Source organism: Bacillus sp. FSL M8-0266 (assembly GCF_038613425.1).
Classification (GTDB): domain Bacteria; phylum Bacillota; class Bacilli; order Bacillales; family Bacillaceae; genus Bacillus; species Bacillus pumilus.
Genome location: NZ_CP152015.1, coordinates 3565915 through 3681257, shown reverse-complemented (window position 1 = coordinate 3681257; position 115343 = coordinate 3565915). Strand labels below are relative to the sequence as shown.

Below are 115343 nucleotides of genomic sequence, written 5' to 3'. Positions count from 1 at the left end.
GATGACAGGGGGAAATAAAAATAAAGAATTGCTCGTTGAATTGTTAAGGAAAGAGAGAAAAGACGCTTCTCCTCAGTAGGAGAAGCATCTCAGCGTGTAGACAAACCCTCGCATTCGGTGTCAGGTCTTCGCTCCGGTGCTCACGAATGTCCAATTCGCTCCGCTCCGGTACTCGCCCTTCCTAGACTGCAAAGGTTTTCTATCACGCTGAAAAGAAGACAAAGGGCTAAAATCAAGATCATTTTAGCCCTTTGTCAATAATCTGAAAAGACGCTTCTCCTCAGTAGGAGAAGCATCTTTTTTATAACCCTTTAATGTTGATTTCATCAACTGGAAGGAAGATTTCACCTGTATCTGTGTATTTCATGGTGACCTGATCGCTTTCTTTTAAATAAATGACGAGAGGTTCTTTTTCAGATGACATGGTGTAGCTTTTCCCATCGTCTAGCAGGAAGGTGACGGTTGTATAATCACCGGTCTTTTCTTTATAGACTCGTTTGACTTTCCCTGTAGTTTCTTTCTTTTCCTGCTTAGAGGAACTGTTAACGGTACCGCCGCCTTTTTGCAGAGCTGTCTTATAGGCTCTCAGTGCTTCGTTTGGTGTAGAAGCGTACGCAGCGATTTCAGGATTGGCTGCCGAAACGATAAAGTAGTTTTGCAGGAAGCCATTTGAATCGAGAACTGGTGTGAGCCAGCTGGCTTCTCCATAGAAATTATAGAGAATCGGCATGCGGCCTTTCCATTTCTTTTCGATGAAACGTTTCTCAATAATTTGCAGAGCGCCTTGAGAATCCATGTAGGACGCTTCAAGATTTCCGGTATAATAAGTCGCTTTTCCTGTCCGGGCATTTGTCAGGGCATACCCAAGCATCGAATCAACGCCCTCTTTCGGACTTGTGAAATCTGTGAAGTAGTACATATCTCCTTTTGCATCAAACACCGGACTCACATTGGCTTCTGTTCCTTCATCTGAAGGCAGCTTTACATCTGACTTTCCAAACATACTATTCCAGAACCCGTGAATATAGTTTCCGAAATAACTGTTTTGCAGACTGACCGCTTCTGGTGAAACAGCACCATCAATAAAAGCAGGTACTTGATCTAGAGCATATTTCTTCGTTGCACCTGTTTTGGCATCAACAACGACCACGCCTGATGCTTTAAAGCCGTTTCGCGCTGAGATAAAATCGCCATACGTGCGAATGTAATAAGGCTTTCCATCATCATTGATTTCCAGCTGTGTGTCGCCGTAGAAAATCAAATCAGGGTATTGAAGGCGAATATGCCGCTCAATTTCTTTGTTGAAATAAGAGGAAGGCGTGTAGACCATCTCTGTTTTCACAAACTTTGGATTGGCAGATGAGTCGGTCGCACTTAAAGTAAAGTAACCCGGCGTACTCCCTGAACGAATCCATTTAAAGAAATCCGAGAATTCCACTGGGGCGATGTACACATACTCACCGTTGACCTTCTGGATTTGCAGGCTGCCAAGCTCATAGTAGCTTGTGTTTGGAACCTGTCCGAACGATTTTTTCATTTTGTTCCGAGCAAATTGAGGCGGTACACTTGCAGGTGTTTCCGTCTCATCAAACGCTTTGATTTCCACTTTTTGTTCCATTTTGGAGACATCAAATTTCTCATTCGCATTGAATAGAAAAGCTGTCGCCATATAAACACCGAGCAGTAATAAAATAAGAAACAGCACGCCTTTGATCTTACGCTCCAGCCCAACTGATAAAAAGGCGCCTGCTGCTGTCACAACAAGTCCAATCAACCATAGGGATGAAGGGTTACGATCCAAATTGGTCATATAATAGAAAACAAAAATACCGACCATGAACAGTAAAGCAAGGCCTGCAATCCACATAAGCGGAACCTGCTGTTCTGTTCCTTTCTTTCTAACGATCAACTTGAGTGGTGTGAGCAAGAGGGTCAAGACAAGACCGATCACAACCGAAAATAACAAAATATATCCCACAAACAGATCTCCTTTCAAATCAATCACTCTTTTAGTATATACGAGTGAGATGGGGAAAAGATTCATAAGACGGAAGGTTCATCTAAATGCCAATCGAGTCGATGGCGGATTGAACATCTTCTTTCAGTTCGTAAAACTTGAGTCTTTGCTCGATTTTCTCTGTTAAGGCGTCAAAGGCTTGTCCTGACATATGTGTATGGATGCGCTTTTGATGTTTATACACTTTGTTCTGAAGTTCATCAATTAGATCTAAAATTTTTCCCGCTTCTTGGCGGTCTTCTGCAAATTCATGTTGAAGCTGATGCCGGATGGCTCTGATTAGCGCTATTTTCTGCTCTTCTTTGATCTTTGCTTTCAAAGCAGCCAGCTCTGCTGGTGTCATGTCTTCAGTGTGAAAGTTTGTTTGAGAAAAGACGGAGCTTGATGTATGCGTATCTGTCATTCGTTGCAAAAAACGGTCTGCATCTGTTGGTTGTTTCTTTGAAAATTCCATTCCTCGTACTCCTTAAGAAATGCCCATATTCTTTGCCAGGGCTGTATCTGCATCATGGTATTCTTTCCCTAGCTGGCTCATATCATCTGATATTGAGTCCAGCCACCTTTTTATATTCATCGCGCTATCAATCGCTGTATCATACTCTTTGACGGAATAGAACTCATTCTCAAGTCCCTCTGTTTTTAAGTGGCGAATTACAGCATCCACATCTGATGCCGTCAGCTGGTCATACGAACCAAAACCGACAATTTGTTTGTATCTCGAACGAACTCGTTCTACCGATTGATCCACTTTGTCATCGAGTTTCTCGATTTTGCGAATGATTTGCTGTATATGGTGCTCGGCATATGTCGAGAATTTACGACCTGTGTTCATGAGAACATGCGACTTGATTAAAATCGCCACCACACTTTGCGGGTGAACATTCGACTGACTCAATTGATGTAACATGGCGGCAGTGAGAGAAGGGTTTTTTCTCAACATATCATCAATGGTTTCAACGGAGCCATCTGATGAAAAGGCATACCGATCTAAGCCATGGCTGCCAGCAAGGGCTTCAAGGAATAAATTCGCATCCAGTGAAGGATTCACACTCATTGCCCGATTGAGGAGATTTTTCATAAATTGGACGGCTTTGGAGGGATCCTCGGAGTAATCGACGCCTTCAGGTAAAGCGGCATCATACATCACTTTCACACGACCGATTTCTGTCGTATGTCGATTTAAAAGAGAAAGCCCGTCATTGAGATTGATATATTCTGTTAATCTACTGTGGTAATCACCTTTTAATGCTTTGGCTTGGAGGCCATCCGATAGATTGGGGTAAATATTCGGATTCTCAAAGGTGACCCCGCCTTTAATAAAATCATTTTTGACAAGAACATAAGACGCATTCGATCCGCCAAGTGAATGCCCTGTCACATACATCTTGGCATTTGGCATTTTCTTATGTATTTCTTTCGCATACCGATCCGCTTGAACCATTTGATTCTCTGCGCCATTTTCAAAGGGAATATTTTTAATTAAATACTTTGTATCTGATATCAGCCAATCTTGCACAATCTCATTTGTATAGGTCGTTGTCCCTGTCGCCACCTTCGTCGTGACTTGCTTTGACGTCTGTGACTGACGAAAAGGAGGCAGCTTTGTCAAAATGGTAGAAAGAAGATCATCTGACTCTTTTTTCCATGTTTTTTAATGGTATCTTTATATTGGCCAGCGGCAATCGGTTCAGAGCCACGGTAGGCGATGACTGCGTTTTTGATTTTGGTGAGGTCTTTGCCTTTGTTTGAAATACGATAATCCTCTCTTGAGACAAGGGTTAGTGCGTTAAGTCCTTTTTTTGTTTCTATATGGTCAATGACATACATGGTTTTACCGCTTTTTAAGCGTATATCTTTCGGATATGTATAATTAGAAATATCATAAGACTCTGACGATATATCATTATAATCTTTATCGCTAAGTCGATTAATTGATTTTATAGTGGGCAATTTTTACACTCCTGTAATTTTTATCATAAATATTATATTATAGAGAGAAATAAATATCTATTATAAGTTTAATAATTAAGTAATTTAAAGATGAATGTTAACTTTCAAAAGGTGGAAGATATTTTATATGAAGAATAAAATCAAAATTACGATTATTTTTATTGCCCTTATTACCATTATTTCAGTTACACTGTTTCTTTTAAACGGTAAGCAATCTCAAACAAATGAATCTGGAGGAAAGGTCATCGTGCAAGAAAAAGAAAAAAGTGAACAACAGAAGGCAGAAGAATTCGCAGAGAAAATGAAGCCGAAAATAGAAAAACGTTTGCATAAAATGGATATTCATAATTTTATCGAAACTATATCTTTTAAAAAAGGAGTAACCATTAATCCGATGGGATATATAAGAGTGAGGGGATATGTGAATGGCGAGCCAGAAAGGTTTGAGTTTTCTGCATCATTAGAATATAGATCTAATGAAGTCGGTTCTATGAGCATCTCATCTGATTTATCAGACCGTTTCGAGAATTGGGCTGATTTTGATCCACAAGTGAAAGAAGATTTTTTGAATAGCCTTTCTAAAAAAGAACGTGAACAGTATCTTAAGGATATTGGAGAAAAAGAGTAAAGCAGGTACTCACCTACCTGTTTTTATTTTTGCCAATTTCATAGATAGATTGATTAAAAGTTCATTAAGGAGTTTTTGCTTTTTATGAGAAATACAATGAAGTTTTCTATCATAATTGTGGTCGTTATCATCTCAGTAACTGCGTTCATTGTACAGTACATTAATCAGAGTCTGTCAGATGATGTAGTGCAAGAAAAAAGCGATCAAGAAAAAGCAGAAGAGTTTGCAGAGAAGATGAAACCAAAAATCGAAGAAGATTTACATAAAATGGACATTCACAACTTTATAAAATCTATTACGTTCGAAAAAGATGTAACTATTAATCCCATGGGGGATATTGTTATTGACGGGTATGTGAATGATGAGCCGGTAAAGTACAATTTTTCAGCATCCCTACAATATAGGTCTAAAAAGATAGGTTCAATGAGTTATTCATACGAGTTATCAATTCGATTCAGGGACTGGGAAAAATATAAAGATGAACCGGAATTAAAAGAAAATTTCCTGAAAAGTCTTCCAAAAAAAGAACGCGAACAGTATCTCAAAGACATCGGAGAAAAGGAGTAATTACAAGTGTTCAACTTCTGATTATCTCCAAATCGTTGAAAAGGTATATGCTATCATTCCCCTAACAACACTTTCAAATAAGGGAGAGATTTCAATCATGGCAAATAAAAAGAAATTGATCTTGGACGTAGATACTGGAATCGATGATGCGATTGGGATTTTGCTGGCGGTGAAAAGTCAGCAGTTTGATATGTTGGGGATTACAACGGTATGTGGGAATGTGTCTGTCGATGCGGCTACATTGAATACGTGTAAAGTGCTTGAGCTGGTTGAGGCAGATAATATTCCTGTCATCAAAGGTTCAGCAACTCCTCTTTTAAGAGCGCCCCATTATGAACATCGGGTGCACGGAGAGGATGGGATTGGCGGCGCTTTAAAGGATGTCGAGCCTAAGAAGACCGCAGATGCTGGTTTTGCGTCTGATTTTATCATCGACCAAGTGATGCAGTATTCGAAGCAGGTTACGCTTGTGTTGACAGGACCTTTAACGAATTTAGCCCTTGCAGTGAAAAAGTGTCCTGAGCTGATTCATCATGTGAAAGAAGTCATTTTTATGGGTGGTGTCGTGCAGGGTCAGGGGAATGTCACGCCGGTTGCGGAATTTAATACATATGCAGACCCAGAAGCGGCGAAGTTAGTGCTGGATGCAGGGTTCCCTTCATTGACTCAAGTAGGATTAGATGTCACGAGACAGGTCTTGCTTACGGATGAAAGAATTGATGCGATTCAGAATGAAACGTTGGCCCATTATATTAGAGAGAGTACAAGTATTTACCGTCAGCGCTATTTTGAGCGAAATGGTGTGTGGGCGTGTGCCATGCATGATCCGCTTGCTGTAAGTCTTGCCATTGACAAGCAGCTCGTGAGCACACAGGCTTTTCATGTGGACGTCGAGACGAAGAGTGAGTTTTGTGATGGACAGATGATCTGTGATTTTCAGCATCAATGGGAGAAAGAGCGCAACGTTCAAGTGTGTATGGATGTAGATGCTGACGCTTTCTTTGATTTATTGATCAAAACAATGAATGCTTAAAAAAGAAGTCTGTGCAAACAGGCTTCTTTTTTATAAGATGGGAACATGAGGAAATGTATGCGTTCACATGAATAAGGGAGGAGTGAAGTCAATTGGCTTCTGTTAGTTTAAGTAGTATTGAAAAAATACGTGCAGCAAGCAGAGGATTGCCGCCAAAGCTGAAAGCAATTGCAGAGCATATTACGAGTGAGCCCCGCGACATCATCCATTTGTCTATTGTCGAGCTTGCGAAAAAAACTGCAAGCTCAGAGGCAACGATTTTTCGTCTTTGTAAAAGGCTTGGATTTGAGGGCTTTCAAGATTTGAAGATTGCTATTGCCCAGGAAATAGACCAAACAAAGCCTAATTATGTAGATGAAGAAATGAGTCTTGATGATGATATGGCTATTTTTATGCAAAAGGTTTTTCAGACGAATATATCCGCTTTAAAGGATAGCTTTCAATTGTTGAATCCAGAGGATGTAGAAAAGGCCATACAAATCATTCATGAAGCAAAACGCTTAGAGTTTTATGGAAGTGGTGGGTCTGGCCTCATTGCGACTGACGCTTTTCATAAATTTATGAGGACAGGCATCAACTGTATTGTTCACACAGATTCTCACTTTCAAGCGATGTCTGCTGGTCTTCTTGATCAGCACAGTACAGTGATCGGTATCTCTCATTCTGGACGAAATAAAGATTTGCTCGATGCGATGAAAACAGCAAAGGGAAAAGGGGCAAAAACCATCGGTATTACAAGCTATCAGCGCTCACCATTGAGTCAGCTTGCAGATGTCACGTTGTATACTGCGACACAAGAAACGGCTTTTAGAACAGAAGCGATGTCCGCAAGACTTGCTCAGCTGACGGTCATTGACGTTCTATATTTTGCTCTTGCTCACTTAAGGCAGCAGGAAACAATAACAAATTTAAAGCAAATGCGAGAAACCATTTCACAAAAAAGGGTGTGATGATTCCGAAAATAAATTTTTCTGATAATGAAAAATGCTGATGTGGTAACGTTTGTGAGCTTTTTAGTGAAAATTATTTTCTTTTCGGTCGTTGAATGTCGAAAAAATTATTTTTATAATGGGATTTAACAGGCAATTCAAAAACTACATATGTGACTTCAAATCAATGATTGGGCGTGATACAGATGAAGGGAAACCAGGCGGTAATTGGTTTGGATATTGGAACAACAAGTACAAAGACGGTTCTGTTTGGACCTCAGGGGAAGGTATTAGCGAAGCATTCAGTTCCTTATGAGCTCATTCAGCCCCAGCCAGCATGGGTTGAGCAGGATCCTGAAAAGATATTAGAAGCCGTCATTGCGAGTGTAAGAGGTGCATTGACGAAAGCAGCATTTGATGAAGAAAATCTTATAGGCATCGGGATAAGTACAGCGATGCATTCCTTAATTGTGATGGATCAGGATGGAAAGGCGCTAACGAACAGTATCATTTGGGCAGATAACAGAAGTGCAGAACAAGCGAAACGAATCAAATCAAATATGGATGGCTTCCACATTTATAAAAGGACAGGTACACCGATCCATCCAATGTCACCGCTTTCAAAAATACGTTGGATGAAAGAAATGGCACCGGATGTCTTCAAGAAGGCAGCAAAATATATTTCGATCAAAGAATATATTCTTTATCATTTCTTCGGTCAGTATGTCGTCGATTATTCAATCGCTTCAGCAACGGGGCTGTTCCATTTGGAAGCGCTTCAATGGGATGAGAAGGCGCTTTGTATTGCTGGAATTGAAGCCAGTCAACTATCTGAACTTGTCCCAACGACGTATCAACTGAGAGGACTTCAGCCAGAGATTGCATTGCGCATGGGCATTAAAGAAGATACACCATTTGTCATTGGTGCGAATGATGGCGTTCTAGCGAATTTAGGTGTGGGCGCGATTGGTCAAGGAGAGGTGGCTGTTACGATTGGGACAAGCGGTGCGGTCCGTACGGTTGTAGACAAACCAATTACAGATGAGCAATCAAGAACGTTCTGCTATGCCCTGACAGATAAGCATTGGGTTGTAGGAGGACCGACCAATAATGGCGGGATCATGCTGAGATGGCTGAAGGATGAATTCGGGTCGTCTGAGGTGGAGGTAGCAAAGCGTCTAGGTGTGGACCCTTACGATCTGATGATGGATATCGCGGAAAAGGTTCCAGCTGGTTCTGAGGGTTTGCTGTTTCTGCCATTTTTATCAGGTGAGCGGGCACCTTATTGGAATCCAAATGCGAGAGGCACCTTCTTTGGCATCGGTCTTCAGCATAAGCGGGAGCATTTTATTAGAGCGGTGTTAGAAGGCGTCATTATGAGTGTTTTCTCGATCGGTGTTGCCTTAAGGGATTTAACCGGTTCAGCAAAGGATGTCAGAGCTTCGGGCGGATTTGCACGATCTCCCCTGTGGCGGCAAATTTTAGCGGATACGATGGGTAGAGAAGTGCTTGTTCCAGAAAGCTACGAGGCGTCAGCACTTGGGGCGGCTGTCCTTGCACTTTATAGTTTAGGTCATATGGAAGAAGTAGAAGAAGTTCAAGAGTGGATTCGAATCTCTGCTCGTCATGAACCTAATATGAAGAACAATGAAACTTACATAGAGCTGTTTTATTTATATGAGCGCCTCTATGACAAACTGAAGGATGAATTTGATGTCATTAGTGCGCTGCAATTAAAACAAAATCGTTAAACATCAGGGAAAAGGTGGGAGAACATGCTTTTATTCATCGTGATTGCGGCGATTGTCCTTTTACTCATTCTCATTACAGTCGCTAAGTTGAATCCATTTGTGAGCTTAATTATTACTTCGATGCTAGTGGGCTTTGCGACGGGGATGGATTTGCAGGAAATCATTCAATCGATTAAAACGGGATTAGGCAATACGTTATCATTGCTGGCCATTGTTCTAGCGCTTGGTACCATGCTTGGGAAAATGATGGCTGAATCAGGGGGAGCAGAGCGGATAGCTCAAACTTTAATCGGCCGGTTTGGGACGAAGAATGTGCATTGGGCAATGATGTTTGTTGCTTTTATCGTGGGGATACCTGTCTTTTTCCAGGTCGGTTTCGTTCTTCTCATTCCTTTACTTTTTACAATTGCCATTGAAACAGGCATCTCGCTCGTAACCATTGGGCTCTCGTTAATCGCTGGCCTGTCTGTCGTGCATGGGCTAGTCCCGCCTCATCCAGCGGCAATGGCAGCCGTTGGCATCTATCATGCCAACGTGGGGAAAACCATTTTCTTCTCTATTATTGTGGGATTGCCAACAGCGATTATTGCTGGACCGTTGTATGGAAAGTGGATTGGAAAACGGATACATAAACCAGTTCCGGAGATGCTGAGAAAGCAATTCACTGAACGAAATGAAGATCGAAGGCTACCCGGCTTTGCGAATACGATGTTTACCATATTGGTGCCGGTGATTCTGATGCTTCTTGCCACACTGGCGGACATTATCTTACCAGAGGACAATATGTGGTTCCAGGTATTCAAGTACATCGGAGATCCAATTACAGCACTGCTGATTGCAACGGTTTATTCTTTCTTCAGCCTTGGCTTTATGCAAGGGATGAGCCGTGACCGGGTGCTTTCATTTAGCAACGAGTGCTTAGGTCCAATCGCTTCCATCTTGCTAGTCATTGGAGCAGGCGGAGCTTTCAATAATGTGCTCATTGATTCGGGTGTTGGTGATTATATTGCAGATGTAGCCAAACACTCGCCGATTTCACCGATTTTGCTTAGCTGGCTGATTGCTGCGGTGATTCGTGTGGCAACAGGATCTGCGACGGTATCCATGATGACGGCAGCAGGTATTGTAGCCCCAATTGCTGCAACAATGCCGGATGTGAGCAGGGAGCTGCTTGTGTTAGCAACAGGAGCGGGTTCATTAATTTTATCTCACGTCAATGACTCTGGTTTTTGGCTGATCAAGGAGTATTTTGGTATGACCATTAAAGAGACGTTTTTGACATGGACGGCTATGGAGACGATCATTTCCGTTAGTGCGATTGCATTTATTATGATCATTAATATGTTTATATAGCGAACAAGCAGTCTGATTCTTTTGAGTCGGGCTGTTTTTAATACCACTTTTTTCAGATTGGGGTAAAATAATGATATTGAAATGTGGGAGGTGGACACGATCGAACCATTAAAACATGTGTACAATGAATTATTTATAAAAGAATTAGCAGAGAAACTTGCACAGTCTTCAACTGTATTTGATGTTGAGCCATTCAAGCGGCTCGTATTTCAAGAGGATTGGCAGCAGCTTGAGTTAAAAGGGCGGATGAGACGAGTCACTGAATCGATGCATGCCTGTCTACCAGAGGATTATGAGCAGGCAATTGAGGTACTGCGTCAGGCAGCCCCGCATTTTTCAGGGCTTAGTGCGCTCGTATTTCCAGACTACGTCGAGACGTACGGCCTTGCACACTGGGACCTCTCGATCAAGGCGCTCGAATTCTTCACATCCTTTTCCACTTCAGAATTTGCCGTTCGGCCATTTTTGATTCAAGATCAAGACAAAATGCTGGCGCGAATGCTCGTATGGTCTCAGGATCAAAATGAGCACATACGGAGGCTGGCTAGTGAAGGCTGTAGACCGCGTCTGCCATGGGGCTTATCTGTTCCTTCACTTAAAAAGAATCCTTCGGTCACGCTGCCCATTTTGGAAAACTTGAAGGCAGACCCGTCGCGGTATGTGCAAAAAAGTGTAGCGAATCATCTAAATGATATCTCTGCAATACAGCCAGACCTGATGAAGCAGACGGTTCAAAACTGGTATGGAACCAACAAACATACGAACTGGATTGTCAAACATGCATCCCGTACTTTACTCAAAAAAGGAGATCCAGATATTATGGCGTTGTTTGGTTATGGTGACGATCCATCCGTTCAAATAACGGATTTGAAGATCGTACAAGACCCTATTCGGATCGGTGAGAAAATGACTTTTCATTTTACTCTTCAAGCCGATAAGCCGCTAAAGCTGCGTGTAGAGTATGCCATAGACTACGTCAAAGCTCGGGGGACCCGCAATCAAAAGGTATTTAAAATCACAGAGTTTGAAACAGGCTCAGCGTTACATAGAGAATTCGTCAGGACGCAGTCTTTTCAAAATATGACGACAAGAAAACACTATGAAGGAATCCATACATTAACAATCATCATCAACGGCATCCCGAAAGCGTCGATTGATTTTGAAGTGACAGAAGACAGCAGCTCATGAAAAAAACCCGCCTCAATGGCGGGTTTTACAGCGTGTAGACAAACCCTCGCATTCGGTGTCAGTCCTGCGTGCTGGTGCTCACGAATGTCAAATTCGCTCCGCGCCAGTACTCGCCCTTCCTAGGGCTGCAAAGGTTTTCTATCACGCTGAAAAGAAGAAAAAGGGCTAAAATAAAGAACATTTTAGCGTTTAAGCCTTCTTTTTCATTAAGAATGAAGCAATGATGGCTGCGATTAAGAAACCAATGCTGATAATTGAGCTAGGCAAGTTTTCTTGTCTGAATAGAAACATCACAAAACTCACACTTAGTACAAGACCTGCAAATAAAGTCAAATACGGAAACAGCCACACCTTGAAATACGGCTCCTGTGGATATTTCGGGCGAAGTTTCAGATGTGCCATGCAAATGCTAATCCAAATGAGTGAAACAGCAAAACCAGGAATAGCCAGCATATAACTGAAGATTTGCTCTGGATATAAGTAAGCAAAGAATGTTCCGATGAGAAGAAACAGAACGGTCACCCATAAACTCAAAATGGGTACGCCTCTTTTATTGACCTGTGCCAGTTTTTTCGGACCGCCATCTGATTTAGAGAGAGAATGCATCATTCTCGTCGTTCCATAAATGCCAGAATTGGCCGCCGATAGAACGGCTGTAATCAATACGAAATTAATGAAGTGAGAGGCGCCTTGCATACCGGCTGCTGAAAAGACTTGAACAAATGGGCTGTTATTTGGATCAATTTGATTCCAAGGAATGAGTCCACAGATGATCAAAATCGGCAAAGTGTAAAATAAGATAATACGCCACATCATACTTTTAACAACACCAGGCAAGACCTTTTCGGCATCCTTTGTTTCTGTAATGGTCAGCCCGATCAATTCAGAGCCCCCGTAAGAGAAAATAACAACTAATAAAGAGGCAAAGATCGCACCCCATCCGTTCGGGACGAAGTTTTGATAGTTGGTGAGTGCAGATGTGCTTTGTTCGTTCGGAATGATCCCAAATAATAGGGCTGCACCAAGAATAATAAACACAATAATAACGAAAATCTTCATTCCAGCGAACCAAAACTCAATTTCACCAAAGTATTTTACATTATTTAAGTTAATTCCGATGACTAAGAGTGAGCAGAGTAAACATAGTGACCATAGCGGCACGTTCGGTAACCAGTATTGAAGCAGGCTGCCTGCCGCAATAATCTCGATGACACACACAGTGAGCCACATGAAACAGTAAACCCAGCCGACAACAAATGAAAAACGTTGACCAAGCGCAATCTGTATCAGGTCGCGAAGGTTATTTCCCGGATAGACAATCGCCATTTCAGCTAAGGCTGCCATCACGATGAGCAATAATAATCCGGCAAATACATAGGAAAAGATGACCCCAGGACCTGCTAAACCGATTGTATCGGCACTTCCTTTAAAGATTCCTGTACCAATGACCCCGCCCAATGCAATCATGCGAATGTGACGCGGTGATAAAAGCTTTTTTAATTCTTGTTGTTCCTGATTCGCGCTCATGACGTTCTCCTTTTTTAAAAATGCTTATGTTCCATTTTCTTTTTTCGCGACGTCAGTGTCAATATAAAAAAAGAGATTTTTCAGACAAAAACGGCGGTTGATTCTATCAAATGAGCCGTTTTCTTCCATAAATCCTTTCCATGACCCATCCCCAAAATCTGAAATTTCGTGAAAAAATGAACATTTGCCTTCATTCTGACATAAACAATTTTCAGTTTTTGTCGATATATCTTTTGTATTACTAAAGTCCTAATAAAGAATTGTTTATAACTGTAAAATATTTCAAAAAAGCATGAAGGAATGAAAGGAGTTATGAAAGATGTTTATGAGAAAAGCAAATGATTCGTCAGCGGGAACCCTTTTAAAGGAAAGCAGTCGATTAGTAGAACGAATTGACAAGGGAGACCTTTCAGCACGAATAGATACTGCTGCATTCTCTTCAAGTCAAACGATTGAAGCAGTAGCCCAAATAAATGAAGCTTTGCAAAAGATGCAGGAAGTAAATGAAGATATTCAAATGCGGATGAATTTGGTGACAAAAGCCATTCAAGTTGGTTTATGGGATATGGTCGTTATCGCTGGAGATCCGGTCAATCCAAAAAATGAATTCACATGGACGGATGATTTCCGCAAAATGCTCGGCTTTCAAAATGAGCACGATTTTCCAAATGTTTTAGACAGCTGGGCATCTCGAATCCATCCAGATGAACAAGAATATACCTTAAATGCATTCTCTTCGCATTTATTGGATCATTCGGGACGTACACCATATGATATCGAATATCGCTTGAAATTGAAAAACGGAGATTATCGCTGGTTCAAAGCAACTGGCACGACCATTCGTGATCGAAATGGTGTCCCTCTTCGTGTGGCGGGAGCTCTTTTTGATATTCATGATCAGAAATTGAAAGAAGAAGAACTGCAAGCATTCGTGACGAGATATGATTTGATCAACCGTGCGCTTGTGGAAGCTCCTTGGGATATGGTCGTAGAGGCTGGCGATTCAGTTAATCCACACAACGAATTCTGGTGGTCTCCACAGTTTAGAAAAACGCTTGGCTTCACAGATGAAAAAGATTTCCCGAACGTTTTGAGCAGCTGGAGCGATCGTTTGCATCCTGAGGATCAAGAAATGGCTTTGCAAGCCTTTGCGGATCATTTAAATGACCACTCTGGGCGCACGCCATTTGACATTGATTATAGATTGCAGAGTAAAAATGGCGATTATCGTTGGTATCATGCGGGTGGTGAAACCATTCGTGATGAGAAGGGTGTACCTCTTCGTGTTGCAGGAACCATTCGTGATATCACGTTAGAAAAAAATAAAGAGAAAACAGCCAATGAAATGGCTTCTCAGGTAGAACAGCTTTCAAGTTCTATTAGTGAGATGGTATCGGGCATTAGCTCTGTTACAAACCAAGCACAGGAACTTGCTGTAGCTCAAGAGAAGTCAACGTCTGCCGCAAATCTAGCGAAAAACAGTGCAGATGAGACGAAAAACATTTCTGACTTGATCAAAGAAGTGGCGAACCAAACGAACCTACTTGGTTTGAATGCTGCGATCGAAGCGGCCAGAGCTGGTGAGCAGGGACGAGGATTCTCGGTCGTTGCAGATGAAGTGCGTAAGCTGGCGCTTCATAGTGCCAATGCAACGGAGAATATCGAATCTAGCTTGACGGAAATGAAAACGCAAATTGATGAAATTCTTGAAAATATCTCGAATATGACAGCTCTTACGCAAACACAGGCTGCTTTAACAGAGCAAGTAAATGCTGCAGTCGATGAAGTGAATCACATGTCTCAGCGTCTTGTGGCGTATTCAAAGAGTATTTAATTGTCAGAAACCGCCCTCTCGTGTAGAAGGCGGTTTTTATCATTAAAATTGATCTGCTGGGAAAACAATACCTGCATCATTTCTTGCAGCATCAAGGACTTTCATGACGGAGAGACTTTCATCGAGCCATGCATAGCACTGTTCATGATTATTTGTTTCAATGATGTGTTGAAAAGCCTCTGCTTCATAAAATAGGCGGTTTGAATTTGTTTGTGCATTGAGTGATATCACCTGGTCATTCACGTGAAGCAGCACTTCCTCGCAGCCATTCGCTCCATTTTTCACATGAATGAAGCCCTTTTCTCCTTGAATCAATGCAAAATTCATGCTGCTTGTATCCTTACTGCCGACACTTGTCGCAATGAAATCATTGTAGGTGAAAGTCAAAACACCAGATGTATCGATGCCATTTAGGTGACGGTTTGCCTGGTAGCGAACCTGCTCCGGTGATCCGAAGAGATTCATGATGAAATGGACATTATAAATATTAATATCCATCAATGCTCCTCCTGAAAATTCAGGGTTAAAGACATTTGGCGTTTCGCCGGCTAGCAGCTGATTATATTTGCTTGAATATTGACTATAGTTGCATTGAACCAGTTTGATTTTACCTAATTGATGAAGGTGCTTTTTGATTAAATGATAGTTTGGCATATGAACGGTCGTAATGGCTTCAAAGAGGAGAAGCTGCTTTTCCTTTGCGAGAGCGATTAAGGCTTCCAGCTCTTTGACATTAGAGGTGAAAGGCTTTTCGCAAATCACATGTTTTCCGTTTCTTAATGCAGCCGTCGCATGCTCGCTATGTAATCGATTCGGTGATGCAATATAAACAGCTTCAATGTTTGGATCTTCTAGCATAGCCGTTAAATCTGTATAAGTCGTTTTTACACCAAATTGGTCTGCGAGCTTCTTTGCCGTTGCTTCCTTTCTTGAATAGACGGCATGACAAGAAGCGCCGTCAAGCTGTTCAATCGCTTGCAAGAAGCTTTCCACAATCACACCTGTTCCAATGGTTGCAATGTTCATTCTATTCAAAACCCCTTCCACTCGTTTGATATCAAGTAAAGCTGTCTCTAGTATAACTGATGTTGGAATCGCACGCGCACTTGAGACCTGGGCGTAGAGGGGCGCCAGTGGCAAACACTGGCACATCTTTGGCAACCCTTACAATTAGCTGATGTTTGCTAATGTTTGTTTTGTTAACAATTGAATGGCAGCTTTCCTCTTCTTTAACTCTTGAATGGAGTGTTGAATATCCTCAACTTTTTGTTCAAGCAGCTGTTCAGCTTCTGTCTTTGATTGTTTTTCAAATAGCGATTTAATAATTTCACGAATTTCTTTGAGTGAGAAATCTAGCTTTCTTGCTTCTGTGATAAAGGATAGCATGAGTACATATTTTTTATCATATAAACGATAGCCGTTATGTGCTCTCTTTGGTTCGGGGAGCACACCCTCATTTTCATAAAAACGAATGGTTTCAATATGCACACCAGACATTTTTGACAATTTACCTCTAGTAAACGTAAGCATTTCCTGCACCTCCTTTCTTTGCTATCCATCATACAATTAGATTTGCTAGTTTTAAAATATTCAGTGGTGAACATTTGTTATCATTTCCCCGTTGGAAAAGGGCAGAAACTCTATTTAAAGCAGGATAAATAGAATACGATATAATAGAGAAGGCATATGACAATTTTGTTACAGTGAGAACAAGTAGACAGCGTGATGAAAAAACGATAGGCTAAAATAGGTAAAAAGTAATGATATAACCTGTCATCATATAGATGATGGCCTAAAATAGTGCAGCACGTTTTTTGCTGAGAAAAGGGGACCAGTGAATGTATAAATTAGTTGCAATTGATATGGATGGTACGTTATTAAATGATCAACATATGGTGCCGGATGAGGTGTTTGAAGCCATTCAACAGGCGAAAGCAGAGGGTGTTAAAATCGTATTATGTACAGGACGGCCTATTGGCGGAGTGAATCGCTATTTAGATGATCTTCAGCTCAATCAAGAGGGAGATTATGTGATTGCCTACAATGGGGCACTCGTCCAAAACAGTCACACAAATGAAGTAGTGTCAGAACTGACGTTATCCTATGAGGATTTAACTTCTTTATATAAGCTGAGCCGTGAGCTCGATACACCGATGCATTATTTCGATTCCGCTCATTTGTACACACCGAATCGTGATATTAGTGAGTACACAGTACTTGAATCTTATTTAACAAAGCTGCCGCTTAAATATTTACCTGTTGAAGAGGCAGATCCTTCAATGAGACTTCCGAAGATGATGTATATTGATCAGCCAGAACGTTTGGAAAAGACGATACAAGCCATTCCATCTGAAGTAAAAGACAAGTACATGATGGTGAAAAGTACAGATTTCTTCCTTGAGATCCTGCATCCTGAAGTCAGCAAAGGGAATGCCGTGAAGCTTCTAGCGAAAGAGCTGGGGATTGCTCGTGAAGAGGTCATGGCTATTGGTGACAATGGGAACGACGTATCGATGCTGGAATTTGCGGACTGCGGCGTTGCCATGGGAAATGCCATTGATGATGTCAAAGCAGTAGCGGATGTTGTGACAAAATCCAATAATGAAGCCGGAGTAGCACATGTCCTGCATGAGTTAGTTTTAGGAAAATAAACAAAAAGCGGTCTACCACTGAGGTAGCCGCTTTTTTTATATGTGAGAGAAAAAGTAAACAAGCATCCGTCTGCTGCTCAAATTTGTCTTTTGCAGCATCGCCTTCACATGATCATGGACGGTATGGGTTGAAATAAATAAAGTACTGGCAATTTCCTTTGTAGACTGTCCTTTTAATAGGCAGTCGAGGACGTTCATCTCTCTTTCTGTCAGCTTGTATGTTTTTGCCGCATAAGGAAGAATATCATTGGTTTGGGCTCTCTTGATGTGAATCATGACAGCCTCTTCCTGACCGGCTGCCTGCGCTAATCGAAATGCTTGAAGAGAGAGGAACAGCCCCGTAGGCAATCTCGTCATGCTTGCCGCTGTTTGGTCGATGCCGCCGTATAAAAGTTTTGCCCCTAATGCTCTAAACGGGCGCGGCATAATCGCCCTGTCATGGATTTGTTCAAAGGCTTGAAACGTCTGAAGCCAATGAAGACCCGTCTCATTTCCATAAAGAAGGTTGTAATCGTGCGAGAGAATGAGGAAGCCTTGCTGCTCCGCCGCCGCGTCCTCTCCAGTATCTCTTTTCTTGAAAAGTTCATCTCTCAGCTTGGCTGCGAGTCTAGGCGTTTGTTCGATGACTGCTCTGATATCTTTTTCTTGAAAAGGTTCCTTGTTCTTTAGACGATAGAGGCTGGCAATACCCCAGCATTCTCCTTGAATCACAAGGGCTGCCCGCAATTCATCAGACCATCCTTTACGTAACAAAATGTCTTGGTAGCGCTCACTGTTGAGATATTCTCCGCTTTGGACCAGGCTCGCAGCATGAACAGGACCTTTGGCTAGAGACTCATGCTGATGCACGTCCTTTTTTAAGAACTCATTTTGAAACAGCTGGTCATGAATTTCTTCAATCGGTTCATCTGTGAAGGAACCTGTCGAGAGGAGAGTGGCTGGATCAATGGTCGTGATACAGGCGGCATCAAAATCAAGGACGGCAGCAAGCTCGTCCCGAATGTGTTGTCTCAGCTGCTGAAAATGAGTGGCTGGATTGGTCACATGATCTCCTCCTCAAAAATCCCCACTTTTAGGGATCGTGTTTTCTGGTGTCTCTTTTTACAATAAAGATGTCATACCGTTAGTGTACAGGAAACGATGTAAAGCGGAAAGGAACTGGAGGAGAAGGACATGAAAGGAAACCAGCATTGGCACGATCCCGTTGCTGAGTCATATGCAGCGACGATTGCCTATAAAGTACCCGGCTATCAGCTATTGCATGAGTTGACAATAGACGTATTAGAAACTGAATTAATGGGACCGGCTCCCCGCATCCTGACTGTTGGAGCGGGCGGGGGCGAAGAGATCATCAACATGCTTCAAAGAAAAGAAGACTGGCTCATCACAGGGATCGATCCGTCACCTTCTATGCTGGACATGGCGAAACGGCGAGTTACACAGCTTGAGATGGAGTCGCGTGTCACATGGCATGAGACCTCATTAGATAAGGTTTCTGCTGAACCTGTTTACGATGCAGCGGTGAGCTTGCTTGTCATTCATTTTATAGAAAAGCGCCAGCTCTTTTTAGAAGAGATTGCCCGCAGGCTTCAACCAGATGCGCCGTTTATGTTGGCATTTATACATGGAGAGATGAAGTCCCAAGCATTTCAACAGGAGCTTCACATGCTTTCTCTTTTCATGCAACGGCAAGGTCTAGAAAAAGAAGTGTTTACGTCCTTTAAAAACAGGCTGGGGAGCGCGACACACCCTGTTCCCGAGGAAGAGATAAAAGAGCATTTAATCAAAGCAGGATTTGAAGACATCAGACCTTATTTTCAGGCAGGAATGATTAAGGGGCTTGTTTGCAAGCGAGGTCGTAGAGAGGCGGATGAGAAATGAGATCACAGGTGATGGTGATAGGCGGCTATGGACATGTTGGACAACAAATATGTCTTCAGCTAAGCGAAGTGTATCCAGGGCAAATTGTAGCGGCAGGCAGAAGCTATGAGAAGGCAGAGAAATTTTCACGCCAGACAAAAGGGAAAGTTCTTCCCTATCAATTAGATGTTAGTGAGCCGTTATTTTCGGACTGGATGGATCAAACAAAGCTGGTGATCATGTGCCTTGATCAAGAAGACCCGTCATTTGCTGAAACAGTTCTGCGGTCAGGTATTGATTATATCGATATCTCTGCGAAAGGGGCGTACATGGAGCAGGTGGCAAAGCTGGATCAGCAGCACATCGATGCAACGGCTTTACTCAGCGTTGGGCTTGCGCCTGGCCTTACGAATTTATTGGCAGCGAAAACAGTATCTATGCTCTCATCAGTGAAACAAATAGATATAGGGATTATGCTTGGATTGGGTGATCAGCATGGAAAAGCCGCCATTGAATGGACGCTTGACAATGTCCATACTGACTATGTGGTTACTGAGCATCATCAGCGTAAAAGAGTCAAAAGCTTTACTGGAGGCAAGCGTATAGATTTTGGTGTGAAACTTGGAAAGCGGCAAGCCTATCAGTTCCCCTTCTCTGATCAGCAGACATTGCCTTCGACGCTCAGCGTGCCTTCTGTGACAACAAGGCTTTGTTTTGATTCTCGCGCGGCAACGCGGGCGTTTGCCTTCACAAGGAGCCTTGGAATGACGTCCCTTCTCACTGTGCCGAAAATCAAGGAACGAGCCATTTCTATGATTCAATCTGCTCAAATGGGAACAGATCAATATGCAGTGAAAGTGGAGGCGACAGGAATGGAAGGGAACAAGATTCATCAAGCAGCGCTTGGAATAAAAGGGCATGATGAGTCTCAAGCAACAGCTCAAGTCGCCTCTGCTGCGGCACTGCTTTTATTGGGCAGGCGGTTTCAGACAGGTATGTTTCATATCGAACAATTATTTTCATTAGCATATGAGAATGGTGATTTTGCGTTGGTGGATCAAACAACGAAGGAAAAGCGTGTGTTAGCGCTGAAAGCCAGCCTTTTAACGGCATAAAAGAAGACTAGCAGGATGCTAGTCTTAGATTGTTGACAAAGTGCTAAAATGATGTTTATTTTAGCACTTTGTCTTCTTTTTTATGACGATGACACATCTCCTTTTTTCTTGATACTTGCTGTAATGAGCTGTGTCAATGTATCAGAGCCTTTTGTTGAAAGGTGAACACCATCAGGCTGAAAATAAGATGGCTGTCCGGTAGCGGCTGAATGCCAATCGACCAGGGTCACATTGGAATGTTGATCGGCCACTCGCTGAATGACTGCATTCACATCGCTTTCCCAAGACCTTGGGACTCTCGTGTTCACAAGGAAAATGTGCGCCTTTGAAAATTGCTGAATGAATGCTGTCAATGTGCCCTCAGTAAAATAGCCATTCGTGCCAAGTTCAATGATAACAGCGGCATCAGATTGATTAAATGAAGCATACTGAGGAGCGATGCTGACGGCTTCGTTCATTTGTCTGCCAACCTTTGCATCGATGGTGATTTGTGCATATGCCTTTTCAAGATTCGGTGCTATGTCCAGCATGACGGAATCACCAATAGCAAGAATTTGGTGGAACTGCTTCTGATCTGCTGCTTTCTTCTCGTGTTTTTCTTTCTTTTTTTTCGTTTTCGATTCCGTAGAGTCTCCTGCTTTTTTCGGTGCCGTCTTAATTTGTGTCACTTCCTTGGCATGTGGAGACGTATGGGACGAACTGGACATGCCAATGGTAAATAAGATTAAAAGAGCTGCAGTGATTCCAAGGAACACTTTATGAGACGTAGACCATTGTTTGAATCCCTTTTTCCAAATAGACCAAGAGGCAAAATATTGTGTGAAGCCAAGCCGGCGAATAGGCTGTTCGATGAAGCGGTAAGAGGCCTCTGCGATAAGTAAAATGGCAATGATCTGCAATGCGACACGCCCCATAGAAGGCTGTCCAATTTCAATGACAGGGGTGGTCAGCACGATGATGGGATAATGCCACAGGTAAATACCATAAGAACGCTTTCCAATCCAGACGAGCGGCTGATAGGAGAGCCATTTTCCCAATAGGCTTGCAGGGTGGCAGATGCATGCAATTAAAATCGCTGCATTAAGACAGAATAAAAGCATGCCGCCTTGATAGAGAAAGCCGTCAAATTCGTCCACTGCATAAACACATAGAAGAAAAACCGCAAAGGAACCAAAACCAGCGATATGTAAAATACGTCTGCCAACAGGAAGTAGTTTTTTGCTGGACAGTCTTTGCATGGGCCATACAAATGCTAGGCTGCACCCAATCAGAAGCGCAAATGCACGAGTATCTGTTCCATAATAAACCCTGCTTGGGTCCGTATCTGGTGAATAAAGAATTGCCATCCATAAGGCGGAGACAAGTGCAAGGCCAAAGGTGATCATTGGCAGATGGGATCTATTTTTCACCCATTTTAGCCCAGCAATCAATAGTACCGGCCAAATGATATAAAATTGCTCTTCTATCGCCAAAGACCACAAATTTTTCAGTGGAGATACAGCATTGAAGCTATCAAAATAAGAAAGCTGATGGAAAATGTACCACCAGTTACTGACATAAAAAAAGGACGATAAGGCATCGCCGCGAATGGACAATAGTGCATTCGAACCCGCAATCGCACACCAGCTGACGGTTAAGAAAATCATCACGTAAGCAGCTGGAAGAAGCCTTCTGATCCGGCCCATCCAAAATGGTAAAAGCTCTTGATAACCCAAATCCTGCTTATGTAACAAGATCGTCGTAATCAAGTAACCAGAGATCACAAAAAACAAATCAACGCCAAGAAACCCGCCGCTCGCAGGTCCAATATGTAAGTGATAAGCAATGACCGCCAATACAGCAACGGCTCTTAGCCCATCTAATCCTAATATATAACGTAAACGATTCTCCTTGCTGTTCATGAAAATGAATCCCCCATTTATGTCAAAACGCTTCTTTTTTGTTGTCACTCCAAAAGAACAACGATTCTTTTATTTTATATAAGATTAGACGAATCAGCATCACATTTTGTTGGCGAATTTCTGTCTTTTTTTAAAATTTTTATATAAAGAAAGAATTGATGGTCAGGAGGGCTGCCTTATTTTTATACTCAAAACCAAAATCCCTGTCATAATAAAAGAAGATGGAAAGGGGATGTGTGAAATGAGAACGATTGAAAATGATCAGTTATTGATTCAGATCAATGAGAGAGGTGCCGAGGTCAGAGAGGTGCTTCACAAGGAAAGTGGACGTCAATATATGTGGTCTGGCGATCCTGCATACTGGGGCAGGGTGTCGCCTGTCTTATTCCCGATTGTTGGACGATTAAAGAATGACCAATACAAGATAGATGATCAAACCTATGAGCTCACGCAGCATGGATTCTTGCGTGATGTTGATTTTGATTTACATGAAGAAACGAAACATACAGTGACCTTTCAATATGAATCAAAAGGCCGCCACATCGAGCAGTATCCCTATGAATTTACCGCCCGTATTCGATACGAGCTGTCGGAAAATGGTCTGACGATTTCCTGGGAAATTGATTATGCCGGAGATGACACGATGTATTTCTCCATCGGAGGTCACCCCGCATTTCAAGTTCCGCTTGTTGAAGGAGAGCGTACAGCGGATTATACCCTGACATTGACGCCGTCTACTGAGCATCTTCCTGTCCAATATGAACTAAAAAATTCACTTATCAGGGAGAAAGAAAAAGGGATTCAGCTTGAAACGATTCAGCTTCGTCCAGAGCTTTTTCAGCATGATGCGATGATCTTTAGTCATATCAATCGAGTGTCATTGACGTCTCAGGCAGGTCACGGGGTTGAGGTTGATCTCACTGGTTTTCCGTTCGTTGGCATTTGGTCACCTTATCATCAAGAAAAAGGCACAATGGCCCCTTTTGTTTGTATTGAGCCTTGGTACGGTATTGCTGATGTTGAAGGGACGAATGGGCAGTACAAGGAAAAGTTCGGTATTCAAACTTTAGAGAAGAATGAGACCTTTCAAGCCGCCTATACGATTTTTTTCAAATGAACATTTGTGCATGATAAGTTGAACAATTTGTTATGATAGAAGAAAAAAGGAGGCGTACGAATGGATCGGGAGAAACAACAACTGAGTATTGAAGCGGCAAGGCTGTATTATTTATCGGATTACAGCCAGCAGGAAATTGCCAAACAGCTCGACCTGTCGAGACCAACTGTATCTAGGCTGCTTCAATATGCGAAAGAGAAGGGGTACGTCCAGATAACGGTAATGGACCCGTTTGAAGACTTGAATGAGCTGTCTTCATTGCTCAAAGAAAAATATGACCTGCTCGAAGCCCATGTGGTGTTTTCACCCAAAGATGATTATCCAACGATCACCGAATACTTGAGCCAATTTGGTGCCGAGTACTTGCAAGACACAGTGAAAGACGGTGATATTGTTGGTGTGAGCTGGGGAACCACCATGTATCAAATTGCTCAAAAGATGCAACCTAAACAGGTCAAAGGTGTAGAGGTTGTCCAGCTGAAGGGTGGGATTAGCCACTCCCATGTGAATACGTATTCTGCGGAAACCATCCAGCTGTTTGCTGAGGCCTTTCAAACCGCACCACGCTATTTGCCGCTTCCTGTTGTGTTTGATAGTGCAGCTGTTAAAGAGATGGTCGAACAGGACAGACATATTCAGCGCATCATTGAAATGGGCAAACAGGCGAATATTGCTGTGTTCACTGTTGGAACGGTAAGAGATGAAGCCCTTTTGTTTAGACTTGGTTACTTCCGAGAAGAAGAAAAAGCACTGCTTAAGGCATCCAGTGTCGGAGACATCTGTTCGCGCTTTTATGATCAAGAAGGACGCATTTGCAGTGAAGCGATTAACAATCGTACAATCGGTGTGGAGCTTGATGATTTAAGAACAAAAGAACGCTCTATTCTTGTTGCTGGCGGACATCGCAAGGTTGCTTCTATCCACGGGGCACTTAGAGGGAAATATGCGAACGTATTGATCATTGATCAGCACACAGCAAGAGTTCTTTTAAATGTCACAAAATAAATGAACAAAATTTCATAACCGTGTTTACAAATGTTCATCGGTCATATATGATGAAAGTATCATAATTAAAAGGAAGTGTGAAGCATGACGATAGCAAACCTTATTGATCATACAGCACTAAAACCAGATACAACTAAAGCTGCGATTTTGCAGTTACTTGAAGAAGCGAAGACTCATCAATTTGCATCCGTTTGTGTCAATCCAACATGGGTGTCACTTGCAGCGAAAGAACTAGCAGGAACAGGCGTTGATGTATGTACTGTTATCGGTTTCCCGTTAGGCGCAAATACAACGGCGGTCAAGGCATTCGAAACAAAGAATGCGATTGAAAACGGAGCAACAGAAGTGGATACGGTCATCAATATTGCGGCACTGAAAGACGGCGAATATGATGCAGTTGAGCAAGATATTCGTGCAGTTGTAGACGAAGCAAAAGGGAAGGCACTTGTGAAAGTCATTATTGAAGCGTGCTTACTCACAGATGAAGAGAAAGTCAAAGCTTGTGAGCTTTCAGTGAAAGCTGGCGCTGATTTTGTGAAAACATCGACTGGATTTAGCACAGGCGGTGCAACTGCTGAGGACATCGCATTAATGCGTAAAACAGTAGGACCTGACATCGGTGTGAAAGCATCAGGCGGAGTGAGAACAAAAGAAGATGTTGAGGCAATGCTAGCTGCAGGCGCTACCCGTATTGGTGCGAGTGCAGGGGTGTCTATTATCAAAGGGGATCAATCAGCTCCTTCGAAAGACTATTAATTCATACGATCCTATGGTAGGATAACATTCGTGACTCATAAATGGTGAAAAAGTCATATGCGGAAGGATCTCACTTTTGGGAATTTCTTCCGCACTTTGTTTACGAAATAGGGTTTGTTCCATACAATCGCATTAATGTAAACGAATTCATTCGAGGAGGAAAAACATGAAATACGTGATTGGTATCATCGGTTTGCTGGTGATTCTCGCCATTGCATGGCTGGCTAGTAACGGGAAAAAACGAGTAAAATTCCGTCCAGTAATTGTCATGATTGTACTGCAATTTATTTTAGGTTATATTCTGCTCAATACAGGTGTTGGGAACTTCCTAGTCGGAGGTTTTGCAAAAGGATTCCAAATGCTTCTAGGCTATGCCGGTGAAGGAATCAACTTCGTATTTGGCGGGTTAATGAATGATAAGGCGTCAACTTTCTTCATCAACGTTTTACTGCCGATCGTTTTTATTTCGGCATTGATCGGTATCTTGCAGCATTGGCGTATCCTCCCGCTTATCGTACGCGGAATCGGGTATTTGCTTAGTAAAGTAAATGGAATGGGGAAACTAGAATCCTACAACGCAGTAGCGTCTGCGATTTTAGGTCAATCAGAAGTCTTTATTTCCATTAAGAAACAGCTCGGATTACTACCTAAGCAACGTCTTTATACATTGTGTGCATCTGCGATGTCAACTGTATCGATGTCCATTGTCGGTGCATACATGCAAATGATTAAACCAGAGTATGTTGTAACAGCACTCGTGTTGAACCTATTTGGTGGGTTTATTATTGCGTCTATCATCAATCCTTATGAAGTGGCTGAGGACGAAGACATGATTGAAATTGTAGAAGAAGAAAAGCAATCCTTCTTTGAAATGCTTGGCGAATATATTATGGATGGTTTCAAAGTAGCGATTGTTGTCGCTGCGATGTTGATTGGTTTCGTTGCATTAATTGCGATGATTAATGGAATCTTTACAGCTGTCATCGGTGTTTCTTTCCAAGATGTACTTGGATATGTGTTTGCTCCATTTGCTTTCATTGTTGGTGTACCTTGGAGCGAAGCTGTACAAGCAGGAAGCATTATGGCAACGAAAATGGTATCCAACGAATTTGTGGCAATGCAAATCCTGTCCGGTGATGCTTTCCATTTCAGTGCTCGTACAGAAGCGATCATTTCTGTATTCCTTGTATCATTTGCGAACTTCTCTTCTATCGGTATCATTGCTGGAGCAGTCAAAGGCTTAAACGAAAAACAAGGGAACGTTGTCGCACGCTTTGGATTAAAGCTTCTATTTGGTGCAACACTTGTCAGCTTCTTAACAGCAGGCATTGTCGGTTTGATTTACTAATTTAAAAAAAGGAATGGTGAAAACAATGAGAATGGTAGATATCATTGCAAAAAAACGTGACGGAAAAGAATTATCTTCAGAGGAAATTTCTTTCTTTGTCAAAGAATATACGGACGGAACAATTCCTGACTACCAAGCAAGTGCCTTGGCTATGGCGATTTTCTTCCAAGATATGACGGATCAAGAACGTGCAGACTTAACGCTCGCTATGGCGAACTCAGGAGACACGATTGACCTCTCTGCCATTGAGGGTATTAAAGTAGACAAGCACTCAACAGGCGGTGTAGGCGATACAACAACGCTTGTACTCGCTCCTCTTGTGGCTGCACTTGATGTACCTGTTGCGAAAATGTCTGGCCGCGGCCTTGGACATACAGGCGGTACAGTGGACAAGCTTGAAGCGGTAAAAGGCTTCCACGTAGAAATTACAAAAGACGAATTCATCGAGCTTGTGAACCGTCATAAAGTAGCGGTCATTGGTCAATCAGGCAACCTGACACCAGCGGATAAAAAGCTTTATGCCCTACGTGATGTGACAGGAACCGTTAACTCCATCCCGCTCATTGCAAGCTCTATTATGAGTAAGAAAATTGCTGCTGGCGCAGATGCGATCGTATTAGATGTGAAAACAGGTGCAGGTGCTTTCATGAAAACACCTGAAGACTCTGAGAAGCTTGCAAAAGCCATGGTCCGCATCGGAAACAACGTTGGCAGACAAACGATGGCTGTCATCTCTGATATGTCTCAGCCGCTAGGATTAGCGATTGGAAATTCTCTTGAAGTGAAAGAAGCGATTGATACGCTTAAAGGCGAAGGCCCTGAAGACTTAAACGAGCTTGTGCTCACTTTAGGAAGTCAAATGGTCGTTCTTGCGAAAAAAGCAGAAACGCTTGATGAAGCAAGAGAAAAGCTAATTGAAGTCATGAAAAACGGCAAAGCACTTGAGAAATTCAAAGAATTCTTAGAAAATCAAGGTGGAGACGGCTCGATTGTAGATCAACCAGAAAAACTGCCGCAAGCCCCTTACCAAATCGACGTTCCTGCAAAAGAAGCAGGTGTGGTTGCTGAAATCGTCGCAGACGAGATCGGTGTTGCAGCGATGATTCTTGGAGCAGGACGTGCGACAAAAGAGGACGAGATCGACCTATCTGTCGGCATCATGCTGAACAAAAAAGTCGGCGATCGTGTTGAAAAAGGAGATTCACTCGTGACACTTCATGCAAATCGTGAAGACGTTGCAAATGTCGTGGAGAAAATTTATGACAACATCCGCATCGCAGATCATGCCGATGCACCAACTCTCATTCACACTGTGATCACAGAATAAAGAAAAAAGGACAAAAGTGCTTCGCCGCTTTTGTCCTTTTTTTGTTCATTTCTTTTTCTATTGAGATAAAAAATTTCACTTTATGAAACAAACCTCTTGCAATCATTAAATAATGGGTGTATATTAGTTGACGAGTCAATGATTGATATATCAACTAATTGATCTGAATAGAAAAGAGGGGATGGCATTGACTGCATTTTGCTCTGAAGAAGCAGAGGTATTATACCGTTTGCAGTGTGTGAACCGTATGATGGGCGTGAAGTTCGAAGCATGCACGGGCATCAGCCAATCAAGACTAGAGTTGCTATCACTGTTATTCCAAGCAGACGAAATCAGCCAGTCAGATTTGCAGAAAAAAGTAAATATTGATAGTGCGGCTGTGACGCGTCACTTAAAACAGTTAGAAACAAAAGGAATGGTCACGCGCAGAAGAAAGCCAGAAGATAATCGAGTCACACTTGTTCGTCTGACAGAAGAAGGCAGAATAAGAATCGAAGCTTCTAAAAAAGAAAAAGAACGATTTATCTCAGAAATGCTTGAAAACGTAAGTGACGAAGAACGAAAGCTTCTCACTGATGTGCTCAACCGAATACAACAAAACATCGAAAAGATTCAAACAACCTAAAGGAGTGTTTCAACATGGCTACAACATTAAAAACAAACGATTTTATGGAAATTATGAAAGGACGCCGCTCCATTCGTAACTATGACCCAGCTGTGAAAATCAGCAAAGAAGAAATGGCAGAGATTTTAGAAGAAGCAACAACTGCACCATCATCAGTGAATGCACAACCTTGGCGCTTCATGGTCATTGACAGCCCAGAAGGAAAAGAAAAGCTTGCACCACTTGCAAAATTCAACCAAACTCAAGTGTCAACATCAGCAGCTGTCATTGCTGTATTTGCAGATATGAAAAGCAATGAATACTTAGATGAAATTTATTCAAAAGCAGTGGAGCATGGCTACATGCCACAAGAAGTGAAAGAAAGACAAATTGCTGCACTAACTGCACACTTTGAGGTACTTCCAGAGCATGTCAACCGCGAAACAATCTTAATTGACGGTGGAATTGTGTCTATGCAGCTTATGCTTGCAGCACGTGCACACGGCTATGATACAAATCCAATTGGCGGATTTGATAAAGAAGTCATCGCTGAAACATTTGGCTGGGATAAAGAACGTTATGTACCAGTGATGCTGTTATCAATTGGGAAAGCTACTGACGAAGGTTATGCTTCTTACCGCTTACCGATTGAACGCATTACAGAGTGGAAATAATATCTTTTAAAAAGGAGACGATTAGATGATTATTATTCATGCAGGGATGACCATTCATCCAGAAAAAGAAATCGTATTTCTAGAAGAAATCAAAGCATTAATGAAAGCTTCACAAGCGGAAGAAGGCAATGTATCCTACAAGCTGTTCAAGGATACAGATAAGGAAAATACCTTCTTAATGGTAGAAGTGTGGAAAGATGACGCTGCGGTTCAGAGCCATAATGCGAGTGCACATTTCCAAGCTTTCGTAGCGAAGGCAAAAGAATTCTTAGCCGCTCCACTTGACGTTGTTGCCTTTCAAGGCCAGCAACTTTCATAGTAAAACAACAAACACCCTAGGCGTTCAGGACTGGACCCTATAAAGGGAGACAAATAAAAACACCTTTAAGTTGAAAATCGGGTATAGAATACCTGAAATCAATTTGGAGGTGTTTTTCTATGGGTTCAAGAGTTAGTTATTCGCTTGAAGTGAAGATGAAATCAATTAAGGAGGTAAAATAATCAAGTCAAAATATTTCATCTAATCATTCAGGTGCTCCCATCTAAAATGAGAACACACTGAATGGTCAATCATATTTATGACATCACGGCCACTGTTGTTCGCCTTTCATGACTTTAGCACTCAATTCTAAGTCTCCAGTGTTCGTAAAGTTCGGATACTCTTTCTTCATTTCAGCAATCAATTGAGCTGAATTGTCTGCCCTCTTAGCTGCTGCTTCAAATTTTGTAATATAGTCACGGGTAAACACAACTGCTGATGTATCTTCAGCACTCTTACCTAGATAATGACCTGGAATCACACGTTCCGGCTTCAGATCAAGAATATGATTTAGAATTTCACGCCATTGATCACGACTTTTTTGAGATTGATTGTCTGCTGTCCAAACATATTCATTCTCATAAACAGGTACTCCACCTAGAACTGTTTTTTTCGATGGAACCCAAAGAAAAGTGTGAGATGGGTCTGGTCCGTCAAGTCCAATGATGTTGATGTTTTTTCCATCAACGGTCAGTTTATCTCCCTTTAAAACATCTGGAATAATCTGTGCTGTTGGTGCATTTTTCTTCAATATTGGATTCCAGTAATCATTTTTGGCCTGAATCGTTTTTTTAATTCCCTTAACAGTTTCAGGCGTTGCCACAATTTTCACATCAGGGAATGCTTCACGAATGGCAGAGAGACCAAAGTAATAATCTGGGTCTTTATGACTGACATAAACAGTTGTCAGTTTCTTTCCTGTATCGCGAATCATTTTTACTAACTTCTCTGCATTATCCTTTTCAAACTGGGCATCGACAAGAATGACTTCTTTCGGTCCTTCAATCAAGCTAGAAGTGACAGCAAAAACTCCTTTATCACCAGGGTTGAATGTTGTGATTTTAAGATTTACAGCTTGTTTGTCCGCTGTGTTTTTGTTATCGGTTGCTGTATTTTTTGTATCTTCATTGCTAGCACATGCGCTTAGCAATAACACGAAACAAAGACCTAAAGTAAATCCTATGACTGATTTTAATTTAAACATTAGATGATTCTCCTTTTTCATTTTTTACGAAGACCCTATATGTTATTAATGACTAAAAACACAGGTCTTATGTATGAGTGTAGCCAACACATAAATAAATATTTCTTTAGCGAATTAATTGGATATTGTTCAATCATTAACCTCCCCGAAACAAAGTGAATATTTGATTCATGCTGGATAGCCTTAGAAAAAAGATGTAACGAACTCAGTTACACCCAGATGAGATGTAACCATTATAGTTACACCTTTTGGTTGATGTCAATAGAAAAAAATTTGAGAGTTTCAACAAAATTCACCCTAATCTGCCTTTTTAACGATCTGTTTTACATGTAGAAAATCAATTGAAACGGGATTCTTCTACGACAAATCCATAAAAAAGAGTGACCGATATTACGTATTTGCCATTTGGTCAAAAAATGTTTTATCTACCCACCATAAAAGATTTAGTCACTTATACGATTGGTTAATCAAGGAGCAGTCTCACTTCATATGCTGAACAAAACGACATTAAGGAAAAAGGCATTGTCATGAGCGTGTCCCATAAGTGTATGCCCGATCGAATTCTTCCACTCCAGTTTGAAATTAGAAAGTCACCGAAAAAGTTTCGGCAACTGGCTGTTTCATTAAGGTGTTTTGATCCATGTATCAAAAACGGGTGTCAGTCCCCCGTTCATCACCCAGGGTTCTTTTATTTTCGACACCTTGTTCCGTCCATTTTATTCCCGTATTGTGCATTTTCCACAAAGTTTCTGAAAATAAAATATTTTTCGACTTAAGTATATTGGAATATGCTAGAATGAGATATTATTTATTACCAAATTAGGGAGGAACCAAAATGAAAAAAGGGAAATGGACGAGCATAGCACTAACAGCTGTCCTCGGTTTAGGCACATTGACAGCTTTCAGCACCCCTCTATCTGCCCACACTACAGAAAAGTCAACATCCTCAGACGGCGGTCATTATTCAGGTATTCCATTCGATGCAAGTGTTGTGAATGAAGACCGTCTCATCAAAGCCTTGAAAAAACAAGGAAAGATCAAAAAGAATGCCAATGAAGCAGAAACCCAAAAAGCATTAAAGAAATATCTAAAGAAAAAAGAAGAATTTGCTATGAAACAAAGTGCAAGCACCTTAACAGAAGAGCCTGAATTTCTGAAAGAATACAAACAAGAGGTACATAACAAATTAGCCAAAAAGAAAAAGTTAAAGAAGCATAAAGGAAAAGAAGGCAATCATGTAAAACCGGTCAAAAAGGAAAAGTATAAAGGCGATGTTCGCAATGATAAGGTATTGGTTTTATTAGTAGATTTTAAAGATTATAAGCATAATAGTATTAAAAAAGAAGAGACTGATATGTACTATGACAAGTACGATCAGCAGCACTATCAAGACATGCTTTTCGGAAAAAATGGCTACATCGGTCCAGATGGGAAACGAAAAGTATCCATGAAGCAATATTATGAGAAACAGTCTGGCGGCAGTTACACGATCAGTGGAACGGTTGCTGGCTGGTATACAGCGAAGCATGAAGCAGCCTATTATGGCGGGAACGTACCTGATGAATCAGGCAGTGACGGCAGACCGCGTGAATTGGTGAAAGAAGCACTCGAAGCAGCAGCAAAGGACCCGAACATTGATCTTGGTGAATATGATCAATGGGACCGCTATGATATGGATGGGGACGGCGTTTATAACGAACCAGACGGCATCATTGACCATCTGATGGTCGTTCATGCTGGCGTAGGTGAAGAAGCTGGCGGCGGACAGCTTGGCTCTAATGCAATTTGGTCGCACCGCTGGTCACTTGGTGATGTATTTGAAATTCCAAACACTGAATCTGAAGTCGGACAAGGCGGAAAATTAGGCGCGTTAGATTACACGATTGAGCCTGAAGATGGCGCGGCAGGCGTATTCACGCATGAATTCGGACATGATCTCGGTCTTCCTGATGAGTACGATACACAGTACACAGGTGGAGGCGAGCCCGTATCCTACTGGTCGATCATGTCAAGCGGAAGCTGGGCAGGTAAAGTCCCTGGAACGGAACCAACAGGCTTTAGTCCATATGCGAAAGAAATGCTTCAAAACTTACATGGCGGTAACTGGCTTACTGGACAAACTATTGATGGTAAAACATTAAAGAAAAGCAAAACAGTGCTGATTGATGAAGCAGCAACAAAAGGAACGAACCATGATGCGGTTCGAGTGGATTTACCAGATAAAGAGATTGTGGTCACAAAACCTGCTCAAGGACAAAATGCGTACTTTAGCGGAACGGGTGACAATTTAAATGCGACCATGACGACAACAGGTATCGATTTGTCGAAAGGAAGCAAAGCAGAGCTGACATTTAAAGCATGGTACGGTATCGAAGAGGATTATGATTATGCGTATGTAGAAGTTCGTGAAACAGGAACCGATCAGTGGAAGACCATTGCTGGTAACATCACGAACGATCGAAATGAAGCTGGAGCGAACGAAGGCAATGGAATTGACGGAAAATCAGACGGATGGGTAGATGCAGCCTTTGATCTTTCTGCTTATGCAGGGAAGAAAATTGACCTGCAATTCCGCTATACAACCGATGCAGGCTATTCACTGCCAGGCTTATTTGTAGATGATTTAAACGTCACTGCAGATGGAACGAAAGTATGGTCAGATGATGCCGAGGGAACGTCCACTTTTACCTTCAATGGATTCTCTCAATCTAACGGAAAACAATATGCAGCACAATACTATTTACTAGAGTGGCGCTCATATGCTGACGTCGATAAAGGGTTAAAGCATATCAAACGCGGGGCAAGCCTCATGAGCTATAATAACGGTTTGGTCGTGTGGTATGTCGATCAATCCTACGGTGATAACTGGGTAGGAAAACACCCAGGGAACGGTTTCCTTGGGGTAGTAGATGCGGATCAGCAAGTATTGAAGTGGAGTGACGGCTCCATTGCAGCCACAGGTTTCCAAGTACATGATGCAGCATTTTCTTTGAATCCAAGTACGAAGCTCAATATTGATTATACAGCGACAACTGGCTTAACGTTGGTAGATCGCTATATTCGCCCGACTCGTACATTTAGTGATAAAAAGAATTATGTGAATCCAAATAATCCAGATGCAGGGCGTGATGTCCCAACATACGGTCTATCCTTTAAAGTTGTTGGACAAAGTAAGGATCGTTCTGTTGGAAAGGTATTAATTTCTAAAAGTAACTAAACAGAAAGCCGGATTCTACCATTGAATCCGGCTTTTTGATATGGTAATAAACTGTTTTTGATGAAAAGGACGGCTTTTTGGTCGAATGTCTGTTCTTTTTTATTTTGATATCCGAATGAAATCATTATATAATAGAGATTGGAAGGTTTTTCTTTCATACATGGTTCTTTTTAGCTGTTAAAACAAAGGAAAGGATGAGCGTTACCAATGAGTTGTGTCACTGCTAAGCAATTAAAGGTGATAAGAGGGACGATGCAGACTTTTTGCAGCCATTTCGAGTATGATGGTCACGGTAAGCTTCATATCAATACCATCATGGCTTTTATTAAAAAGGAGTTTGGTGTGAGAAAAATGAAAGACATTCCACAAAGCCGCTTTACTGAAGCGCTTGAATTAATACAAGACTTTGATTTATACACGGATAAAATAGAGATTCGTGATCGTCTATCAGAAAGGAATTAACTAAATTGAATATTTTGGCAATAATACTAGTAGGAATTGTCGCATTAGAACACCTTGTCATTATGTTATTAGAAATGTTTTTTATGGAATCAAAGATGGCAAAGAGATCCTTTAAGCTGCCAGAACACTTGCAAAAGGATCCAAATGTAAAAGTGATGTTTGCCAATCAAGGGCTTTATAACGGGTTTTTAGCTGCAGGACTGATTTGGGGGCTCATTCTTGGATCGAATACTGTTGGATATATGATTCAGCTATTTTTCATTCTTTGCGTGATCATCGCTGCGGTATTTGGCGGTGTGACCTCTAATAAATCAATCATCGTCAAGCAAGGAGTACCAGCGCTTCTTGCATTAATTGCGCTTATCCTGACAATTTAATCGTAAATAAAGTCGCCCGAGTAAAGGGCGGCTTTTATCTTTTTCGAAGACCCATTAGACGAATAATGGATGTCAGACATAGTGCAACGGCAACAGCCAAAATAATTTTTCCATACATGACCCCTGTTAAGTTCATCAAAAAGACGGCCAATATGATACAGAGCGTGATGATGATCATCACAATCGAATAGGTTTTCATCTCTTTTCCACTCCTTTAAAAGTCCCCTCACATCCGTGAGGTCTATCCATCTTACCTCATATGATATCACTCAATGACAATTTTACATGAAATTCCCTACCAATAGAATGTCACATATTGATTAGATTTGATGACATGCCATATTTTTTAGAAAATCGGGTATACCATAAAGAGTTGCATCGAAGTTCAATTGCTTGATATTTAATTGCGCAAAATATAAAATGGAAACATGTTAAATCGAAAGGATGATCAAGATGAGTAAGAAAGTGTTATTAGTATCGACAAGCAGTTCAGAAATGAACGGACATCCAACAGGCTTATGGCTAGAAGAGTTGGCAGAGCCATTTCATATTTTTAAAGAAAATGAACTAGACGTTCAAATTGTCTCTATTCAAGGTGGAACTGTCCCTATTGATAAAAATTCAATTCCAGAAGGTGTTCCAGCGCAATATGAAGATGTATATGAATTACTTCAAGACACAAAGGCGCTTACAGATGTGAACCCAGCTGATTATGATGGCATCTTCTTTGCGGGAGGACACGGCCCAATGATCGATTTTGCGTCTAATCAACTGGTAGCCGATGCAATCTTAGCTATTTCAAACAAAAATGGTGCAGTCGGAGCTGTTTGTCACGGCGTTTCAGCATTCATTGATGTGAAGGATCAAGATGGCAAATCATTTATCGAAGGTAAAAAAATCACAGGCTTCACAAACGAAGAAGAGGAAGCTGTTCAGCTGACATCAAAAGTTCCATTTTTATTGGAAACAAAACTTCGTGAGCAAGGGGCAGCGTTTGAAAAAGGAGATGCCTTTGCACCATACGCTGTAGTTGACGGACAAATCATTACTGGACAAAACCCAGGTTCTAGTGCAGAAACAGCACGCCTGTTTGTTAAAACCATTTCATAAAGTGATCAAAAAACCAGCCGTAGCAAATACGGCTGGTTTTTTGTCATAAAGATTTCCTAAAAAAGACCATAACAACGAATGAAATAATGGTAAAATATTCACAGGGTATAAAACCCAATTGAGGAAAAAGGGGATGTTCCTGTGAGAGCATTTTATGGAAAAATCACTGCAGCGTTATTATCCATTCTACTCGTCACAACAGGTTTATTTTCACCAGTATTAAAAGCAGAAGAAGCACCGAAATCAGATGGGAAATTGTCACCACTGACGGAAAAAGCCATTCAGCAAGTGCAAGACTCGATTTTGAAACAGGATGAAGGAACCGCTATCCAAAAGAAGCAACTGAAAAAATCTTTTAAAGTAGATAAGAAAAATGGAATCAGTATCAAACGAAAAGCCGCTAAAGATGGTAAGATGCGTACATCTTCCGTTCGCTCCATTGATGGACTAGCCATCAACCAATCGGTTGTCTTATCAGAGGACGACCCAGTCGATTTATGGTTGTTAAGTACGACTTCACCTCAGGCACTCATCAGCCGAATTACCTCTTCAAATCCCGATTATTTCTTACAATTATTTGTTGTTGATTATGAAACTGGACAAGCTTATCCGACGGACTTGATTCAGCCAGCAGGCAGTCTCCTTGGTTTGACCAATTTACCAGCAGGTGACTACGCATTCGGTATCACAAGCGGTGGAAATTTCGGAGACTCTTACACGTTACAAGTGAATGCAAAAAACCCACCCAATTTCACAGGGGCTGTTTCCCTCTCTTCTACCCTGCAATACTTTGTAGCTGAGTATGCGAATGGGGATGTTTTCGCTAATGGTACAAAAGTGTATAACAAACAATCTAAGACCGCCGATTATAAATGGGAGCGTGTATTTTATTTCTCCTATGACGGAAAATATGATCAGAGAACCCATTCTGTTGAAAGTGTGAAAGTGAAAAGTATTTCGGCACCAGTATCGTACTCTTCTCCTTATGCGAGTTCATCTGAGGCCATTCTCGTCTACTTAGATGTGGAGACGTTATTTATGTATCATGAATCATCGTTTGCTAGCGGACAATACTACCATAGTAGCTTTGTTGATACACTTGGAAAGACAACGCCAAGGCGTTTAGATATTGATGATATGACAAATTACGGCGATCATATTTTAGCTGTTGATTTGAAAACAGGAAAACCAATTGATTTCTTCAGTGTCCTTAATTTTTACTATGCTGCAGGGATCGAAAAGCTGCCTACGATCAGAACGTTGAATTAAGAAAGGCGGTTGACAGCAAATCTACACATGTGTAGAGTAAAGATAATTAAATGACAAAAGTCCACTAGGGGAGTCATATATGACTGAGACAAGAGAAAATCTTGGACCCTTTGAACCTGATCTAGTTTGTACTAGCGGAGGGAAGTGGAGCTGGACCTCGTCTTATTCATGATTGAATCGATAAGAAGGCCGCTCCATTTGGGGTGGCTTTTTCATTTATTCTACTGAAGAAGAGGAGGCTTTTTTTATGACGTTTTCAGCGCAATTAAGAGAAGAAACAGAACCATTATTTGAAGCCATTTATCAGCATCCGTTTGTTAGAGGACTGGCAACAGGAAAGCTGGAAAAGGAACAGATCATTCATTACGTCAAACAAGATGCAGAATATTTACAAGCTTTTATTAAAATTTATGCAGCGGCTCTTAGCAGATGTACAGACAAAGAAGATATTGCCTTTTTCCATCAGCAGATTGCGTTTGTACTAGATAGTGAGACACACCCTCATCAAAATCTTTGCCGAGTGGCAGGTGTATCATATGATGAGCTCCAAGGTGCCCCGCTTGCTCCGAGTGCTCATCACTATATTCATCACATGCTACAAGTCGCCAAGGAAGGTACGCTTGGAGAAATCATCGCTGTCCTGCTTCCATGCCCTTGGACATATTGGGAAATTGGGAAACGAATGCTCACAGATGTGCAGCCTGACCCGTCACATCCGTTTTATGAGTGGATCACATTTTATGGAGGGTTAACCGACTCTATTACAGTGGAGCTTTGCAAGCGGCTCGATCAGCTGGCGGAAGCAGCAAGTGAGAAGGAAAAGGAAAAAATGAAACAGCACTTTATCTTAAGCTGTCAGCTTGAGTACAAGTTTTGGGATATGGCGTTTACGGTGGAAGAGTGGCCAGTTCCATTGGAGGTGCATTCATCATGACATGGAAGATGAAAGAAGTTGTCCTTGCTGTCATTTTATCCGTTGCATGTGGTGTCATCTATTTAGGATGGTCCACACTTTACTTACCCATTACAGCACTTGTTGGCCCAGCAGGAGGCAACATCATGTTTGGTATTTGGGTGATTGCCAGTCCAATCGTCGCGTATATCATTCAAAAGCCGGGAGCTGCCCTGATTGCAGAAACAGCCGCTGCCGCTGTGGAATTACTGACAGGCAGCCACTTCGGTCTTTCAGCCCTGCTGATTGGTGTATGCCAAGGGCTTGGGGCAGAAATCGCCTTTGCTCTTTTTGGTTATAAACGGTATCGCATGTGGACACTGATGCTGTCAGGTGCCTTTGCAGCTGTTGGAGCAATGGCATACAGCCTCGTTGCGAATGGCTTTGGTTATTACACACCTCAAGTTTTACTCATCACACTGATGACTCAAATCATCAGCGGAATGATACTGGGCGGATGTTTAGCGAAAGTAGTGGTGGACGCATTATCTAAAACCGGTGTACTGAATCAATATGCCATCATGAAAGAAAAACGAAACAAAGGTGAACAGCATGAATTCATTTCTCGCGTGCAATAATCTCACTGTCCGTTTTTATGAACAGCCTCAGCCCGTTTTGCATCAAATCTCTCTTTCCATTCAAAAAGGAGAAAAGGTGCTTATTTTAGGACCAAGCGGTAGCGGTAAATCCACGCTCATCTCCGTTCTGGCTGGCATCATTCCAGAACATTTAGAAGCGGACATGCAGGGCGAAGTGATATTGCAAAGACATACAGGCGTCATGTTTCAGGACCCTGATTCCCAGTTTTGTATGCATCGCGTCAATGAAGAAATTGCCTTTAGCTTAGAGAACCGTTCTGTCCCTCGTGACGAGATGGATCGCATCATTCAGCAGCTCATGCAAAAAGTTCAACTTGATGTCGATCCGAATACAGACATCCACACATTATCTGGCGGCATGAAGCAGCGATTGGCGCTTGCTTGTTTACTAGCGTTAGAGCCAGATGTGCTGTTCTTTGATGAACCGACCGCACAGCTTGATCCAGCAGGAAGAATGGAGATATTTCAGCTTCTACAGCAGCTTGCAGCTGATCAGCGACAAACCATGATTTTTGTAGAGCATGTGCTAGATGGTGTCATTGAATGGATGGACCGGGTGATTTTATTAAATGATCAAGGCAGCATCTTAGCAGATGGGTCTCCAAAAGATGTGCTCGCGACTTATGAAATAGAAATGAAAGAGGCAGGAATTTGGAGGCCGAAATTATTTCCCGAGAAATGGTCTACGATCCTTCAAGATCCATTTCATCCAATGAGTCACAAGCTTATGCAAACCTTTGAAGCAAGAAAGAAGCAGAATGAAAAAGTGCCGTCGACTAAGCGGGAGACCATCATTCGTTCAGAAGATCTTCAATTAAGCTACGGGAAAAAGAGGATTATGAGTGATCTTCAGCTTGATATCAAAGCAGGGGATTGGGTGGCGATCATTGGGGAAAATGGAAGCGGGAAAAGCACATGTCTCAAACATTTGGTTCGTTTAGAGCCAACGAAAAAAGGCCACATTTTTTTAAAAGAGACACTCCTTAAAAAGTGGTCAGACCGAGAACTATATGAAAAGGCAGGCTTTGTGTTTCAAAATCCGGAGCTTCAATTCATACAAGATACAGTGTTTGATGAAATTGCATTTGGTGGAAGGCAGCGTAATTGGCCAGAATCCGTTGTGCAAGAAAAAACAGTTCAGCTATTGAAAGAGTTCGGTTTAGAAAAGCATGCAAAAGCTCATCCTTTCACTTTAAGCCTAGGTCAAAAAAGAAGATTGAGTGTGGCTACAATGCTCCTTTTTGATCAGGATGTCCTATTGTTAGACGAGCCGACTTTCGGGCAGGATGAAAGAACAGCGAAGGAATTAATCAGGCGCTTGAAAGAGCGTCAACGCCAAGGCACCACAATTTTGATGGTCACACATGATATGGACCTTGTCGATGAATGTGCCGATCAAGTGCTTCTTTTTCATCAAGGAAAGCATGTGTATGGTGGCACTCCTTATGATTTGTTTTCAAATCAGGACCTTGTCGATGCTTATCAACTGAGAGCCCCGTTGCATTATCGCTATGTGGCTGAAAGAAAGGACGTGCTGACGATTGCAAAGTAATCATTCCTTTCTTTCCACTGTGAATCCAGTCATCAAATTACTCACTCATCTACTTGCGATGTGTTGTCTCATGGCGATATCTGATCCTAAAACAACCTTCATCATCTGGCTGTTTGCGCTTGGTATTGGACTTGTTTTAGGCGGATGGAATTTGAAGTATCTTTTCACAAGACTTGTCCCTTATCTGCTCTTTTTTATTCTCGTGTTTTGGATGATGGCGGCCTTTGGCAAGGGGGATCATACTGTTTGGAAATGGGCATGGTTCCATATGACAGAGGAGAGTTTAAGAAATGGACTCACCATCGCTCTCAGAATGCTTGGCTTTGTGACATTCGGTCTCCTGTTTACGTCCACAACAGATTTGACAGCATTTATGATGAGTCTCATTCATCAGTGCAAAATGTCGCCAAAATGGGCGTATGGGATGCTTGCTGGCTTCCGGTTTATTCCGTTATTTCAAAGTGAATTAAAGCAAATGAAGGCGGCGCATAAAATTAGAGGCTATAAGCAAAAAAACAGCTGGAAAGCCTTTATGCGTTATGCACTTCCTCTTTTTACACAGGGCGTACGAAAATCAGAACGGTTGGCCATTGCGATGGAAGCAAGAGGCTTCACGGGTGAGAGAGAGCGGACGTATTATCATGTCATCAGCACTTCGTGGATCGACTATATGTATCTTTTGCTCATCGTTATCAGTGTCTTGATATGCATGTCCTTTTTTTAAAAATACCCACATTCTCTTGATAGAATGTGGGCTTTTTATATGTCTTAGGTCATTTGATTGATATTAGTGCACATTACAGGCTGTAATAGACCTTATAACGAACCGATAAAGAGGATGTACTGAGAAAAAGAGAGGATGAACGTGAGCGAATGTCACAGAGAATTGATAACATAATAGACGCTTTACCAATCATTGGACTAGCTATGAGAGAGCAACTAACCTTTTCTGTTTTAGGGAAAGAGAAGGTTCTTTATTATCAGCAACATGGGGACATTGACTTAGGATTTAAAGCTGGTGATACAGTGGCTGATGGATTTCAAAACTTTTCGATGTTGAAAAATGGGAGAGAGCCATCGTTTATCCAAATTCCGAAAGAAGTATACGGAATTCCAATGGATATTGTATCCGTTCCAATTAAAGATGAGACGGGTCAGGTAGTCGCTGCTTTCTGCGTGGCCTATGATCAGACCAATCAACAACGATTAGATGACATTATGACGGAGAGCAACGAAGCTTCCGAAAAACTAGTCGCAATGGTACAGCAAGTTGCTGCGCATTCAGAGGAACTACAAGCGACAAGTGAACAAATTCTACAAAATACGAAAACCACTGTAGAAAATTCCTCTAAAATCAATCAAGTGTCCAATCTTATCAAAGGTATCTCTGATCAAACGAACTTACTTGGACTCAACGCATCAATTGAGGCTGCAAGAGTAGGTGAAGCAGGAGCAGGCTTCGGAGTAGTCGCAACGGAAGTGAGAAAGCTGTCAACTCACGCCAAACAAGCGACGACTGATATTGAAACAGCGCTAAAAGATGTGCAGGGATCGATTAAAGGAATGGAAGAAGAAATAGCACAAATTGTCGCTTCTTCTGAGCATCAAGCAGAGCTTGTAGGCACGTTTACAAAAATTATTGAAGGTCTTCATGAAACAAATGAAACGATGAAATCACTCGCAGAAGACTTAGTGAATTATCAAGTGAAATAAAAAATAGATCGACCAAAACCTCCAGATTAATCGGAGGTTTTTTTCGTTTTAAGGTGAGGAACTTGTTAGGATATTGACCGATTGATCGCTGACAGGCAGTGTACACTTCTGTATGATAGAAAAGAGATACTACCCTGGTCAGTAGACCTATTCATAAGGAGGAAGACCATCGTGACACAATCAGCGAGGCTGCAAGAAATCATAGCACCTTACCGTAAAATGTTAGATCAAACTGAACAACCAATGATTCAACTAAATATGAAACAAGGAAAAACAGGACCATACGACAGCAAAATTGCAGGTGATCCTTACTTCCCTAAAAACGACGAATATCCAGTTGATGGCGCAGGACACCCTATGAAGCTTTTGGCACAAATGAATTTTGGCCAGCTACCGAAGCTGAAGGATTATCCAGAAACAGGACTTCTGCAAATTTTTATTTCTGTGCATGATGATCTTTATGGGATGAATATTGACCATAAAACAGAGCAAAAAGATTTTCGGATTAAATTCATTGAAGAACCTTTTTTAGCAGAAGAAGAGTTATTAACTGATTTTTCTTTTGTAAAAATTCCAGATGATTTTTATTTTCCTGTTATGAAAGAAGGCGCGATTACAGGTGAATTATCAAGCGAAACGATCAGTGTAGGAGATTTCCGATTTGAAAAAGTCACAGGCAAACAAAGCTGGGACCTATTCGAAGGTGTAGAAGGTATTGATGGAGATGAAGCGGATGCCTTGCTAGATGAATTTTATGAGACAGAGAGTGGTTTTGGTCACAAATTGGGTGGATATCCAGGCTTTACACAAGAGGATCCGCGTACCTATGAAGACCAAGAGCATACCGTTCTACTATTACAAATCGACTCAGATGATGAAGTGGATATGTTGTGGGGAGACTGCGGAATCGCCAACTTTTTTATCAAACCAGAAGACCTCAAACGAAAAAATTTCGAGAATGTCGTCTATAATTGGGATTGCTCCTGATTTTGTAAAAAACACTCTTTATAGAGTGTTTTTGTGTATGTTTTTAGACTTTTTTGCCCCTATTTCGTCATGTTTGAGAGGTAATATGTCATTCTTTCTAGTTGACCGTATCAAAAAAAAATGTAAAATCATCTTAAAGTCCTCTTTTTTGATAATAATAATAAAATGACATATCAATCAACAATAAATGCTCGAAAAAGCGGAATGTACTGGGGGGTATCAATTGATCATTTCGAAAGTAATCAATAATAATGTGGTCAGTGCGTATGATGACGAGCAGCATGAGCTGGTCATTATGGGCAGAGGGATCGCGTTTCAAAAGAAAAGCGGAGACCCGATTGACGAAGAACGTATTGAAAAAGTATTTTCCATTCAAAATAAAGATATATCAGAAAAATTCAAAACCCTGCTTTATGATATTCCAATCGAGTATATGCAAGTGTGTGAGGCGATTATTGATCATGCGAGAACAACCCTTAATAAAAATTTGAATGACAGCATCTATGTGACACTGACAGATCATATCACCTTTGCTATTGAACGTCATCAAAAAGGAATGGACATCAAAAATGCATTGCTCTGGGAAATCAAGCGGTTGTACAAAGAGGAGTTTATGTGTGGTGTAGAAGCGATTCGGATTATTCAGGAAAAGCTCAACATTCATCTTCCTGAGGATGAAGCCGGTTTTATTGCGATGCACATTGTCAATGCAGAGCTCAATGAAGAAATGCCGAACGTGATTCAAATTACCAAACTCATTCAAGATATTTTAAATATCGTCAAGTATCACTTTCAAATTGATTTAGACGAGGAATCATTAAACTATTTCCGTTTTGTCACTCATTTAAAGTTTTTTGGGCAGCGTCTGTTTAACGAAACACAAATGGAAAATCAAAATGAATTTCTGTATGAAGTGGTAAAAGAAAAAAACACAGCAGCTTTCCAATGCGCCGAAAAAATTAATGATTATGTTCAAAAAGAATACAACCGAAGTCTCATAGAAGATGAGATGTTATACTTAACTTTGCATATCGACAGAGTGATAAAAAGAAAATAAATTTAAAAAGAAAGCGTTGACATCACTAAATTAACATGATAATTTATAACTATAAACTAAATAACCCACAATCTTTTAGGATTGTTACTGGTCAAGCAGGCAAAACCTAAATCATTGTCCCTATCTTTGATAAGGCATGATTTAGGTTTTTTTATATCTAAAGACATATAAAATTAAATAAAGATCAATCGCTATGAAGGATTGTTACTGGTTAAGCAGGCAAAACCTAAATATCGATTAATGTCTGAATCGCTATTTTTCGGGCATTAATGGATGTTTAGGTTTTTTCTATATCAAGATGTAATCAACGATTGGAGGGTAATACAATGAACCACAAACAAACAGCAAAAGAAGTTTTAGAGCTTGTCGGCGGTGAAAAGAATGTTAAGCAAGTCACGCATTGTATGACAAGACTTCGCTTCAACTTATACGATGAAGGCAAAGCGGATAAAGAGAAGCTGCAATCAACAGACGGGGTCATGGGTGTGAATCAAAGCGGGGGGCAATATCATGTCATTATTGGCAATGATGTTTCAAATGTCTATCAAGCGATGATTGCTGACTCAGGCCTGTCAACAGATGTAAAGTCAGGCGGTACAGAAGAGGCTTCAAAACAAAATGTGATTTCAAAGCTTTTCGATTTTATCTCTGGTGTCTTCACACCGATTCTTCCAGCCATCGCTGGAGCCGGTATGATCAAAGGGATATTGGCACTCATGCTTACGTTCCAGTGGATATCGGATAAAAGCAGCACATATGCAATTTTAACAGCTATTGGAGACGGAGCCTTTTACTTCTTACCGATTCTGCTTGCTGTAAGCGTCGCCAAAAAAATTGGCACAAATCAGTATATCGCCGCTGCCATTGCAGCCGCCGCACTGCACCCGCAGTTAACGGCTTTACTAGGCGCAGGAAATACAGAATTTCTAGGGCTACCAGTGGTTGCCGTTGTGTACTCTTCATCGGTCATTCCGATTCTACTCACCATCTGGCTCGGCTCATATGTTGAAAGATTCGCGGAAAAATATAGCCCAAAATCATTGAAGATCATCCTTGTTCCAACGGTCACACTTCTTGTCGTAGTACCAATTATGCTTATCGCAGTAGGACCGCTTGGTGGGATTATCGGAAATGGCCTTTCAGGTGGAATTGATTTATTGTTCAAACATGCAGGTATTTTGGCCGGACTCTTGATCGGCGGCTTCATGTCACCATTGATCATTACGGGCATGCACTATGCACTACTTCCAATTATGATCAACAACATTACGTTAAACGGCTTTGACTTCATTCTTCCAATGATGTTTGTAGCAAATATGGCACAAGCAGGCGCAGCATTCGGTGTCTTCTTAAGATCAAAAAACAAAACATTCAAATCATTGGCGATGTCTACAAGTATCACTGCATTAATGGGTATTACTGAACCTGCTATGTATGGTGTGAACATGCGATTGAAAAAACCGTTCCTTGCAGCCCTCATTGGTGCAGCAGCAGGCGGCGTGTTCATGTCGATCTTTAAAGTAAAATCATATGTGATATCTGGATCAGCAGGTCTCCCGGGTCTCCCGACATTCATTGGCCCAACATTTGTCTACTCTATCATCGGCTTAGTAATCGCCTTTGTCGCAGCAACGATCATGACACTTGTTCTAGGATTCAAAGATGTACCAGTGAAAGATGATACAAAAGCAGACAAACCAGAAGAAAAGAAAGACACAGTAACACTTCAAAATGAAGTGGTACAAAGCCCGCTTGAAGGTGAACTAAAGCCGCTAAATCAAGTAAATGATGCAACATTCTCTAATGAAATCATGGGTAAAGGTGCAGCCATTGTTCCAACAGTTGGGCGTGTTGTAGCACCGTTCAACGGCAAGGTTGAAACCATTTTCCACACAAAACATGCTATTGGCTTGAAGAGTGAACAAGGTACAGAACTTCTCATTCATGTCGGGATTGACACGGTAAAACTTGACGGAAAGTATTTCACAAGTCATGTGCAGTCTGGTGATCTTGTTCAAGCAGGAGATGTGCTCGTTGAATTTGATATCGAGGGCATTCAGCAAGAAGGCTATGATGTCACCACACCAATTATTGTGACCAACACAAACGATTTTGCACAAGTTGATGCGAAAACAGAAGGCGCGATTTCAGTACAAGAGACACTGCTCACAGTCAGTGTAGAAGAAAACGAGGAGGGCATTCAACATGAACAAGTTAGAAAAAACATTTCCTAAAGGTTTCTTATGGGGCGGCGCTGTTGCGGGCAACCAAATTGAAGGTGCTTATAATAAAGATGGAAAAGGCTTATCGACAGCTGATGTATCACCGCACGGTATTATGCATCCATTCGATGAATCAATGAAAGACTTGAACTTATATCATGATGCGATTGACTTCTATCATCGCTATAAAGAAGATATTGCACTCTTTGCAGAAATGGGATTCAAATGCTTCAGACTCTCTATTTCTTGGCCGCGTATTTTCCCAAATGGCGACGATGCGAAACCAAATGAAGCAGGCCTTGCTTTTTATGACAAAGTATTCGATGAACTGCATAAGCATGGAATTGAACCAGTTGTCACAATTTCTCATTATGAAATGCCGCTTGCACTTGTGAAAAACTACGGCGGTTGGAGAAACCGTAAGCTTGTCGATCTTTATGAAACATATGCGAAAACGTTGTTTACTCGCTATAAAGACAAAGTGAAATATTGGATGACCTTTAATGAAATCAACGTCGTGTTACATGCGCCTTTCACTGGCGGCGGACTTGTATTTGAAGAGGGTGATGACGAGAAAAGCATTCAATATCAAGCAGCGCATCACCAATTTGTTGCAAGTGCTTTAGCTGTCAAAGCAGGACACGAAATCATTCCTGATGCGAAAATCGGCTGTATGATCGCAGCGATGACAACTTATCCGTACAGCTCAAGACCAGAAGATATGTTTGCTGCAATGGATCAGGACCGTAAAACATTGTTCTTCTCAGATGTACAGGCAAGAGGCTACTACCCAGGTTACATGAAACGATACTTCCGCGAAAATGGTATTCATATTGAGATCCAAGATGGTGATGAAGACATCCTAAGAAACCATACAGTGGACTATATTGGCTTCAGCTATTACATGAGCTTTGTGACAAGTACAGATCCAGAGGTTCTTGGACAAGTGACTGGTGGTAACCTATTTGAAGGCGTGAAAAACCCTTATCTAGAAGCAAGTGATTGGGGATGGCAAATTGATCCAAAAGGACTTCGTACAACACTAAACCAACTATATGACCGCTACCAAAAACCATTGTTTATCGTAGAAAATGGATTGGGTGCTGTCGATCAAGTAGAAGAAGACGGATCTATTCAAGACGATTACCGAATTGATTACCTCAGAAGCCATTTGCTAGAGGCGAGAGAAGCCATTGCAGACGGAGTAGACTTGATGGGTTATACAAGCTGGGGCCCAATTGACCTTGTCAGCGCATCAACAGCTGAAATGAAAAAACGATACGGCTTCATTTATGTCGACCGTGATAACGAAGGAAAAGGAACATTAGATAGAAAGAAAAAGAAAAGCTTCGATTGGTATAAACAAGTGATTGCGACAAATGGTGATCATTTAGATGCATAAAAGAAAAAAGACAAACCGTTCATACTGCGGTTTGTCTTTTTTTCGTCAAGGGGACTATGAAGTCCACACTTGATCTGCAATCTCAATCACATGACGAAGCTTTTCCCATTGCTGTTCTTCTGTTAACAGATTGCCTTCCTCCGTTGAGGCGAACCCGCATTGCGGACTCAAGCAAATCTGGTTAATGTCGACGTATTGAGCAGCTTCCTCGATTCGTTTTTTAATCTGTTCAGCCGGCTCAAGCTCACCATACTTTGAAGTGACAAGGCCTAGTACGATTTGGAGATTTGGGTTCTTCACATAGCGAAGGGGCTCAAATCCGCCAGAACGATCATCGTCGAATTCTAAAAAGAGACCATCCAGATCTAAGCCGGCAAAAATCGTTTCTGCCGCTGCTTCATAACCGCCTTCAGCTGCCCACGTCGATTTAAAGTTACCACGGCAAATGTGCATAGTGATCACCAAATCCTCTGGACGATCGGCAACGGCTTCATTGATTGTTTTTGCAAACGACTCACGAAGTTCATCTTCCTCGCGGCCAAAGGCTTTGATTTGTTCCTGACCTTTTTCAGAAAAGAACACTGCCCATGCGGTATCATCCAGCTGTAAGTAGCGACAGCCTGCATCATAAAAAGCTCGGATGGCTTTCTTATACGCCTGTGCCACATCATGGTGGAAATCATCTAAGCTGTCATACACACCTTCATCAAGCTTTCCACGGAAAAAGAGCATATTCGGACTTGGAATCGTCATTTTAGCCGTATGATCACCAGCGATGCTGTGAAGGAATCGATAATCCTCCAGCATTGGATGATCTGTAAAATCAATCTTGCCCGTTACCTTGATGCCCCGTGCTTTTGTCGTCGTATTGTGGAATTGAATACCTTGATCTGCTTCAAATCCTTCGACCCCATCTAATCCCTCAAGAAAGTCAAAATGCCACCAAGCACGTCTGAACTCTCCATCTGTGACAACCTCTAATCCAATTTCCTTTTGCTTCTCCACAATACGAGTGATTTCTTCATTCTCAATTTGTCGGAGCTGCTCTGCGGTCAGTGTGCCGTCTGCTTTTTGCTTGCGTGCTTCCTTGATACGTTCTGAACGAAGTAAACTGCCTACTTGATCTGCGCGAAATGGCGGTTTCGTTGTTTTCTTTCCAATGGTTTGTACTTGTGTCATGCTGAATCCCTTCTTTCTACAGGTTAAAAATCAAATAAAAAAGCTCTTCCTTGGATAAGGAAGAGCATCATATACTGAGAGAACTCTGCCTTATCTTCAAACAAGCATCTGCTTGCTTAAGGAATTAGCACCATTCTGTTCCGAGGAACAGCGGTTGCCGGGTTTCACAGGGCCAGTCCCTCCACCACTCTTAATAAGGTTACCTTTTGATTCAATTTTCTTAATAAACATAATTATTCAACTTTTCCGAGAGAAAGTCAATGGTTTTTACAGTTAATTTTCTACATGAACAAATCAGCGACGAGAACACCCGCTAGTCCGACAAGTGAAAGAACGGTCACCATCAATGTCCACGTTTTAAAGGTTTGGGCCATGGACAGGTTAAAGTATTCTTTGTAAATCCAGAAACCCGCATCATTCACGTGAGAGAACGTAATACTGCCGGCACCTGTTGCGATCACCATTAATTCTGGGCTCACACCTGTCAATCCAATCAAAGGAGCAGAAATACCAGCCGCTGTGAGACCGGCGACGGTGGCTGATCCTAAAGATACACGAAGGACCGCAGCAATCAACCAAGTGAGAAGCAGTGGAGAAAGTGTGCTTCCTTGCATGATTCCTGCAATGTATTGATCAACCCCGCTATCAATGAGCACCTGTTTAAAGGCGCCGCCACCTGCAATAATTAATAAAATCATTGCAATAGAACCGATAGAATCTGTGATTGATTTCATCACATCCTGCATGCTCTTGCCTCTGCCAAGTCCAAACGTGTAGATAGCAAGAAGCACGGAGATTAACAGTGCAATCGCCGGTTCGCCTAAAAACTCAGCGGTTGGCAGTAATGGGGAGGACGGGAAGAAAATTTCTAAAACTGCTCTGAATGTCATGAGCAATACAGGCAAAACAGCGGTGAAAATGCTAATGCCGAAGCTTGGCATTTCCTCTTCTGTAAATTCCTTTGGATTAAATAAGTTCTTTGGAATATGTGCGTGTAACTGATCTTTTTTAAATAGTTTCGTAAAGAGAAGTCCACCTACTAAAACTGCAGGAATCGCTAAAATAATCCCAACTAATAAGGTTTGTCCCATGTTTGCTTGAAAGACATTTGCAATGGCAGTCGGCCCTGGGTGAGGAGGGAGGAAGCCATGTGTGGTGATAAGTGCAGCGACGAGCGGCATACCCACATAAAGCACAGGAAGTCTTGCAGCTTGTGCGATCGTAAAAACTAGTGGAATCAAGATAATGAATCCGGTTTCATAAAATAGAGCAATTCCGATCACAAATCCAGTCAGCATCGTTGCCCATTGAATTTTTCCAATACCGAATCGGTCAATGAGTGTCATCGCAATACGCTGAGCTCCGCCAGAATCAGCCATCAATTTACCAAGCATCGCCCCAAAACCGAGAACGAGTGCGAGGTGACCGAGCGTACTGCCGAGTCCTTTTTCGACGGAAGCAATCGCTTCAAGTGGTGACATTCCTTCTAAAACAGCAACAATTAAAGAAACAATAATCAAAGATATGAAAGCGTTTAACTTAAAGACAACCATGAGTAAAAGCAATAATAAAACGCCAAGTCCGATAAACACTAACGACATGATCTTTCCTCCTTTGTGGTGCATAAGGGAGTGCAAAACACCCCCTATGCTTTATCCTTCAAGTATGTCTACAGCTTCTTTTAACGTATCCCTTGAACCAACATTTCCCGGGAAAATCACATAAGACATGAAAGGGAATTTACTATCTTCACCTGTTTGCCAAACGGGAATGCCTGGTCTGATCTGCCCTGCCACAGTTGCGCGTTTCACGTGAAGTCCTCTAGTTCCAATATCGCTGGAGGTAATGCCACCTTTGGCAATGAGATACTTAGGGCGAATTGTGAGACGCTGGACAATGCTTGTCACAGCATCACTAATTTTTACAGAGAGCTTTAATTCTTCCTCCTGACGATCATCCCCAAGGTCAAGCCGTTCTCTTCTTGTATAAACAGCCACAGATTGACCAGATGCTAATAATGCCTCAGTTTGCTGAATCACGCGGTCAATTTCTTGTTGAAATGCTTCAGGCGCCAGCACGAGATGTGTATTAAACTCAATAAAAGCTACCTCTTTATTCTGTTGAAGCGCTTTTAATTGATCTGTTGTCTTCTTCACATGAGAACCAATCATAATGAGACCACCGTGCGGGCTTTGTTCTTGTATCAAGTCATGTCTTGTTAATAAGGCACGATCCCCTATACCGCCAAGAACTTTTGTAAGTGCCGCCGCACTTCTGAACATGAGTTGCTTTCCTGCTTGAATGGCCTCAATGAGAGCGGTGACAAAGACTTTGACATCGTCATAGTCCATAGCGTTTACAACCACCTTTTTAAAATCGGTCACACTCATGAGCTGTTTTTTTATTTGATCAATCCGTAAAGCCCGTAGATCATCTAACGAAATGTAGGTGGTGTTCTCTTTCGTGAACGATCCGTTTGACTTTTCTTCAATCCATTCTCCGAGATGAGATGACTGAAAGCCGAATGTGCGATCTCGTGCAAATTCTGTGTCACCAGCAGGAATTAATTCGTGTCCATCTTGGACGTAATGAATATTGTTGATCGTCAAGCGTCCACCTTCTTGGAAAAAAGGAAGAAGGATTTCTCCATTGAATTGGCGGGAGCTTTGCTGTTCAATCGTGGTTCTGAGTACGTCAGTTTCCAGCGGAAAGTGTCCACGAAGAGTAGAATCTCCTCGGCTGACAATAATGAAATCCTGATCAACACGTTCCGCTACCTTCACAATTATTGAAGCGATTGTTTCATGCACAGCAGCCGTTTCCTTCTCTGTCATACTGCGAGAATTGGTCAAAATAAAGAACATTCGGCTGTCTTCAAGAAAACCGGCTTCAATGCTTTCTTCTGACCAATCGGTGAAAACAGAGACGCCATGTACGGTTTGAATCCCTGTTGGATCATCATCTAATACAATGACTTTATGATGAAAGCTGTTCAGTGCTTGTTCGTATGCTGATTGAATGATCTTTGAATCCGCTTTCGGAAGGGCATTCAGTATGTCAGTGCTTTTCTTCATGACCATCTCATCCTTTCTTCACTTCGACATGAGCCATTTTTTCGTAATATTGAACGATGCCGCCATGGTCAAGCCCAGATTTTCCGTCCGCTTTGAGAGCGTGGAAGATTTCGAGCAGTTGGCTAGAGAGCGGGAGAGGAACGCCGATATCATGAGCAGTTTCCATCACATTGGTTAAATCTTTTAAGTTGATGTCGATACGTCCGCCTGGTTCAAAGTTTCGTTCTAAGATGAGAGGGACCTTTGCATCGAGAACAGCACTTCCTGCCAGCCCGCCGCGAATGGCTTCATACATTTTGTCAATGGCAATGCCTGATTTAGCGGCAAGAACGAGCGCCTCGGACATAGCGGCAATATTTAAGTTGACGATGATTTGATTGGCGAGCTTCGCTGTTGTTCCGCTTCCATTTGTCCCAACTAATACAACCTCTGTGCCCATCGCAAGCAGGACATCCCTCACTTGCTCAAGGATGACTTCTTCGCCGCCAGCCATGATGGCAAGTGTTCCGTCTATTGCCTTCGGTTCTCCGCCGCTGACAGGTGCGTCGATAAATTCCACCTGATGCTGTTTTGTAAGAGCAGCTAAAGCTCTAGAAGTAACAGGGGAAATTGAGCTCATATCTACGACAACAGTGCCAGGTTTAGCTGTAGTTAAAATGCCATGATCACCTGAAACAACTGCCTCTACATGCTCTCCTTTAGGAAGCATTGTGATGATGATATCGCTTTTAGAAGCGGCATCAGCTGCTGAAACAGCACCTTTTGCTCCAGCTTCTTGTAACGCTCGAATCGCTTCCTCATTTAGATCGAAAACAGTCACAGTATGACCGGCTTTTAATAGATTGAGTGCCATAGGTTTTCCCATAATACCTAATCCAATGAATCCAATTTTCTTTGTCACATTGAACGCCTCCTATATAGAAAACCCTTACAAAAAGCGCTTTCTTTTTCTTTTGTTAGTATATATACTATCCCTTTGTTTTAATAGTAGTAAATAAACTATTGTTCATTTAATGTACATGACGTGATAGGAACGTGTCAACGGAAAATATGAGAAAAGTCACAAAAAAAGACCGGAATCAACTCCGGCCTTTTGCGTTCATGTTTTATTTTTAGCTACGGCTAATCGAGATCGTTTCACGTTTTCAATGGCATTTGATCCTAGTTCTAAAACAGCGGTGACGTATAGTACATCGATGATTACAAGCTGGTTAATACGGGAGATCATGGAGTCAGATCGATAGGTTGTCTCCCTGGAAGAACTGAGCAGATGAAAGTCAGATCGCTTTGCGAGCTCTGATTTCGGATAGCTGGTGATAGAGGCAACCTTTGCTCCCTTTTCTTTAGCAAATTGCACGGCATCAAGAATTTCTCTACTCTCTCCTGAATGGGAGATCGCAACGATAAAATCGTGTTCCGTGGCGTGAGTTGCAATCATGTTCATCATATGCGGATCACTGCATAGACTCACTTCAAAACCAAGCTGGAGGAACTTATGATAAGCATCTCCTGCAATAAAACTGGACGCACCTGCTCCAAAGAAGACGGTTTTATGTGCCTGTTTCATTTGTTCGATAAATTGTGTCACGGCTTGATCTTCTAAAATATGCTTCATATCCTGAATCGAGTTTGTTGTTAACTCTATGACCTTATGTTTAATGTCAGCTACACTATCGGATGCCTCGATCTCACCGTAAATGGATTGAGGCGTATTGGTCGCAATATCCTGTGCGACATGGACACGAAACACTTGGTACGATTCATAGCCAATTTTTCGTAAAAACCGAAAGATCGTCGTTTCACTCGTATTGCATTCAGCAGCGAGTGCACTAATGGAATGAAGCACAACTTTCTGAGGATTTTCTAAAATGTAATTGGCAATCTTTTTTTGGGTCGGAGACAAACTATGAAACGTTGTCCGAATGTGACTAAAAATATTCTCTTCTATGATAAACACCACACTTCATCTAGCATTCTACATTAAGCATACAGGAACTTATGAAAACGGTAAACAAACCCGATGTGGAAAAAGGAAGAATAATATGGAAATAATGCTTTTTTTGGTTCTTTTGTCATGGTATACTCAATTGGTAATAGACAAAAATGGGGGTTTTTACTATGACAATGAAAAAAGGCCTAACAATCAGCCTGCTCATTTTCTCACTGATTGTTTCGTTGTTTGCGCCAGTTGGATCTGCGGATGCCAAACAAGCAAAAAAAGCGAAAGTAAGCACACACTATTATAAAAAGAAAAAAACATTCAAATATGCACAGGTGAAAAACCTAAGCAAGGCGCATATGAAAACCATCAATCGTGACTTAAAAGAAGACATCGCCTTCTCTTATTCTACTTACTTATTCTTAAAGGACGAAGCGAAAAAGGAAGGCTACGGGAAGATCACTTACGAAAGATCGTTTAAAACGAAATTTAACAATGGGAAGAAGCTCAGTATCTTAAACTATGATTACATGAATGATGGTGGAATGCATGGGGATACGATGGTTTCCAGCATGAACTATGTGTTAACGAAGAAAAAGACAAAGCAGCTGTTCTTGACAGACGTTGTGAAAACAAAGAAAAAGCGTACGAAAGTAAGAGATTATATTTATAACTACACAAAGAAACATAAAAGCAAATTCTATGCGAACCTGAAAAAAAGAGACATTGAAATCAACTACAACACGCAGTATTACTTCACGAAAAAGGGAATTGCTGTTGTTTTTCAGCCATATGAGATTTCACCTTACTATGTAGGAATTCCGATGATTCAAGTTCCTGCGAAGGTATATAAATAAAAAGAAAAACGACCACTGAGTCTGGTCGTTTTTTGTTATGTACTCACACAAAAGAGCCCCATATGAGGCTCTTTTTCAGATTTATACTTGTTTAGGTGCATCGTTTAGTGGATGACGGCGTTTTCCGTTGTAGTGGCGGCGCATACGAAAGATTTCAAACTCCGAAAGCTCTGCGCTTTTTCGTTTTGGTGTGCGGTTATCTTTTTTGAAAGAGAATAGTAAGTAGCAGCAAAGTGAAGCGATAATCAATAAAATCATCATATGACATTCCTCCAATTCATCCTATTCTTTAAGTGTAGACAGGGTGAGTGATGTTTATAACTGAAAATAAGCAGCAGAATCGGTTTAGTTCTTAATGTCTAGATGATCTGCTAATTTAGGTCTAAAATACTGGTTGTTTGTAACTATTATATTTCCAGTTATTGCACTCGTCAAGAAGAATTTTTCTGGGGTTGTCTCTATTAGTACGAATAAGTGTCATAAAAGTTTCAGAAAATTGTAAACTTTTATTAAAAAACCGTTCCCGAACAGGAACGGTTGTAAACATATCTATGCTTTTTCTTCAAATAAACGGGCGATTTCAACGATGACTTCTGTTGCTTTCACCATGTTCTCGACAGAAATAAATTCATATTTACCGTGGAAGTTTTCCCCGCCAGTAAAGATGTTTGGTGTTGGAAGACCTTTATATGAAAGCTGGGAGCCATCTGTACCGCCGCGGATCGGTTCGATCACAGGTGTCACTGAGCGGTTTTCCATTGCTTCATGGGCAATATCCACAATATGTTTCACCGGCTCAATTTTTTCTCTCATATTATAATATTGATCTTGAATTTTGAGATTGATGCTGTTTTCTCCGTAAATGGCTTTTAAGTCATTTGCTATTTTTTCAAATAGTGCTTTGCGTTCGTTAAATTTGTCTTTATCAAAATCACGAATAATATATTGCAGCTCTGCTTCTTCGACTTCTCCTACAAACTTCGTGAGATGGAAAAATCCTTCGTAGCCTTCTGTGTATTCCGGAGATTCATCAGAAGGAAGCTTGTTGTGGAAGAGCATCCCAATCTTCGCAGCGCTGACCATTTTGTCCTTTGCTGTCCCAGGGTGGACGTTGTTTCCTTTAATGGATACTTTCGCACCTGCTGCGTTGAAGCTTTCATATTGCAGCTCCCCGAGCGGTCCTCCGTCAATTGTATACGCATAGGAAGCGCCAAAGGCATCAACATCAAATTTGTGCGGCCCTCTGCCAATCTCTTCATCTGGTGTAAAGGCGACGCGAATTTTTCCATGCTTGATTTCTGGATTTTCAATTAAGTAATGCATAGCGGTCATAATTTCTGCGATACCTGCTTTGTTATCTGCACCAAGCAAGGTTGTGCCATCTGTTGTGATCAGCGTATGTCCTTGATATTTTTGTAAATTTGGAAACTGTGATGGAGATAAAACGATATGTAGATCTTCATTTAAGGTGATGTCGCCGCCTTGATAGTCTTCATGAAGCTTCGGTTTCACATTCTTGCCGGTGAAGTCAGTAGCTGTGTCGATGTGAGCCAGGAAGCCAATGGTCGGGACGTCTTTGTCTGTGTTAGATGGGATCGTTCCCATGACATAGCCGTTTTCATCCATTGTTACTTCTTGAATCCCGATGGATTTCATTTCTTCAACTAGCTGTCTCGCTAAGTTCAACTGTCCTTCAGTCGATGGGCAGCTTTCCTTATCTGCATCCGACTGCGTATCTACCTTCACATAACTTGTGAATCGCTGAATCATTTCTTCTTTCATGTATACGTCACTCCTTTTGTAGAATACGTTCATTTTATCACGTCTTGAATGCGCTTCATAACAAGAAAGGTTTTCTCTGGTAATTAGAGAGGAAAAAGACCTACTTTCATTTGGTGATGTGTTGAATGGTTCTTTAGGGTGATTTTTTCGGGTGTCTTTTTATTTATAATGAGGACATATAAAATCATCCATTTGTACGTTAAATTGGGAGAAAGGGGTGCGAAAGTTGGATTCTAGTCAAACGCTGGCACTCGCTCAAAAGTTTCAGGAAGCAGCTGTTGAGATTCGGCAGTCAAAGCAGCTGCTGGAGAATCGACTCAAGGCAGTAGGATCAGGCTGGCAGGGAGAAGCAAGGAATAAATTTGATCAAAGCTTTGAGGAAACAACGGCACGCTATGATCAATTCGAAAAGGACTTGCTTGAAACAAGTCAGGAACTGCGCGATGCAGCGGTCAAAATCGAGGAACGGAAAGCTGAAATAGCCAGAATGGAAGAGCTTGAGCGAAAGAGACGAGAAGAACGGAGAGAAAGAAACCGAGAAGGGAGATGATGTGATGGCACGTGACATAGTGGTTGATCCAGATCAGCTGACAGGGCTTGCGAATGATGTTGTAGGCGAACTTTCTGTCATTGAAACGAAGCACCGCGATTTACATAGTGAACTGGATGGTCTCATTTTAGGCTGTGATCCTCGGTATAGAAGCTGTTTTTCAGGCGTTGGGGATGCATGGGGAGCAGGACAAGCATTGATCAGTAAATTGAGCAGTGATGATATTGCGATTCGTCATGCAACAGATAAAATGGTCGAAGCAGACGATATTTTACGGAAAATGTACAGCATTTATGATCAATATGGGACGCTCACGAGCTTAGCTGGTATTGTGATGATGCAGGCGAAATACTACGGGCTTGGGATGACGACCTTCATTAAAGACAATGGCCGGTATGCCGCACAGCATTCAAAGCTTCTGCTTGATCTGACCAGCCGGGTAGAAGGAACGAGATTTGACCGGCTAGCAAGGATTTGGCTGAGTAAAAAAGAATTATTAAAACGATCGAACTGGTCGATGGCTGATCTGGTCCATAAGAAATTCACAAAATTTTATCCTGATGATACGGTTGCATTCACGAACAGTGTCCGTGATTTTACAAAAGGAAGTATCAATTGGAAGGACACGGCTGGAATCAAGTCTGTTCTGAAAAATGGGGCAAGATTTGCTAAAGGAAATGCCATCATTGCAACGGTAGTCACTGGTGCAACGGAAACAGTCGGCTGTGGATTGAAAATTGCCGAGAACTATGCAGAATTCGGTGATCAGCCAGAAGTCCTTAAGCGTGAAAATGCTAAGGCTGTTGGAAATGCAGTGAACAATACGGTCTTTATCGCTGGCGGGTCTGTCGCAGGTGCCGTTGTCGGAGGAGCTCTTGGAAGCTTTGCAGGACCGATTGGAACCGTCGTTGGAGGAGCCATTGGTTCCGCAGTCGGTGGATTTATAGGAGAAAAAGTCGCCAAGCTGACATCAGGCTTTGCTGAGCAGGTTGCAGTGAAATTAAAGGACCCAATTCATGCGGTTGTGGATAAAGGGAAACAAGCATTCGAGCTGGCGGGTCAAGGTGTGAAAGCAGTTAATGACACCATTGATCAGGCAAATCAGGTGATACATAAAGGGATAGAAAAAACAAAAGAAACCGCAGATTCGCTCATAAAAGGTGCAGGCGATTTCTTTAAGGGTGCATTTTCTTTTGGATAAGGAGAGATCAAGTTGGATCAGCTAAGTCTAAGTATTGAGGAACTCATCTTTAGTTTTTACAGTGAAGGCTATTTTGAACAAGGTATGTCCTTAAAGGAAGCCTATTATCCTGATGTAGAGGACGAGCGTCTAGGGTTTTTATTTGAAATTGCATGCCGCTCTTTGCTCGCAAAAGGAGTACTTGAATTTCGAAACAGACAATATCGATATAAAGCGGAATACCGTCATTTCATCCAGGCGATGAATGATGCATCTCACACCGTCAAGGCATCTCGATTTGGGGATGAAGATGAAGAAGTCAGTACCTCCTTTCACACGACACAGATGGGCGTATATGCGCACCATACGCTGTATGATCAACAAGTCCATCAGATTCAAAAACTGAAAGATGACCAGCAGGCAGAGGAGCAAGTGACTGCCTTTTTCAATATACAGATGAGTGATCACCCTGCACCTGTCGTCACCCTGCAAGCAGAGGAATTTGAAAAGCTATTAGAGCAAGCAAGTGAGGCGAAGAATGAGTGGCCTTCCTTCCTTCATCGAGCAGAGAACGAAGAACTCGTGCAGGCATTTGTTTCTGATGTACAGACGAGAAAAGGAAAGATGGACTCCCTGATGAAGGTCGTCTACGATAAAAATAATACGCCTGATGTGGAATCCATGTTATTTATTATTCCGGGTGAGAAACAGTCGTGGCTTGTGTCGGGAATAAAAGAAAATGAATTTCGCGTGGAGACGGCTCATAGAGACGGATTACGTTCTATATTCTAATGGAGAAAAGGAGAATGACGCTTGAATCCAAGTGAAGTAATAGAAGTGAGAAGCAGGACCTTTTTAAGGGTATGGGCATTCTTAGCAACGGGCGGCTTCGGTATCATCGGTATTTGGTTGTTTTCAGAAGCTCTTACATTTGAATCGAATTATACATTGTTTTTATTTTTAGGCGGACTATTAGGCATTGTCTATGGCTTGATCTCTTTTTTGATGATTCTGCCGGCTTTTACGAAGAGGGGAAATGTGATTTTTTGCATTCAGCGCGGGGAGAATGGTGCTGTGCTGTATCGAGAGCGGACGATCCCTTTTCAAGACATTCAATCCATTGATATGCGCAGGCATCGGTACGGTGTAAGGGGATTTCTCTTCATGGATGTGCTTATTCGGAAAATGGATGGGAAATTGTTCAAGATTCCAGCGTACAGTATTTTAGATGAAGAAGTATTCGAGCAAACCGTCAAACAAGAGATCTATCCATATTTAAATCAAGCAGCCCAAGAGAACTGGAGACAGCAGCATGGTCAGGTCGAAGAGCAGATCGACTAGGAGACATTGTCCATAATTCCGAAGGATGAGGCGCCACTTTTTCGAAAAAATCGTGTATGATGTCAGTAAAGACTGAACACTCGGAGAGGTGATGAGAGATGGATAAAGAGATGGTAATCGACCTCGTCACAGAACAAATGGCACGAATTCGAAAAGAAAAGAATTATACGCAGGACCGCATGACTGAGGTACTTGGTCTATCGAAACGGCATTTGCAGCAGGTTGAAAAAAATAGGCTGCGCCTCAACTGGACGCAAACTGCGGCCGTATGTGCATTATTCAGGGATAGTCACATTTTAAAAGGGACACTTGGGGATGATCCGCTTGAGATTCTGGAAGTCGTGGCACATGATGAATTGCATCTATCGGTGGAACGTACGATCGGCGGAAAGGTTTGGTGGCGGACGTCTATCAAAAAAGGCACATTTCGTCTTCAGCAAAATGTGCTCAGTCAGCATTACCGCATCTTAGATGATGAGAATTATCGCTATTATAGTTCGTTTAATAAAGAAGAAGCGAAGCGGCGCTTAGAGGAATTAAGTCAGCTGTCTTCTCCTTATTCATAAGCAGCTGAAAAAGAAAAGAGAGGCACCCAATTGATAGGGGCCTCTCTTTTCTTTGTTTTATACTTTTAGGGTGTTTTTCGCCCGAATAAAGGCAACAAGCTGTTTGATTTCTTCATCATTTAGGGGAACGCCGTCTACAAGAATGGTTCCTTCTTTTGCTTCCGTCAGTTCAATTTTGATATCAGAGATTTTACGTTGTATCTCTGGCTCGTCCGTTCTACCAAGTAAAAAATCAATGGACGTATCATACAAATCAGCCAGGCGCTTCACTGCTTCAAGCGAAGGTCGTCGGTACCCAGATTCGTAACCGGCATAGGTGCTTTTGGCGATACCTAGGCGATCTGCCGTATGCTGGAGAGACCATTTTTTCTTTTTTCTAAGAGTGGTTAAACGATCGAGTATCATTACATGAACGCTCCTTTATATACAACAACAGTATATCATATTTTGTGATGGAATGTACGCGTTATGCGTAATAATTTCTTGATTAATTCGCGTTATGTGACTATAATGGCAATGAAGGTACGCGCAAAGCGTATATTATAGAATAGCACAAGCTGGCTTATAATATGTGTGACAAACGAAGTAATTTTACTGAAAGAGGTGGACCTGTTGAAGAAATTATTGCTTTTAACCACTGGTGGGACGATTGCATCTGTAGAGAGTGAAAATGGTTTGGCTCCAGGTGTTAAAGCTGAGGACCTTTTAAGCTATTTAAACGAAATTAATGCAGAGTACACAATGGACACAAAGTCCCTAATGAGTATAGATAGTACAAATATGCAGCCTGAATACTGGGTGGATATCGCAACAGCCATTTATGAAAATTATGATCAATATGACGGCTTTGTCGTCACGCATGGAACCGATACAATGGCCTATACATCAGCAGCTCTGTCTTATATGCTGCAAAATCCGGATAAGCCGATCGTGATTACAGGTTCACAAATTCCGATTACGTTTAAGAAAACAGATGCGAAGAAAAACATCACCGATGCCATTCGCTTTGCATGTGACGGCGTAGGCGGCGTGTATGTTGTCTTTGATGGCAGAGTCATTCAAGGAACACGTGCAATCAAACTAAGAACGAAAAGCTACGATGCATTTGAAAGTATTAACTATCCATATATTGCATCGATTGAAAACCATCAAATTGAATACAATAGCAAAGTAAAAAGATCGTCAATGAAACCGCTTAAATTAGATGCATCCTTAAACACTGACGTTTGTCTCTTGAAATTGCACCCAGGTCTAAAGCCTGAATTCTTAGATGCAATCAAAGGTGTATACAAAGGAGTCGTCATCGAAAGCTACGGTAGCGGCGGAATTCCTTTTGAAGGAAGAAACCTATTAGAGAAAATCAACGAATTGCTCGAAGAAGGCATTTCAGTTGTCATCACAACTCAGTGTCTTGAAGAAGGAGAAGACATGAGCGTGTATGAAGTAGGACGCAAAATCAATCAAGAACTAGTGGCACGTTCACGAAACATGAACACAGAGGCCATCGTGCCGAAACTCATGTGGGCACTAGGTAAAACAACAGACCCAAGAGAAGTGAAAAAGATTATGGAAACGCCAATCGCAGAAGATTTAGTGATTTAACTATTCTATAGAAAGCAGGTCATATCAGATGGTTCAAGCAACTTATCGCTATGAGAAGGATTTTCTTGGAGAAAAAGAAATTCCGGCAGACGTGTATTATGGGGTGCAAACCCTTCGTGCAAAAGAAAACTTCCCGATTACTGGATATCGCATGCACGAGGAACTGATTAGAGCCTTTGCCATCGTGAAAAAAGCAGCTGCTCAAGCCAATATGGAAGTTGGACGTTTATATGAAGGAATTGGAAATGCCATCGTACAAGCCTCTGATGAAGTCATTGAAGGCAAGCTGCATGAGTACTTTATTGTAGACCCAATTCAAGGCGGCGCAGGAACGTCGATGAATATGAATGCCAATGAAGTGATTGGAAACAGAGCGCTAGAAATCATGGGACATCAAAAGGGTGAATACATCCATTTAAGCCCAAACACACATGTAAACATGTCACAATCAACGAATGACTCGTTTCCAACAGCTATCCATATTGCTGTATTGAAGCAGTTAGACATTCTGCTTGAGACAATGCAAACGATGCAGGACGTATTCAAAAAGAAAGCGAAAGAATTTGATCATGTGATCAAAATGGGACGTACGCACCTACAGGATGCGGTTCCAATTCGTTTAGGACAGGAATTTGAGGCTTACAGCCGCGTGCTCAGCCGTGATATTAAGCGGATCAACCAATCAAAGCAGCATTTATATGAAGTCAATATGGGTGCAACAGCTGTTGGGACAGGCCTAAACGCAGATCCTCGTTATATTGAGATCGTCGTGAAGAAGCTAGCCGATATTTCAGGTCTTCCGCTTGTAGGCGCAGAGCATCTTGTGGATGCAACGCAAAATACAGATGCTTACACAGAAGTGTCTGCTGCATTAAAAGTATGCATGATGAACATGTCTAAGATTGCCAATGACCTTCGCCTAATGGCTTCTGGTCCGCGTGCAGGTCTTGCTGAAATTGCATTGCCAGCTCGTCAGCCAGGATCATCCATTATGCCTGGGAAAGTCAATCCAGTCATGGCGGAGCTCATTAACCAAATCGCATTCCAGGTCATTGGGAATGACCACACCATCTGTCTTGCCTCTGAAGCAGGTCAGCTTGAGTTAAATGTGATGGAGCCTGTTTTGGTCTTTAACTTGCTTCAATCTATTAGTATAATGAATAACGGATTCCGTTCATTCACAGATCATTGCTTAGTGGACATTGAAGCAAATGAAATACGTTTGAAAGAATATGTCGAAAAAAGTGCAGGCGTGATCACTGCCGTGAACCCTCACTTAGGCTATGAAGCCGCGGCTAGAATCGCAAGGGAAGCCATTTTAACAGGACAATCGATCAGAGATCTTTGCTTGCAAAATGATGTGTTAACAGAAGAAGAACTTGATATTATTTTGAATCCTTTCGAGATGACAAAGCCTGGCATTGCGGGTGCAGAGCTCCTAGAGCGATAATAATATCAAAAATTTTATTTTATTAATATGTAGAATTGCCTGTGAAATAGAGAAAAACAGGCAATTCACTTTCTTTCGAATTGACACACTTTTTTCACAATATTTTGAAAACGCTTAACGCACGCACAAAGGGAGGAAACAACATTGAAATCGGTTCGCTTGCCATCTATGGTGGAGATCATCGCTGTACTAGGTTTATTTTTGGCGATTGTCTTATCATTTACTATTTATTTTAACTTAGATATTCAACTGGCTTTATTTATTTCATGGTTTCTAGCAATTGGGCTTGGTCTTCATTTAGGACACGCTTATAAGGATTTACAAAGTGCTATTACAAAGGGGATATCAAATGGATTAGAAGCCGTTTTGATTTTACTTGCTGTAGGTGCTTTAATTGGAACCTGGATCGCTGGCGGAGTAGTACCGACACTGATCTATTATGGACTTGAATTTATTCATCCAAATATCTTCTTATTGGCCACACTCATTATTTGTGCGATTATGTCTGTCGCTACAGGTACATCATGGGGAACAGTTGGTACAGCTGGTATTGCTATGATTGCCATTGGTGAAGGTTTAGGAATTCCGCTACCAATCGTTGCAGGTGCCGTATTGTCAGGTGCTTATTTTGGGGACAAGCTTTCTCCACTGTCAGATAGTACAGTTCTCGCCTCGTCCTTATCAAAGGTTGAAGTTCTGGCTCATGTAAGAGCGATGATGGTCTTATCTATACCTGCTTTTGTTATTACAGCTATCATGTTTACGGTCACTGGCTTTATCTATGGAGGACGTAATATTGATCAAGAGAAGGTTGAATACTTAAAGAATGCGTTGCTTGATACATTCAACATTAATGTATGGATGCTTATTCCAGCTCTAATTGTTGTGGTTTTACTTGTAATGAAAAAGCCTGCTCTACCGGTTATTGCAATTGGTGCTTTGTTTGGGGCAATCTGGGCCTTTGCTTTTCAGGGTGCGAATCCTAGTGATGCAATCGGTGCAGCATACAATGGATTTTCAATTCAATCAGATGTAGACTTCTTGAACCAACTACTTAATCGTGGTGGAATGGTCAATATGCTTGGCTCTTTGGTAGTGATTATCCTTGGGCTTGGTTTTGGGGGAGTATTGGAACATCTGGGTGTATTGAAAGTCATTGTCTCAACCTTTGAGAAAAAGCTTCACAATGCGGGAAATGTTACTCTTTCCACTATTCTTGTTGCATTCTTTGCCAACGTTTTTGGATGTGCAATGTATGTATCAATTATCCTTACACCGAAAATTATGGAAAAGAGCTATGATAAATTAAAGTTAGACAGACGAGTTTTATCCAGAAACTCAGAGGTCGGTGGTACGCTGACGTCAGGAATGGTTCCTTGGTCAGATAACGGGATTTACATGGCGGGAATTCTAGGCGTATCGACATTCTCTTATTTACCATTTATGTGGTTGAGCTTTGTTGCCATTGCTCTTGCTATTATTTACGGATACACAGGGAAATTCATCTGGTATGTGAAAGATCAACAGCAAAGTGAAGAATCAGCTTCATAAGCCGTTTACAAAAGCCGCTCCTCAACCGGGCGGCTTTTGTTTGTCCTAGGTCTGTATGACTATATGTGACATATAGCCAAGAATCATGAATTAAGACCCCTTATAAAAGAGGTCTTAAGGGGTAATGTGAAGCAGAGTGAAAGCATATTTATCCCATAAAAAGGGCACAAATCCCTATTCAAACATGAGTCTTTGAACCTTATAATAACAATATTGGAAAAAGTGCTATTCACCTTACGCTCGTTTAGAGGAACTCTAAGCAGCGTTTTTATTTTTTGTCAGGAGGAGGAGCCCATAATGAGCTTATCAAATATGCTGTCTGCCCTAAACGGTGGCATTACAAGTAAAAAAGCAGAAATCGAAGAGAAAATCGCTCGACTGAAAAAGGCGAAAAGTAAGGTCGAACGTGAACAAGATGCGGCAGAGACAGACCTGAAGCAAATCAAGCAGCCAAAGCTTGGGACCTCTTGGAAAGGTGAGCGAAGCCAGGATTTCAAATCAGAGCGGAATGAAGCACATGATGCGCTGCAAACGATTGTGAACGACAAGTACCCACGCTACGTGAGCCGCATCGAATTCAAAATCAGTACGTTAGAAGCCGAACAAGCTGCGTTATCCTTTGCCAGTTCCTTAGCTGGAGACGCCGCACGTCTGGCTGAAAAAGGAGAAGACGCAGTAGAGGATGCCAAACGCTTGATCTCAAAAGCATGGAGCAGCTTATAAGCTTGAACAAATCTGGAGGATATCACGATGGGACAAATTAAGTTAAACTACCAAACAGTTATGGATCAACTAGATGAAGTCTCCCAAGCTGTCGAAGCATTAACGATGAAAAAAGCAGCAGATAAAGCAGGTGAAAACAGCCTTGAATTTGTGACCAAGTGGACGACACGCGAAGCAGAGGTGAACGAAATGGTTTCAAGTTTTAAAGAAGCCTTAACTAAAAATGTCCAAGACACACGCTCGAATGTGAATACCTTAAAAGAACAGGATGAAGCGATTGCCGCAAAATAATGGCAATCGTTTTCTTATGGATTTCACAGAAATATATATCTAAAGACTCATATATAATTCAGGATGTACGACCTTGTATTATTCCGTTTTTCTTCCAAACACGTCACTAAAAGGACACCTTTTCCCTATTTAAGACTGAGGCTTTTCACCTTATACTATACTTAATGAAAGCAAAACGATAGAAATGTCAGGTTTGGAGAAATCAAGTGAGTTGATCGTTTCCAAGGCTCTGATGCTGTGCTTTCGTATGAGGTCCGATAGAGGTGGATGACATGAGTTTATCCGAGATGCTACACCATCTGCATATGGGAATTGAAAACAGACGTGCAGAATTTGATGACATGATCTCTCGGTTAAAGACAGCCAAAAGCAATATTCGAACAGAACAAGATCTTGCGCAGTCAGACATAAAGGAAATCAAGAAACCTGCTCTAGATTCGTCATGGAAAGGTGAGAGAGGAACCGACTTTCATCGCCACCGAAAAGATGCCTATCATGTAATGCATGACATCGTGAACAATGAGTATGAAAAATATATCACAGAGATTGATCAAAAAATCTTGCACTTTGAATTAAAAAAAATGGAGCTGGCTGTTGCCAGTAACTTTGCCGGAAGAGCCCAGGACGTGATGGAAAAGGGTGAGGATTTTGCACTCGATGTTAAACATCTGATTGAACGGGGCTGGAAGGCTCTTTAAAATAATAAAAACAGCCGTCTCATCAGTGAGCGGCTGTTTTTTTATTTAGTCACATCCACCGCCACTATCCCCGGAATCTCCCCCGCAGGAGGCATCAGAAGCGTGATGAGTATAAGAATCAGTATATGTACTTGTTGTTGAACTGTGATGTGAAGAACGCTTAGCAGACGTACGCTTATCCTTTGATGTGAATAAATGGGCAATGATTGCTCCTAAAGAAGCCAATATGATCATAACAACAAACATAAAAGAACCCATGATGCATCCCTCCTCTTGTTTCCTATTCATACGAATGAGCCATATCGTGGTTCCCGATTTGAAAGAAAAACTGGGCAAAGAGTTCTATTTTCGTTTATGATGATAGGCAAAAGTAAATGCCAAGGGAGGAGAGCCTATGCTATCTCTACGTCAGGAGGAGCTGCTGAAACGACTGATGCAAGCGGAACAGGAACTGACTAGTGAAGAAATTGCCCGCATGATTGGCGTCACATCAAGAACCATCCGAACAGATATGAAAGCGCTTAAATATATTTTGGATGAACATGGAGCCGTACTACATATCAAACGCGGGGCAGGGTATACATTGACCGTAGAGGATTATGGGTCTTTTCGTACATTTTTGAAAAAGTCATTGGGAGAAAGAAACGAAAAAAAGGAGCAGACCATACCCAATCAGCCTGAGGACCGTGTAGCCTATCTATTGAAAAGGCTGCTTCTGTCAGAAGACTATATCAAGTTAGACGCGCTGGCAGAGGAATTATTTGTAAGTGAATCGACAGTGAAAAATGATTTGAAAGCGGTCAGACATTTGTTTTCATTACATGGACTTTCTGTGTCACATCGTCCTAAATATGGACTGCGGCTGACAGGGGATGAAATGAAATTAAGATATTGTATGGCTGAGCATGTGTTTCAGCAAGCGCATGCGAACCCTGCGCTGTTACCTGAAGAAACGTATCAATTGATTCAGGATATCGTGCGTTCACGTACAAAAGCTAGCGGACTTCATCTATCAGAAATCGGTTTAAGTAACTTAGTCACCCACATCGCCATTGCATGCAAACGAATTGAAGAGAAAAAACTGGTCATGATGCCAGAAACGGAATTAAAAGAGATTCAAGTGCAGCCTGTTTTCCAAGTAGCTCAACAAATGGCAGAGGATATTCGGCATGTTCTAGCGATTGATTTTCCATTATCTGAAATGGCGTATATTGCGATTCACTTGATGGGAGCGAAGATGATGGCATACGGAGATACCGGTCATATGCTATTTCATCTTCTAGACGAAGATCACTTTCGCTTCATCCACCAACTGCTTGCTTATGTAGAGGAGCACATGTCACTTGATATTCAATTTGATAAAGAGTTAATCGTTGGATTAAGTCTTCATTTACGTTCCGCTATTCATCGTTTTAGGTACGGTATGAACATTCGTAACCCTTATTTAACGGACATTAAAAGGCATTATCCCATTGCATTTGAAGCTGGCGTCTATATGGGTAGATGGCTGAGAGAAAAAGAGGGAATTGAGATTCATGAGGATGAGATTGGGTATTTGGCGCTTCATATCGGTGCTGCAATCGAGCGGACAAAATCACAGCATGTGAGAAAGAGATGTCTTATTGTATGTGCGACGGGTGTCGCTAGCAGTCAGCTCCTTCTTCATAAGCTGACAGCGGCTTTTAGCGAAAGGCTGGAGATCGCTGGCACTGCAAGTGTTGGGGAAATTCTTTCGTATGATTTGAGAAGCATTGATTTTATTATTAGTACCATTCCGCTTCAGAACACGTTGCCGGTGCCAGTGATTGATGTACATACCATTCTAAGTGACGATGATATTGTGCGGCTGAAACGGTTTGTGCAGGGCGCGCAGGATACAGGGGTTTTGCGGTATGTGAGTCCGGCGCTGACATTTTTTCAGCAAGACCTTCAATCAAGGGAAGAGGTACTGCAATTTTTCGTAAACGTGCTCAAGGAACAGGATCGCATCCCGGAAGAGTTTGAACAATTATTGCTTGAAAGAGAGCAAGTGTCACCGACATCGTTCGGTCATTTGGTTGCGATTCCCCATCCGATGAAGCCGGCAACAGATGACACGTTTTGTGCGATCTGTACGTTGAAAAAACCGGTGCTGTGGGGTGAAAATCGGGTACAAGTCGTTTGTTTGTTGAGTATCCAGAAGACGTATCAAAAAGAATTACAGTCACTTTATCAATTTCTTGTACGGCTGACAGAGCGCAAGGAAGTGGTGGAGCAACTCATCAAGGCCGCTTCATTTGAGGAACTGACGGCGGCGCTTCAAGTATTGGAGCATCAGAATGAAAAAACAGGACACCCATTTCCGCATCTGTGAGGAAAAAGATTAGATGTTAATGAAAGCGCTTTTAAAATAACATCAAAAAGGAGGATGATCACGAGTTTTTGTAAAGGGGAGACAGATCATGAGCTTCAAGGAGAAAGCGGCAGACGTCATGGGGAATGTGGCTTATCGCATCACGAATCAGAAGTATATTATGGCGATTAAACAGGCATTTGTCACACTGATGCCAATCATCATTACAGGGGCTTTTGCTGTATTGGTGGCAAATATGATCATGAGCCCGGAAACAGGGCTTGCTCATTTTGAGATGTTCAGATTTTTAGCGGCGCTTCAACCAATTATGAAGGCAATCAATTATGCGACGCTGAACTTTTTAACGATTGGGGCTGTGTTCCTCATCGGGATAGAGCTTGGGAAAATCAACGGGCACAAGTCCCTGTTCCCAGGGTTGATGGCATTGATTTCATTTATATCTGTTATTCCAACGACACTTCTTCTTGAAGTGGATGGATCGATGCGTGAAGTTGTAGATGTACTGGCAAGGCAATTTTCCGATCCAAAAAGTTTATTTTTAGGGATGATCATTGCGATCGTATCTGTGGAAATCTTTTGTAAGCTGACCGAGGTGAAATGGCTGCAAATCAAGATGCCAGATTCTGTTCCATCGAATGTGGCAACATCTTTTTCATCACTTTTTCCTTCGATTATTACGATTACGATCATTAGTTCATTCGGCTTTGCATTTCATCGTTTGACAGGCATTTATTTGCATGAAGCAGTGTATAACGTGGTGCAACGCCCGCTAGAAAGTGTTGTACAGGGTCTACCAGGGATTTTAACGTTGATGTTTGTGGCACAATTCTTCTGGGTGATCGGCATCCATGGCAACCAGATGATCAAACCGATCCGGGAGCCGCTCTTATTAGGATCGATTGCAGTGAATATGACAGCATTTCAAGAAGGAAAAGAGATTCCGAATATCATCACGATGCCATTTTGGGATGTGTATATGAGCATCGGTGGTTCAGGTGTGACCATTGGGCTTTTGATTGCGATTTTTATTGCTGGAAGAAGGGAAGAGATGCGAAGTATTGCCAAGCTCTCATCTGGTCCGGGTCTCTTCAACATCAATGAACCCGTTATTTTTGGCTTACCTGTCATGTTAAACCCTGTGATGGCAATTCCATTTATCGTCACACCACTTGTGACAGGAACGATTGGTTACATTGCGACGGCTACAGGGTTTGCTGGAAAAGCCGTCGTGATGGTGCCGTGGACGACACCACCGATTGTGAATGCATGGCTGTCCACCGCTGGCAGCATGGGGGCTGTCATCACACAGCTCATCTGTATTGTGGTCGCAGTCTTCATCTATTTGCCATTTGTTCTCTTGTCTAACCGTAAACCAGAAGTGGCACCAGATTCAGAATAAAAGGAGAGGCATGAATGAACATGCAATTCAGGTGGTACGGGGAGGATGATCCCATTTCACTTGACCGTAAATATACGAAAAAAAGGCAGAAAGTCTCAATATGGGGACAATTGTGAAGGCTTTGTATGAAGAGGGCTTTGCTGGCTACGTCCGGCCTGATCATGGGCGTATGATCTTTGGCGAGACAGGCAGGCCTGGCTACGGTTTATATGATCGGGCGCTTGGGGCTATGTATTTGCAAGGAATTTGGGAAGGACTTCACGTTCAAACGAGGAAAGGGAAGGTGGCGACATGAACAGAATCGAGATTCCAAGAGATTTTATCCTAGGTGCTGCGGCCTCTGCTTGGCAAACGGAGGGATGGAAGGGAAAGCAAGCGCATCAGGACTCGTACATCGATTTATGGTATAAGAATGGGTATCACGTTTGGCACCAAGGATATGGCCCGGCTGGTGCGACGAACTTTTACGAGCGCTATCCAGAAGATGTAGCCCTTATGAAAGAAATCGGTCTGACTCATTATAGGACATCTATCAATTGGTCGAGGTTTCTCATCGATTACGAGAAGGGGATTGTGGATGAGGCATATGCCCGTTACATTGATGATTTGATCAATGAATTAATCGCAGCAGGTGTAGAGCCGATGTTTTGCTTAGAACATTATGAGCTTCCAGCCGTGCTGCTTGAAAAGTACGGCGGATGGTCATCAAAGCATGTCGTCGAACTGTTTGTTCTCTATGCGGAAAAGGTGTTTGAGCGATATGGAGACAGGGTCAAACATTGGTTTAGCTTTAATGAACCGATTGTTGTCCAAACACGCGTTTATCTTGATGCTAACCGGTATCCCTTTGAGCAAAATACGAAGAAATGGATGCAGTGGAACTATCATAAAGCGCTGGCAACAGCAAAAGTGGTGAAGCTGTTTCGGGAGATGGGATTGAAGGAATCAACAGGTGCAAAGATCGGGGTGATTCTCAATCCAGAAGTGACGTATGCAAGATCCTCTGCTCCGCATGATCAAGAAGCGGCACGGATGTATGATTTGTTTTTCAATCGAGTGTTCTTAGATCCCTCCATCAAAGGGGAGTATCCAGAGGAATTGCTCGATGTGTTGAAAAAGCATGAGATTCATTTCGATGCGACAGAGGAAGAGCTTCAGGTCATCAAGAATCATACGGTTGATGTCATTGGGCTCAACTTATACTATCCGCATCGTGTCAAAGCACCGAGTAAGGCGTGGAATGAGATGACGCCATTTCATCCGTCTTATTATTACGATATGTTTGAGCTTCCAGGAAGAAAAATGAATCCATTCAGAGGCTGGGAAATCTACCCGGACATTGTCTATGATATGGGCATGAGAATAAAAGAAGAATACGGAAATGTTGAGTGGTTTGTGGCCGAAAACGGCATGGGCGTAGAAAAGGAAGAACGGTTTAAAAAAGAAGACGGTATCATTGATGACCAGTATCGCATTTCCTTTATCAGCCAGCATCTGAAACGGGCACTTCAAGCGAAAGCAGAAGGCTCAAATTGTACGGGCTATATGCTGTGGGCTTTTACGGATAATGTATCGCCGATGAATGCCTTTAAAAACCGCTACGGATTAGTCGAAATTCAGCTGGAAAATGAACGGAATCGCCAGTTGAAGGCATCAGCGTATTGGTACCAGACATTAATTAAAACAAGGGAACTGAAGGCCCAAACAGAAGTCAACTATCGATAGGAGTGTTGGGATATGAAACGAATCATTCTCGCTTGTGCCGCAGGAATGTCGACATCCATTGTAGTGTCCAAAATGAAGGCAGCCGCAGAAGCGAAGGGGCTGGATTATGATATATACGCCATACCTGAAGGGGCTATTGCGGATGAATTAGAAGAGCATGGAGAAGATGTGCAGGTGATTTTACTTGGACCGCAAGTAAGCTTTATGAAAAAGGCAGCAGAAAAAACAGCGGCACCTTACCAAATACCTGTTGATGTCATCAATGTGAGATTATACGGAACAGCGAACGGAGAAAAAATACTAGAGCATGCTCTGAAACTAGCAAATGAATCTTAAGTAATTGGAGGAGAAGCAGATGACGGTATTAGAGGAAATGCAGGGAGCAGCCTTTCAAATTATTGCTCATGCAGGCGAGGCAAGAAGTCATTATGTTGAAGCCATTCGTCTAGCAAGAGCTGATGATTTTGAAAAAGCACAGCAGTTGATTGAAAAAGGGGAAGAAGCGTTTCGAAGCATCCACAACCTGCACTTGTCGCTGATCCAAAAAGAGGCGGCAGGAGAGCAGCTTCCCTTTTCTTTACTGCTGATACACGCAGAAGATCAAATGCTCACAACAGAGACCATTCATCTGCTTGCCATTGAAATGATTGAAATGTGTAAAAAAATGAACACCCTGTCAAAATAGATATCAGCTAGTAACCAATTTCTGTTATAATCATTCGATAGATAGAGAGAAAGCAGGATTGGTGAATGAAAAAAACATGTATGTGGATGACGGTTGGTCTTTTGGCGCTGCTCATTTCGGGCTGTATGGGAACGAAGGAGCAAACGGAAGGAAACCAGCAAGTGGTCAAAGAGGAAAAGGGTCCATTACGATTAAAAGAAACAGAAGAGATTCAGCAGACAGAAGCGGAAGTGATTGATACACAAAGCTGGATTGAGCAAAAGGAGCCGGTAGAGCTTCCGATTTTGATGTATCACAGCATCTCCAGCGGTAACTCGCTTCGTGTACCAAAGAGCGAGTTTGCGGCTCATATGAAATGGCTGAAGGACAACGACTATGTCACGCTGTCGCCAGAAGAAGCGTACCGCGTCTTCACAACAAATACGAAGCCAAGTGAAAAGTGTGTCCTCATTACATTCGATGATGGATATACCGATAACTATACAAAGGCATTTCCGATTTTAAAGCAGTATGGAATGAAAGCAACGATTTTCATGATTGAGCAATCCATTGGGCGCCCGAACCACTTAACGGATGAACAAATGGATGAAATGATTGCAAATGGGCTATCGATTGAGAGTCATACCATTCATCATTTAGAGCTTAATCGTTTATCAAGAGAGCAGCAGAAAGAGGAATTAAAAGGGTCAAAGGCATTCTTTGATCAACGTTTTTCTCAGCGTACGAGAATGGTCAGCTATCCTGTCGGGCGCTATAACGAAGACACGCTAAAGCTGGCGAAGCAAGCCGGTTATCAAATGGCTGTCACCACTGAACCAGGACATGCGAAGAAGGAACAGGGCATGATGTCCTTGCACCGTGTTCGCGTGTCACCGGGACTTTCACCCGAAAGCTTTGGCAGGCTGGTAGAAGGGAATTAACGATAAATGTTTCACATGAAACATTTTACGACAAGTTTCATGGTTTGAATAAAACTTGTTTTGGACTTATAGATTCAAGCAGGGTAAGGAATCAGTTTTGTCATCCACTGATTCCTTTTTATTTAACTAAACAAGGTCATACAGTTGCCAATAGAAAGTAAGGGGGCGGTACATAAGAATTTTAAGTTATATAGATTGTTGCTCAGTGTACTTGATAAAAACAACAAAATTCATTTCAAACATTACAGTCCTTGGAAATTTTTACACTTAAAGGTTTAAAAAGTGTGCTTATCTATGGTAACAAATTGATACTTATGATAATATGTAATTGCACAAGTTTTTTGTTCAACTCGGACTAAGTTGAACTAGTTTTCAAACTGAAGCACGAGAGCTTCAAGGTGAATTTCTTGAATGTCACCATATAACTGAAAAGAAATTTAATTTGAGCACTCGGCTGACTACCGTGTGCTTTTTCTATGTATACATTTTTAATTTGAGGAATACACTGAGATAAAATGAAATAAATAAAGTAGCCCTCCAAAAAGCAGAAACGAGATAGAACCAGCATTACCTTGACTAGGGGTAATGAAGGTGCTACTTTATTTTTTATTATCATCTTAAGGGTTAATTCAGAACGGTCTCTTATCTATCATCCATGTTATGAACTGGACTAGAGTTCGTATCGAATTTAAGATAAGAAACCAAAGCTTGTACTTGCAGGTACAAGCTTCTTTCTTTTTGTTCTTGCGTCTCTCAACGCGTGAATGCACAAGTTTTGTTCTCAAACTGACCCCTCCTTTCTTGGCATAAAAACACCTTTATTATAGAAGGGGGGAGGACTATCAATTACTTTACGTTTCTATGTATATTTTACCATTATGTCCATAAAATTACGAATAGCACCATGTTGTTTCCTCTTGTTTTTTATCATTCATCAAAAAATTTCATATGCGCTTTTTCTTGCTTGTAATAATCAATTCGATCCTGCATAGTACCTGTATGAAACTCAAATTTATGTCCGTCAGGGTCCGTAAAGTAGATCGACTGATGATCCTTTTCATCTCTTGGACGACCTGTCAAGATGTTGACGTTCAAATGTTTTAGCTTGTTGTACATGTGATCTATATCTTTTTCATCGATTGAAAAAGCGATGTGTGTGTAAGAGTGCTGGATGTCTTGACGAGGAATGTCCTTTTCCACATTCAGGGCAAGCCAAAGCCCGTTTAAATCAAAGTAAGCTGTCTTTGTTCCCTTTACTAATAAAGTGGCGTCAAATACTTTTGTGTAAAAATCAATAGAGATTTCTAAATCAGAAACAGAAAATAACAAATGATTCATTCCTTTTATCGACATCACATTCACCTCAAAATGTCATTTGAAAAAAAGCCTGTAGATGGGGTCTACAAGCTTTTTTGTTTATTGATAAACGGGGTAACCCGTTATTTTGATATCTTTCCCTAGTGTTTCTACTGAGAGTTGATCCAGTTCAATGGCATCACTCATGAGACGTATGCCTTCGCCTCCGAAAAAGGAAGGAGACAGCCTTCCGCCAATGAGTTTAGGTGCCATATAAATGACCAATTTATCTACAAGCTGCTGTTCTAAAAATGAAGCATTGATCTGGCCGCCGCCTTCAATCATGAGGGAGGAGACATTTCTTTCTCCCAGCATTTGAAGCACTTCTTGCAGGGGCACCCGCGTCTCGCTGTCTGTTACAAAGACGCTGACGCCGGCTGCTTCTAAAGCGGCTCGTTTTTCCTCATCGGCTTGCTTTGTTGTAAAGATCCATGTTGGTGCCATCTGATCAGTGACGATCTTTGCTGTCAGCGGTGTTGAGAGCTTAGAGTCTAAAACAATTCGAATCGGATGATGCCCATTTGGAATCCGTGCAGTTAGTGAAGGGTCGTCATGAATAACAGTTTGAGCACCGACCAAAATCGCATCATTGATACTGCGGATATGATGAGCATCATAACGGGATGTCTCAGATGTAATCCATTTGCTGTCAGACGTAGCAGACGCAATTTTTCCGTCTAAGGTAATACCTGCCTTGAGCGTCACGAAAGGTGTTTTTTTCGTAATAAAATGATTAAACACTTCATTCATGAGAATGGATTCCTGCTCAAGTACGCCTGTAATCACTTGGATGCCAGCATCTTGTAAAATGGCGATTCCGCGGCCAGCGACAAGCGGGTTCGGGTCAAGTGCTGCCACGACAACGGTTTCGACGCCTGCTTTCACAAGTGCCTCCGCACAAGGACCTGTACGGCCATGGTGAGAGCAAGGCTCGAGGGTCACATAAATGGTGGCTCCTTTTGCCTTGTCTCCAGCCATTTTAAGTGCATGAATTTCAGCATGTGGTTCACCGGCTTTCATGTGAGCACCGACTCCAACAATTTCATTATCGCGCACAATCACAGCCCCGACGAGCGGGTTCGGTGATGTCTGTCCTTTCATTGCACGTGCATTTTCTAGGGCTAGATTCATATATCGCTCATGATGTGGCAATCGTATGCACCTCTTGCTCCGCCTTCATATGACCTGAGCGGTTGATTTTTGTCTGCAAGTATTTTTCATTAAACTCTGAGACATCACCCCAAAGCGGAATACGTCCAGAAAGAGATAAACCTGCATGGCTGATGGCATCTGTCTTTTTCGGATTATTGGTAATGAGTCTGACTGGCTTTGTACGAAGTGTTTGAAGAACCGCGATGGCTTCTTCATATTGACGCGTGTCATCTTCAAAGCCGAGTGCTTCGTTCGCTTCTACTGTATCGTAGCCGTTTTCTTGGAGGATATAAGCCATGGCTTTCGTGAAAAGTCCAATACCGCGGCCTTCATGGTTGGCTAAATAAAACAGGGCACCTGCACCATTGTCCTCAATCATTCGCATGGACTGCTTAAATTGGAATCCGCAGTCGCAGCGCTTGCTTCCGAAAATATCACCAGTGTGACAAATGGAATGCATGCGGATAAGGGCTTCGTCAGCGTGCTCGAAATCTCCATACACTAGCACGCTTGACTGCTGATGATCGGCAAGCTGGCGGGACGAGAGGCTTTCGATTAAAGCTTCATCTGACAATGGCTCTAACCCATCGTCTTTTAACCATGAATACCAGTTGAACATCACCGTTCTGCCGTCTAAATTCACTGGCAATTTAATGGGTCCAGTGATATATATATACCCGTCCTCTTGCTGTACTCGTTTGATTTTATCTTTTAAAATGGCTGTTTTAAGATCTGTGTGTTTGTCCATATTCTGCACCTTCTTTTTTGTCTGTTTCTTCAATCTGTAAACGAACGAGAACGCCAAATGGATCAACAAATTCGTTACTTTTTCCTATTGTTTTCACTTGAGTGCCTGCTGTTGTTAGACGCTCAACGACGGACTGTCTGTCTGCTTCTTGTGGGAATACGAGTGTATAGCTTCTAATTCCTGAAAAACGTGGATCAATGGCTCCTTTTCGTCCGCGTCCCCATGCATTAAAGGCAAGGTGATGGTGGTACACACCAGCGGCGATAAATACGCTTGCTGGTGGAGCCATTCGGATATGAAAACCGAGCGTATTGACATAAAAGGAATCAGCTTCTTCTGGGTTCAGATGGAAATGTAAGTGTCCCATCACTGTGCCAGCCGGAAGTCCTTCCCACGTCGTATCAGCGGCTTCTTGCAGGAGACCATCTCCATCAAGAGGTGCATTTCCGCCACCTTTCAGTTCTCCATGCTCACCTACCCAAACGTCCTCAGGGCGATCAGCATATATTTCTACGCCAATGCCGTCAGGGTCACTTAAATAAATGGCTTCACTGAAAAAGTGATCGCTTGCTCCAATTAAAGGATAGCCTTTTTTCATCACATGTGCCAGCCATGTGCCCAGGTTTTTTCTGGTAGGTAATAAAACAGCAAAATGATAAAGTCCTGGCTCATGATCAGGCTTCTCCTTGAGTTGTGCATCTTCTTTTAACAAAAGAATGGGTTCCTCTGCATTGCTTCCAAGAGTTGTGGTGGATTCCGTCTGTTCTAATATGGTAAATCCTAAAATGTCTGTATAAAAAGGTAAAGAACGCTCAAAGCTGGATACATGTAACTCTGTTACACCCAATCTTAGCTTCTCAATTGTCTTCAAGCTCGGTCATCTCCTTCATGATATATGCATCGGCATGTTCAAATGTTTTTGAAAATATATAAAAATGAATACCTTGTTACTTAAAGTAACTAAACTATATAATAGTTAGTTGCTTATTTCAAGTAATTAATTATGTTATAATGAAAAAAAGAGAGAAAAGCGGGAGGGAGTAAGATATGGCTCAAGTAGATGGCTGTCCAATCACAGATGCCATGGAGATTCTAGGCAAGAAGTGGGTCATTCTCATCATCAATCAGCTTCTGACAGGCCCTAAGCGTTTCTGTCAGCTTGAAAATGAAATGAACATCAGCGGACGATTATTATCAGAAAGGCTGAAGGATTTAGAAGCTGAAGGACTCGTTGAGAAAAACGTATACCCTGACATTCCAGTACGGATTGAATACGAATTAACAGCGCAAGGGAAGAAAATTGAGCCGATTATTCGTGAAATGTATGATTGGTCTTTAGAACGTAAAAACAGCAAAAAAGGGGAACATGTTCCTTCCTAATCGATTTCGATCAGTCTGTCTGATCGAAATTTTTTTGTGCGATTTTCCAGAAATCTAAGTCAATAGTATGAAAAATGATGTTGACAATAAATTCACTCATCATATAAGATCAAGAAGAAGAGGGTTCTTTTCCCTGTAATGGAATGGAGGTCATGCCATGGTATCATGAATGGGACAGATTGCCTAAAACACGTGTCAAATCATCATTTAGAAACAGACATCTTTGGCTTTTAGGAAGCAAAGATTTATTTTTTCAACTCAATTGATAATGATTATCATAATCATCTATAAGCGTGATCCAGCGCCTATGAAGGTTATTTTTTTTATTATCCATTGAGAATAATTATCAATATCATTTAGGAGGGTTCACATGAAAGCCATTCGTTCAACATCACACGTATTATTGTTCTTTAGTTTTGTTCTATTATTTGCTCTAGCCCCGATTAGCTCAGCCTCAGCAGCAGGCTTAGCAGATGGTCAACATTCAGTACAATATGTGGTATGGAAGGCAGATAGCGATTCGACTTCAACAGCGAATACGTATTTTGAAAAACCAGCCAAGCTTGTCGTGAAGGAAGGAAAAATCAAAGCACAAGTCACGTTAACGAATAGCTCTTGGATCACAAGCTTTAAAACACTTGATCAAGGTGTCTACAAAGATGCGAAGGTGATTAATACAAACACAGCTGCGAATAAGAGAACAGTAGAATTCAACGTGAACAGCCTGACAGAAGTCGTACCAGCAAAAGTGAGCGTGACTGTACCGGTCATCGGATATACAGGCAATTATGACGTCCGTCTCAAGTTTGATGCAGCATCTGTTCAATAAAAAGGGAGGAAATTCGCTTGATGAAAAAAATGATGAGGCTATCAGTCTTCATGACCGCTTTATTATTGGCACTCATGCTGCCTTTTTCAAACGCACAGGCTGCCACGTTAAAGGATGGTACATACTCCGTCAACTATACTGTGCTGAAGGCTGAAGGAAATGCGGTCTCCATGGCAAATGATTACTGGCTGAAGCCAGCAAAAGTGATTGCAAAAAATGGGAAGCTGACAGTACAAATGACCATTAAAAATAGCAGCTGGGTGACGGAATTTAAAGTCCCCGAAAATGGCGGCTATGTCGATACAACGGTTCTCTCAACCAATAAAAAAGCCAACACAAGGATTGTTCAGTTCCAAGCTCAGAGCTTGTCTAAACCAATCAAGTCAAAAATTCATGTCACTGTAAAATCTGCTGATTATGATCATGATTATACCATTCAGCTGAAATTTGATGAGAGCAGTATCAAGTCACTTTCTTCTAACAGCTCAAACGAAACAGCGGGTGCAGCAGAAAATCATCAATCATCAAAGGAATCAACCAAAAAATCTGATTCATCCACTCATACGAAACAAGAAGAGAATCCTCAAACTGGTGATACAAACCAGACAGGGTGGCTCCTTGTGCTTGCTCTATGCTCAGGCGGATTTTTAGCAAGAAAGTGGATCATCAAGCATTAAGGAAGGAAGTGTCACCATTTGAAACGTCTTTTTCACCTAAAGGCAGCCATTCTGCTCGTTTTATTCAGTTTATTGACTGCATTTCAGATTCCTCAAGGAACGGCTCAAGCTGCATCATTTGTTGATGGTGAATACACGGTCGGATTCACTGTTTTAAAAAATGGCAGCACAGAAGCGTCCATGATGGATACGTATACAGAAAAGCCAGCTAAGCTGATTGTGGAAAATGGCAAGACGACTGCCTATGTCACACTGAAGCAAAGCAAAGAGATTACAGATTTCAAGGTCGAACAAAATGGCGCTCTTGTCACCACTGAAACCGTCAGTGAAGATGAAACTGCCAATACACGTGTGATCAAGTTTGATGTTGCCGACTTATCAGCCAAATTAAACGGCTGGGTGAAAATTTACTGGGATTTAGGCGGCCTTATTTATGACGAAGCTTATGACGTACAGCTTGCATTCGATCAAAGCAGCCTAACGCTCGTTACACCTGCAAAGCCAGACGATAACGAAACAAAACCAGATGACCAAACTGGCACAAAGCCAGACGATAACGAAACAAAACCAGATGACCAAACTGGCACAAAGCCAGACGATAACGAAACAAAGCCAGATGATCAAAACGGTACAAAGCCAGATGATAGCGAAACAAAACCAGATGATCAAAATGGTACAAAGCCAGATGATTCTGCGCAAAATCAATTAAAAGATGGTGTGTATCGTGTCAATTACAGTGTGCTAAAAGGGGATGAGGACGAGGCATCTCGGATGAACCAATACTTCTCACATCCTGCATCCTTAACCGTCAAAAACGGAAAGCAAACCATTTCCTTTACGGTGAAGGACAATACGTCGGTTGCTTCTTTGAAAACAGAGAAAAATGGCTCTTATCAAGAAGTGAAAACCGTCAGCACAGATCAAGCAAAGAACACAAGAATCGTCTCATTTGATGTAGCTGATTTGAAAAAAGCTGTCAAAGGAAAAGTACACATTGTGGTGGCAGCTGCTCACTATGACCAAACCTACGATATTCGTTTTCAATTTGATTCAAAGAGTATCTCTCCACTTAAGGACGGTCAGGTAGAGGAAGAAACACCAGCCACTCCAGAAACACCAAAACCAAATACACCAGCACCAGAAACAAATAACGGTGGAGCTGGTCAAGAGACAGCTCAGCTAAAAGATGGTGTATACAAGCTTCCTTTTTCAATGAAGAAAGCAGACAAGGATGAGCCTTCTCGAATGAACGATTACGTCGTGAGCCCTGCGACATTGGTGGTGAAAAATGGCCGCCATTTCGTTTCATATACAGTGAAGAACAGCTCAGCCATCACGTCCTTCCAAGTAGGGACAGGCGGGAAATATGAAGAGACTCTTGTCGCAAAAACAGATCAAAAAGCAGATACAAGAGTGATTCAATATGAAGCAAAAAGTTTAAGCAATGACCAGGCAGCACGCGTGAAAATTGACATTCCAGCTGCGAATTACCATGAGCAGTACGATGTCAAACTTGTTTATGACACAAAAGGCATCGCACTTGGTGAAGGAAGCGGAATTGCGACGGTTATTGGAGACGATGAGAGTATCGGCTTTGTCAAAAATCCAAATGATCGCGATTCTCAACCAAATCAACTTGAGAATTTAGCGCCAGAGGAAACAGGCGCAGAGCAGCTGACATTTACGCCATCAGATGACCAAACCACGTCTGAGACTGGACAGCTGAATCCAAAAACAGGAGATACCTCTCTTCTCTGGATGTATATTCTTTTATTCGGCGGGTCGTTATTCGTGCTCGTGAGAAAGTATCAAACTAAGGCAAAATAGATTGTTTATTTTAAGTGAGATGCGCCATTCAACTCGGCGCATCCACTCTCTTTTTTCGAAAGGAGGCTTCTGTTTTTGAAGCATCGAATGTTACGTTCCCTGATCGCTGCTTTAAGTGTGTGCGTGATCTTGTCAGGGTGCTCACAGTCGGCTGAAAGCTCAGCGAAAGGCAAGAAAAGCGCGGAATCAAGTGCGCGCATTGTGGCAACGACTGTAGCTGCTGTGGAGATCATGGATGCTTTAGAGGTGGATCTTGTCGGGGTGCCAACAAGTCAAAAATCCTTGCCAGCTCGTTACAAAGGACTGCCAGAAGTCGGCAACCCAATGAGCCCGGACATGGAAATCATCCAATCACTTCAACCGACAGATGTCCTGTCTGTCACGACCCTTCAATATGATTTAGAGACACCCTTTCAACAAGCAGGTGTCCCTGCCACATACTTAAATCTCGAGAGCATGGCTAACATGGAGAAGGCGATTAAGAAGCTCGGAGATCAGTATGACAGAAAGAAACAAGCCGAGCGCATTGTGTCTGACTTTGAGCAAAAAAAGAAAGACATACAAGAGAAGACGAAGGGAAAACGAAAGCCATCCGTTCTGATTTTGCTTGGTGTACCAGGCAGTTATTTGGTGGCGACAGAGCATTCATATATTGGTGATCTTGTGCGTATCGCAGGTGGAAAGAACATTGTCAAAGGTGAGAAAATGGAGTATTTGGCTTCCAATACGGAGTATTTACAAAAAGCCAATCCAGATATCATCCTCCGGGCCGCACATGGGATGCCAGATGAAGTCGTCCAGATGTTTGATCAAGAATTTAAAACAAATGACATTTGGAAGCATTTTCATGCAGTCAAGCAAGACCGGGTGTATGACCTCGAAGAAAGCTTATTCGGGACAACGGGCAATTTAAAGGCAGCAGAAGCATTAGATGAACTAACGCGTATGCTGTACCCGTCATAAGCGGCGAATCTGAATGATAAAAGGACGTTTAAGATGAAAAAAACAGGGATTTTATTTCTGACAGTCAGTGTCTTACTAGTGTGCGTGTTTATTTATTCCGCCATTACTGGGAGCATTCATGTCACCCCGATTGAATTATTGGAAGGGCTCATCACCGGTCAACATGCACAGGTAGAAATCATTAAAGATCTCAGAATTCCTCGCATGCTCATTGCCATGTTTACAGGGGCCGCCTTATCAGTCTCCGGTGTACTGCTGCAGTCGGTCATGAGGAATCCATTAGCTGATGCCGGCGTCATTGGGATTTCATCAGGAGCCAGCTTCTTTTCTTTAATGGCAATAACAGCACTTCCTCAATTTTATTTCTACTCTCCTTTATTTTCGGTGTTAGGTGGAGCCATTTCGTGTTTCCTCGTGTATGTTCTGTCTTGGAAGGGTGGATTAAGCCCCATCCGTATGATTTTGGTTGGGATCGCCATCAATGCCATGTTTACTGGAATGGCAGAAGCGTTCGTGACCATTTGCAGCTATTTCAATATCACGATCAATCAGTCAGGACAGTCGAATCTTACGATGAAAACGTGGGGAGATGTCCGTTTAATCGGAGTCTATGGCGTCGTCGGCCTTGTCGTAGCCCTTTTCTTCAGCAGATGGTGTAACCTCTTGGCTCTTCAGGACAAGACAGCGAAAAATTTAGGATTGCGTGTGACCAGAATGCGCCTTTTGATTTCCATCACAGCTGTATTGCTTGCGGCGGTGACAGCAGCGGTAGCAGGCGTGATCGCCTTTGTCGGTTTGCTTATCCCACACATTTCAAGAAGACTTGTCGGCTCGGATCACCGGGTACTCATTCCATTTTCTGCGTTAAGCGGGGCTTTGCTGATTCTGACGGCTGATACGCTCGGCAGGACGCTTGTCGCGCCAAATGAAATTCCTGCTTCTACGATCATGGCCGTGATTGGCGGGCCATTTCTGATCTTTTTACTAAGAAGGGGGGACCGTCTCCATGGACATTCGTGAGGTGTCATTCTCATATGACCAGCAGAAGGACATCGTTCAATCGGTCACAACACACATTGAAAAGGGAAAAATCACAACCATTATCGGTCCGAATGGCTCAGGGAAATCCACACTACTTTCATTGATGGCGCATAACCATGCTCCAAACAAAGGGCAAATTCACTTAGACGGCCAAGCACTGAATGCGTTTAAGCCAAAGGAGCTGGCAAAAAAGCTGGCTGTCGTCCATCAGCAAAATGAAGCGCCGCTTGATTTAACGATCGAGAGGATCGTGGCATTCGGCAGAACGCCGTACCAGACGATGCGCGGAGGAGACAAGGAAGAGGATGAGAGAGCGATAGAGTGGGCGCTTTCCAGTACAAAGCTAACGGAAAAACGAAAGGTGCCGCTCGCCTCACTGTCAGGCGGTGAGCGGCAGCGAGTATGGATTGCGATGGCACTTGCGCAAAAAACGCCGATCCTTTTCTTAGATGAACCGACAACCTATTTGGATATCTATTATCAATTTGACATTCTTGAGCTGATTCGAGAGCTTAATGTTGTGCATGGGTTAACGATTGTCATGGTGCTGCACGATATGAATCAGGCTGTTCGATACAGCGATGTCATCATTGCGATGAAGGATGGACAGATCATTAGTGAAGGACAGCCAAACGATGTGTTAACTGAAGAGATGGTGCGGCACATTTATCATGTGTCCGTCACGATTAGACAGGATGCAGAAACAGGGATGTACATCGTGCCTGTTGGTATATAAGCTGTGCAAAAAGCAGGTGAGACAGTGTGAAAAGAGGAAAACGGGTCTGGCAGCGGATGCTGACGATCGTCTGTTTAGGTGTATTCATTTATAGCGGGTCGGCCATTGGCTTAGAGCTGTTCGGCTATTATCAAAATCGTCAGGTGCTTGCAAAGGCTCAGACGATGTATGGTCATGAGAAAGGAATGAATGAAAACCGGGAGCCGGGAACCATTCGTACGTCATTTGATGAACTGCGGAAGGTAAACGACGACATTGTCGGCTGGATCAATATGAAGGACACGATGATCCAGTACCCAATCGTCCAATCTAGCGATAATGCGTTCTACTTAACCCGTAATTACTTAAAAAATGACACCCGAGCAGGCAGTATTTTTATGGATTATCGCAATGACGTCTTGCAAGAAAGTCCGAATACTGTGGTGTACGGGCATCGGATGAGAGATGGGTCCATGTTCGCTGGACTCACAAACTATTTAAAAAAGGATTTCTTCGATGAGCATCGGACATTTCAGTACGATACGCTGTATCAAAGCTATGAAGCGGAGATTTTTGCCGTGTATGAAACAACGGTGGACTTCGATTATATTCAAACCGATTTTCAAGATCTTGGCGAATATGCGCACTACTTGCAAGCTGTGCGAAAAAAATCAATCTACCAAACGAAGACAGACGTGTCCACTGATGACCTCATTCTCACTCTATCGACCTGTGATCATGTGCTTGCACCGAAAAACGGGCGTCTCGTGGTACAGGCAAAGCTAAAGAAAGTTTACTAGAAAAGGAGAGACAGGCGGTTGAAATTTTCACATGTGATCTTCGTGGGACTTGTCTTGATGCTTCTCCTCGGCGGATGCAGTCAGGCAGCACCTGTAGAGAAAGGGAGCGGACAAGGTGCATTGAAGATAAAGGATTTTAGCGGCAGAACGCTGTCGTTTGAAGACTCCCCTCAGCGTATTGTCTCATTATCGACTGGAGACATGAGCATCCTATATGCCTTAGGCGGTGAGGTGGTCGGTCGTCCGGCCGCCGAATTACCAGAGAGCTTACAACAGGCTACATCAGTCCAAACAATTGGTACCACACATCAATTTGATGTAGAGCTCATCACAAGCTTAAAGCCCGATGTCGTACTTGGGAATGAACAATTAAACAGCAAGGACATCTCTATAATAGAAGGAATTGGTTCACAGCTTCTTTTGACAAGTGCCAATTCAGTGAAGGACATCCAGCGCCAAATTACGTTATTCGGAGATTTGCTAGGGAAGCAGCAAAAGGCAAAAGCGCTTAACAAGCAAATCGATCAGCGGAAAAAGCAGGTCAAACAGCCTCAGAAAAAAGTGAAGACACTCGTTGTATACGGGGCACCTGGCACATATATGGCGGCACTTCCTCAATCCTTAAGCGGAGATTTACTGCACATCGCTGGAGGGACGAACATTGCCGAGAATGAACCGGCACTCGAGAAATTCCCTCAATACGCTCAAATCAATGCAGAAAAGGTCATTGAAGCTGATCCTGATCTTATCCTGCTTATGACCCACAGCAATCCTGAAGATGTGAAAGCGGGCTTTATGAGTGAAATGAAACAGAATGCCGCATGGCACGATGTGTCAGCCGTCAAACATGGACACGTCGAGATTCTGCCTAGTGATCTATTTGGGACGAATCCAGGCGCAGACGTGATGAGAGCGATTGATGAGCTAGAGAAAAGATTGAAGCGATTGTCATCATGAAAATGAAGGCAGAATTAGATTTTCAAAAAAGACAGTCGAGGCGAAGATGGCTGATACCCGGGCTATTCATCTCGTTAGTTGTAGGCGCATGCCTAGGGCTTGCATTAGGTTCTGTTCAATTATCACTGCAAGACTTACTCTCTGCTTTGACGGGATCAGGTCAGCCTGTTCATGAAAAAATTGTGATGGATTTACGCCTGCCGCGCGTTCTCATCGGTTTCATCGTTGGGGCCTGTCTCGCAGCATCAGGGGCGATTTTACAAGGAGTCGTCCGAAATCCACTCGCTGACCCTGGCATCATCGGTGTGACGGCTGGCGGCGGATTGGCTGCTGTGCTCAGCATGATTGTGTTTCCACAATTCACATATTTGCTGCCAGCCGCTGCTTTCCTTGGCGCTTTATTAGCGGCACTTGTGGTGTATATGCTCTCATTTGATCAAGGGGTTTCACCGCTGAAGCTGATTTTGGCGGGAGTGGCAGTCAATGCCCTGCTTGGGGCGGTGATGAATGGGTTTATGGTGCTTTATAGTGAGCGTGTGCAGGCTGTCCTGCCCTTTTTATCAGGAGGATTAAATGGACGGAGCTGGCATCATCTAACCTTCGTGTCGCCCTATGCGCTCGCTGGGTTGTGCCTTTGTTTTTTTGCCATCAAGCCGGCAAATCTTCTTTTGCTTGGCGATGAATCGGCTCAGCTGCTCGGTCTCAGAGTAGAGCGCACCCGGTTTTTCTTAATTGCACTGGCGGCACTTTTAGCTGGTGCAGCAGTAAGTGTGAGCGGCTTAATTGGATTTGTCGGACTGGTCGTTCCTCATTTTATCCGTCTTTTAATTGGCGATGACTACCGGTACCTGCTGCCGATCTCGATGCTGGGCGGAGGCGTGCTTGTGGTTTTTGCAGATACAGCGGCACGGGTATGGTTTACACCGGTTGAACTGCCTGTCGGTATCCTGCTTGCCTGCATCGGTGCACCTTTCTTCCTCTATTTATTAAAAAAGAAAGGGAGGGGTTAAGTTGGATGTGATAGCTATGGATGACGTGAGTCTCAGTCAAGGAGGCTTTCAGCTGTCATCTATATCAGCAGCTGTTCCTAAAGGAAGCGTGACAGGAATTATTGGACCGAATGGATCAGGGAAGTCGACTTTTATTAAAGCAGCCGCACGTCTTACGTCAATCGAAAGCGGCACGATATACATTCACGATATACCGCAAAAAGAGATGACCGCTCAGGAGATCGCAAAGGAAATCGCCGTTCTCATGCAGTCGAGAACAGCCATTCCATCTATGACCGTACGGGAGCTGGTCGCACTTGGACGCAGTCCGCATCGTTCGATCTGGAAAAAAAGCTCGAAGACAGATCAAGAAGCGATTGAGTGGGCGCTTAATGTGACCAATAGCCGTATCAATGAAAACAGAATGTTGCATACATTGTCTGGCGGAGAAAGGCAAAAAGCGTATATTGCGATGGCGCTCGCTCAGAAGACAGAGACGATTATTCTGGATGAGCCGACAACTTACTTAGATATTGCGCATCAGCTTGATTTACTAGAGCTGCTCAAACAGCTGAATAAGACGCATGGAATCACCATTTTAATGGTTCTTCACGACCTGCAGCAGGCAGCAAAATATTGTGACCGCCTTATTGCGATGAAGCGTGGTCAGATTGATCAAATAGGGACACCAAAAGAAGTATTAACAGAAAGCTTTTTCAAAGAGGTCTTTGGGATTCAGGCTGAAGTTCACTTAGATGGTGAGCATCCGCTTATTATTCCAATCGCTTCGATCCAACAACAAAAGGGAGATGAACAAAACATGATCATTGTCAACAACCAGGTAAGAGTAGAAAAAGGCAGTGCGGACCACCTCGTCAAACGTTTTAACAAGCAAGGACAAGTAGAATTCATGGAAGGATTTTTAGGCATGGAAGTATGGGTCACACAGCAGACAACCGATTACGATGAAGTGACCATTCATACACGCTGGAATCGAAAAGAAGACTTTGTGAATTGGACAAAATCTCAGGCATTTGGTGATGCGCACGCTCATGGGAAAGCGAAACCTGAAGGCCTATTAAAAAACAAAATTACGTACTATGAAGTGCAAGTCACTAGACCAGCTTTACAGAAAAAAGCCTAAAAAAGAAACACAGCGCTGCAGCTCACGTGCAGCGCTATTTTTTTTGCTTTTTACTTTCTGTCACATATCTTTGACAAAGTATTCAAATAACTGACACAATACCATCCAATTTTTAGGTAAAATTTACTTTATTTTTGAAGCGTATGGGTGTAAAGTACAGGTATAAATAACTAACCGAATGAAAAGCAAGAGTAAAATTTCACCGAGCAAACCATTTCAAACAGGCTATCATTTGTGAATCATTGAACAAATATTGAATATTTTGTGAAGTGGTGAGCATAGATGTTTCGAATCATTCGGCATGTGAAAGTAAGGGAGGATGTAAGGCTGTGAGTGAGCTGTTTTTAGCAAGATTTCAATTTGCTTCAACGACATTATTTCATTTTATTTTTGTTCCTATGTCAATAGGTTTAGTGTTTATCGTTGCTTTGATGCAGACCCTTTATGTCGTCAAGAAAAAAGAGATTTATAAAAAGATGGCGAAGTTTTGGGGTCATCTATTCTTACTCAATTTTGCAGTAGGTGTGGTGACAGGGATTCTCCAGGAATTCCAGTTTGGGATGAATTGGTCAGATTATTCAAGGTTTGTCGGTGATGTCTTTGGTGCACCACTTGCCATCGAGGCACTATTGGCCTTTTTCCTTGAATCTACATTTATTGGCCTTTGGATTTTCGGCTGGGATCGTTTGCCTAAGAAAATTCATTTATTGTGTATTTGGATTGTTTCCATTGGTACGATTTTCTCAGCATTTTGGATTTTAGTAGCCAACTCATTCATGCAGGAGCCAGTCGGATTTGTGATAAAAAATGGCCGTGCAGAAATGAATGATTTTGGGGCTCTTATCACGAATCCGCAGCTCTGGGTAGAGTTCCCACACGTTCTGTTTGGTGCACTTGCAACAGGTGCTTTCTTTATTGCAGGTGTTAGTGCCTATAAAATGATCAAAAAACAAGAAGTAGCTTTCTTTAAAAAATCTTTCCAAATTACTATGATACTTGCTTTAATTGCTGGCTTAGGTGTGGCGTTCTCTGGACATGACCAAGCAAAGCATTTAATGAAAGCACAGCCGATGAAGATGGCAGCAAGTGAAGCCCTTTGGAAGGATAGTGGAGATCCAGCGGCTTGGACACTATTTGCCAATATTGATACAGATAAAAAAGAAAACTCTGCGGAGATCAATATTCCGTTTGCTTTAAGTTACTTGGCTTATTCGAAGTTTAGTGGAGATGTGCCAGGCATGCTGACTCTTCAAAAAGAATATGAAGCAAAGTTTGGTCCTGGAGACTACATTCCGCCAGTAAAAACAACCTTCTGGAGCTTTAGAATCATGGTTGGTGCCGGCATGCTGATGATTTTTGCCAGTATGATTGGCTTGTACTTGAGCTTTAGAAAGAAACTCGAAACGAACAAATGGTTTTTACGCTTCATGGTAGGGATGATTGCATTCCCGTTTATTGCGAACTCAGCTGGCTGGATCATGACTGAAATTGGGCGTCAGCCGTGGACGGTCTTTGGGATGATGACGACGGCTCAATCGATTTCGCCAAACGTATCGTACGGCATGCTGTTATTCTCAGTCATTAGCTTTACGACGATGTATCTGATCCTTGCCATCTTGCTTGCCTACCTATTCATTCGAGAAATTAAAAAAGGTGCACATTCGGAAGAGGATAAAGATCAAAAGGATGAAACGGACCTGTCTACAGATCCATTTGATGGAGGCGCATATCATGGCATATCTTAACGAGATTTGGTTTATTCTTGTCGCAGTATTGTTTGTTGGATTTTTCTTCTTAGAAGGATTTGATTTTGGTGTTGGGATGTCCATGCAGTTGCTTGGAAAGGATGCGCACGAACGCCGCATATTAATTAACACGATTGGTCCTTTCTGGGATGCGAATGAGGTCTGGCTGATTACAGCTGGGGGCGCTATTTTCGCTGCTTTCCCTCACTGGTATGCCACGATGTTCAGTGGATACTATATACCGTTTGCGGTTCTCCTTTTAGCGCTCATCGGGCGCGGGGTCGCCTTTGAATTCCGAGGGAAGGTTGAGAAAGCCTCTTGGATCAAAGCATGGGATTGGGTCATCTTCTTTGGCAGTCTGCTGCCGCCGTTTCTACTCGGTGTGCTATTCACAAGTATTTTACGCGGGATGCCAATTGATCAAGACATGAACATGTACGCTGGCTTTACGGATTTTGTGAACCTTTATTCAGTGATTGGCGGGTTAGCTGTAACGGTTCTTTGCCTTTTGCACGGATTGATTTTCGTCACACTTCGTACAGAGGGTGATTTAAGAGATCGTGCGAGAAAGCTTGGCAAGCGTGTCCTGCTGATTGTGCTGCCAGTTCTTGTCCTATTTGTTGGTGTATCTATCATGGAAACTGACATTTATACGGTACGCCCAATCATCACCATTCCGTTAACTGTCCTCATTGTGGTTTGTTACGTAGCAGCTCTATTCTTTATGAAAAAAGAACGTGATGGCTGGACATTCCTATTCACAGGTGCGGGCATCATGGTGACAGTGACGATGCTTTTCACTGCATTGTTCCCGCGCGTCATGATTAGCTCAATCAACCATACGTTTGATCTGACCATTCAAAACGCTGCATCTGGATCTTATTCACTGACAGTCATGACGATTGTTGCCATTTCTTTGCTGCCCTTTGTGCTTGGGTATCAAATTTGGAGCTATTACGTCTTCCGTAAACGTGTAAGCGGTAAGGAGCCAATGACCTACTAATGGATAAACGTTTGCTTCAATTAAAAGGAATGAGAGGGCTTCTTGCCCTCTTAGGTATTGTGTCACTCATCCAAGGAGCAAGTATTATTTTCCAAGCACAGTGGCTGGCACATGCCATTACTACGCTGTTTGACGGGAAAAGCCTTTCGCAGGCAACGCCTTATGTCCTGCTGTTTCTTGCTGCCTTTCTGGTGCGGCACGGTCTCACCTTGATTCGGGAGAAGGTCATGTTTACCTACTCTTCCCGAATTGGAGCAGACGTCAGAAAACAGCTATTAGACCAACTCTTTCGTTTAGGTCCAGCTTTCACAAAGAAAAAGGGTACAGGAAAGCTTGTCACTTTAGCGATGGAGGGAATTGCTCAATATCGTCAGTATTTACAGCTATTTTTACCGAAAATGGTGAACATGGCTGTGATACCGGCAATGGTCCTCATCTATGTTTGGACATTAGACGAAACATCTGCCGTCATTTTAATCGTGACGCTGCCGATTTTAATGATCTTTATGATTTTGCTAGGTCTTGTCGCTCAGCGTAAAGCGGCCAAACAATGGAAATCGTATGAGAAATTATCCAATCATTTTACTGATTCTCTCCGCGGCATTGAAACGCTTCGTTACTTAGGCATTAGCAAAAAACATTCCCGCAATATCGGGGAAGTGTCAAAGCGATATCGAAAGGCGACCATGAGCACGCTGAAGGTCGCATTTCTTTCATCATTTGCGCTTGATTTCTTTTCCATGCTTTCGATTGCAACCGTCGCTGTCTTTCTTGGCTTGCGATTAATTGAAGGGGAGCTTCTGTTATTGCCGGCTTTGACGGCGCTCATGCTAGCACCGGAATATTTCCTGCCAGTACGTGAAGTGGGAAATGATTATCATGCCACGCTAAATGGAAAAGAAGCGAATGAAGCGATGCAGGTCATTTTAGAAGAAAAGGGCTTTCGCACGCAGGAGACACAATCAGTGCAGTTGAACGAGTGGAATGAACAGTCTGCGCTCACCCTGCAAAATGTAAGTGTCCAGCATGACGAACATGCCCCTTATTCGATTCAGGATGTAGATCTCACTGTCAAAGGGAAGAAGAAAATCGGAATCATTGGTGCCAGTGGTTCAGGGAAATCGACGTTAACCGATGTGCTCGGCGGCTTTGTTGAACCGACCTCAGGTCAAATCACGCTAAACGGCCAGCCGCTTGTTCATTTACAGATGAAGGAATGGCAAAAGGAAGTCGTCTATATGCCGCAGCACCCTTATTTATTTCACATGACATTAAGAGAAAACATTCGTTTTTATGAACCACATGCAACAGATGAAGATGTGGAAAGAGCTGTCTGTGAAGCTGGCTTATCTCAGCTCGTGGCGCAGCTGCCAAATGGTATTGATGAGGTCATTGGAGAACAGGGAAGAGGGCTAAGCGGCGGACAGGCACAAAGAATTGCGCTTGCGCGAACGGTGCTGGGCAAGCGGTCCATTATGCTGTTAGATGAACCAACGGCGCATCTCGATATTGAGACAGAGTATGAATTGAAGAAAACAATGCTTCCACTGTTCGAAGATAAACTTGTGTTCTTAGCGACACATAGGCTTCATTGGATGCCAGACATGGATGAGATCATTGTCATGGATCAAGGAACGATTGCGGAAATGGGTACACATGAATCATTAATGCGAAGAAAAGGCGTGTATTATCAATTGGTACAGGAGCAAATGGGGGCGGTCACACATGGTAAGTAAAGGCTGGTTTATACCTTATATCAAGGAGAATCAAAAGCTGTTTGCGCTGGTTTTATTTCTAGGGGCAATTGCAGTATTCTCTGCTTCTATGCTGATGTATACGTCAGGATTTCTCATTTCAAAAGCTGCCACAAGACCTGAGAATATACTGATGGTCTACGTCCCAATTGTAGCTGTCCGTACCTTTGGTATTTCACGCTCAGCTGCCCGCTATGCAGAAAGATTGGCGAGCCACCAGCTCATTTTGACCATGATTGAAAAAATGCGTGTCCGCCTATATGACATGGCTGAACGAAGTGCGAGACAGACAAAGCTGGGTACAGGTGAAATGCTGGGGCTCTTGTCAGATGATGTTGAGAGACTGCAGGATGCCTATTTAAAAACCATCTTTCCATCTATCGGTGCGCTGCTTTTATATGCCGCATCCATTGGGGCACTTGGTCTATTCTCGTGGCCTTTTGCTGGCTTGATGCTGCTTTATATGGCACTTCTCGTATTTGTTTTTCCATACGTCACCGTGCTAGTGAACCGGGCGAGACAAATTCAAATGAAAAAAGGCAGAAATGAACTGTACAGCCATTTAACAGATGCCGTCATGGGCGTGAGTGACTGGTTGTTTAGCGGCAGGCAGAAAGATTTTGTTGATGAATATGAACAGAAAGAAGCGCAGCTGTTAGCGCTTGAAGCAGCTAAGCACCGGTTTATCCGTCTGCGCCAGTTTTTTGCACAGCTTATCATTGGAGGAGCGGTCGTGCTTGTCGTGTATTGGAGCGGTTCAGTTGTTCAGTCAGGATCGATGTCACACACCCTGATTGCAGCCTTCGTGCTTGTGCTTTTTCCGTTAACAGAAGCCTTTCTTCCACTCTCAGATGCAGCAGGTGATATTCCAGTCTATCAGCATGCTGTCAGCAGATTACATCATTATGAAAAACTTTCGTATGAAGGAGAATCTGAGCGCAAGACAGTTGACCAGCCGGTTGTTTCTCAAGGTGAAGCTGTTTCTTTTGATCAAGTGTCCTTTGGGTATGATTCGCATCAACACGTGCTAAAGCATCTGTCATTTTCATTGAAGCAAGGAGAATCGCTTGCTCTCTTAGGAAAAAGTGGTGCAGGAAAATCGACTATTTTGAAATTGTTAGAAGGAGCTGTCGTGCCAAATCAAGGAGCTGTCAGTATCCAGGGGCAACCGGTCGAAAGCATTCGAGAGAACGTATCCACCTATGTGTCAGTGCTCAATCAACAGCCGTATTTATTCGATACCACTGTTTTAAACAATATTCGCTTAGGCTCTCCAGATGCGACAGAAGAGCAAGTAAAAGAAGCAGCGAGACAAGTGCAGCTGCACGATACCATCGAATCTTTGCCAGAGGGTTATCACACCGGTGTTCAGGAGACAGGTATTCGTTTCTCAGGTGGAGAAAGACAACGGATGGCGTTAGCACGGATTTTGCTGCAAAACACTCCGGTTGTTGTATTAGATGAGCCCACCGTCGGACTTGATCCACGCACAGAGCGTGAGCTGCTTGAAACCATTTTCCGTGTGTTAAAAGGAAAAACGGTCATTTGGATTACCCATCATCTCACTGGCTGTGAGGCATGTGACCGCATTATGTTTATTGAAGATGGACAAATTGAGATGCAGGGGGAGCATCAGGATTTACTGAAAGAAAACCCACGCTATCAAAAATTGTATGAGATGGATCGTCCGTTTTCTACAATTTAAATAGATGAAATGACAAGAACGTTCGGACAGAGATTTCTGCCCGAACGTTTTGTGGTTTTAAGGGTTTACTTTTCCAACACCAGCATTTGATACCACTTCTGATTTGACATTGTTCACGTTAAGCAAGGAGTAGTTATAAGGAGGGTTGTACGTACCTGTAGAAGACGTTGGCAGACTGCCTGAGCTGTTAATATATGAGTTGTTGATGACATGCCATGTACCGACTTGACGGCTATCCCAGCTGCCGATCGCATTTTTTGTATTTTCAAATACGTTGTGCTCAATTCTCATTTTTGCGCCCATACGAGAGTTGATCGCTGTCGTATGGATACCTTTATAGTAGTTGTTATACACATGACCTTCCCCATAGCGCATAGATGGTACACGGGAATTCAGGTTTTCAAAACGGTTGTTGTGGAATGTTATTTTTCTGTTGTAGTTGTCGTTATCAGAGTTGCCCATGAGCATCGTTTTCCAGCTGTCATGAACATAGTTCCATGAGAAGGTAATATAGTCGGAGTCATTTTTCACATCAAATAATCCATCATAATCATCTTTACCAGAGTTTAATGTATTGTACAGTTCATTATGGTCGACCCATACGTTTTTAGAAGCGCCTTCGATTCCGATGGCATCCTTGTCACCGATTTTGCTGTGATGGATTTTCAGGTTGCGGATGATGATGTTATTGGAACGCCATACTTTAATGCCGATTCCATTAAATTCACCTTTCGTGCCTTTGCCGACGATCGAGACATTGTTTGTATCTTTCACATCGATTTTATTGGCAGATGTATTAGAAGGAGTAATCGTCCCGTCGACAACAATTTTTAATTTTTCGTTTGTTCCTTTACTTTTGAGGGCAGCCAATAGTTCATTTCCAGTTTTGACTGTGACGGTTTTACCGCCTTCACCGCCTGTTGTACCACCATTTAATGTGGAGAATCCTTGTTGATTAAAATTGGCCATAATAGAAGGGCTTTCCGGATACTTTGCTGCCGCTTTTGCCTCCCCATTAGGTGCAAATAATGAAGTCACGAGACCAACCGCTAACACACCAGCTAACATTGGAACTTTTTTCTTCAAAGTCAACATCTCCATTCAATTTTGTTTTAATGTAAACGTTTCCAAAAATAAGCTGCAATTCAACTGCTCCTCCTTTCTTCGCCAGTATTGCCTTTTTCGGAATGTAGGAAGAGCATAGCACGCAAAAAGGTATCATCGGCTAAGAATTGGCGTTGTGTATTCCATGATTTTCTAGAAAACTAAGGCCATGATTATTTTATTTTCGTCTAAATGAGACAAGGATCATTGACGATAGGTATTGGGATAACCTAGTGATTATGGGGGAGAGCATCTCCGCTTGATAGAAAATCAGAACACATCATTTTATTAGAGACGAAAGAATGTCATAATCATTACATAAGAAAAAACTGGGTATTTAACGCTTCAAATACTGGATCAACAGGGAGAAAAGCAGACAAGCTAAAAAAATAAAACTTATTTTGAACGATATCGTTATACGTGTCGTCTCATGAATAAGAGAAGAAAGAGGAAGGAGGGGTGTGTTTGGAGCAGACAGAAGAGACATTATTGATTCAGCGGGCAAAACAGGGGGATGATGCTGCATTTACAGCCCTATATCGTCATCATTATTCCTTTCTTTACCGTTATATAATGAAGCTCACCCTTCAACAAGAGCTTGCAGAAGAAATCATGCAAGAAACGATGCTGAAAGCGCACATGAAACTCTCTTCATTTAGAGGAGATTCCTTATTTTCAACATGGCTCATATCCATTGCATCTAGACAATTTTTGGATCACCAGAAGAAAAGAAAACGTGAACAATTGAGGGAAGAAAAGGCGAATCAAGAGACGATACGCCGTTTTAAATGGGAGATTCAGCAAAAGGGACATACATGGCATGAGATGTGGGATGCTCTTAACGAATTGAAGGCTCAGGAGAGAGCGCCGATTATTTTGCACTATTATTATGGCTTTACTTATCCAGAGATTGCTTCAATGCTCGGGATGAGAGAAGGTACTGTGAAGTCGAGGGTTCATCATGGATTAAAGAAAATTCGAAAGGAGTGGTCTCAATGAAGGAAGATCAGTTCACCGAACGTTTAAAGGAAGAGTTGCAGCAGCTAGATGAACAAATTGAAGTGAAAGAGCCAAGTGAACAGGCTGTCATGATGATGCTGAAGCAGGCGAAGGAACGAGAGAAAAGGCGTTTTAAACGAGAAGTACTGGCATACGTTCTCATCAGTCTGACCATTCTGGCACTATTTGTCGCTGCCATCACCCATTTGCCTATCATCTTCATTCTACTTCAAGTAGTGAGTGTGCCGCTCTGCGTCGTTGTCGGCATCAAGGAATATCAACATATTAAAGGAGGGTCTTCCTTATGAGTCAGTCGGAGATGATCATCTTATTGTGCGCATTGCCGTTACTATTTGCGCAGGGCCTTCTTTTATTTATGGATGCAAAGAAAAGAGGGCGTTATAAGTGGTTTTGGGGCATTGTCGGTTTAATTAACTTCCCATCGTCTTCTATTTTATATTGGCTTTGTGTGGTGTACCCTGATCGAAAAAAAGAGGAGAAGATCCGAAAAGATTGAGCAGACGGCCTATAAAACTTTAGGCCTTTTTTTCTTGTTGAAGATCAACTAGAAATCATTCATGGTTCATCTAATTGTCAAAGAGTGCGGGATATATAACGTCTAAATCATGATTTCTAGCTCAATAGTCATTCTGTAAGAGATACTTTCTAAAAACGATTGCGGCGGCTGCTTGATCCATCTCAAATCGGCATCATTTTCATCTGTTATCAGTATTGATCCGTTTTTACAAATGGTGTTAAATTAATCTCAATATGCGTTAGAAAATCTAACAAGATAAAAGATATACAAAGGAGGCAGATGAGACATGTTGACCTTAGATCGAGCAGCGCAAACAGCACAAAGCTACATCGACCGTGTGTTAGAAGAGGTGGAAAAACGAAATCCTGGTGAGGAGGAATTTCAGCAAGCCGTAAGAGAAATTCTAGAATCACTCGTTCCCGTTTTTGCAAAGCATCCAGAGTATGAAAAACAAGGCATTTTAGAACGACTCATCGAGCCTGAGCGGCTTGTGGTATTTCGCGTACCATGGGTAGACGATGAGGGGAAAGTACAAGTCAATCGGGGATTCAGGGTTCAATTCAATAGTGCCATCGGACCTTATAAAGGAGGCATTCGTTTCCACCCATCTGTCAATGCAAGCATTATTAAGTTTTTAGGATTTGAACAAATCTTTAAAAACGCACTGACTGGTATGCCGATCGGTGGAGGAAAAGGTGGATCAGATTTTGATCCTAAAGGGAAATCGGATGGAGAAATCATGCGTTTCGTTCAAAGCTTTATGAGTGAGCTCAGTCGATATATTGGACCTGATCAAGATGTGCCAGCAGGTGATATTGGCGTAGGGGCACGCGAAATTGGCTATATGTTCGGGCAGTACAAGAAAATGCGTGGTGCTTATGAAGCAGGTGTACTCACAGGGAAAAGCCCTGGATTTGGAGGCAGCTTAGCGAGAAAAGAAGCGACAGGCTATGGATTGGTGTACTTTATGGAAGAAATGTTAAAAGCACATGGACTTCAATTTGAAGGACGTTCAGTTGTCGTGTCCGGCTCAGGGAATGTGTCTATTTATGCGATGGAGAAGGTCATAGAGCTAGGTGGTAAGGTCGTTGCGTGCAGTGATTCAAGCGGAGCGATTTATGATCCACAAGGCATTTCATTAGAAACAGTGAAACAGCTGAAGGAAGGAAGCAATCAACGGATTGGGGCATACATAGACATTCACCCGCATGCTGAATTGATTGAAGATTGCGAACAAATTTGGTCTGTTCCTTGTGACATTGCACTTCCATGTGCAACGCAAAATGAAATATCTGAGATGCAGGCACAGCAGCTCGTGGAAAATGGTGTCATTGCGGTAGGAGAAGGAGCGAATATGCCTTCTACTCTAAAGGCAGTCAAAGTTTTTGAACAGAATGATATTCTATTCGCGCCGGCAAAAGCGGCGAATGCAGGCGGGGTAGGTGTCTCAGCGCTGGAAATGGCGCAAAATAGTGCTAGAATGTCTTGGACATTTGAGGAAGTAGATGATCAGCTGAAACAAATGATGCAGACGATTTATCGTCAGTGTACAGAGACAGCTGATGAATATGGACACTCTGGAAACTTAATAGTAGGAGCAAATATTGCAGGATTTCGCAAAGTGGCAGATGCGATGATCGCACAAGGCGTGATTTAACTCCTGCTCTCCCGCACCTGTTTATTTCATGCCAAGATGGGGAATCTTCCTTGTAAGAATGACAATAAGGAGGCGCGGGAGAAATGAAAAAATGGCTGAAACAAATTTTTAAATGGGCACCTGTGATTTATCCAGTGGTGAGAAAAATATATAAAGAGCGGAAAGCATCTAAACGTCGTAACATATCAGCCGGATAATCCGGCTTTTTTTTATGCAAGCATGACCGATTGTGCGCTAAACAAAAAAGGATGATAGATTTGAATGATCCATTTCATGCTTCTTTCCGTTAAGTACATAACAAACGGAAAGAGGAGGAAAAACAGATGAACATGAAAAAAGTGATTTTAACCATTCCGCTTAGCGCAGCATTACTATTTCCGGCAGCTCATAGCGTAAGTGCACACGAAGGACATATGCATGGAGAGGCAAAGAAGACATCTTCGTCACAAGAGGTGTCAAACAAAGCAACCGATCTTCGCGCAGCACTAGACCAGCTATTTTCGGAGCATGCCTACTTAGCAGTCATCACAATGCAAAAGGGAATTGACGAGAGTAAAGATTTTAAACAAGCAGCGGCAGCGCTAAATGACAACACAAATGACTTATCGGAAGCCATCGCTTCTGTGTACGGAAAAAAAGCAGGGAAACAATTCAAAGACATTTGGCCAAGCCATATCGGCTACTTTGTTGATTATGTACAAGCAACCGCAAAGAAAGATGAGGCAGGTAAAAAGAAAGCAGTCAAGCAGCTTGACCAATATCGTATGAAACAAGCCGACATGCTCGATCAAGCAACAGGCGGCAGATTGAAAGCAAGTGAGCTTGAAGAAGGCTTGAAGATGCATGTGAATGAACTGCTAAAAGCGTTTGACAGCTACACAGAAAAGGATTTTGATACGACCTATGAAACCGTTAGAAAATCCATTCATCATATGTTTGAAGTCGGTAAAGGCGTATCGTGGGCGATCACAGATCAATTTCCTGGGAAATTTAATCATAAATCTATCGATACACCAGCCGCAGATCTTCGTGAAGATTTAAACTACTTGTTCTCAGAGCATTTGGCACTTGCGGTCGTTGCCATGCAAAAAGGAAATGATGGCAGCAAGGACTTTGATCAAGCAGCCGCAGCTTTGAACGAGAATACAAATGATTTATCTGATGCGATTGCATCTGTTTATGGTAAGGACGCAGGAAAACAATTCAAAGACATTTGGTCAAGCCATATTGGTTACTTAGTTGATTATGTCAAAGCAGATGCATCAGGAGACAAAGAAGCGAAAGAAAAAGCTGTGAAAAACTTGGATGTATATCGGATGAAGCAAGCGAAATTTCTAGAGCAAGCGACAGATGGCCGTTTAAAGGCGGCGGATTTAGAAGCTGGTTTAAAAATGCATATTGATGAGCTGATCAAAACATATACGTCTTACCATAATGGTGAATATGATCAGCTTTATCCAACAGTGAGAGAGGCGTACGGTCATATGTTCATGGTCGGTCAAGATGTCGCAGCAGCGATTGTTGATCAGCATCCTGAACTGTTCAAATCTAACATGCCTAACGAAATGCCGAAAACAGGTATGGGAGGCACAGCCGGTCCTTTAGGTATGTCATATGAAGCATTTGCGGGATTAATCGCAAGCTTGATCCTAGCTGGCGGTGCAATGGGGGCGTTCTTCCTAATTCGTCGTAAGACATCAAATTAAGCTCATATCAAAACAAAAGGGGGGAACGGAACGTGCACAATCGTGCCGTTCCTTTCTTTCAAAGGAGGCAGACTGACTTGAAAAGGTGGCTGTTGGGTCTTCTGATGCTTCTTGTCATCACGGGCTGTGCATCAAAATCGATGGATGATTCGTCATCCGCTAAAACAACCTCATCTCCTGAAAAAATGACAACAAACCAAGCCACAAAACAGTCTCATTCAAAAGCCATGTTAAAAGATGAACCGTCCGGTATTATCCCGGCTGAAATTGCGATTCCGGCGATTGATGTCAAAGCAAAAGTAGAGAAAACCACTTTATCAAAGGATGGCAGTATGGGCGTTCCAAAAAATACGGACAACACAGCTTGGTTTAAAGATGGTCCAAAGCCAGGAGATAAAGGAAATGCCGTCATGAATGGCCATGTTGATAATAAATGGGGACCTTCTGTTTTTTATCGATTAAAGGAGCTGAAAAAGGGAAACAAGGTAATCGTGACATCCTCATCAGGAAAAAAGCGAACCTTTGAAGTGATCAAAGTACAAAGCTATCCGCGTGAAGAAAAGCCACATGCGTTTTTCGGGTATGCTTTTACACGAAATCTCAATTTAATCACATGTACAGGGACGTTTGATCATGCAGCTGGGACTCATGAAAAAAGATTGGTTGTCTTTACCCAGCTAATCTCTTCATAAAAAAGGCGATGACACGAAGGTGTATCGCCTTTTTTTCATGGTTTCCAAACGCTCCTACAAAAAAATGCATAGGTCATTGGATATGGTTTGTTGTATAAATAGGGGCGTTTGTCATATAAATGAGATGGCCATTTTTATTTCTTTTCAGTAGAATATGAGTAATGAAGAGAACTGCAAGCGTATACACCTTGTCCAGACAAGGCAGATTCTCCACCCTTACATAAGGAGGCTGATCTGATGCTGAGTAAAAGACTGGCGCAAATCTTAAGTCAGCTCATGGCAGCGGAGACCCCGCTCACAAGCGCTGCGCTTTCTGTCAGTTTACAAGTAACAAGCCGCACCGTTCGTACAGACATCAAGGAATTGAACGACCGTCTTACTCCTTATCAAGCGGCTGTAACAGCTGTTCGAGGAGCTGGTTATGAGCTGTTGATCAACGATGAGAATGCCTTTCGCCGTTTTATGAAAGAGGAGGTCGAACAGGAAGAGCCGCTGGCTGTTCTGCCAGAGGAGCGCGTTCGGTTTATTTTAAAAAAACTGCTTCTCGCAGAGTCTTATGTGAAACTGGAAGACTTACAGGAGCAGCTGTTTATTAGTAAATCGACGATGAGTAACGATATGAAATGGGTCAAACGCAAGCTTGGGCCCTTTGATCTGAAGCTGGAAGCGAAGCCGAATAAAGGCTGCCGGATCAAAGGATCGGAGATGAAAATTCGTTATTGTATATCAGAATATTTATTCAGTGAACGCCGATCCTGCCAAACGATGCTGAACACGGCAGTCACCATTTTGCCAAAACATGAACTGGAATTGATTCAGAAAACAATCATTGATTATATCAATGAAGAACGAATGAATCTATCAGACATTTGCATGAATAATTTAATCGTTCATGTCGCGATTGCCTGCAAACGAATTAGACACGGAAACTATGTATCTGTTTTGCCAGAGGAAATCAATGAGATTCCACGGGCAAAGGAATACGAGATGGCTAAAAAAATGGTGGAATGCCTTGAAGGACTGCTGGACGTCTCTTTTCCACAAGAAGAGATCGTCTATATCGCCATTCATTTATTAGGAACAGCCAAAATGGTGCAGTCCTTTTCATCGAGCGCTCAAAAACAAATTGTGGATGATAACACGAGCCGTCTTGTCCAGCTGATGCTCCAAGCCGTTGATCAAAAGCTGCAGCTTGATTTAGCCGGTGATGCGGAATTAATGATTGGACTGAGTCTGCACTTAAAGCCAGCCATGACCCGGTGTAAATATGGGATGAACTTAAGAAATCCGATGCTTGATGAAATAAAGGCAGGGTATCCACTTGCCTTTGAAGCAGGAATTATCGCCAGCAGGGTCCTTGAAGAAGAGGAGGGGCTGAGTATTCATGAGAATGAAATCGGATATATGGCGCTTCATTTTGGTGCGGCTTTAGAGCGGAGGAAAATGGAGATTCCGCCGAAGCGATGTCTCATTGTCTGTGCATCTGGTGCAGGGAGTGCAAGGCTGCTTCAGGATCGTTTGCGGTCACAATTTGGGACTAAGCTGACCATTTTAGGAACAGCAGAGCTTTATTCGCTTCCGCATGTCTCTTTACATGCCATGGATTTGATTATTACAACGGTCCCGATTCAGATGGATTTACCGATTCCAGTCATACAAGTGAACACCATTTTGGGAGGCGGCGACTTTTTAAAAATTGAAGAAGCCCTGACGAGTGAAACAAGGGTGACATTGGCCTCTCAATATATGAAAAAGGAATTGGTTTTTACAAAACGCGCCTTTCAAACAAAGGAAGAGGTCATCACTTTTCTCACGAAACAAGTCATCGATATGGGATTAGCACCAGCAGAGCTTACACCTTCTGTGATGGAAAGAGAAGAGGCTGCTCCTACATCCTTCGGGCATTATACAGCCATTCCGCACCCGATGACGCCGCTGACAGAAGAGACATTTTGGGCGATCTGTTCATTAGAAAAACCGATCATATGGGGAGAGAAAAAAGTTCAATTTGTTTGCTTGCTTTGTGTCGAAAAAGAGAATGCCAAAGATTTAAAAGGGATGTACCGTCTGCTGGGCGAGCTTGTGCACAATGTGAAATTCATTCAGCATCTCATCGCCTGTGATACATTTGAAGACATGCTCGATATCATGTATAAAAAGGCCCCTTCGTACAAGAACTAACAATGTGATCTTAACTTTTTCCGCTTCCTAAAGGAAAAAGTATAGGTGTTTATGAAAGCGGTTTCATAATATGATGAATGTGTAAAGAAAAGCTACACACTTTCAAAAGGGGGGCGTTTACACATGAACATCTTATTGGTATGTGCAGCAGGCATGTCAACAAGCTTACTAGTCACAAAAATGGAGAAAAGCGCACAAGAACAAGGAAAAGACTATCGCATTTGGGCAGTATCTGGAGATTCAGCAAAAAATCATATTGATCAAGCCGATGTGCTTTTATTAGGACCACAGGTTCGATATTTATTACCACAAATGAAAAAGCTCGGAGAAGAAAAAGGGATTCCAGTCGACGTCATCAATACCGTGCATTACGGCGTATGTAATGGGGCTGAGGTTTTAAAATCTGCTGAACAGTTAGTGAACGGATAAAGGGGGCGGAAGGGATGAATGGATTCAACCGATTTCTAGAAGAGAAGGTCATGCCGTTTGCAGGGAAGATTGCCGCTCAAAGACATTTACAAGCATTGCGTGACGGAATTGTTTTAACCATGCCTCTCATTATTGTCGGTTCACTGTTTCTCATTTTAGCCAACCTTCCGATCCCAGGATACAGCGATTTTATGGCAAGTATCTTCGGAGCAGAATGGGCCACGAAACTATCCTATCCTGTTAATGCAACCTTTGACATTATGGCACTTGTTGCAACCTTCGGGATTGCCTACAGGCTTGCTGAAAAGTATGCAGTGGATGCCCTATCATCTGGTGCGATTGCTGTTGCAGCTTTCCTTTTGGCAACACCATATCAAGTTCCTTTCACACCTGAAGGTTCAACAGAAGCCATCTTAGTAGGTGGGGGAATTCCAGTTACATTGATGGGCAGTAAAGGGTTATTCGTTGCCATGATTATTGCCATGCTTTCAACTGAAATTTACCGATTCATTGTCCAGCGGAATATCGTCATTAGGATGCCTGATGGTGTACCGCCAGCAGTGAGTAAATCGTTTATCGCACTTATTCCAGGTTTTGTGGTCATCACGCTGATCTGGGTCGCAAGACTTGTGATTGAGATGACACCATTTGAGAGTATTCATAATATCATCACGGTCTTAATTGGCACACCGCTTTCCATTCTTGGTGGAAGCTTAGGCGGAAGTATTGTCGCCATTGGTGTGCAAATGCTCCTCTGGGCATGTGGTATTCACGGAGCAACCATTGTCGGCGGCGTCATGGGCCCAATTTGGCTCGGTGCAATGGATGAGAACCGTCTCGCATTCCAAGCAGGAGAAGTGCTGCCAAATATCTTCACAGCGCAGTTCTTTGAAATCTTCATCAATGTCGGCGGAAGCGGTGCAACGCTTGCCTTGGTGCTGACGATGATCTTACGTGCCAGAAGTAAACAAATGAAACAGCTTGGTCGACTTGCCATTGGGCCAGCCATCTTTAACATCAACGAACCGATCATCTTTGGAATGCCGATTGTCATGAACCCAATGCTTCTGATTCCGTTTATCCTTACGCCAATCATGATGGTCATTACCACATATATCGGAATGAGCACAGGGCTTGTCGCAAAACCGGCGGGAATTGCGGTCCCATGGACGATGCCGCCTATCATTTCAGGCTATCTAGCCACAGGAGGCAAAATCTCAGGTGCTGTCATGCAGCTGGTTAACCTAGCGTTGTCATTCGCTTTATACTACCCATTCTTTAGAATGTGGGATAAGCAGAAATTAAAAGAAGAAAGCGAGCTAGAAACAAAAGCAACAACTGATGAAAATGTCGTCAGCATGTAATAGAGGAAACAAGGGGGATGCGGCCGATGGAAATGGAACAAATTGTGTTTCAACTCATCTTACACGGCGGGAATGGCAGAAGCTCTGCGATGGAGGCCATTACATGTGCAAAGCAAGGAAACTTTGATGAGGCGAAGCAAAAATTGCAGGAAGCACAAGACGCGTTAAATGAGGCGCATCACGCACAGACAGAGCTGATCCAAGGAGAAATTAGAGGAGAAAAGACCGATATTAGCCTCTTAATGATTCATGCACAGGATCATCTCATGAACGCAATGACCGTCAAGGAGCTTGCAGCGGAAATCATCGAGCTCCATGAAAAAATGAAGCAACTCGGAGGTGTCAATTCATGAAAGATGGAATCAAAATTGTCACAATAGGCGGAGGATCGAGCTATACGCCTGAGCTTGTCGAAGGATTTATCAAACGATATCATGAATTGCTTGTAAAGGAATTATGGCTCGTGGATATTGAAGCAGGTCAGGAAAAGTTAAACATCGTGGGTGCTCTCGCGAAACGCATGGTCGAAAAAGCCGGGCTGCCGATTGAGGTACACCTGACGCTTGACCGCCGGGAAGCCCTGAAGGACGCAGATTTCGTGACAACACAATTTCGTGTAGGACTGCTGGAAGCACGGGCTAAGGATGAGAGAATCCCACTTAAATATGGCGTCATCGGTCAGGAAACGAACGGACCAGGCGGCTTATTTAAAGGCCTTCGAACCATCCCAGTCATTCTAGACATCGTGAAGGATATGGAAGAGCTTTGTCCAAATGCATGGCTTGTGAACTTTACAAATCCAGCCGGCATGGTCACAGAAGCTGTGCTGCGTTACACAAATCTAAAAAAAGTAGTCGGTCTATGCAATGTCCCAATTGGGATGAAAATGGGGATTGCCAAGGCGCTTGATGTGGATGTTGAACGGGTCGAGGTACAGTTTGCCGGCCTCAATCACATGGTCTATGGATTAGACGTGTATTTAGACGGGGTCAGCATTATGGATCAAGTACTCGATGAATTAGGAAATCCGAATAGTCAGTGGTCTATGAAGAACATTGAAGCGAAAAACTGGGAACCTTCTTTTGTAAAAGGCTTAGGAGTGATCCCATGTCCGTATCATCGCTATTACTATAAAACAAAAGATATGCTGGAAGAAGAGCAAAAAGCGGCCCAAGAAAAAGGAACAAGAGCAGAGGTTGTCCAGCAGGTCGAGTACGAATTATTTGAGCTCTATAAAGATCCTGATTTATCGATTAAACCACCGCAGCTCGAAAAAAGAGGCGGGGCGTACTACAGTGATGCGGCATGTAACTTAATCAGCTCCATCTATAATGATAAGCATGACATCCAACCAGTCAATACAGTGAACAGAGGGGCGATTGCCAGCATTCCGGCTGAATCAGCGGTTGAAGTGAACTGTATTATTACGAAGGACGGACCAAAACCAATCGCGACGGGTGATCTGCCTGTAGCTGTGAGAGGGCTCGTTCAACAAATCAAATCATTCGAGCGTGTGGCAGCAGAAGCGGCAGTCACAGGAGATTACGAGACGGCTCTTGTAGCGATGACGATCAATCCGCTTGTCCCATCTGACGAAATTGCAAAGCAAATTTTAGATGAAATGCTCGAAGCGCATCGTGAATATTTACCGCAATTCTTCAAATCAGTCAAAGCGTAAAACAAAATGGCCCCTTTATGGGGTCGTTTTTTTATCATTGCCCCATATGGAAATTCAAGAAAGAAGTGTATGATAGTAAAAAACAACATGTATGGCTTCAAAGAAAGGACGGTTTGAGTATGGTTGCAATTGGTTTAATGCTTTACGGATTTATCGTTCAACCTCTGTTGAGTTATGGCACAGTGGTCTTGTTTTTGTATGGAATCATCGCTTCATTTATTGGTCTTATTCGTCATAGACAGTATGTGTGGATTTATGTTCTTCGCCTGCTCGTTTGTTTTACCATTCCAGTAACCAACCTGTTGATGTATTTCGCAACGATTGGTGGAGATGAAAGAGACTTTGATTTCCAGCCGATGCCGTTTGTTTATTATCTTGTCTTTATCCTAGAAATCATCATCGTTTTTTTACCAGAGATCTTTTTACTGATCGAAAGAAAGCGGAGCATCAAAGGGAAACAGTGGATATACGCAGGGGCGATTGTGGGTGTATCGATCTTGTTTTGGTGCACGATTTGATGGAAGGCTGACTGGACATCTAAGTCTATTTCGCCTTTTTGTTGCGTAACCTTTTTCGTCTAACCTTTACAAAAGTAATAGAAAGAACAAAGATAGAAATTCCGAGAAACTTAAATAGAAACCGGGTGTGGAACGGTGAATCGTCGAAACCTGTAGCGATGATGATCGATCCGATGCAAAGACCAAAGAACGCTAGTAGATAAGTAAAAAACATACCATCACTCCTTATTATACGTGTGATTACCATTATAAGGTATATCAGAGGGTAAATAAACAAAAAAAGAACCCTTCATGATTGAAAGGTTCTTTTACATGCTTAAGCTTGTTTGACGACCGAATCGACTTCTACTGTCCAGCCGAAGATATCTGGTTGTGTTCCTTTTTGAATACCCGTAATGGCTTCATACAATTTCTTCGATACTTCACCTGTTTGACCATCTTGAATCACATATGGCTGATCGTGATAAATTAATTCCCCGACAGGAGAGATGACGGCCGCTGTTCCAGTTCCAAAGATTTCTTCAAGCTCACCTGATTGATGTGCTTCAATTAACTCATCAATCGAAATTTTACGCTCTGTCACTGGAATTCCCCAGTGTTTTAATAGCTCAAGTACAGAGTTACGTGTGATGCCTTCTAAAATGCTGCCGTTCAATTCAGGCGTCACGATTTCTCCATTGATTTTAAAGAAAATATTCATACTCCCGACTTCTTCAATGTACTTTTTCTCAACTCCATCAAGCCAAAGAACTTGTGAAAAACCTTTCGTTTCAGCAACTTGCTGTGCCTTGAGGCTTGAGGCGTAGTTTCCAGCTGTTTTGGCATTTCCTGTTCCGCCTTTAACGGCACGGACAAATTCGTTTTCAACGGCAATTTTGACCGGATGGATGCCTTCTTTATAGTAAGACCCCACTGGAGATAGGATAATAAGCAGCTTATACGTGCTTGACGGCGCAACGCCTAAATACGGCTCAGTGGAAATAATGAATGGACGGATATACAAGGAAGTGCCCTCTGCATCAGGTACCCAATCCTTATCAATGCGAATGAGTTCATTTAAGCCCTCTAAAACCGTTTCTGTATCAATTTGAGGGATGCACAGGCGGTCATTGGATCTGTTTAAGCGTTCCATGTTCTTTTCCGGACGGAACAAGAGAATTTTCTGATCCTCAGAAACATAAGCCTTCAAGCCTTCAAAAACAGATTGCCCATAATGGTAGACCATCGAAGCTGGGTCCATTGGAATGGCCTGATAAGGGATAATTCTTGGATCATACCAGCCTTGATCAATGGAATAATCCATCACAAACATGTGATCTGTGAAGATTTTTCCGAATTCAAGTTGATCAGATTGAGGTTTTGGTTTTTTTGTTGAACTAAGTTCAACGCGGATGGGTTGTTTTGGCATCGTAAATCTCCTTGCTGTTTGATTATTTGAAAATTCTAATAATATGAAATAATTATGATTCTATTCTATACCTTCACAAAATATTAGCAATAGGTTTTCTGGAATTCAGACAAGAAAAATCTGTTAAAGCGCTTTCCTTCTCTCTGCCGTCAGTCTGCCTCATGTCACCCCTTTTTAATAAAGAAATAAAATCCAAATACATTATTAACTGATTAATCTGACAATTTAAAAGCGGATAAATTTCCTGTAAGATATTCTTTCAACCATACACCTTTTGACCGGTACATTGCAAGGGGCATTGTCATATTTTAATCCTCTTTTTTTTAACCGATAAAGAAAGAAGAGAAGTGAAAGGAGCAAACAACAAGATGAAACGAGCGATACCAGGCATTTTACTTATTTTATTCATGACCGTGATCAGCTTCGGTTGTCAAGCGATGACGGAGGAGGCTGGCGCCAAGCAGGGAACTGCCTATTACGTGGCGACAAACGGAAACGACAAAAACCAAGGAACGAAGCAAAAACCTTTTCGCACGCTGAAAAAAGCGGCAAGTATGGCGAAAGCCGGGGCAACCATTTATGTTAGAGGCGGCACATACAAAGAGAAATTGATTGTCCGCCATTCAGGGACAAAGAAAGCACCTGTTATCTTTCAAGCTTACGGAAAAGAAAAACCTGTCATTAGCGGGGCTTCACTAAAAGGAAATCAAGCAGATGGCGGTCTTGTCACGATCGATCAAAAAAATTACATTACCCTCAAAGGTCTGACGGTGGGACATCTCAAGACGAATAAGGAAGATCTGACCCCAGTCGGTATTTTCATCAAAGGAAGCGGGAAAGGCGTCAAACTTCTCAACAACCGAGTGTATGACATTCAGACGATACACAAAAATGGGAATGCGCACGGTATTGCGGTCTATGGAACAAAAGCTCCTGCGGCCATTGAAGACATTGAAATCAAAGGGAATACTGTTGAAAAATTAAAGCTGGGCTTCAGTGAAGCGCTTGTGCTGAATGGGAACGTCAAAAAGTTCCGTGTGACACATAACACCGTCCGCCACACTGATAATATAGGCATTGATTTAATTGGTTTTGAGAACGTAGCACCTTCTAAAAAGTACGATCAAGTCAGAAATGGTGTTGTATCTAGAAACAAAGTGTATGAGATTACGAGTGTAGGAAATCCAGCCTATGGCAAAGACATCTCTGCTGGTGGAATTTATGTGGATGGCGGGAAGGACATTGTGATTGATCATAACATCACACATCATAATGACCTAGGGATTGAAGTCACAAGTGAACATAAAGGAAAAATGGCAGATCGTATTCGCATTGAACACAATCAAGTGTATTTGAACCGTTATACAGGCATTTCAATTGGCGGTTATGATAAAAAGCGAGGCGGAACAACAAATACGACGATCTCACATAATATTTTATACAAAAATGACACAGCCGGCTTAGAAGGCGGTCAATTGTTGATGCAATATCAAGCCGTGAACAATCGAATCACGAACAATATCATGACAGCGAGTACCTCGCATTACTTAGTCGTGAATCTTTATGGAGTAAATCAAAAGAATACCTTCCAGAAGAACGTGTATGACGACCGCAAAGGTGCGAAAGCATCACAGTGGGTATGGCGCGGGAAATGGATGGAAGGTTACAAAACGTATCTCTCTAAAAGCGGCCAAGATAAAGGATCAGCACACCTCAATCCACAATTTGTGAGTGAGAAAAAATATGATTTTCGCCTGAAGAAATCATCACCTGCTAAGAAAATCATCGGAAGTTAAGTATGTCTGAGCCACAAACTCATTGTTTTAAATTTTCAAAAAAATCATTGACATTAATGTGACATCACATTAAAGTAAAGAAGACATTTCAACGAAAACAAAATTTCATAACGGATCTCTTATCAAGAGAGGCAGAGGGACTGGCCCTATGACGCCCGGCAACCGTTTCTACTATAGAAATTGGTGCTAATTCCTGCAAAGCTGTGACAGCTTTGACAGATAAGAGAGGAAGAATTCCCGATACATGTTTCATGCAACGGTGATCAAGCCTCTCTTTCCAAGAGAGGCTTTTTTTTCGTCTCTTTTTCAAATGGGAGAACAGTTTACTGGCGTTTTCCCACATTTTTACCTAGTTTTCCGATGTGAAAAATAAAAACAACTTGAGGAGGAACAGCAATGAAGCGTAAGTATTTTACATCTTGTTTTATATTATTAACGGTATTGACCGTCCTATTAACAGGCTGCGGCACTGGATCAAGTGCAGGCTCAAAGGCAAATACGAACGAAAAGGTCTCCTTTGACAATGTACCGAAGCGATTTGCAAAGGGACAGGGAGCCAAAATTAAAGTCATCCGTAAAATCGGAGGAGATGATCATACAGCGCAGTTTTTAGCTGGGACGAAGGCAGAAGGTGAAGCGCTTGGCTTTACGGTAGATGTCTACACCGCAAATGGAGATACAGCGAAGTTCCATGACGCGATCTCTCAGGCGCTGGAAGAAAATTATGATGGTTTTATCATCTCTCATGGGGACGACGAGGCGACCGTCGCTGACGTGAAAAAGATCACAGCGAAGGGCATTCCAGTCGTAGCGTTCGATTCAAATCCTAAGCTGAAGGACATCAAAGGGGTCACAGTGACGTCTCAAGATGACGAACAATTAGCGAAAAAATCACTAGACGCACTCGTGTCTAATTTTAAAGGAACAGCAAATATTGCGTACCTCTGGGTAGATGGATTCCCGCCAATGGTGAGACGAAACAAGGTCTATCAAGAAACGCTCAAACAACATTCAGGGATCAAGGAACTTGACCGCTTTGGTATTGCCTCCTCTGATACGTCTGTTCAAACACAAAATGCAGTAGCAGCGATGCTGAATAAATATCCAAAGGGTAAACTTGATGCTATTTTTGCCACGTGGGATGCCTTTGCCATTGGCGCAGCAAGAGCGCTAAAGGAAGCAGGAAGAACAGAAGTGAAGATTTATGGGATTGATGTGTCAAATGCTGATCTTCAAGAAATGACAGCAAAAGACAGTCCATGGAAGTACACAGCAGCGGTTGATCCGAAGCTTATTGGCGCAGTTGACGTGAGAATTCTTGCGAAGAAAATAGCGGGTGAGAAAACCCCGTCTTCCTATGACCTTGAGGCCTCTCTCATCTCACAAAAACAGCTTCAACAATCAGGAAAGGCCATCAATATGGTCAATCTTGCAGACGAAGTGAAGGGGTTCGGTTCATCGACTGCCTTTGAAGAAGATTGGATGAAGACCTTGAAGAAGCATTATTCAAAATAAACGCCGTGCACTCTCTTCTATAGAGGGTGTTTCGTTTTTCAGATGATGATCATGAGAAGGAGGACATCTATGACTTCGCCGCTAGTTTGTATGAAACATATTTCGATTGAATTCCCAGGAGTAAAAGCGTTAGATCAAGTGAATTTCACATTAAAAAAAGGGACAGTTCATGCACTGATTGGAGCGAATGGTGCTGGGAAGTCCACGTTAATGAAAGTTCTTTCTGGCGCTCATTCGCACTATGAAGGAAGCATCCAAATCAATGGTCAGGCGGCATCGATCCAAACCCCAAAGGATGCGGCCTCATATGGTGTGCAGACGGTTCATCAAGAAGTGGACACAGCTCTCGTTCCCTACTTAAGTGTTGGTGAGAATATGATGATACATCAGATTGAGAAAAAAACATTTGTCGACTGGAAAGAGCTGCACCGTAAGGCAGCTCAACGATTAAAAGAACTGGACATCGACATCTCCACAAAACGCCTTGTGAGTGATCTAACCCTTGCGGAAAAACAGATGGTGCTCATCGCCAAGGCCGTTTCAATTAAATGTAGAATTTTAATTTTAGATGAACCAACGGCCCCGCTAAGTCATACAGAAACAAACAAGTTATTTTCAATGATTGACCGGCTGAAACAGAATGGAACGGGCATTGTGTTTATCTCTCATCGTATGCCTGAAATTTTCACCATTTGTGATGAACTGACAGTGATGCGAAATGGAACCGATGTCGCAGCTCATCTTGTTCAAAATACAGATCCGCAGCAGATCATTGAAGAAATGCTTGGTGCGCCATTAGAGGAGCAATTCCCGCCTCGTACACCGTTGATGGATGCACCTATTGCCCTTGAAGTGAAGCAGCTAAACGACCAGCATAAATTACGCAATATTCATCTTCATGTGAAAAAGGGTGAAATTCTCGGAATTGCAGGCCTTGTCGGTGCTGGAAAAACGGAATTGTGTAAAGCCCTTTTCGGCGCCTCAGAAAAAACGACGGGGACTGTACAGCTTCATGGTCAAACTGTTCATATCGCATCGCCTCATCAAGCCGTGAGAGCTGGAATGGCCCTTGTGCCAGAAGAACGGAGAAAGGAAGGGATCCTGACGGAAGAGAGCGTGGGGTGGAACTTAACGGCCGCAAGTCTTCGTTCATTCTCAAGCGTGTTCAGCTTCTTACATCGTTCGAAGGAAAAGCGGGAAGCAGACGAAATCGTCAAACGACTTGGCGTCAAAACCCCATCTCTTGAAGCAAAGGTGAAGCATCTATCCGGTGGAAATCAACAGAAGATTGCCATTGGAAAATGGCTGCTGGCTGAAGCGGATGTCTATCTCTTTGATGAACCGACTAAAGGTGTTGATGTTGGAGCGAAAAAAGATATTTTCACGCTGATTGCAGAGCTTGCCGCCCGCGGGAAATCTGTGATTTATGCGTCAAGTGAGCTGTCGGAGATTGCAGGGATCGCAGACCGAGTCTATGTGCTGTATGATGGCAGCATTGCCCGGGAAATGACTGCCCCAACGACTGAGGAAGAGCTTTTATATCATTCAACAGGAGGACAATCATGAGTGAACAACAAATTCCAGCCCCTGTGCAGCAAACGAAAAAGCAGCGGCCATCCTTTCATCTATTTGATTTCTTTTATCGATATGGCACGATCTTAACCATTGTTGTATTGATTGTGGTATTTGCGGCAGCGAATCCAGCGTTTTTGCAATCAGGGAATATCATCAATATTTTACGGTCTATCTCCATTGTGACCATTATTGCGGTGGGCCTTACCATCTCCTTGGCAGTCAACGGCTTTGATCTATCAGTCGGATCAGTCGCAACGTTATCGAATGCAATCGTGATTTCTATGTTTGTGTGGTTTTCGCAAAACCCGCTGATTGCGATCCTCTCTGCGCTAGCGGCTGCCCTTATTGTTGGTTTACTTAATGCCTTGATGATTGTCAAAATGAAAATTCCAGATATGCTCATGACATTAGCCATGATGTTTATCATTCAAGGGCTGGCTCAGACGTATACGAAAGGGGCGACCATTTCTGAAAACATGGTGCTGCCTGACGGTACATTCTCAACGGGTACAATTCCTGCCTTTTTCAGCAAAATCGGACAGGTGCCATATATCATTCTCTTAATGGCAGTGATTGTGCTATTTGCACATGTTTTCATGACCTACACAAAGCACGGACGATTTATGTACATCATTGGAGGGAATAAGGAAGCGGCTCGATTGTCCGGTATTCATGTGAATAAATATAAAATCGCGGCATATCTGCTTTCGGCTTTATTTGCGGCAATCGGCGGTATTGTGCTGGCATCAAGGGTAATGACAGCGGAAATAAATGCGGGCACACCATATTTAATGGATGGCGTAGCGGCAGCTTTTATCGGTTTTTCCGTCATGGGAGCAGGAAAACCAAATGCATTTGGTACGTTTATTGGGGCTGTGCTCATCGGAATTTTGCAAAATGGGCTTGTGATGATGTCTGTCCCTTATTATGCGATGGATATTGTGAAAGGCTCTGTACTCGCCCTTGCGCTGGCGTTGACATATTATAAACAGCGAGGCTGACGACGTATTTTTTAAAACCTTTCGAGTCCTGTCTCCGTCTAGTAAACGGAAAGCGGTGCAGCCGCCGTTTCCCAAAAGGAGATGACAAATAGAAATGAATATGTCAGCAACTCATGTAGAAGATTTGAAGAACGTCATGGAAGACTGGAAAAATGAATTATTAGTATATAAATTTGCATTAGATGAAATGGATACGAAGTTTTCAATCATCAGCCAGGAATATAATTTAATCCATGGCCACAATCCAATAGAGCATACAAAATCACGGATCAAATCCTTTGAAAGCATTGTAAATAAATTAGCAAGAAAAGGGTGCGACATCACAACACAATGTGCCAAGGAGTATATTCATGATATCGCAGGTGTCCGTATCATCTGCTCCTTTATTCAAGATATCTATAATATTATGGATGTATTGAGGCAAAGAGAGGATCTGAAAATCCTTGAAGTGAAGGATTACATTCAACATCCAAAACCAAATGGCTACAGAAGTCTTCATTTAATTGTGGAGATCCCTGTGTACTTAACGAATCGGGTGGAGCATGTGAAGGTTGAGATTCAGGTGCGGACCATAGCGATGGATTTTTGGGCGAGCCTTGAACATAAAATCTATTATAAACTGCAAAACGATGTCCCTCATCAGCTAACCGATGAACTGAAGGAAGCGGCAGATATCGCCCATTACTTAGATGAAAAAATGCAAAATATTAAACGAGAAATTGATTAACCCATAAAAAAGAGCAGCTGCGATATTCACAGCTGCTCTTTTCATGTTTAAGGATTGGTGCCGCGGTCTCTCTTTTGAATGATATCTTGAGATTGTGCAGATTGGCTGTTTTTTTGGATAGAAGCGCCAATGGAGACACCTGTTATCAAGAGTGTCAAAATCGCAGTTGTGATAAGCCATTTTTTCATCATACATCACTCCATATTCTTAACAAGTTTTTAAGGACAA

Annotated in this window: 111 protein-coding genes, 2 pseudogenes and 3 riboswitches (2 of these 116 only partly in view); of the genes and pseudogenes, 86 read left to right on the top strand and 27 right to left on the bottom strand. The window is 42.4% G+C overall.

What is annotated here, in order from left to right:
• Positions 1-79: the end of a LysR family transcriptional regulator gene (locus MKY83_RS18980; RefSeq protein ID WP_003214942.1), read on the top strand. It extends 821 nt beyond the left edge of the window; the window shows 79 of its 900 coding nt (coding positions 822-900); the start codon falls outside the window, past its left edge; it ends in the stop codon at positions 77-79.
• A 222-nt stretch (positions 80-301) separates the two neighbouring features.
• Here MKY83_RS18980 and MKY83_RS18975 read toward each other — a convergent pair whose 3' ends face one another.
• The 3 genes and pseudogenes from MKY83_RS18975 to MKY83_RS18965 all read right to left on the bottom strand — a co-directional run bounded on the left by MKY83_RS18975 (position 302) and on the right by MKY83_RS18965 (position 3967).
• On the bottom strand, positions 302-1978 hold the full coding sequence (locus MKY83_RS18975; RefSeq protein ID WP_044139136.1) for a hypothetical protein: 1677 nt from the start codon (positions 1976-1978) through the stop codon (positions 302-304).
• A gap of 82 nt (positions 1979-2060) precedes the next feature.
• A complete protein-coding gene (locus MKY83_RS18970) occupies positions 2061-2471 on the bottom strand; it encodes a hypothetical protein (protein WP_283924055.1) in 411 nt (136 codons plus the stop codon).
• 12 nt (positions 2472-2483) lie between these two features.
• A pseudogene (locus MKY83_RS18965) lies at positions 2484-3967 on the bottom strand (lipase).
• A 127-nt stretch (positions 3968-4094) separates the two neighbouring features.
• Between MKY83_RS18965 and MKY83_RS18960 the strand changes: the two are divergent.
• The 7 genes from MKY83_RS18960 to MKY83_RS18930 all read left to right on the top strand — a co-directional run bounded on the left by MKY83_RS18960 (position 4095) and on the right by MKY83_RS18930 (position 11416).
• Positions 4095-4595: a DUF1433 domain-containing protein gene (locus MKY83_RS18960; RefSeq protein WP_065099216.1), complete on the top strand. Its 501-nt coding sequence runs from the start codon at positions 4095-4097 to the stop codon at positions 4593-4595.
• Between the two features lie 84 nt (positions 4596-4679).
• Complete coding sequence (locus MKY83_RS18955) at positions 4680-5162, top strand: DUF1433 domain-containing protein (RefSeq protein WP_341029854.1); 483 nt, start codon at positions 4680-4682, stop codon at positions 5160-5162.
• Positions 5163-5259: 97 nt separating this feature from the next.
• On the top strand, positions 5260-6195 hold the full coding sequence (locus MKY83_RS18950; protein WP_342487574.1) for a nucleoside hydrolase: 936 nt from the start codon (positions 5260-5262) through the stop codon (positions 6193-6195).
• Positions 6196-6287: 92 nt separating this feature from the next.
• Complete coding sequence (locus MKY83_RS18945; protein WP_106029422.1) at positions 6288-7145, top strand: MurR/RpiR family transcriptional regulator; 858 nt, start codon at positions 6288-6290, stop codon at positions 7143-7145.
• Between the two features lie 185 nt (positions 7146-7330).
• Complete coding sequence (gene gntK / locus MKY83_RS18940; protein ID WP_342487572.1) at positions 7331-8875, top strand: gluconokinase; 1545 nt, start codon at positions 7331-7333, stop codon at positions 8873-8875.
• Between the two features lie 24 nt (positions 8876-8899).
• Positions 8900-10228 carry a GntP family permease gene (locus MKY83_RS18935; RefSeq protein WP_113767919.1) on the top strand — a complete coding sequence of 443 codons (1329 nt, stop codon included), beginning with the start codon at positions 8900-8902 and terminating at the stop codon, positions 10226-10228.
• An 81-nt stretch (positions 10229-10309) separates the two neighbouring features.
• Complete coding sequence (locus tag MKY83_RS18930) at positions 10310-11416, top strand: DNA alkylation repair protein (RefSeq protein WP_126741007.1); 1107 nt, start codon at positions 10310-10312, stop codon at positions 11414-11416.
• A 189-nt stretch (positions 11417-11605) separates the two neighbouring features.
• Here the strand turns inward: MKY83_RS18930 and MKY83_RS18925 are convergent, their stop codons facing one another.
• A complete protein-coding gene (locus tag MKY83_RS18925) occupies positions 11606-12943 on the bottom strand; it encodes an amino acid permease (RefSeq protein WP_012011793.1) in 1338 nt (445 codons plus the stop codon).
• 319 nt (positions 12944-13262) lie between these two features.
• Between MKY83_RS18925 and MKY83_RS18920 the strand changes: the two genes are divergently transcribed.
• The gene (locus tag MKY83_RS18920) at positions 13263-14777 is read left to right on the top strand and encodes a PAS domain-containing protein (protein ID WP_044140354.1); all 1515 of its coding nucleotides are present in this window, start codon (positions 13263-13265) and stop codon (positions 14775-14777) included.
• 42 nt (positions 14778-14819) lie between these two features.
• Here the strand turns inward: MKY83_RS18920 and MKY83_RS18915 are convergent, their stop codons facing one another.
• Both MKY83_RS18915 and MKY83_RS18910 read right to left on the bottom strand, forming a co-directional pair.
• On the bottom strand, positions 14820-15803 hold the full coding sequence (locus tag MKY83_RS18915) for a Gfo/Idh/MocA family oxidoreductase (protein WP_185108219.1): 984 nt from the start codon (positions 15801-15803) through the stop codon (positions 14820-14822).
• Between the two features lie 144 nt (positions 15804-15947).
• Positions 15948-16307, bottom strand: coding sequence for a MerR family transcriptional regulator (locus tag MKY83_RS18910; protein WP_003215283.1), 360 nt, complete (start codon positions 16305-16307; stop codon positions 15948-15950).
• Between the two features lie 308 nt (positions 16308-16615).
• Between MKY83_RS18910 and yidA the strand changes: the two genes are divergently transcribed.
• Entirely contained in the window at positions 16616-17428 is an 813-nt protein-coding gene (yidA, locus tag MKY83_RS18905; protein WP_342490538.1) for a sugar-phosphatase, read from the top strand.
• 36 nt (positions 17429-17464) lie between these two features.
• Here yidA and MKY83_RS18900 read toward each other — a convergent pair whose 3' ends face one another.
• A complete protein-coding gene (locus MKY83_RS18900) occupies positions 17465-18472 on the bottom strand; it encodes a helix-turn-helix transcriptional regulator (RefSeq protein WP_342487571.1) in 1008 nt (335 codons plus the stop codon).
• Between the two features lie 129 nt (positions 18473-18601).
• Here MKY83_RS18900 and MKY83_RS18895 point away from each other — a divergent pair, with 129 nt between their 5' ends.
• Complete coding sequence (locus tag MKY83_RS18895) at positions 18602-19309, top strand: class I SAM-dependent methyltransferase (protein ID WP_342487570.1); 708 nt, start codon at positions 18602-18604, stop codon at positions 19307-19309.
• Positions 19306-20403, top strand: a complete 1098-nt coding sequence (locus tag MKY83_RS18890) for a saccharopine dehydrogenase NADP-binding domain-containing protein (protein ID WP_342487569.1) — start codon at positions 19306-19308, stop codon at positions 20401-20403. Before MKY83_RS18895 ends, MKY83_RS18890 begins: the two co-directional genes overlap by 4 nt.
• An 80-nt stretch (positions 20404-20483) precedes the next feature.
• On the opposite strand, the gene MKY83_RS18885 is transcribed toward MKY83_RS18890, so the two are convergent.
• Entirely contained in the window at positions 20484-22304 is a 1821-nt protein-coding gene (locus MKY83_RS18885; protein WP_065099226.1) for an acyltransferase family protein, read from the bottom strand.
• Positions 22305-22545: 241 nt separating this feature from the next.
• Here MKY83_RS18885 and MKY83_RS18880 point away from each other — a divergent pair, with 241 nt between their 5' ends.
• The 8 genes from MKY83_RS18880 to MKY83_RS18845 all read left to right on the top strand — a co-directional run bounded on the left by MKY83_RS18880 (position 22546) and on the right by MKY83_RS18845 (position 29454).
• Entirely contained in the window at positions 22546-23421 is an 876-nt protein-coding gene (locus tag MKY83_RS18880; protein ID WP_126741004.1) for an aldose 1-epimerase family protein, read from the top strand.
• Between the two features lie 60 nt (positions 23422-23481).
• The gene (locus MKY83_RS18875) at positions 23482-24426 is read left to right on the top strand and encodes a sugar-binding transcriptional regulator (RefSeq protein WP_113767912.1); all 945 of its coding nucleotides are present in this window, start codon (positions 23482-23484) and stop codon (positions 24424-24426) included.
• Between the two features lie 84 nt (positions 24427-24510).
• Complete coding sequence (gene deoC / locus MKY83_RS18870; RefSeq protein ID WP_044140345.1) at positions 24511-25182, top strand: deoxyribose-phosphate aldolase; 672 nt, start codon at positions 24511-24513, stop codon at positions 25180-25182.
• A gap of 166 nt (positions 25183-25348) precedes the next feature.
• Positions 25349-26530, top strand: a complete 1182-nt coding sequence (locus MKY83_RS18865) for a NupC/NupG family nucleoside CNT transporter (protein WP_340913571.1) — start codon at positions 25349-25351, stop codon at positions 26528-26530.
• 25 nt (positions 26531-26555) lie between these two features.
• Positions 26556-27857: a pyrimidine-nucleoside phosphorylase gene (locus tag MKY83_RS18860; protein ID WP_106065954.1), complete on the top strand. Its 1302-nt coding sequence runs from the start codon at positions 26556-26558 to the stop codon at positions 27855-27857.
• Between the two features lie 181 nt (positions 27858-28038).
• On the top strand, positions 28039-28482 hold the full coding sequence (locus tag MKY83_RS18855; protein WP_044140342.1) for a MarR family transcriptional regulator: 444 nt from the start codon (positions 28039-28041) through the stop codon (positions 28480-28482).
• 14 nt (positions 28483-28496) lie between these two features.
• On the top strand, positions 28497-29135 hold the full coding sequence (locus MKY83_RS18850; protein ID WP_113767909.1) for a nitroreductase family protein: 639 nt from the start codon (positions 28497-28499) through the stop codon (positions 29133-29135).
• Between the two features lie 25 nt (positions 29136-29160).
• Positions 29161-29454 carry a putative quinol monooxygenase gene (locus MKY83_RS18845; RefSeq protein WP_044140340.1) on the top strand — a complete coding sequence of 98 codons (294 nt, stop codon included), beginning with the start codon at positions 29161-29163 and terminating at the stop codon, positions 29452-29454.
• Positions 29455-29719: 265 nt separating this feature from the next.
• Here the strand turns inward: MKY83_RS18845 and MKY83_RS18840 are convergent, their stop codons facing one another.
• On the bottom strand, positions 29720-30658 hold the full coding sequence (locus tag MKY83_RS18840; protein WP_113767908.1) for an MBL fold metallo-hydrolase: 939 nt from the start codon (positions 30656-30658) through the stop codon (positions 29720-29722).
• 835 nt (positions 30659-31493) lie between these two features.
• On the opposite strand from MKY83_RS18840, the gene MKY83_RS18835 reads away from it, so the two are divergent.
• From MKY83_RS18835 to MKY83_RS18825, 3 genes are all read left to right on the top strand, one after another.
• A complete protein-coding gene (locus MKY83_RS18835) occupies positions 31494-33875 on the top strand; it encodes an immune inhibitor A domain-containing protein (RefSeq protein ID WP_340913563.1) in 2382 nt (793 codons plus the stop codon).
• Positions 33876-34082: 207 nt separating this feature from the next.
• Entirely contained in the window at positions 34083-34337 is a 255-nt protein-coding gene (locus MKY83_RS18830) for an ORF6C domain-containing protein (protein ID WP_034620285.1), read from the top strand.
• A gap of 5 nt (positions 34338-34342) precedes the next feature.
• Positions 34343-34714 (top strand): DUF1304 domain-containing protein, encoded by a 372-nt coding sequence (locus MKY83_RS18825; RefSeq protein WP_044140337.1) that lies wholly within the window; start codon positions 34343-34345, stop codon positions 34712-34714.
• Between the two features lie 34 nt (positions 34715-34748).
• On the opposite strand, the gene MKY83_RS18820 is transcribed toward MKY83_RS18825, so the two are convergent.
• Positions 34749-34913: a hypothetical protein gene (locus MKY83_RS18820; RefSeq protein ID WP_003214630.1), complete on the bottom strand. Its 165-nt coding sequence runs from the start codon at positions 34911-34913 to the stop codon at positions 34749-34751.
• 254 nt (positions 34914-35167) lie between these two features.
• Between MKY83_RS18820 and MKY83_RS18815 the strand changes: the two genes are divergently transcribed.
• From MKY83_RS18815 to MKY83_RS18765, 11 genes are all read left to right on the top strand, one after another.
• The gene (locus MKY83_RS18815; RefSeq protein WP_003215149.1) at positions 35168-35824 is read left to right on the top strand and encodes a type 1 glutamine amidotransferase domain-containing protein; all 657 of its coding nucleotides are present in this window, start codon (positions 35168-35170) and stop codon (positions 35822-35824) included.
• A gap of 141 nt (positions 35825-35965) precedes the next feature.
• Positions 35966-37093 carry a hypothetical protein gene (locus MKY83_RS18810; RefSeq protein WP_113767906.1) on the top strand — a complete coding sequence of 376 codons (1128 nt, stop codon included), beginning with the start codon at positions 35966-35968 and terminating at the stop codon, positions 37091-37093.
• 56 nt (positions 37094-37149) lie between these two features.
• Positions 37150-37253: riboswitch (TPP riboswitch) on the top strand.
• A gap of 87 nt (positions 37254-37340) precedes the next feature.
• Positions 37341-38027, top strand: coding sequence for a thiaminase II (tenA, locus tag MKY83_RS18805; protein WP_044140335.1), 687 nt, complete (start codon positions 37341-37343; stop codon positions 38025-38027).
• Positions 38024-38623 carry an ECF transporter S component gene (locus MKY83_RS18800; RefSeq protein ID WP_106065962.1) on the top strand — a complete coding sequence of 200 codons (600 nt, stop codon included), beginning with the start codon at positions 38024-38026 and terminating at the stop codon, positions 38621-38623. The genes tenA and MKY83_RS18800 overlap by 4 nt, the downstream gene beginning before the upstream one ends.
• Positions 38598-40196: an ABC transporter ATP-binding protein gene (locus MKY83_RS18795; protein ID WP_106066943.1), complete on the top strand. Its 1599-nt coding sequence runs from the start codon at positions 38598-38600 to the stop codon at positions 40194-40196. Before MKY83_RS18800 ends, MKY83_RS18795 begins: the two co-directional genes overlap by 26 nt.
• A complete protein-coding gene (locus MKY83_RS18790) occupies positions 40186-40920 on the top strand; it encodes an energy-coupling factor transporter transmembrane component T (RefSeq protein WP_044140332.1) in 735 nt (244 codons plus the stop codon). The genes MKY83_RS18795 and MKY83_RS18790 overlap by 11 nt, the downstream gene beginning before the upstream one ends.
• Before the next feature lie 149 nt (positions 40921-41069).
• Positions 41070-41909 carry a methyl-accepting chemotaxis protein gene (locus tag MKY83_RS18785; protein WP_106066944.1) on the top strand — a complete coding sequence of 280 codons (840 nt, stop codon included), beginning with the start codon at positions 41070-41072 and terminating at the stop codon, positions 41907-41909.
• A gap of 171 nt (positions 41910-42080) precedes the next feature.
• On the top strand, positions 42081-42896 hold the full coding sequence (locus tag MKY83_RS18780; RefSeq protein WP_044140330.1) for a YwqG family protein: 816 nt from the start codon (positions 42081-42083) through the stop codon (positions 42894-42896).
• Positions 42897-43119: 223 nt separating this feature from the next.
• A complete protein-coding gene (locus MKY83_RS18775) occupies positions 43120-43953 on the top strand; it encodes a PRD domain-containing protein (protein ID WP_065099232.1) in 834 nt (277 codons plus the stop codon).
• 326 nt (positions 43954-44279) lie between these two features.
• Entirely contained in the window at positions 44280-46187 is a 1908-nt protein-coding gene (locus MKY83_RS18770) for a beta-glucoside-specific PTS transporter subunit IIABC (RefSeq protein WP_185108117.1), read from the top strand.
• Complete coding sequence (locus MKY83_RS18765) at positions 46159-47577, top strand: glycoside hydrolase family 1 protein (protein ID WP_106066945.1); 1419 nt, start codon at positions 46159-46161, stop codon at positions 47575-47577. Before MKY83_RS18770 ends, MKY83_RS18765 begins: the two co-directional genes overlap by 29 nt.
• A gap of 54 nt (positions 47578-47631) precedes the next feature.
• On the opposite strand, the gene MKY83_RS18760 is transcribed toward MKY83_RS18765, so the two are convergent.
• The 5 genes from MKY83_RS18760 to MKY83_RS18740 all read right to left on the bottom strand — a co-directional run bounded on the left by MKY83_RS18760 (position 47632) and on the right by MKY83_RS18740 (position 53787).
• Complete coding sequence (locus MKY83_RS18760; protein ID WP_065099235.1) at positions 47632-48756, bottom strand: 5-methyltetrahydropteroyltriglutamate--homocysteine S-methyltransferase; 1125 nt, start codon at positions 48754-48756, stop codon at positions 47632-47634.
• An 87-nt stretch (positions 48757-48843) separates the two neighbouring features.
• Positions 48844-48956: riboswitch (SAM riboswitch) on the bottom strand.
• An 81-nt stretch (positions 48957-49037) separates the two neighbouring features.
• Positions 49038-50357, bottom strand: a complete 1320-nt coding sequence (locus tag MKY83_RS18755) for a gluconate:H+ symporter (protein WP_065099236.1) — start codon at positions 50355-50357, stop codon at positions 49038-49040.
• A 51-nt stretch (positions 50358-50408) separates the two neighbouring features.
• A complete protein-coding gene (locus MKY83_RS18750) occupies positions 50409-51830 on the bottom strand; it encodes a four-carbon acid sugar kinase family protein (RefSeq protein WP_217012556.1) in 1422 nt (473 codons plus the stop codon).
• 7 nt (positions 51831-51837) lie between these two features.
• Positions 51838-52731, bottom strand: coding sequence for a 2-hydroxy-3-oxopropionate reductase (gene garR, locus MKY83_RS18745; RefSeq protein ID WP_342487568.1), 894 nt, complete (start codon positions 52729-52731; stop codon positions 51838-51840).
• Positions 52732-52929: 198 nt separating this feature from the next.
• On the bottom strand, positions 52930-53787 hold the full coding sequence (locus MKY83_RS18740; protein WP_185847310.1) for a MurR/RpiR family transcriptional regulator: 858 nt from the start codon (positions 53785-53787) through the stop codon (positions 52930-52932).
• A 161-nt stretch (positions 53788-53948) separates the two neighbouring features.
• Between MKY83_RS18740 and MKY83_RS18735 the strand changes: the two genes are divergently transcribed.
• Positions 53949-54626: a DUF3298 and DUF4163 domain-containing protein gene (locus tag MKY83_RS18735; protein WP_044140323.1), complete on the top strand. Its 678-nt coding sequence runs from the start codon at positions 53949-53951 to the stop codon at positions 54624-54626.
• An 81-nt stretch (positions 54627-54707) separates the two neighbouring features.
• Here the strand turns inward: MKY83_RS18735 and MKY83_RS18730 are convergent, their stop codons facing one another.
• Entirely contained in the window at positions 54708-54887 is a 180-nt protein-coding gene (locus MKY83_RS18730) for a hypothetical protein (protein WP_003215411.1), read from the bottom strand.
• A gap of 288 nt (positions 54888-55175) precedes the next feature.
• The gene (pepT, locus tag MKY83_RS18725) at positions 55176-56408 is read right to left on the bottom strand and encodes a peptidase T (protein WP_065099240.1); all 1233 of its coding nucleotides are present in this window, start codon (positions 56406-56408) and stop codon (positions 55176-55178) included.
• 226 nt (positions 56409-56634) lie between these two features.
• Here pepT and MKY83_RS18720 point away from each other — a divergent pair, with 226 nt between their 5' ends.
• The 5 genes from MKY83_RS18720 to MKY83_RS18700 all read left to right on the top strand — a co-directional run bounded on the left by MKY83_RS18720 (position 56635) and on the right by MKY83_RS18700 (position 60045).
• Positions 56635-56958: a WXG100 family type VII secretion target gene (locus MKY83_RS18720; protein WP_044140321.1), complete on the top strand. Its 324-nt coding sequence runs from the start codon at positions 56635-56637 to the stop codon at positions 56956-56958.
• A 4-nt stretch (positions 56959-56962) separates the two neighbouring features.
• Complete coding sequence (locus MKY83_RS18715; protein ID WP_106066948.1) at positions 56963-58159, top strand: glycine zipper domain-containing protein; 1197 nt, start codon at positions 56963-56965, stop codon at positions 58157-58159.
• Between the two features lie 12 nt (positions 58160-58171).
• On the top strand, positions 58172-58930 hold the full coding sequence (locus tag MKY83_RS18710) for a hypothetical protein (RefSeq protein ID WP_106066949.1): 759 nt from the start codon (positions 58172-58174) through the stop codon (positions 58928-58930).
• A 21-nt stretch (positions 58931-58951) separates the two neighbouring features.
• Positions 58952-59479: a YfjD family protein gene (locus MKY83_RS18705; RefSeq protein ID WP_065099242.1), complete on the top strand. Its 528-nt coding sequence runs from the start codon at positions 58952-58954 to the stop codon at positions 59477-59479.
• Positions 59480-59577: 98 nt separating this feature from the next.
• The gene (locus tag MKY83_RS18700) at positions 59578-60045 is read left to right on the top strand and encodes a transcriptional regulator (protein ID WP_342487567.1); all 468 of its coding nucleotides are present in this window, start codon (positions 59578-59580) and stop codon (positions 60043-60045) included.
• A gap of 57 nt (positions 60046-60102) precedes the next feature.
• Here the strand turns inward: MKY83_RS18700 and MKY83_RS18695 are convergent, their stop codons facing one another.
• Positions 60103-60450, bottom strand: coding sequence for a helix-turn-helix transcriptional regulator (locus tag MKY83_RS18695; RefSeq protein ID WP_003214932.1), 348 nt, complete (start codon positions 60448-60450; stop codon positions 60103-60105).
• A gap of 207 nt (positions 60451-60657) precedes the next feature.
• On the opposite strand from MKY83_RS18695, the gene MKY83_RS18690 reads away from it, so the two are divergent.
• The 6 genes from MKY83_RS18690 to MKY83_RS18665 all read left to right on the top strand — a co-directional run bounded on the left by MKY83_RS18690 (position 60658) and on the right by MKY83_RS18665 (position 66360).
• Positions 60658-61647: an asparaginase gene (locus MKY83_RS18690; protein WP_003215391.1), complete on the top strand. Its 990-nt coding sequence runs from the start codon at positions 60658-60660 to the stop codon at positions 61645-61647.
• Between the two features lie 28 nt (positions 61648-61675).
• Complete coding sequence (aspA, locus tag MKY83_RS18685) at positions 61676-63097, top strand: aspartate ammonia-lyase (protein WP_065099243.1); 1422 nt, start codon at positions 61676-61678, stop codon at positions 63095-63097.
• Positions 63098-63241: 144 nt separating this feature from the next.
• Complete coding sequence (gene nhaC, locus MKY83_RS18680; RefSeq protein WP_211062708.1) at positions 63242-64648, top strand: Na+/H+ antiporter NhaC; 1407 nt, start codon at positions 63242-63244, stop codon at positions 64646-64648.
• A 297-nt stretch (positions 64649-64945) separates the two neighbouring features.
• Positions 64946-65371, top strand: a complete 426-nt coding sequence (locus tag MKY83_RS18675) for a DUF5082 family protein (protein ID WP_003215112.1) — start codon at positions 64946-64948, stop codon at positions 65369-65371.
• A gap of 27 nt (positions 65372-65398) precedes the next feature.
• Positions 65399-65662 (top strand): YwqI/YxiC family protein, encoded by a 264-nt coding sequence (locus MKY83_RS18670; RefSeq protein ID WP_065099246.1) that lies wholly within the window; start codon positions 65399-65401, stop codon positions 65660-65662.
• Positions 65663-65934: 272 nt separating this feature from the next.
• A complete protein-coding gene (locus tag MKY83_RS18665) occupies positions 65935-66360 on the top strand; it encodes a DUF5082 family protein (protein ID WP_065099247.1) in 426 nt (141 codons plus the stop codon).
• A 45-nt stretch (positions 66361-66405) separates the two neighbouring features.
• Here MKY83_RS18665 and MKY83_RS18660 read toward each other — a convergent pair whose 3' ends face one another.
• On the bottom strand, positions 66406-66618 hold the full coding sequence (locus MKY83_RS18660; protein WP_223250412.1) for a hypothetical protein: 213 nt from the start codon (positions 66616-66618) through the stop codon (positions 66406-66408).
• A gap of 136 nt (positions 66619-66754) precedes the next feature.
• Here MKY83_RS18660 and MKY83_RS18655 point away from each other — a divergent pair, with 136 nt between their 5' ends.
• The 7 genes and pseudogenes from MKY83_RS18655 to MKY83_RS18625 all read left to right on the top strand — a co-directional run bounded on the left by MKY83_RS18655 (position 66755) and on the right by MKY83_RS18625 (position 73442).
• Positions 66755-68713, top strand: coding sequence for a BglG family transcription antiterminator (locus MKY83_RS18655; RefSeq protein ID WP_126740990.1), 1959 nt, complete (start codon positions 66755-66757; stop codon positions 68711-68713).
• An 88-nt stretch (positions 68714-68801) separates the two neighbouring features.
• Positions 68802-70112 (top strand): PTS transporter subunit EIIC, encoded by a 1311-nt coding sequence (locus tag MKY83_RS18650; RefSeq protein ID WP_044140310.1) that lies wholly within the window; start codon positions 68802-68804, stop codon positions 70110-70112.
• A 91-nt stretch (positions 70113-70203) separates the two neighbouring features.
• Positions 70204-70407 (top strand): annotated as a pseudogene (locus MKY83_RS18645) (mannonate dehydratase); the annotation flags it as partial.
• The gene (locus MKY83_RS18640; protein WP_340913517.1) at positions 70404-71837 is read left to right on the top strand and encodes a glycoside hydrolase family 1 protein; all 1434 of its coding nucleotides are present in this window, start codon (positions 70404-70406) and stop codon (positions 71835-71837) included. The pseudogene MKY83_RS18645 and the gene MKY83_RS18640, both read left to right, overlap by 4 nt.
• 12 nt (positions 71838-71849) lie before the next feature.
• A complete protein-coding gene (locus MKY83_RS18635; protein ID WP_044140307.1) occupies positions 71850-72173 on the top strand; it encodes a PTS sugar transporter subunit IIB in 324 nt (107 codons plus the stop codon).
• 19 nt (positions 72174-72192) lie between these two features.
• Entirely contained in the window at positions 72193-72522 is a 330-nt protein-coding gene (locus tag MKY83_RS18630) for a PTS lactose/cellobiose transporter subunit IIA (RefSeq protein ID WP_024423898.1), read from the top strand.
• Between the two features lie 65 nt (positions 72523-72587).
• Positions 72588-73442: a polysaccharide deacetylase family protein gene (locus MKY83_RS18625; protein WP_113767889.1), complete on the top strand. Its 855-nt coding sequence runs from the start codon at positions 72588-72590 to the stop codon at positions 73440-73442.
• Positions 73443-74369: 927 nt separating this feature from the next.
• Here the strand turns inward: MKY83_RS18625 and fosM are convergent.
• The 4 genes from fosM to MKY83_RS18605 form a co-directional block, all read right to left on the bottom strand.
• The gene (gene fosM, locus MKY83_RS18620) at positions 74370-74795 is read right to left on the bottom strand and encodes a FosM family fosfomycin resistance protein (RefSeq protein WP_044140305.1); all 426 of its coding nucleotides are present in this window, start codon (positions 74793-74795) and stop codon (positions 74370-74372) included.
• A 63-nt stretch (positions 74796-74858) separates the two neighbouring features.
• Complete coding sequence (ribD, locus tag MKY83_RS18615) at positions 74859-75950, bottom strand: bifunctional diaminohydroxyphosphoribosylaminopyrimidine deaminase/5-amino-6-(5-phosphoribosylamino)uracil reductase RibD (protein WP_044140304.1); 1092 nt, start codon at positions 75948-75950, stop codon at positions 74859-74861.
• A complete protein-coding gene (locus MKY83_RS18610; RefSeq protein WP_342487566.1) occupies positions 75937-76698 on the bottom strand; it encodes a GTP cyclohydrolase II in 762 nt (253 codons plus the stop codon). Before MKY83_RS18610 ends, ribD begins: the two co-directional genes overlap by 14 nt.
• A complete protein-coding gene (locus tag MKY83_RS18605; protein WP_342487565.1) occupies positions 76676-77569 on the bottom strand; it encodes a VOC family protein in 894 nt (297 codons plus the stop codon). The genes MKY83_RS18610 and MKY83_RS18605 overlap by 23 nt, the downstream gene beginning before the upstream one ends.
• Positions 77570-77745: 176 nt before the next feature.
• Here MKY83_RS18605 and MKY83_RS18600 point away from each other — a divergent pair, with 176 nt between their 5' ends.
• The 15 genes from MKY83_RS18600 to cydC all read left to right on the top strand — a co-directional run bounded on the left by MKY83_RS18600 (position 77746) and on the right by cydC (position 94227).
• On the top strand, positions 77746-78078 hold the full coding sequence (locus MKY83_RS18600; RefSeq protein ID WP_106065983.1) for a helix-turn-helix domain-containing protein: 333 nt from the start codon (positions 77746-77748) through the stop codon (positions 78076-78078).
• A 370-nt stretch (positions 78079-78448) separates the two neighbouring features.
• Complete coding sequence (locus tag MKY83_RS18595; protein WP_342487564.1) at positions 78449-78907, top strand: NEAT domain-containing protein; 459 nt, start codon at positions 78449-78451, stop codon at positions 78905-78907.
• A gap of 20 nt (positions 78908-78927) precedes the next feature.
• Complete coding sequence (gene isdC, locus MKY83_RS18590; protein WP_044140380.1) at positions 78928-79584, top strand: heme uptake protein IsdC; 657 nt, start codon at positions 78928-78930, stop codon at positions 79582-79584.
• Between the two features lie 18 nt (positions 79585-79602).
• On the top strand, positions 79603-81411 hold the full coding sequence (locus tag MKY83_RS18585) for an NEAT domain-containing protein (RefSeq protein WP_216927452.1): 1809 nt from the start codon (positions 79603-79605) through the stop codon (positions 81409-81411).
• A 75-nt stretch (positions 81412-81486) separates the two neighbouring features.
• Positions 81487-82374 (top strand): heme ABC transporter substrate-binding protein IsdE, encoded by an 888-nt coding sequence (gene isdE / locus MKY83_RS18580; protein ID WP_106066956.1) that lies wholly within the window; start codon positions 81487-81489, stop codon positions 82372-82374.
• 33 nt (positions 82375-82407) lie between these two features.
• Complete coding sequence (locus tag MKY83_RS18575; RefSeq protein WP_341029808.1) at positions 82408-83394, top strand: iron ABC transporter permease; 987 nt, start codon at positions 82408-82410, stop codon at positions 83392-83394.
• On the top strand, positions 83381-84151 hold the full coding sequence (locus MKY83_RS18570; RefSeq protein WP_044140296.1) for an ABC transporter ATP-binding protein: 771 nt from the start codon (positions 83381-83383) through the stop codon (positions 84149-84151). Before MKY83_RS18575 ends, MKY83_RS18570 begins: the two co-directional genes overlap by 14 nt.
• A 26-nt stretch (positions 84152-84177) precedes the next feature.
• Entirely contained in the window at positions 84178-84930 is a 753-nt protein-coding gene (gene srtB, locus MKY83_RS18565) for a class B sortase (RefSeq protein ID WP_065099254.1), read from the top strand.
• 18 nt (positions 84931-84948) lie between these two features.
• Positions 84949-85887, top strand: coding sequence for an ABC transporter substrate-binding protein (locus tag MKY83_RS18560; RefSeq protein WP_065099255.1), 939 nt, complete (start codon positions 84949-84951; stop codon positions 85885-85887).
• Positions 85884-86897: an iron ABC transporter permease gene (locus MKY83_RS18555; RefSeq protein ID WP_065099256.1), complete on the top strand. Its 1014-nt coding sequence runs from the start codon at positions 85884-85886 to the stop codon at positions 86895-86897. The genes MKY83_RS18560 and MKY83_RS18555 overlap by 4 nt, the downstream gene beginning before the upstream one ends.
• A gap of 1 nt (position 86898) precedes the next feature.
• Positions 86899-88020 carry a heme oxygenase gene (isdG, locus tag MKY83_RS18550; protein WP_065099257.1) on the top strand — a complete coding sequence of 374 codons (1122 nt, stop codon included), beginning with the start codon at positions 86899-86901 and terminating at the stop codon, positions 88018-88020.
• Between the two features lie 329 nt (positions 88021-88349).
• Positions 88350-89765: a cytochrome ubiquinol oxidase subunit I gene (locus tag MKY83_RS18545; RefSeq protein ID WP_106066957.1), complete on the top strand. Its 1416-nt coding sequence runs from the start codon at positions 88350-88352 to the stop codon at positions 89763-89765.
• Positions 89752-90768, top strand: a complete 1017-nt coding sequence (gene cydB, locus MKY83_RS18540; protein WP_065099259.1) for a cytochrome d ubiquinol oxidase subunit II — start codon at positions 89752-89754, stop codon at positions 90766-90768. Before MKY83_RS18545 ends, cydB begins: the two co-directional genes overlap by 14 nt.
• Positions 90768-92504: a thiol reductant ABC exporter subunit CydD gene (gene cydD, locus MKY83_RS18535; protein WP_342487563.1), complete on the top strand. Its 1737-nt coding sequence runs from the start codon at positions 90768-90770 to the stop codon at positions 92502-92504. The genes cydB and cydD overlap by 1 nt, the downstream gene beginning before the upstream one ends.
• Positions 92494-94227, top strand: a complete 1734-nt coding sequence (gene cydC / locus MKY83_RS18530; RefSeq protein ID WP_342487562.1) for a thiol reductant ABC exporter subunit CydC — start codon at positions 92494-92496, stop codon at positions 94225-94227. The genes cydD and cydC overlap by 11 nt, the downstream gene beginning before the upstream one ends.
• A gap of 57 nt (positions 94228-94284) precedes the next feature.
• Here cydC and MKY83_RS18525 read toward each other — a convergent pair whose 3' ends face one another.
• A complete protein-coding gene (locus MKY83_RS18525; protein WP_044140379.1) occupies positions 94285-95322 on the bottom strand; it encodes a pectate lyase in 1038 nt (345 codons plus the stop codon).
• 474 nt (positions 95323-95796) lie between these two features.
• Between MKY83_RS18525 and sigY the strand changes: the two genes are divergently transcribed.
• The 13 genes from sigY (at position 95797) to MKY83_RS18460 (ending at position 107093) form a co-directional block, all read left to right on the top strand.
• Positions 95797-96330 carry an RNA polymerase sigma factor SigY gene (gene sigY, locus MKY83_RS18520; RefSeq protein ID WP_106066959.1) on the top strand — a complete coding sequence of 178 codons (534 nt, stop codon included), beginning with the start codon at positions 95797-95799 and terminating at the stop codon, positions 96328-96330.
• Entirely contained in the window at positions 96327-96638 is a 312-nt protein-coding gene (locus MKY83_RS18515) for a YxlC family protein (RefSeq protein WP_065099263.1), read from the top strand. Before sigY ends, MKY83_RS18515 begins: the two co-directional genes overlap by 4 nt.
• Complete coding sequence (locus MKY83_RS18510; RefSeq protein WP_044140285.1) at positions 96635-96847, top strand: hypothetical protein; 213 nt, start codon at positions 96635-96637, stop codon at positions 96845-96847. The genes MKY83_RS18515 and MKY83_RS18510 overlap by 4 nt, the downstream gene beginning before the upstream one ends.
• 307 nt (positions 96848-97154) lie before the next feature.
• Positions 97155-98525, top strand: a complete 1371-nt coding sequence (gene gdhA, locus MKY83_RS18505; RefSeq protein ID WP_044140284.1) for an NADP-specific glutamate dehydrogenase — start codon at positions 97155-97157, stop codon at positions 98523-98525.
• Between the two features lie 83 nt (positions 98526-98608).
• Complete coding sequence (locus MKY83_RS18500) at positions 98609-98722, top strand: hypothetical protein (protein ID WP_268507082.1); 114 nt, start codon at positions 98609-98611, stop codon at positions 98720-98722.
• Between the two features lie 126 nt (positions 98723-98848).
• Positions 98849-100231 (top strand): copper amine oxidase, encoded by a 1383-nt coding sequence (locus MKY83_RS18495; protein WP_268507081.1) that lies wholly within the window; start codon positions 98849-98851, stop codon positions 100229-100231.
• Positions 100232-100308: 77 nt separating this feature from the next.
• Entirely contained in the window at positions 100309-100923 is a 615-nt protein-coding gene (locus MKY83_RS18490; RefSeq protein WP_126740975.1) for a class F sortase, read from the top strand.
• Between the two features lie 237 nt (positions 100924-101160).
• Positions 101161-103104 (top strand): PRD domain-containing protein, encoded by a 1944-nt coding sequence (locus tag MKY83_RS18485; protein ID WP_342487561.1) that lies wholly within the window; start codon positions 101161-101163, stop codon positions 103102-103104.
• A 123-nt stretch (positions 103105-103227) separates the two neighbouring features.
• Complete coding sequence (locus MKY83_RS18480; protein ID WP_003214824.1) at positions 103228-103533, top strand: PTS sugar transporter subunit IIB; 306 nt, start codon at positions 103228-103230, stop codon at positions 103531-103533.
• 14 nt (positions 103534-103547) lie between these two features.
• Entirely contained in the window at positions 103548-104897 is a 1350-nt protein-coding gene (gene celB / locus MKY83_RS18475) for a PTS cellobiose transporter subunit IIC (RefSeq protein ID WP_342487560.1), read from the top strand.
• Between the two features lie 26 nt (positions 104898-104923).
• Complete coding sequence (locus tag MKY83_RS18470; protein ID WP_003215078.1) at positions 104924-105250, top strand: PTS lactose/cellobiose transporter subunit IIA; 327 nt, start codon at positions 104924-104926, stop codon at positions 105248-105250.
• A complete protein-coding gene (locus MKY83_RS18465) occupies positions 105247-106575 on the top strand; it encodes a 6-phospho-beta-glucosidase (RefSeq protein WP_342487559.1) in 1329 nt (442 codons plus the stop codon). The genes MKY83_RS18470 and MKY83_RS18465 overlap by 4 nt, the downstream gene beginning before the upstream one ends.
• A 119-nt stretch (positions 106576-106694) precedes the next feature.
• A complete protein-coding gene (locus tag MKY83_RS18460; RefSeq protein WP_113767874.1) occupies positions 106695-107093 on the top strand; it encodes a hypothetical protein in 399 nt (132 codons plus the stop codon).
• A 316-nt stretch (positions 107094-107409) separates the two neighbouring features.
• Here MKY83_RS18460 and MKY83_RS18455 read toward each other — a convergent pair whose 3' ends face one another.
• The gene (locus tag MKY83_RS18455) at positions 107410-108501 is read right to left on the bottom strand and encodes a branched-chain amino acid aminotransferase (RefSeq protein WP_003215056.1); all 1092 of its coding nucleotides are present in this window, start codon (positions 108499-108501) and stop codon (positions 107410-107412) included.
• Positions 108502-108869: 368 nt separating this feature from the next.
• On the opposite strand from MKY83_RS18455, the gene MKY83_RS18450 reads away from it, so the two are divergent.
• The 5 genes from MKY83_RS18450 to MKY83_RS18430 all read left to right on the top strand — a co-directional run bounded on the left by MKY83_RS18450 (position 108870) and on the right by MKY83_RS18430 (position 115115).
• Positions 108870-110297, top strand: a complete 1428-nt coding sequence (locus MKY83_RS18450; RefSeq protein ID WP_113767872.1) for a right-handed parallel beta-helix repeat-containing protein — start codon at positions 108870-108872, stop codon at positions 110295-110297.
• A gap of 116 nt (positions 110298-110413) precedes the next feature.
• Positions 110414-110523: riboswitch (SAM riboswitch) on the top strand.
• Between the two features lie 170 nt (positions 110524-110693).
• Positions 110694-111812, top strand: coding sequence for a sugar ABC transporter substrate-binding protein (locus tag MKY83_RS18445; protein ID WP_268507074.1), 1119 nt, complete (start codon positions 110694-110696; stop codon positions 111810-111812).
• Between the two features lie 69 nt (positions 111813-111881).
• Complete coding sequence (locus MKY83_RS18440; RefSeq protein ID WP_340962107.1) at positions 111882-113378, top strand: sugar ABC transporter ATP-binding protein; 1497 nt, start codon at positions 111882-111884, stop codon at positions 113376-113378.
• Positions 113375-114388 (top strand): ABC transporter permease, encoded by a 1014-nt coding sequence (locus MKY83_RS18435; protein WP_044140271.1) that lies wholly within the window; start codon positions 113375-113377, stop codon positions 114386-114388. Before MKY83_RS18440 ends, MKY83_RS18435 begins: the two co-directional genes overlap by 4 nt.
• A 94-nt stretch (positions 114389-114482) precedes the next feature.
• On the top strand, positions 114483-115115 hold the full coding sequence (locus MKY83_RS18430) for a GTP pyrophosphokinase family protein (protein ID WP_003215004.1): 633 nt from the start codon (positions 114483-114485) through the stop codon (positions 115113-115115).
• A 47-nt stretch (positions 115116-115162) separates the two neighbouring features.
• Here MKY83_RS18430 and MKY83_RS18425 read toward each other — a convergent pair whose 3' ends face one another.
• Complete coding sequence (locus MKY83_RS18425) at positions 115163-115303, bottom strand: hypothetical protein (RefSeq protein WP_165840211.1); 141 nt, start codon at positions 115301-115303, stop codon at positions 115163-115165.
• A 19-nt stretch (positions 115304-115322) separates the two neighbouring features.
• Positions 115323-115343: the 3' portion of a Rap family tetratricopeptide repeat protein gene (locus tag MKY83_RS18420; RefSeq protein ID WP_268508602.1), read on the bottom strand. Its footprint extends 1065 nt past the window's final position; only the last 21 of its 1086 coding nucleotides appear in the window; the start codon falls outside the window, past its right edge — the gene reads right to left on this strand; the stop codon is at positions 115323-115325.

What these genes read in the sequence shown, in the direction of transcription:
- MKY83_RS18970 (WP_283924055.1), bottom strand. Translation starts at nt 2,471, where the DNA reads ATGGAATTTTCAAAGAAACAACCAACAGATGCAGACCGTTTTTTGCAA.
- MKY83_RS18960 (WP_065099216.1), top strand. Translation starts at nt 4,095, where the DNA reads ATGAAGAATAAAATCAAAATTACGATTATTTTTATTGCCCTTATTACC.
- MKY83_RS18955 (WP_341029854.1), top strand. Translation starts at nt 4,680, where the DNA reads ATGAGAAATACAATGAAGTTTTCTATCATAATTGTGGTCGTTATCATC.
- MKY83_RS18950 (WP_342487574.1), top strand. Translation starts at nt 5,260, where the DNA reads ATGGCAAATAAAAAGAAATTGATCTTGGACGTAGATACTGGAATCGAT.
- gntK (WP_342487572.1), top strand. Translation starts at nt 7,331, where the DNA reads ATGAAGGGAAACCAGGCGGTAATTGGTTTGGATATTGGAACAACAAGT.
- MKY83_RS18935 (WP_113767919.1), top strand. Translation starts at nt 8,900, where the DNA reads ATGCTTTTATTCATCGTGATTGCGGCGATTGTCCTTTTACTCATTCTC.
- MKY83_RS18930 (WP_126741007.1), top strand. Translation starts at nt 10,310, where the DNA reads ATGTGGGAGGTGGACACGATCGAACCATTAAAACATGTGTACAATGAA.
- MKY83_RS18925 (WP_012011793.1), bottom strand. Translation starts at nt 12,943, where the DNA reads ATGAGCGCGAATCAGGAACAACAAGAATTAAAAAAGCTTTTATCACCG.
- MKY83_RS18920 (WP_044140354.1), top strand. Translation starts at nt 13,263, where the DNA reads ATGTTTATGAGAAAAGCAAATGATTCGTCAGCGGGAACCCTTTTAAAG.
- MKY83_RS18915 (WP_185108219.1), bottom strand. Translation starts at nt 15,803, where the DNA reads ATGAACATTGCAACCATTGGAACAGGTGTGATTGTGGAAAGCTTCTTG.
- MKY83_RS18910 (WP_003215283.1), bottom strand. Translation starts at nt 16,307, where the DNA reads ATGCTTACGTTTACTAGAGGTAAATTGTCAAAAATGTCTGGTGTGCAT.
- yidA (WP_342490538.1), top strand. Translation starts at nt 16,616, where the DNA reads ATGTATAAATTAGTTGCAATTGATATGGATGGTACGTTATTAAATGAT.
- MKY83_RS18895 (WP_342487570.1), top strand. Translation starts at nt 18,602, where the DNA reads ATGAAAGGAAACCAGCATTGGCACGATCCCGTTGCTGAGTCATATGCA.
- MKY83_RS18890 (WP_342487569.1), top strand. Translation starts at nt 19,306, where the DNA reads ATGAGATCACAGGTGATGGTGATAGGCGGCTATGGACATGTTGGACAA.
- MKY83_RS18885 (WP_065099226.1), bottom strand. Translation starts at nt 22,304, where the DNA reads ATGAACAGCAAGGAGAATCGTTTACGTTATATATTAGGATTAGATGGG.
- MKY83_RS18880 (WP_126741004.1), top strand. Translation starts at nt 22,546, where the DNA reads ATGAGAACGATTGAAAATGATCAGTTATTGATTCAGATCAATGAGAGA.
- MKY83_RS18875 (WP_113767912.1), top strand. Translation starts at nt 23,482, where the DNA reads ATGGATCGGGAGAAACAACAACTGAGTATTGAAGCGGCAAGGCTGTAT.
- deoC (WP_044140345.1), top strand. Translation starts at nt 24,511, where the DNA reads ATGACGATAGCAAACCTTATTGATCATACAGCACTAAAACCAGATACA.
- MKY83_RS18865 (WP_340913571.1), top strand. Translation starts at nt 25,349, where the DNA reads ATGAAATACGTGATTGGTATCATCGGTTTGCTGGTGATTCTCGCCATT.
- MKY83_RS18860 (WP_106065954.1), top strand. Translation starts at nt 26,556, where the DNA reads ATGAGAATGGTAGATATCATTGCAAAAAAACGTGACGGAAAAGAATTA.
- MKY83_RS18855 (WP_044140342.1), top strand. Translation starts at nt 28,039, where the DNA reads ATGGCATTGACTGCATTTTGCTCTGAAGAAGCAGAGGTATTATACCGT.
- MKY83_RS18850 (WP_113767909.1), top strand. Translation starts at nt 28,497, where the DNA reads ATGGCTACAACATTAAAAACAAACGATTTTATGGAAATTATGAAAGGA.
- MKY83_RS18845 (WP_044140340.1), top strand. Translation starts at nt 29,161, where the DNA reads ATGATTATTATTCATGCAGGGATGACCATTCATCCAGAAAAAGAAATC.
- MKY83_RS18840 (WP_113767908.1), bottom strand. Translation starts at nt 30,658, where the DNA reads ATGTTTAAATTAAAATCAGTCATAGGATTTACTTTAGGTCTTTGTTTC.
- MKY83_RS18835 (WP_340913563.1), top strand. Translation starts at nt 31,494, where the DNA reads ATGAAAAAAGGGAAATGGACGAGCATAGCACTAACAGCTGTCCTCGGT.
- MKY83_RS18830 (WP_034620285.1), top strand. Translation starts at nt 34,083, where the DNA reads ATGAGTTGTGTCACTGCTAAGCAATTAAAGGTGATAAGAGGGACGATG.
- MKY83_RS18820 (WP_003214630.1), bottom strand. Translation starts at nt 34,913, where the DNA reads ATGAAAACCTATTCGATTGTGATGATCATCATCACGCTCTGTATCATA.
- MKY83_RS18815 (WP_003215149.1), top strand. Translation starts at nt 35,168, where the DNA reads ATGAGTAAGAAAGTGTTATTAGTATCGACAAGCAGTTCAGAAATGAAC.
- tenA (WP_044140335.1), top strand. Translation starts at nt 37,341, where the DNA reads ATGACGTTTTCAGCGCAATTAAGAGAAGAAACAGAACCATTATTTGAA.
- MKY83_RS18800 (WP_106065962.1), top strand. Translation starts at nt 38,024, where the DNA reads ATGACATGGAAGATGAAAGAAGTTGTCCTTGCTGTCATTTTATCCGTT.
- MKY83_RS18795 (WP_106066943.1), top strand. Translation starts at nt 38,598, where the DNA reads ATGAATTCATTTCTCGCGTGCAATAATCTCACTGTCCGTTTTTATGAA.
- MKY83_RS18785 (WP_106066944.1), top strand. Translation starts at nt 41,070, where the DNA reads ATGTCACAGAGAATTGATAACATAATAGACGCTTTACCAATCATTGGA.
- MKY83_RS18770 (WP_185108117.1), top strand. Translation starts at nt 44,280, where the DNA reads ATGAACCACAAACAAACAGCAAAAGAAGTTTTAGAGCTTGTCGGCGGT.
- MKY83_RS18765 (WP_106066945.1), top strand. Translation starts at nt 46,159, where the DNA reads ATGAACAAGTTAGAAAAAACATTTCCTAAAGGTTTCTTATGGGGCGGC.
- MKY83_RS18760 (WP_065099235.1), bottom strand. Translation starts at nt 48,756, where the DNA reads ATGACACAAGTACAAACCATTGGAAAGAAAACAACGAAACCGCCATTT.
- MKY83_RS18755 (WP_065099236.1), bottom strand. Translation starts at nt 50,357, where the DNA reads ATGTCGTTAGTGTTTATCGGACTTGGCGTTTTATTATTGCTTTTACTC.
- MKY83_RS18750 (WP_217012556.1), bottom strand. Translation starts at nt 51,830, where the DNA reads ATGAAGAAAAGCACTGACATACTGAATGCCCTTCCGAAAGCGGATTCA.
- MKY83_RS18735 (WP_044140323.1), top strand. Translation starts at nt 53,949, where the DNA reads ATGACAATGAAAAAAGGCCTAACAATCAGCCTGCTCATTTTCTCACTG.
- MKY83_RS18730 (WP_003215411.1), bottom strand. Translation starts at nt 54,887, where the DNA reads ATGATGATTTTATTGATTATCGCTTCACTTTGCTGCTACTTACTATTC.
- pepT (WP_065099240.1), bottom strand. Translation starts at nt 56,408, where the DNA reads ATGAAAGAAGAAATGATTCAGCGATTCACAAGTTATGTGAAGGTAGAT.
- MKY83_RS18715 (WP_106066948.1), top strand. Translation starts at nt 56,963, where the DNA reads ATGGCACGTGACATAGTGGTTGATCCAGATCAGCTGACAGGGCTTGCG.
- MKY83_RS18700 (WP_342487567.1), top strand. Translation starts at nt 59,578, where the DNA reads ATGGATAAAGAGATGGTAATCGACCTCGTCACAGAACAAATGGCACGA.
- MKY83_RS18695 (WP_003214932.1), bottom strand. Translation starts at nt 60,450, where the DNA reads ATGATACTCGATCGTTTAACCACTCTTAGAAAAAAGAAAAAATGGTCT.
- aspA (WP_065099243.1), top strand. Translation starts at nt 61,676, where the DNA reads ATGGTTCAAGCAACTTATCGCTATGAGAAGGATTTTCTTGGAGAAAAA.
- MKY83_RS18675 (WP_003215112.1), top strand. Translation starts at nt 64,946, where the DNA reads ATGAGCTTATCAAATATGCTGTCTGCCCTAAACGGTGGCATTACAAGT.
- MKY83_RS18670 (WP_065099246.1), top strand. Translation starts at nt 65,399, where the DNA reads ATGGGACAAATTAAGTTAAACTACCAAACAGTTATGGATCAACTAGAT.
- MKY83_RS18665 (WP_065099247.1), top strand. Translation starts at nt 65,935, where the DNA reads ATGAGTTTATCCGAGATGCTACACCATCTGCATATGGGAATTGAAAAC.
- MKY83_RS18660 (WP_223250412.1), bottom strand. Translation starts at nt 66,618, where the DNA reads ATGGGTTCTTTTATGTTTGTTGTTATGATCATATTGGCTTCTTTAGGA.
- MKY83_RS18655 (WP_126740990.1), top strand. Translation starts at nt 66,755, where the DNA reads ATGCTATCTCTACGTCAGGAGGAGCTGCTGAAACGACTGATGCAAGCG.
- MKY83_RS18650 (WP_044140310.1), top strand. Translation starts at nt 68,802, where the DNA reads ATGAGCTTCAAGGAGAAAGCGGCAGACGTCATGGGGAATGTGGCTTAT.
- MKY83_RS18640 (WP_340913517.1), top strand. Translation starts at nt 70,404, where the DNA reads ATGAACAGAATCGAGATTCCAAGAGATTTTATCCTAGGTGCTGCGGCC.
- MKY83_RS18635 (WP_044140307.1), top strand. Translation starts at nt 71,850, where the DNA reads ATGAAACGAATCATTCTCGCTTGTGCCGCAGGAATGTCGACATCCATT.
- MKY83_RS18630 (WP_024423898.1), top strand. Translation starts at nt 72,193, where the DNA reads ATGACGGTATTAGAGGAAATGCAGGGAGCAGCCTTTCAAATTATTGCT.
- MKY83_RS18625 (WP_113767889.1), top strand. Translation starts at nt 72,588, where the DNA reads ATGAAAAAAACATGTATGTGGATGACGGTTGGTCTTTTGGCGCTGCTC.
- fosM (WP_044140305.1), bottom strand. Translation starts at nt 74,795, where the DNA reads ATGTCGATAAAAGGAATGAATCATTTGTTATTTTCTGTTTCTGATTTA.
- MKY83_RS18610 (WP_342487566.1), bottom strand. Translation starts at nt 76,698, where the DNA reads ATGGACAAACACACAGATCTTAAAACAGCCATTTTAAAAGATAAAATC.
- MKY83_RS18600 (WP_106065983.1), top strand. Translation starts at nt 77,746, where the DNA reads ATGGCTCAAGTAGATGGCTGTCCAATCACAGATGCCATGGAGATTCTA.
- MKY83_RS18595 (WP_342487564.1), top strand. Translation starts at nt 78,449, where the DNA reads ATGAAAGCCATTCGTTCAACATCACACGTATTATTGTTCTTTAGTTTT.
- isdC (WP_044140380.1), top strand. Translation starts at nt 78,928, where the DNA reads ATGAAAAAAATGATGAGGCTATCAGTCTTCATGACCGCTTTATTATTG.
- MKY83_RS18575 (WP_341029808.1), top strand. Translation starts at nt 82,408, where the DNA reads ATGAAAAAAACAGGGATTTTATTTCTGACAGTCAGTGTCTTACTAGTG.
- MKY83_RS18570 (WP_044140296.1), top strand. Translation starts at nt 83,381, where the DNA reads ATGGACATTCGTGAGGTGTCATTCTCATATGACCAGCAGAAGGACATC.
- MKY83_RS18555 (WP_065099256.1), top strand. Translation starts at nt 85,884, where the DNA reads ATGAAAATGAAGGCAGAATTAGATTTTCAAAAAAGACAGTCGAGGCGA.
- cydB (WP_065099259.1), top strand. Translation starts at nt 89,752, where the DNA reads ATGGCATATCTTAACGAGATTTGGTTTATTCTTGTCGCAGTATTGTTT.
- cydD (WP_342487563.1), top strand. Translation starts at nt 90,768, where the DNA reads ATGGATAAACGTTTGCTTCAATTAAAAGGAATGAGAGGGCTTCTTGCC.
- cydC (WP_342487562.1), top strand. Translation starts at nt 92,494, where the DNA reads ATGGTAAGTAAAGGCTGGTTTATACCTTATATCAAGGAGAATCAAAAG.
- MKY83_RS18525 (WP_044140379.1), bottom strand. Translation starts at nt 95,322, where the DNA reads ATGTTGACTTTGAAGAAAAAAGTTCCAATGTTAGCTGGTGTGTTAGCG.
- MKY83_RS18515 (WP_065099263.1), top strand. Translation starts at nt 96,327, where the DNA reads ATGAAGGAAGATCAGTTCACCGAACGTTTAAAGGAAGAGTTGCAGCAG.
- MKY83_RS18510 (WP_044140285.1), top strand. Translation starts at nt 96,635, where the DNA reads ATGAGTCAGTCGGAGATGATCATCTTATTGTGCGCATTGCCGTTACTA.
- gdhA (WP_044140284.1), top strand. Translation starts at nt 97,155, where the DNA reads ATGTTGACCTTAGATCGAGCAGCGCAAACAGCACAAAGCTACATCGAC.
- MKY83_RS18500 (WP_268507082.1), top strand. Translation starts at nt 98,609, where the DNA reads ATGAAAAAATGGCTGAAACAAATTTTTAAATGGGCACCTGTGATTTAT.
- MKY83_RS18495 (WP_268507081.1), top strand. Translation starts at nt 98,849, where the DNA reads ATGAACATGAAAAAAGTGATTTTAACCATTCCGCTTAGCGCAGCATTA.
- MKY83_RS18485 (WP_342487561.1), top strand. Translation starts at nt 101,161, where the DNA reads ATGCTGAGTAAAAGACTGGCGCAAATCTTAAGTCAGCTCATGGCAGCG.
- MKY83_RS18480 (WP_003214824.1), top strand. Translation starts at nt 103,228, where the DNA reads ATGAACATCTTATTGGTATGTGCAGCAGGCATGTCAACAAGCTTACTA.
- celB (WP_342487560.1), top strand. Translation starts at nt 103,548, where the DNA reads ATGAATGGATTCAACCGATTTCTAGAAGAGAAGGTCATGCCGTTTGCA.
- MKY83_RS18470 (WP_003215078.1), top strand. Translation starts at nt 104,924, where the DNA reads ATGGAAATGGAACAAATTGTGTTTCAACTCATCTTACACGGCGGGAAT.
- MKY83_RS18465 (WP_342487559.1), top strand. Translation starts at nt 105,247, where the DNA reads ATGAAAGATGGAATCAAAATTGTCACAATAGGCGGAGGATCGAGCTAT.
- MKY83_RS18460 (WP_113767874.1), top strand. Translation starts at nt 106,695, where the DNA reads ATGGTTGCAATTGGTTTAATGCTTTACGGATTTATCGTTCAACCTCTG.
- MKY83_RS18455 (WP_003215056.1), bottom strand. Translation starts at nt 108,501, where the DNA reads ATGCCAAAACAACCCATCCGCGTTGAACTTAGTTCAACAAAAAAACCA.
- MKY83_RS18450 (WP_113767872.1), top strand. Translation starts at nt 108,870, where the DNA reads ATGAAACGAGCGATACCAGGCATTTTACTTATTTTATTCATGACCGTG.
- MKY83_RS18445 (WP_268507074.1), top strand. Translation starts at nt 110,694, where the DNA reads ATGAAGCGTAAGTATTTTACATCTTGTTTTATATTATTAACGGTATTG.
- MKY83_RS18440 (WP_340962107.1), top strand. Translation starts at nt 111,882, where the DNA reads ATGACTTCGCCGCTAGTTTGTATGAAACATATTTCGATTGAATTCCCA.
- MKY83_RS18435 (WP_044140271.1), top strand. Translation starts at nt 113,375, where the DNA reads ATGAGTGAACAACAAATTCCAGCCCCTGTGCAGCAAACGAAAAAGCAG.
- MKY83_RS18430 (WP_003215004.1), top strand. Translation starts at nt 114,483, where the DNA reads ATGAATATGTCAGCAACTCATGTAGAAGATTTGAAGAACGTCATGGAA.
- MKY83_RS18425 (WP_165840211.1), bottom strand. Translation starts at nt 115,303, where the DNA reads ATGAAAAAATGGCTTATCACAACTGCGATTTTGACACTCTTGATAACA.